The sequence below is a fragment of the Pseudomonas sp. CVAP#3 genome, from assembly GCF_018986375.1.
In the GTDB taxonomy this organism is placed as follows: domain Bacteria; phylum Pseudomonadota; class Gammaproteobacteria; order Pseudomonadales; family Pseudomonadaceae; genus Aquipseudomonas; species Aquipseudomonas helvetica.
On sequence record NZ_JAHMSC010000024.1, the window covers coordinates 1 to 82,737 of the forward strand.

General features: G+C 59.2%; 84 protein-coding genes. 37 read left to right on the forward strand and 47 right to left on the reverse strand.

What is annotated here, in order from left to right; translation table 11 throughout:
* Positions 1-166 precede the first annotated feature (166 nt).
* Both choX and betC read right to left on the reverse strand, forming a co-directional pair.
* On the reverse strand, positions 167-1,087 hold the full coding sequence (choX, locus tag KRR23_RS26475) for a choline ABC transporter substrate-binding protein (protein ID WP_216744843.1): 921 nt from the start codon (positions 1,085-1,087) through the stop codon (positions 167-169).
* 15 nt (positions 1,088-1,102) lie between these two features.
* Positions 1,103-2,617: a choline-sulfatase gene (gene betC / locus KRR23_RS26480; protein ID WP_216744844.1), complete on the reverse strand. Its 1,515-nt coding sequence runs from the start codon at positions 2,615-2,617 to the stop codon at positions 1,103-1,105.
* 114 nt (positions 2,618-2,731) lie between these two features.
* Between betC and KRR23_RS26485 the strand changes: the two genes are divergently transcribed.
* Positions 2,732-3,682 (forward strand): LysR family transcriptional regulator, encoded by a 951-nt coding sequence (locus tag KRR23_RS26485; RefSeq protein WP_216744845.1) that lies wholly within the window; start codon positions 2,732-2,734, stop codon positions 3,680-3,682.
* A gap of 38 nt (positions 3,683-3,720) precedes the next feature.
* Positions 3,721-4,047 (forward strand): DOPA 4,5-dioxygenase family protein, encoded by a 327-nt coding sequence (locus KRR23_RS26490; RefSeq protein ID WP_216744846.1) that lies wholly within the window; start codon positions 3,721-3,723, stop codon positions 4,045-4,047.
* 165 nt (positions 4,048-4,212) lie between these two features.
* Here the strand turns inward: KRR23_RS26490 and KRR23_RS26495 are convergent, their stop codons facing one another.
* The 3 genes from KRR23_RS26495 to trpB form a co-directional block, all read right to left on the reverse strand.
* Complete coding sequence (locus tag KRR23_RS26495; RefSeq protein ID WP_216744847.1) at positions 4,213-4,644, reverse strand: anti-virulence regulator CigR family protein; 432 nt, start codon at positions 4,642-4,644, stop codon at positions 4,213-4,215.
* A 127-nt stretch (positions 4,645-4,771) separates the two neighbouring features.
* A complete protein-coding gene (gene trpA, locus KRR23_RS26500) occupies positions 4,772-5,584 on the reverse strand; it encodes a tryptophan synthase subunit alpha (RefSeq protein WP_216744848.1) in 813 nt (270 codons plus the stop codon).
* Positions 5,584-6,804, reverse strand: coding sequence for a tryptophan synthase subunit beta (trpB, locus tag KRR23_RS26505; protein ID WP_216744849.1), 1,221 nt, complete (start codon positions 6,802-6,804; stop codon positions 5,584-5,586). Before trpB ends, trpA begins: the two co-directional genes overlap by 1 nt.
* Positions 6,805-6,916: 112 nt before the next feature.
* On the opposite strand from trpB, the gene KRR23_RS26510 reads away from it, so the two are divergent.
* A complete protein-coding gene (locus tag KRR23_RS26510; protein WP_216744850.1) occupies positions 6,917-7,807 on the forward strand; it encodes a LysR family transcriptional regulator in 891 nt (296 codons plus the stop codon).
* On the opposite strand, the gene KRR23_RS26515 is transcribed toward KRR23_RS26510, so the two are convergent.
* Positions 7,804-8,130 (reverse strand): YqjD family protein, encoded by a 327-nt coding sequence (locus tag KRR23_RS26515; protein ID WP_103314885.1) that lies wholly within the window; start codon positions 8,128-8,130, stop codon positions 7,804-7,806. The genes KRR23_RS26510 and KRR23_RS26515 overlap by 4 nt on opposite strands.
* Before the next feature lie 142 nt (positions 8,131-8,272).
* Between KRR23_RS26515 and KRR23_RS26520 the strand changes: the two genes are divergently transcribed.
* Positions 8,273-8,488 carry a dodecin gene (locus KRR23_RS26520; protein ID WP_054594910.1) on the forward strand — a complete coding sequence of 72 codons (216 nt, stop codon included), beginning with the start codon at positions 8,273-8,275 and terminating at the stop codon, positions 8,486-8,488.
* Between the two features lie 132 nt (positions 8,489-8,620).
* Positions 8,621-8,842: a DUF1161 domain-containing protein gene (locus KRR23_RS26525; protein WP_054594911.1), complete on the forward strand. Its 222-nt coding sequence runs from the start codon at positions 8,621-8,623 to the stop codon at positions 8,840-8,842.
* A 70-nt stretch (positions 8,843-8,912) separates the two neighbouring features.
* Here KRR23_RS26525 and KRR23_RS26530 read toward each other — a convergent pair whose 3' ends face one another.
* Positions 8,913-9,914 carry an LLM class flavin-dependent oxidoreductase gene (locus KRR23_RS26530; protein ID WP_216744851.1) on the reverse strand — a complete coding sequence of 334 codons (1,002 nt, stop codon included), beginning with the start codon at positions 9,912-9,914 and terminating at the stop codon, positions 8,913-8,915.
* A 242-nt stretch (positions 9,915-10,156) separates the two neighbouring features.
* On the opposite strand from KRR23_RS26530, the gene KRR23_RS26535 reads away from it, so the two are divergent.
* Positions 10,157-10,588, forward strand: a complete 432-nt coding sequence (locus KRR23_RS26535) for an OsmC family protein (protein WP_216744852.1) — start codon at positions 10,157-10,159, stop codon at positions 10,586-10,588.
* A 126-nt stretch (positions 10,589-10,714) separates the two neighbouring features.
* A complete protein-coding gene (locus tag KRR23_RS26540; protein ID WP_216744853.1) occupies positions 10,715-10,948 on the forward strand; it encodes a DUF1161 domain-containing protein in 234 nt (77 codons plus the stop codon).
* Positions 10,949-10,954: 6 nt separating this feature from the next.
* Here KRR23_RS26540 and KRR23_RS26545 read toward each other — a convergent pair whose 3' ends face one another.
* Positions 10,955-11,374, reverse strand: a complete 420-nt coding sequence (locus tag KRR23_RS26545) for a hypothetical protein (protein WP_216744854.1) — start codon at positions 11,372-11,374, stop codon at positions 10,955-10,957.
* Positions 11,375-11,414: 40 nt separating this feature from the next.
* Positions 11,415-11,831 (reverse strand): hypothetical protein, encoded by a 417-nt coding sequence (locus KRR23_RS26550; protein WP_216744855.1) that lies wholly within the window; start codon positions 11,829-11,831, stop codon positions 11,415-11,417.
* A gap of 59 nt (positions 11,832-11,890) precedes the next feature.
* On the opposite strand from KRR23_RS26550, the gene KRR23_RS26555 reads away from it, so the two are divergent.
* The gene (locus KRR23_RS26555; RefSeq protein WP_216744856.1) at positions 11,891-12,967 is read left to right on the forward strand and encodes an aminopeptidase; all 1,077 of its coding nucleotides are present in this window, start codon (positions 11,891-11,893) and stop codon (positions 12,965-12,967) included.
* Positions 12,968-13,129: 162 nt separating this feature from the next.
* On the opposite strand, the gene KRR23_RS26560 is transcribed toward KRR23_RS26555, so the two are convergent.
* Positions 13,130-13,780, reverse strand: coding sequence for an HAD family hydrolase (locus KRR23_RS26560; RefSeq protein ID WP_216744857.1), 651 nt, complete (start codon positions 13,778-13,780; stop codon positions 13,130-13,132).
* Between the two features lie 27 nt (positions 13,781-13,807).
* Entirely contained in the window at positions 13,808-14,353 is a 546-nt protein-coding gene (locus KRR23_RS26565; protein ID WP_216744858.1) for a gamma carbonic anhydrase family protein, read from the reverse strand.
* A 62-nt stretch (positions 14,354-14,415) separates the two neighbouring features.
* On the opposite strand from KRR23_RS26565, the gene prlC reads away from it, so the two are divergent.
* Positions 14,416-16,494 (forward strand): oligopeptidase A, encoded by a 2,079-nt coding sequence (gene prlC, locus KRR23_RS26570; protein ID WP_216744859.1) that lies wholly within the window; start codon positions 14,416-14,418, stop codon positions 16,492-16,494.
* Complete coding sequence (locus KRR23_RS26575; RefSeq protein WP_216744860.1) at positions 16,491-16,781, forward strand: YheV family putative zinc ribbon protein; 291 nt, start codon at positions 16,491-16,493, stop codon at positions 16,779-16,781. The genes prlC and KRR23_RS26575 overlap by 4 nt, the downstream gene beginning before the upstream one ends.
* 138 nt (positions 16,782-16,919) lie before the next feature.
* Here KRR23_RS26575 and KRR23_RS26580 read toward each other — a convergent pair whose 3' ends face one another.
* Entirely contained in the window at positions 16,920-17,576 is a 657-nt protein-coding gene (locus KRR23_RS26580) for a dual specificity protein phosphatase family protein (protein WP_216744861.1), read from the reverse strand.
* Between the two features lie 328 nt (positions 17,577-17,904).
* The gene (locus KRR23_RS26585) at positions 17,905-18,207 is read right to left on the reverse strand and encodes a hypothetical protein (protein WP_216744862.1); all 303 of its coding nucleotides are present in this window, start codon (positions 18,205-18,207) and stop codon (positions 17,905-17,907) included.
* A 244-nt stretch (positions 18,208-18,451) separates the two neighbouring features.
* On the opposite strand from KRR23_RS26585, the gene KRR23_RS26590 reads away from it, so the two are divergent.
* The 3 genes from KRR23_RS26590 (at position 18,452) to KRR23_RS26600 (ending at position 22,116) form a co-directional block, all read left to right on the forward strand.
* Complete coding sequence (locus tag KRR23_RS26590; RefSeq protein ID WP_216744863.1) at positions 18,452-19,510, forward strand: PA0069 family radical SAM protein; 1,059 nt, start codon at positions 18,452-18,454, stop codon at positions 19,508-19,510.
* A 243-nt stretch (positions 19,511-19,753) separates the two neighbouring features.
* Complete coding sequence (locus KRR23_RS26595) at positions 19,754-20,485, forward strand: carbonic anhydrase (protein WP_054594926.1); 732 nt, start codon at positions 19,754-19,756, stop codon at positions 20,483-20,485.
* A gap of 89 nt (positions 20,486-20,574) precedes the next feature.
* Positions 20,575-22,116 (forward strand): SulP family inorganic anion transporter, encoded by a 1,542-nt coding sequence (locus tag KRR23_RS26600; RefSeq protein WP_216744864.1) that lies wholly within the window; start codon positions 20,575-20,577, stop codon positions 22,114-22,116.
* A gap of 91 nt (positions 22,117-22,207) precedes the next feature.
* Here KRR23_RS26600 and KRR23_RS26605 read toward each other — a convergent pair whose 3' ends face one another.
* A complete protein-coding gene (locus KRR23_RS26605; RefSeq protein WP_216744865.1) occupies positions 22,208-22,858 on the reverse strand; it encodes a hypothetical protein in 651 nt (216 codons plus the stop codon).
* Between the two features lie 373 nt (positions 22,859-23,231).
* Between KRR23_RS26605 and coxB the strand changes: the two genes are divergently transcribed.
* The 4 genes from coxB (at position 23,232) to KRR23_RS26625 (ending at position 27,544) form a co-directional block, all read left to right on the forward strand.
* Positions 23,232-24,359, forward strand: coding sequence for a cytochrome c oxidase subunit II (gene coxB, locus KRR23_RS26610; protein ID WP_216744866.1), 1,128 nt, complete (start codon positions 23,232-23,234; stop codon positions 24,357-24,359).
* A gap of 82 nt (positions 24,360-24,441) precedes the next feature.
* Complete coding sequence (gene ctaD, locus KRR23_RS26615; RefSeq protein ID WP_103314896.1) at positions 24,442-26,037, forward strand: cytochrome c oxidase subunit I; 1,596 nt, start codon at positions 24,442-24,444, stop codon at positions 26,035-26,037.
* Between the two features lie 27 nt (positions 26,038-26,064).
* Positions 26,065-26,622 carry a cytochrome c oxidase assembly protein gene (locus KRR23_RS26620; RefSeq protein WP_216744867.1) on the forward strand — a complete coding sequence of 186 codons (558 nt, stop codon included), beginning with the start codon at positions 26,065-26,067 and terminating at the stop codon, positions 26,620-26,622.
* A 34-nt stretch (positions 26,623-26,656) separates the two neighbouring features.
* Entirely contained in the window at positions 26,657-27,544 is an 888-nt protein-coding gene (locus KRR23_RS26625; protein ID WP_054594932.1) for a cytochrome c oxidase subunit 3, read from the forward strand.
* An 8-nt stretch (positions 27,545-27,552) separates the two neighbouring features.
* On the opposite strand, the gene KRR23_RS26630 is transcribed toward KRR23_RS26625, so the two are convergent.
* Positions 27,553-27,756, reverse strand: coding sequence for a twin transmembrane helix small protein (locus tag KRR23_RS26630; protein WP_019694466.1), 204 nt, complete (start codon positions 27,754-27,756; stop codon positions 27,553-27,555).
* A gap of 69 nt (positions 27,757-27,825) precedes the next feature.
* Between KRR23_RS26630 and KRR23_RS26635 the strand changes: the two genes are divergently transcribed.
* From KRR23_RS26635 to KRR23_RS26655, 5 genes are read left to right on the forward strand one after another with little or no spacing between them, the layout of a single operon-like run.
* Complete coding sequence (locus KRR23_RS26635; protein ID WP_216744868.1) at positions 27,826-28,566, forward strand: SURF1 family protein; 741 nt, start codon at positions 27,826-27,828, stop codon at positions 28,564-28,566.
* Positions 28,532-29,122, forward strand: coding sequence for a hypothetical protein (locus KRR23_RS26640; RefSeq protein WP_216744869.1), 591 nt, complete (start codon positions 28,532-28,534; stop codon positions 29,120-29,122). The genes KRR23_RS26635 and KRR23_RS26640 overlap by 35 nt, the downstream gene beginning before the upstream one ends.
* A 10-nt stretch (positions 29,123-29,132) precedes the next feature.
* A complete protein-coding gene (locus KRR23_RS26645) occupies positions 29,133-30,212 on the forward strand; it encodes a heme A synthase (RefSeq protein WP_216744870.1) in 1,080 nt (359 codons plus the stop codon).
* A complete protein-coding gene (gene cyoE, locus KRR23_RS26650; protein WP_216744871.1) occupies positions 30,200-31,099 on the forward strand; it encodes a heme o synthase in 900 nt (299 codons plus the stop codon). Before KRR23_RS26645 ends, cyoE begins: the two co-directional genes overlap by 13 nt.
* Positions 31,096-31,731: an SCO family protein gene (locus KRR23_RS26655; protein ID WP_054594936.1), complete on the forward strand. Its 636-nt coding sequence runs from the start codon at positions 31,096-31,098 to the stop codon at positions 31,729-31,731. Before cyoE ends, KRR23_RS26655 begins: the two co-directional genes overlap by 4 nt.
* Positions 31,732-31,898: 167 nt before the next feature.
* On the opposite strand, the gene KRR23_RS26660 is transcribed toward KRR23_RS26655, so the two are convergent.
* From KRR23_RS26660 to KRR23_RS26690, 7 genes are all read right to left on the reverse strand, one after another.
* Positions 31,899-32,672 carry a MetQ/NlpA family ABC transporter substrate-binding protein gene (locus KRR23_RS26660; RefSeq protein ID WP_123427007.1) on the reverse strand — a complete coding sequence of 258 codons (774 nt, stop codon included), beginning with the start codon at positions 32,670-32,672 and terminating at the stop codon, positions 31,899-31,901.
* Positions 32,673-32,733: 61 nt separating this feature from the next.
* Positions 32,734-33,408 carry a methionine ABC transporter permease gene (locus KRR23_RS26665; RefSeq protein WP_103314902.1) on the reverse strand — a complete coding sequence of 225 codons (675 nt, stop codon included), beginning with the start codon at positions 33,406-33,408 and terminating at the stop codon, positions 32,734-32,736.
* Positions 33,408-34,415, reverse strand: a complete 1,008-nt coding sequence (locus KRR23_RS26670; RefSeq protein WP_019694473.1) for a methionine ABC transporter ATP-binding protein — start codon at positions 34,413-34,415, stop codon at positions 33,408-33,410. Before KRR23_RS26670 ends, KRR23_RS26665 begins: the two co-directional genes overlap by 1 nt.
* A 223-nt stretch (positions 34,416-34,638) precedes the next feature.
* A complete protein-coding gene (locus KRR23_RS26675; protein ID WP_054594940.1) occupies positions 34,639-35,352 on the reverse strand; it encodes a PA5502 family lipoprotein in 714 nt (237 codons plus the stop codon).
* A gap of 37 nt (positions 35,353-35,389) precedes the next feature.
* Entirely contained in the window at positions 35,390-36,178 is a 789-nt protein-coding gene (gene znuB / locus KRR23_RS26680) for a zinc ABC transporter permease subunit ZnuB (protein ID WP_054594941.1), read from the reverse strand.
* Positions 36,171-36,956 carry a zinc ABC transporter ATP-binding protein ZnuC gene (gene znuC, locus KRR23_RS26685; RefSeq protein WP_216744872.1) on the reverse strand — a complete coding sequence of 262 codons (786 nt, stop codon included), beginning with the start codon at positions 36,954-36,956 and terminating at the stop codon, positions 36,171-36,173. The genes znuB and znuC overlap by 8 nt, the downstream gene beginning before the upstream one ends.
* A complete protein-coding gene (locus tag KRR23_RS26690) occupies positions 36,956-37,438 on the reverse strand; it encodes a Fur family transcriptional regulator (RefSeq protein ID WP_054594943.1) in 483 nt (160 codons plus the stop codon). Before KRR23_RS26690 ends, znuC begins: the two co-directional genes overlap by 1 nt.
* A gap of 57 nt (positions 37,439-37,495) precedes the next feature.
* On the opposite strand from KRR23_RS26690, the gene KRR23_RS26695 reads away from it, so the two are divergent.
* Complete coding sequence (locus KRR23_RS26695) at positions 37,496-38,425, forward strand: metal ABC transporter solute-binding protein, Zn/Mn family (protein WP_216744873.1); 930 nt, start codon at positions 37,496-37,498, stop codon at positions 38,423-38,425.
* Between the two features lie 147 nt (positions 38,426-38,572).
* Here the strand turns inward: KRR23_RS26695 and KRR23_RS26700 are convergent, their stop codons facing one another.
* The gene (locus tag KRR23_RS26700; RefSeq protein WP_216744874.1) at positions 38,573-39,523 is read right to left on the reverse strand and encodes a homoserine kinase; all 951 of its coding nucleotides are present in this window, start codon (positions 39,521-39,523) and stop codon (positions 38,573-38,575) included.
* A gap of 60 nt (positions 39,524-39,583) precedes the next feature.
* Positions 39,584-39,874, reverse strand: coding sequence for a DUF2782 domain-containing protein (locus KRR23_RS26705; RefSeq protein ID WP_054594946.1), 291 nt, complete (start codon positions 39,872-39,874; stop codon positions 39,584-39,586).
* 74 nt (positions 39,875-39,948) lie between these two features.
* On the opposite strand from KRR23_RS26705, the gene polA reads away from it, so the two are divergent.
* Positions 39,949-42,720 (forward strand): DNA polymerase I, encoded by a 2,772-nt coding sequence (gene polA / locus KRR23_RS26710; RefSeq protein ID WP_216744875.1) that lies wholly within the window; start codon positions 39,949-39,951, stop codon positions 42,718-42,720.
* Positions 42,721-43,173: 453 nt separating this feature from the next.
* Here the strand turns inward: polA and yihA are convergent, their stop codons facing one another.
* Positions 43,174-43,818 carry a ribosome biogenesis GTP-binding protein YihA/YsxC gene (gene yihA / locus KRR23_RS26715; protein ID WP_145017773.1) on the reverse strand — a complete coding sequence of 215 codons (645 nt, stop codon included), beginning with the start codon at positions 43,816-43,818 and terminating at the stop codon, positions 43,174-43,176.
* Between the two features lie 191 nt (positions 43,819-44,009).
* On the opposite strand from yihA, the gene KRR23_RS26720 reads away from it, so the two are divergent.
* From KRR23_RS26720 to KRR23_RS26750, 7 genes are all read left to right on the forward strand, one after another.
* Positions 44,010-44,300: a cytochrome c5 family protein gene (locus tag KRR23_RS26720; protein WP_103314907.1), complete on the forward strand. Its 291-nt coding sequence runs from the start codon at positions 44,010-44,012 to the stop codon at positions 44,298-44,300.
* A gap of 46 nt (positions 44,301-44,346) precedes the next feature.
* Positions 44,347-44,952 (forward strand): cytochrome c4, encoded by a 606-nt coding sequence (locus KRR23_RS26725; protein WP_054594950.1) that lies wholly within the window; start codon positions 44,347-44,349, stop codon positions 44,950-44,952.
* A 200-nt stretch (positions 44,953-45,152) separates the two neighbouring features.
* Positions 45,153-45,782, forward strand: a complete 630-nt coding sequence (locus KRR23_RS26730) for a thiol:disulfide interchange protein DsbA/DsbL (RefSeq protein WP_216744876.1) — start codon at positions 45,153-45,155, stop codon at positions 45,780-45,782.
* Between the two features lie 12 nt (positions 45,783-45,794).
* Entirely contained in the window at positions 45,795-46,673 is an 879-nt protein-coding gene (locus KRR23_RS26735; RefSeq protein WP_054594952.1) for an endonuclease/exonuclease/phosphatase family protein, read from the forward strand.
* Positions 46,670-48,817, forward strand: a complete 2,148-nt coding sequence (locus KRR23_RS26740; RefSeq protein ID WP_216744877.1) for a GGDEF domain-containing protein — start codon at positions 46,670-46,672, stop codon at positions 48,815-48,817. The genes KRR23_RS26735 and KRR23_RS26740 overlap by 4 nt, the downstream gene beginning before the upstream one ends.
* Positions 48,818-48,916: 99 nt before the next feature.
* Positions 48,917-49,696, forward strand: coding sequence for an N-acetylmuramoyl-L-alanine amidase (locus tag KRR23_RS26745; RefSeq protein ID WP_216744878.1), 780 nt, complete (start codon positions 48,917-48,919; stop codon positions 49,694-49,696).
* 76 nt (positions 49,697-49,772) lie between these two features.
* Complete coding sequence (locus tag KRR23_RS26750; RefSeq protein WP_216744900.1) at positions 49,773-51,386, forward strand: EAL domain-containing protein; 1,614 nt, start codon at positions 49,773-49,775, stop codon at positions 51,384-51,386.
* A gap of 7 nt (positions 51,387-51,393) precedes the next feature.
* On the opposite strand, the gene KRR23_RS26755 is transcribed toward KRR23_RS26750, so the two are convergent.
* On the reverse strand, positions 51,394-53,184 hold the full coding sequence (locus KRR23_RS26755; protein WP_216744879.1) for an ATP-binding protein: 1,791 nt from the start codon (positions 53,182-53,184) through the stop codon (positions 51,394-51,396).
* Positions 53,185-53,194: 10 nt separating this feature from the next.
* Positions 53,195-54,541 carry a sigma-54-dependent response regulator transcription factor AlgB gene (gene algB, locus KRR23_RS26760; RefSeq protein ID WP_216744880.1) on the reverse strand — a complete coding sequence of 449 codons (1,347 nt, stop codon included), beginning with the start codon at positions 54,539-54,541 and terminating at the stop codon, positions 53,195-53,197.
* Between the two features lie 440 nt (positions 54,542-54,981).
* Here algB and KRR23_RS26765 point away from each other — a divergent pair, with 440 nt between their 5' ends.
* From KRR23_RS26765 to KRR23_RS26780, 4 genes are all read left to right on the forward strand, one after another.
* Complete coding sequence (locus tag KRR23_RS26765) at positions 54,982-55,269, forward strand: hypothetical protein (protein ID WP_216744881.1); 288 nt, start codon at positions 54,982-54,984, stop codon at positions 55,267-55,269.
* A gap of 73 nt (positions 55,270-55,342) precedes the next feature.
* On the forward strand, positions 55,343-55,507 hold the full coding sequence (locus KRR23_RS26770) for a DUF1328 domain-containing protein (protein ID WP_071552569.1): 165 nt from the start codon (positions 55,343-55,345) through the stop codon (positions 55,505-55,507).
* Positions 55,508-56,270: 763 nt separating this feature from the next.
* A complete protein-coding gene (gltP, locus tag KRR23_RS26775) occupies positions 56,271-57,602 on the forward strand; it encodes a glutamate/aspartate:proton symporter GltP (protein ID WP_216744882.1) in 1,332 nt (443 codons plus the stop codon).
* A 128-nt stretch (positions 57,603-57,730) separates the two neighbouring features.
* Positions 57,731-58,960, forward strand: a complete 1,230-nt coding sequence (locus KRR23_RS26780; protein ID WP_054594959.1) for a nucleoside recognition domain-containing protein — start codon at positions 57,731-57,733, stop codon at positions 58,958-58,960.
* Positions 58,961-59,129: 169 nt separating this feature from the next.
* On the opposite strand, the gene KRR23_RS26785 is transcribed toward KRR23_RS26780, so the two are convergent.
* The 20 genes from KRR23_RS26785 to KRR23_RS26880 form a co-directional block, all read right to left on the reverse strand.
* Positions 59,130-59,768 carry an ABC-type transport auxiliary lipoprotein family protein gene (locus KRR23_RS26785; RefSeq protein WP_216744883.1) on the reverse strand — a complete coding sequence of 213 codons (639 nt, stop codon included), beginning with the start codon at positions 59,766-59,768 and terminating at the stop codon, positions 59,130-59,132.
* Entirely contained in the window at positions 59,765-60,703 is a 939-nt protein-coding gene (locus KRR23_RS26790) for an MlaD family protein (RefSeq protein WP_216744884.1), read from the reverse strand. The genes KRR23_RS26785 and KRR23_RS26790 overlap by 4 nt, the downstream gene beginning before the upstream one ends.
* Position 60,704: 1 nt before the next feature.
* Positions 60,705-61,508: an ATP-binding cassette domain-containing protein gene (locus KRR23_RS26795; RefSeq protein WP_216744885.1), complete on the reverse strand. Its 804-nt coding sequence runs from the start codon at positions 61,506-61,508 to the stop codon at positions 60,705-60,707.
* The gene (locus tag KRR23_RS26800; RefSeq protein ID WP_216744886.1) at positions 61,505-62,650 is read right to left on the reverse strand and encodes an ABC transporter permease; all 1,146 of its coding nucleotides are present in this window, start codon (positions 62,648-62,650) and stop codon (positions 61,505-61,507) included. The genes KRR23_RS26795 and KRR23_RS26800 overlap by 4 nt, the downstream gene beginning before the upstream one ends.
* Before the next feature lie 54 nt (positions 62,651-62,704).
* Positions 62,705-63,748 carry a DUF5924 family protein gene (locus KRR23_RS26805; protein WP_216744887.1) on the reverse strand — a complete coding sequence of 348 codons (1,044 nt, stop codon included), beginning with the start codon at positions 63,746-63,748 and terminating at the stop codon, positions 62,705-62,707.
* A gap of 232 nt (positions 63,749-63,980) precedes the next feature.
* Complete coding sequence (locus KRR23_RS26810) at positions 63,981-65,357, reverse strand: pitrilysin family protein (RefSeq protein WP_216744888.1); 1,377 nt, start codon at positions 65,355-65,357, stop codon at positions 63,981-63,983.
* Between the two features lie 59 nt (positions 65,358-65,416).
* Positions 65,417-67,075, reverse strand: a complete 1,659-nt coding sequence (locus KRR23_RS26815; protein WP_216744889.1) for a Na/Pi cotransporter family protein — start codon at positions 67,073-67,075, stop codon at positions 65,417-65,419.
* A gap of 212 nt (positions 67,076-67,287) precedes the next feature.
* Positions 67,288-68,055: a TerC family protein gene (locus tag KRR23_RS26820; protein ID WP_216744890.1), complete on the reverse strand. Its 768-nt coding sequence runs from the start codon at positions 68,053-68,055 to the stop codon at positions 67,288-67,290.
* A gap of 70 nt (positions 68,056-68,125) precedes the next feature.
* A complete protein-coding gene (locus KRR23_RS26825; RefSeq protein ID WP_216744891.1) occupies positions 68,126-69,433 on the reverse strand; it encodes a CitMHS family transporter in 1,308 nt (435 codons plus the stop codon).
* 407 nt (positions 69,434-69,840) lie between these two features.
* On the reverse strand, positions 69,841-71,802 hold the full coding sequence (locus KRR23_RS26830) for a DUF4105 domain-containing protein (protein ID WP_216744892.1): 1,962 nt from the start codon (positions 71,800-71,802) through the stop codon (positions 69,841-69,843).
* Complete coding sequence (locus tag KRR23_RS26835; protein ID WP_054594970.1) at positions 71,799-72,119, reverse strand: DUF2388 domain-containing protein; 321 nt, start codon at positions 72,117-72,119, stop codon at positions 71,799-71,801. The genes KRR23_RS26830 and KRR23_RS26835 overlap by 4 nt, the downstream gene beginning before the upstream one ends.
* A 26-nt stretch (positions 72,120-72,145) precedes the next feature.
* On the reverse strand, positions 72,146-72,454 hold the full coding sequence (locus tag KRR23_RS26840) for a DUF2388 domain-containing protein (protein ID WP_216744893.1): 309 nt from the start codon (positions 72,452-72,454) through the stop codon (positions 72,146-72,148).
* A 106-nt stretch (positions 72,455-72,560) separates the two neighbouring features.
* Complete coding sequence (locus KRR23_RS26845) at positions 72,561-72,878, reverse strand: DUF2388 domain-containing protein (RefSeq protein ID WP_216744894.1); 318 nt, start codon at positions 72,876-72,878, stop codon at positions 72,561-72,563.
* Between the two features lie 180 nt (positions 72,879-73,058).
* Positions 73,059-73,268, reverse strand: a complete 210-nt coding sequence (locus KRR23_RS26850; RefSeq protein ID WP_054594972.1) for a DUF1127 domain-containing protein — start codon at positions 73,266-73,268, stop codon at positions 73,059-73,061.
* A gap of 270 nt (positions 73,269-73,538) precedes the next feature.
* Positions 73,539-73,754 (reverse strand): DUF1127 domain-containing protein, encoded by a 216-nt coding sequence (locus tag KRR23_RS26855; protein ID WP_054594973.1) that lies wholly within the window; start codon positions 73,752-73,754, stop codon positions 73,539-73,541.
* Between the two features lie 319 nt (positions 73,755-74,073).
* Positions 74,074-75,567 carry an acetyl-CoA hydrolase/transferase family protein gene (locus KRR23_RS26860; protein WP_216744895.1) on the reverse strand — a complete coding sequence of 498 codons (1,494 nt, stop codon included), beginning with the start codon at positions 75,565-75,567 and terminating at the stop codon, positions 74,074-74,076.
* Between the two features lie 181 nt (positions 75,568-75,748).
* On the reverse strand, positions 75,749-77,185 hold the full coding sequence (locus KRR23_RS26865; RefSeq protein ID WP_054594975.1) for an NAD(P)(+) transhydrogenase (Re/Si-specific) subunit beta: 1,437 nt from the start codon (positions 77,183-77,185) through the stop codon (positions 75,749-75,751).
* Positions 77,185-77,508, reverse strand: a complete 324-nt coding sequence (locus tag KRR23_RS26870; protein WP_003187010.1) for an NAD(P) transhydrogenase subunit alpha — start codon at positions 77,506-77,508, stop codon at positions 77,185-77,187. Before KRR23_RS26870 ends, KRR23_RS26865 begins: the two co-directional genes overlap by 1 nt.
* 15 nt (positions 77,509-77,523) lie before the next feature.
* Positions 77,524-78,645, reverse strand: a complete 1,122-nt coding sequence (locus KRR23_RS26875; protein WP_216744896.1) for a Re/Si-specific NAD(P)(+) transhydrogenase subunit alpha — start codon at positions 78,643-78,645, stop codon at positions 77,524-77,526.
* Between the two features lie 430 nt (positions 78,646-79,075).
* Entirely contained in the window at positions 79,076-79,996 is a 921-nt protein-coding gene (locus KRR23_RS26880; protein ID WP_216744897.1) for a LysR family transcriptional regulator, read from the reverse strand.
* A gap of 157 nt (positions 79,997-80,153) precedes the next feature.
* Between KRR23_RS26880 and KRR23_RS26885 the strand changes: the two genes are divergently transcribed.
* Positions 80,154-81,335, forward strand: coding sequence for an acyl-CoA dehydrogenase (locus KRR23_RS26885; protein ID WP_216744898.1), 1,182 nt, complete (start codon positions 80,154-80,156; stop codon positions 81,333-81,335).
* Between the two features lie 13 nt (positions 81,336-81,348).
* Positions 81,349-82,569 carry a CaiB/BaiF CoA-transferase family protein gene (locus KRR23_RS26890; RefSeq protein ID WP_216744899.1) on the forward strand — a complete coding sequence of 407 codons (1,221 nt, stop codon included), beginning with the start codon at positions 81,349-81,351 and terminating at the stop codon, positions 82,567-82,569.
* Positions 82,570-82,737: the final 168 nt, after the last annotated feature.

Here is an 82,737-nt window from a genome sequence, read left to right on the forward strand (position 1 = left end):
GCCCCAGCGGGAGCAAGCTCCCTCGCCACAACTGCGGTTGTGCCTGAAACATCGGCTTAAGTGAACAGCATTGTGGATATCGGCTCCCTTTCCCCTCTCCCCTGTGGGGAGAGGGCTGGGGTGAGGGGTGGATCTTGACGTATACACCGCACGCCAGATCACCCCATCAAAGCTTCGCCCTAACTGCTGGCAACGCATCCTTCCCATCCACGGTCTTCACGCCATCAAGCCATTTATCGAGGACCGCCGGATTGGCCTTGATCCACGCCTTCGCCGCGTCGGCGTTGCTGAGCTTCTTGTTGACCACTTCGGCCATGATGCTGTTCTCCATCTCCTGGGTGAAGCTCAGGTTGGTCAGCAGTTTGCCGACGTTCGGGCAGGCCTGTGCATAACCTTTGCGGGTCAGGGTGTGGACGCTGCCGGTGTCGCCGAAGTATTTCTCGCCGCCCTTCAGGTAATGCATTTTCAGCTGCACGTTCATCGGGTGCGGGGTCCAGCCGAGGAAGGTCACGAACTTCTGCTTTTTCACCGCGCGGGACACTTCTGCGAGCATTGCCTGTTCGCTGGATTCGATCAGCTTCCATTGGCCGAGATCGAAATCGTTCTTCTTGATGATCTCTTGCAGCGAGATGTTCGCCGGGGCTCCGGAGCCGATGCCGTAGATCTTCTTGTCGAACTTGTCGGCGTATTTATTCAGGTCGGCAAAGTTATGCACACCGGCGTCCCACACGTAGTCGGGAACGGCCAGGGTGAACTCGGTGCCGTCGAGGTTCTTCGACAGCTGGGTGACATCGCCATTGGCCACGAATTTGTCGTAGAAGCCCTGCTGCGCCGGCATCCAGTTACCCAGGAACACATCGACCTGGCCGTCCTTGAGCCCGCCAAAAGTGATCGGCACCGCCAAGGTGTCGACCTTGGCCTTGTAGCCCATGCCTTCAAGCAGGAAACCGGTGATGGCGTTGGTCGCGGCAATGTCGCTCCAGCCCGGGTCCGCCATTTTTACCGTGTCGCAACTTTGCTCGGCGTAGGCCGAAACGCTGCTCAAGGCCAGCAGCCCCGCCGTCAGTACTGTGGATAACTTTTGCATGTTCTTCCCCTTACGTTATTGGTTTTGGCAGGGTTGTGGATAACGTGCTTTGCGCTCCAGATCATCGAGGTCGATGTGGTTGCGCATGTACTGCTGACTGGCATCGACCAACGGCTGGTGGTCCCAGCTCTTCAGCTTGCCGAGCGTCAGCGCCTGGGCGACGAAACGTCGTCGACGCTGGCTGGCGAGCACTTGTTGGTGAATCGCCGGAATGTTCCATTTAGCCCGTGCTTCGGCGAGAAAATCGTCGAACAACTGGCGATGTTGCATGGATTGGCTGAGTTCTTCCTGTTCATGCGGATCGTTGTGCACGTCGAAAAGCAGGCACGGATCGTCTTCGCTGTAGATGAATTTGTACGCGCCACGGCGGATCATCATCAGCGGACTGATGGTGCCTTCGGCCATGTATTCACCAAACACTTCGTCGTGTCCGCCCTGCCCTTGCAGGTGCGGCACCAGCGAGCGACCGTCCAGTGGCAAGCCGGGCTCCAACGTGCCGCCGGCCAGTTCCACCAGGGTCGGCAGCAGATCGGCGGTGGACACCGCGGCACTGACTCGCCCGGCCGCGAACTGCCCCGGTGCGCTGACCAGCAGCGGCACGCGGGCGGCCATTTCGAACCAGTGCATTTTGTACCAGAGCCCACGCTCACCGAGCATGTCGCCGTGGTCACCGGAGAAGACAATGATGGTGTCGTCGATCAGCCCCGTATCCTCGAGGGTTTGCAGAAGTTTGCCGACGTTGCTGTCGATATAGCTGCACGCACCGAAATAGGCGCGGCGCGCATCGCGAATCTTATCCACAGGCAGCGGCTTGCCCCACAGATCGTAAACCTTGAGCAGACGCTGGGAATGCGGATCGAGATCGGTTTGCGCCGGGGTTTCCGGCAGCGGGATGTCTTTGTCGTCGTACAGGTCCCAAAAGGCTTTGGGAATGGTGTACGGATCGTGTGGGTGAGTCATCGACACGGTCAGGCAGAACGGCTGATCGCCGTCTTCGCGGATGTGATCGAACAGGTACTGCTGGGCCTTGAACACCACCTCTTCGTCGAAATCCAGTTGATTGGTGCGCACGCAGGGCCCGGCCTGCAGCACCGAGGACATGTTGTGATACCAGCTCGGGCGTACGTCCGGTTCATCCCAGTTCACTGCCCAGCCGTAGTCAGCCGGGTAGATGTCGCTGGTCAGGCGTTCTTCGTAGCCATGCAACTGATCCGGGCCACAGAAGTGCATCTTGCCGGACAGTGCGGTGCGGTAGCCGAGGCGCCGCAGGTAGTGGGCATAGGTCGGCACGTCTGCTGGGAAATCCGCTGCGTTGTCGTAGGCGCCGATCTTGCTCGGCAACTGGCCGCTGACCAGGGTGAACCGCGAAGGTGCGCACAACGGGCTATTGCAATACGCGGCGTCGAACACCACGCCTTGCGCAGCCAGGCGGCTCAGGTTGGGCAGCTTGATCGGCGATGGGCGGTAGAACGGCAACAGGGGCGCAGCCATTTGATCAGCCATGATGAAAAGAATGTTCTTGCGCTTCATGTGATCGCGGCATTCCATAGTGAGGAGTTATGCGAAAGTGCTGTGATCGAGGATGTAGCCCACGCACTTCGTGGTAAAGCCCACGCCCGGCAATGACTAGGATAAGCAGAGCTTATGTATGACGCCCTTGGTGATTTGTCCCTAGACCTGTTTCGCGCCTTTGAAGCCGCAGCACGTCATCGCAGCTTTACCGCTGCGGCGGTGGAGCTCGGCACCACGCAGCCCGCTGTCAGCCAGCAGATCAAACGGTTGGAGGAGCAACTCGGTACGCGGCTGTTCGACCGCATTTACCGAGGCATCGAGTTGACCGAGGCCGGGGCGATTCTGTTCGAGCAGGTGCAGGCCGGTTTGCAGAGCATCGACGCTGGGCTGAATGCGATCAGCGCCCAGCATCAGCACGAGGTGTTGCAGGTGGCCACCGACTTCGCCTTCGCCGCCTATTGGCTGATGCCGCGTTTGCACCGCTTCCACCAAGCCAATCCACAGGTGGACGTCAGCCTGGTGACCAGCGAACGCAGCCACAACATGCTGCGCACTGACATCGATGTGGCCGTGCTGTTTGGCGATGGGCGTTTCAAACAGGGCGAAAGCCATTGGCTGTTCAGTGAAGAAGTGTTCCCGGTGTGCAGCCCGCTGCTGCTCAAAGACCGCACCGCGCCCCTGCCCGCCCATGCCTTGCAGGAATTGCCGCTACTGCATTTGCGCGGCGAAAACAGCAGCCACTGGTTCGACTGGAGCGGCGTGTTCCGCACGTTGGGCATCGCCACCCCACCTGCACCGGGGCAGCTGCGTTTCGACAACTACACGCTGTTGATTCAAGCGGCGATTGGCGGCCAAGGCGTGGCGATTGGTTGGCGACACCTTGTGGATAACTTGCTGGCGCAAGGTTTGTTGTGCCGACCGATTGCCGAGACGGCGATATCGAGCTTCGGCTATTACGTGGTCCTGCCCCAGCGCAAACGCCGCAGCGCGCTGATCCAGCAGTTCGTCGACTGGCTGATGACCGAACAGGCGAGCAGCGCGGAGTCGCTGACAGGTTTGGCCCTGCCGTCGATTGCGGTGTAGCGTTGCGGTTGGAATGAATCCCGAGACACGAGAACGCTATGCAACGGATCAAGGGCTACCACGCCCATGTGTACTTTGACGCGAGCACCATCGATCAGGCACGAGCCCTGTGTGAGCAGGCTGCGCAGTTGTTTCCGCTGAAGATGGGCCGGGTGCACGAACGGCTGGTCGGCCCGCACCCGGACTGGAGCTGCCAATTGGCCTTCGCACCGGAACTGCTCGGCGAAGTGCTGCCGTGGCTGGCGCTTAATCGCAAAGGCCTAGTGGTGTTTGTGCACCCGGATACCGGCGACGACCTGGCCGACCACACCGACCATGCGATCTGGATGGGAGCGATCCGGCCATTGGATTTGTCGATTTTTTGAACATTTGTTCAGCGCAGTGCAAACCCGTGGTGAGGGAGCTTGCTCCCGCTGGGTCGCGAAGCGGCCCCAACTTCAACGACCCGGTTACATCAGGTAAGACGAGGTCGCTGAGTTACGACTGCTACGCAGTCGAGCGGGAGCAAGCTCCCTCGCCACGGACGGTATTTAGTACAAAACGCCTTCCAGCACTTCATAAACCACCCCGGTGCCTATGGCGATCAGCACGATGTCACCGCCCATGCGTCGCCATTCGTAACCTGGGTAGTACGGCAAGTGTTCGAGGGCTCGGCTGTCCAAGCGCTCGCCGTAGTAGCCGCGCGGCAAGGGTTGGCCTCTGACCCAGCGAACGCCTGGCGGTGGTGGTGCACCGCGGACGAAATACCCGTGGTTGACGCGGATCACTTCGCGCACCGGACCGAAGTCCTGCGGTGGCCGTCTGTATTCAGGGCGGTGATCGCGGTGATCATCGCCGCGATGCTCGTACCGCGGGCCGCCGCGATCATGATCGTCGCGTTCATCGGCGCTTACGTGGAGCAAGGGCGTGGCGCTGAGCATCAATACACCCAGGCTGGCAATCAGGCGTTTGGGCATTTTCATTTGGGTCTTCCTCAGAGCATCCACAGCAAAAAAAAAAGGGGCTCAGAACTCGGTTCCAAACCCCTGGGTCTTGCTATTTAGTCTGCGGTGCCGGGCACTTAATTCCTCTGTATCAGGAACTTTACTCTTAGCTGACGCGGGCTTTACGCACACCTTCGGACAACGCCGAGCACAGGCCGAGTACGCCGTCGACGGCCTGCTCAGGTGTGGTTGCGTTAGCGATGTGGTCGATCAGCGCTGAACCCACCACCACGCCGTCTGCCAGGCGGGCGATGGACGCCGCTTGCTCTGGTGTGCGGATGCCGAACCCGATGCTGATCGGCAGGTCGGTGTGGCGCCGCAAACGGGCCACGGCTTCTTCGACGTGTTCCAGGGTCGCTGCGCCAGCACCGGTCACACCGGCCACCGATACGTAGTACACAAAACCGGAACTGCCATTGAGCACCGTCGGCAGACGCACGTCATCGGTGGTCGGAGTGGTCAGGCGGATGAAGTCGATGCCTGCCGCTTGCGCCGGGTCGCACAGCTCGGCGTTATGTTCAGGCGGCATGTCGACCACGATCAGGCCATCGACACCGGCTTCCTTGGCATCGTTGATGAAACGCGGTACGCCGTAGTAATGAATCGGGTTGAAGTAACCCATCAGCACCAGCGGCGTGTGGTTGTTGTCTTTGCGGAACTCGCGAACCATTTGCAGGGTTTTCGCCAGGTTCTGCTTAGCGCCCAAGGCGCGGATGTTGGCGAGCTGGATCGCCGGGCCGTCGGCCATCGGATCGGTGAAGGGCATGCCCAGTTCGATCACGTCGGCACCCGCCGCTGGCAAGCCTTTGAGGATCGCCAGCGAGGTGTCATAGCTCGGGTCGCCGGCAGTGACGAAGGTCACCAGGGCGGCGCGGTTCTGTTCTTTGAGTTCGGCGAAGCGCGTTTGCAGGCGGCTCATCAGTGTTTCTCCTGCTGAGAGTTTTCCATGTGGTGCATGACGGTCTGCATGTCTTTGTCGCCACGGCCGGACAGGTTGACCACCATCAGGTGATCTTTCGGCAGGGTCGGTGCGCGTTTGAACACTTCGGCCAGGGCGTGGGCGCTTTCCAGTGCAGGAATGATCCCTTCCAGGCGGCAGCATTTGTGGAAGGCATCGAGGGCTTCGTGGTCAGTCACCGAGGTGTACTGGACGCGACCGATGTCATGCAACCAGGCGTGTTCCGGGCCGATACCCGGATAGTCGAGGCCGGCGGAGATCGAGTGAGCGTCGATGATCTGGCCATCGTCGTCCTGCAGCAGGAAGGTCCGGTTGCCGTGCAGCACGCCCGGTACGCCGCCGTTCAGGCTGGCCGCATGTTTGCCGGTTTCGATGCCATGACCCGCCGCTTCAACGCCGATGATTTCGACGCTTTTGTCATCGAGGAACGGGTGGAACAGGCCCATGGCGTTGGAACCACCACCGATGCACGCCACCAGGCTGTCCGGCAGGCGTCCTTCCTTGGCTTGCAGTTGTTCGCGGGTTTCCTTGCCGATCACCGCCTGGAAGTCGCGGACCATTGCCGGATAAGGGTGCGGGCCGGCCACGGTGCCGATCAGGTAGAAGGTGCTGTCGACGTTGGTCACCCAGTCACGCAGGGCTTCGTTCATCGCGTCTTTCAGGGTGCCGGTGCCGGCAACCACGGGAATCACTTCGGCGCCCAGCAGCTTCATGCGGAACACGTTGGCCTGTTGGCGCTCGATGTCGGTGGTGCCCATGTAGATCACGCAATCGAGGCCAAAGCGCGCGGCCACGGTGGCAGTCGCCACGCCGTGCATGCCGGCGCCGGTCTCGGCGATGATGCGTTTTTTGCCCATGCGCCGCGCCAGCAGGATCTGGCCGATGCAGTTGTTGATCTTGTGCGCGCCGGTGTGGTTCAGCTCCTCGCGCTTGAGGTAGATCTTCGCGCCGCCGCAGAACTCGGTCAGGCGCTCGGCGAAGTACAGTGGGCTTGGACGGCCGACGTAGTCGCGCTGGAAGTAGGCCAATTGTTCTTTGAACGCTGGATCATCCTTGGCCGCTTCATATTCGCGGGCCAGGTCGAGGATCAACGGCATCAGGGTCTCGGCAACGTAGCGGCCGCCGAACGCGCCAAACAGGCCGTTGGCATCAGGGCCGTTGCGCAGATTAGTCTGGGTCATGGGGCGCTCCAGTTGAATACGTGAAGTGGCAATGGCGTTCACTCTACCCCTGACGTTCCAAGCTGAAAACCGATAAGATCGCCGTAACCTGTCAGGAAAACTCACAGATCCCATGAGCCACGACCTCCCCCCGCTGAACGCCCTGCGCGCCTTCGAAGCCACTGCCCGCCTGAACAGCGTCAGCCAGGCTGCGGAGCAACTGCACGTGACCCACGGCGCGGTCAGCCGGCAGTTGAAAGTGCTGGAGGAGCATCTGGGGGTGAACCTGTTCGTCAAGGATGGGCGCGGCCTGAAACTCACAGATGCCGGCGTGCGCTTACGCGATGTCAGCAGCGAGGCCTTCGAGCGTTTGCGCACCGTTTGTGGTGAACTGACGCAAGGTCACGCCGACGCGCCGTTCGTGCTCGGCTGCTCTGGCAGTTTGCTGGCGCGCTGGTTCATCCCACGTCTGGGCCGGTTGAATGCCGACCTGCCGGATTTGCGCTTGCACCTATCGGCGGGTGAAGGCGATCTTGACCCACGACGGCCGGGGCTCGATGCCTTGCTGGTGTTTGCCGAGCCGCCGTGGCCTGCGGACATGCAGGTTTATGAATTGGCCAGCGAGCGCATAGGCCCGGTATTGAGCCCTCGCTTTGCCAGTTACGACAGCCTGCGCCAGGCGCCGGCGGCTGCGCTGCTCAACCAATCCTTGTTGCACACCACTTCACGTCCGCAAGCCTGGCCCAGTTGGGCGCAGCGCAACGACCTCGACGCCAAGGCGCTGAAGTTCGGGCAAGGTTTCGAGCATTTGTATTATTTGCTGGAGGCGGCGGTGGCCGGGCTGGGTGTGGCGATTGCCCCTGAGCCGCTGGTGGCCGAGGACTTGACGGCCGGTCGCCTGGTTGCGCCGTGGGGTTTCAGTGAAACCCCGGCGCAACTGGCGTTGTGGCTACCCAAGCGCGCCGCAGACGGGCGCGCTCGGCAGTTGGCGCAGTGGCTGAAAAACGAGCTGCGCCAGCCTTAATGGCCGCGTTTGTACAGCAGATACGCCGCCACCAAACCCAAGGCACCGACCGCGACGCTAGCGGTAGTCCATGGGTGTTCCTGGGCGTAATCGCGGGTGGCGATCCCGGTTTCGCGGGTTTTGACTTTGACTTCTTCGTACGCATCGCTGAGCAGGTGGCGCGAGTGTTTCAGTGCGTTCTCGGCGTTGTTTTTGAGGGCCTTGAGAGTTTTCAGCGACTCGTCCGAGGTATCACTCTTCAAGCTTTCCAGCGACTTGAGCAGACTTTCGATCTCGGCTTCCATGCTTTGCAATGACGCTTTACGCAACGAGGTGATGGCCATGGTGACTCTCCTTCTTTGATTGAGTGCGTATGTTGGTTGGGACTCCAACGGTTCGGGAAAGTGCATTCATTTTGAACCTTCAACGACAGAAGAAATACCGACAATCGCTGCTAGGCTCTAATCACAATTCCAGGAGAACGCCATGACTGACCATCACACTTACAAGAAAGTCGAGCTGGTTGGCTCGTCCCCTACCAGCATTGAAGATGCCATCAACAATGCATTGGCCGAGGCCAGCAAAAGCATCAAGCTCATGGAGTGGTTCGAGGTTACCGAAACCCGGGGGCACATCAAGGACGGCAAGGCGGCACACTTTCAGGTCACGCTCAAAGTCGGGTTCCGGATTGCCAATAGCTGAGGTTGAGCTAGGCTTCTGAACTTGTGCGCTGGCCGATTGCCATAGGGAATGGCAAAGCGCTACTTCGTCTTGGGCGGAAGGCGCCCGAGTGTTAACGCTTACCCCTTTTGATCCGACCAGGGAATGTTACCGATGAAGAAATTTATTTTGGCGGTGGGTTTGTTGAGCATTGCGGGAACCACCTTTGCGGCGGGCAAACCGTGCGAAGAGCTGAAAAGCGAAATTGCGGCAAAAATCGACGCCAAGGGCTCCAAAAACTATTCGCTGGAAATCGTTGATAAAGGCGCGGCCGCGGGCGGCAAAGTGGTCGGCAAGTGCGAGGCAGGCAAGAAGGTCATCGTCTACAAGAAGTAGGTTGAGTCAGCTGTTTATGTAATAAAGCCGACGCCATGGCGTCGGCTTTTTTGTAGGCATTGTCCGAGACTTAGCCCTTCATCACTTGCGCCAGCAGTTCGTAGGAATGCAGGCGATCAGCGTGTTCGTACAGGTCACAGGTGAAGATCAACTCGTCGGCTTGAGTCTGCTCGATCAGCACTTCAAGTTTGCCGCGAATTTTCGCCGGGCTGCCGACCATGGCCAGACCGAGAAAATCACCGACGGCTTCTCTCTCATGGGGCAACCACAGGCCGTCCATGGTTTTTACCGGTGGCCGTTGAACCAGGCTTTGGCCGCGCATCAGCGCCAGGATTCGTTGGTAGACCGAGGTTGCCAGGTAATCGGCTTGTTCGTCGGTGTCGGCGGCTACCAGCGGCACGCCCAGCATCACGTAGGGTTTATCCAGTACGGCTGAAGGCTTGAAGTGATTGCGGTAAACCCGAATCGCTTCATGCATATAACGCGGTGCGAAATGCGAGGCGAAGGCGTAAGGCAAACCGCGCTCGCCGGCCAGTTGCGCGCTGAACAGGCTGGAGCCCAGCAGCCAGACCGGCACATGGGTGCCGGTGCCGGGCATCGCGATAATGCGCTGGTCCGGTGTGCGTGGGCCCAGGTAGCGCACCAGTTCGGCGACGTCTTCGGGGAAATCGTCGGCGCTGCCGGAGCGTTCACGGCGCAAGGCGCGGGCGGTCATCTGATCGGAGCCCGGTGCGCGACCCAGGCCGAGGTCGATTCGCCCCGGATAGAGGCTTTCGAGGGTGCCGAATTGTTCGGCGATCACCAGCGGCGCATGGTTGGGTAGCATCACGCCACCGGAACCGACACGAATGCTCGACGTCCCGCCGGCCAGATAGCCAAGCAGTACGGAAGTCGCGGAACTGGCGATGCCATCCATATTGTGGTGTTCGGCGACCCAGAAACGGTTGTAGCCCCACTTCTCCACGTGTTGCGCCAGGTCCAGCGAGTTGCGTAGCGATTGCGCGGGGCTGCCGTTCTCGCGAACGGGCACCAGGTCCAGCGTCGAGAACTTGATATCGGACAGTTGTTTCATAAGCCGGCTTCTCCAATGAGGGTACGCAGGCTTTTCTCACCAACGAAAACCTGCCGAATGCATGAGCGTGTTCTATGCAATGTGGGCATATACCCGAGTTTCAATAGCAGACATGAATTTGCCGACCAGATAAGTGGTTCGATCCGACAAGGTGAACTTTGCCCAGTCTTCTATCCTCAGAACCCTGGCAACCGAAAACCATGAAGGCGCGACCCTTCGCGCCGGATTTTGAGGAGGCAGAGATGAGTATCAAAAAGAAAGCATCAGCGCATTGGGTTGGTGATCTGAAAACCGGCCTGGGTTCTATCTCGACCGAAACCGGGGTCCTGAAAAATGCACCTTATGGCTTCAAGGCGCGTTTTGAAGGCGGCCCCGGCACCAACCCGGAAGAGCTGATCGGCGCCGCTCATGCGGGTTGTTTCTCCATGGCATTTTCAATGATTCTCGGTGAGGCTGGCCTCAAGGCCGACACGATCGACACCCAGGCCGAGGTGACGCTGGATCAGGTCGACGGTGGTTTTGCGATCACCGCCGTGCACCTGACGCTCAAAGCGAAAATCCCCGGCGCCAGCCAGCAGCAGTTCGAAGAACTGAGCAAAAAAGCCAAAGAGGGCTGCCCGGTGTCCAAAGTGCTGAACGCCAAAATCACGCTTGATGCGACGCTTGTAAGTTGACCGCTCCCCGAAGCAGCTGGCACGCCAGCTGCTTCAAATCAGAACTCGCCGGGTGAAACTGTGGTCGAATAAGTGACAGCAGCTTCAGCGCATAACTGTGCGCGCTGCCTAAAGGGAGCTTCAACCATGAAACGTTTTGCCTTGGCGGTTATCTGCAGCGTGCTGGCCACATCGGTCCTGGCGGCCCCCAAATCGTGCGAAGAACTCAAGGCCGAGATCGAATCCAAGATCCAGGCCAATAACGTATCGTCCTACACCCTGGAGATCGTCACCAATGACGAAGTGCACGACCAGAACATGGTGGTCGGCACGTGTGAAGGCGGAACGAAGAAAATCATCTATCAGAAGAACGACAGATAATCCGTCTTACGGGATGCAAAAAGTCTGACTCTCTTCTGCGACGAGCTCGCGCTTGGCGTTATACAGCCGGGCGCTGGGCGTGGTGGTCAGCGAGCGAGCTTCGAGCAGGTAACGTTGTCCGGCTTCGAAATGATCGTAGCGCACGGTCAAATAGCACAGTCGGTTTGGCGAGTCGAAGTCCATGCCAAAACCTCCGTAAAACTGCTCGAAGTCGAAGCGAACCTTCAATTCATGGCTGCCGGGTGTGACCTGGAAGAATCGCCCGTCTTTCAGGCGCTTATTGTCCAGGCTCTCGGCCATGAGGACTTTGCCCCCGGGCGTCGGCATGGCGAAGTCGACCCAGGCCATGTTCGGGTTGGCAGCAGGCAACGGGGTCATACAGCCGGCCAGCGAGCTGATGGCGAGAAAAAGCAGAATTCTGCGCATGATCAATTTCCGGGCGGTCAGGTATTAATCATAGCGCCGATCAGGTTCGTTGGCAGCCTGCCAGATGCGCTTGGCCAACGACTTTGCGCTGCTGATCATAGAGTTTGGCCCACGGCCGGAAGCCGATATTCCCCGCTTGCAGTTGATATCGCTGGCCGGCACTGAAGTCGTTGAACTTCACACTTAACCGGCAATCGCGCCACAGCGGTTCGGCGTCGGGGCCGATATTCGTTGGTTCTACCGCGAACTGATAACGCACCTTCAACTCATGGCTGCCCGGTGGAACCTGGAAGTAGCGTTTATCGGCGGTGGCCTTGGCGTCCACTTCCATCGCTTGCAACACAGTGTCATGTTGATGGGGCCCAAGGTCTATCCAGGCTTGAGCCGGGTCGGGTTGGGGCAGTCCAACACAGCCAGCCAGCATCAGCAGGTTTGCAGTCAGCAATAACGCGCGCATAGCGAAGCTCCAGTCAGGCGAGATAGTCTTGCGGGCAGACTCCCCAAGGATGATTTGATGTGATCAGGCTGCTTTCAAGCCATCGGTTACTTGATCGCGTTTTGCGCGTTTTGTTTCCGGCCGCGTTGCTTTTGTTGCTGAACGGTTGCTCGAGCGTCAATTACTACGGCCAGTTGGCCCGCGGTCAGTGGCAATTGCTGCGCGCGCGTGAGCCGGTGAGCGAGGTGGTTGCCGACCCTGCGCGTGACGCGAAACTGCGCGCGCACCTGGCCCAGTCGCAAAAGGCCCGCGAGTTCGCGAGTCAGCAGTTGCACCTGCCAGATAACAAAAGTTATCGCCTCTATGCCGATATCGGCCGACCGTATGTGGTGTGGAATGTGTTCGCCACGCCGGAGTTTTCCCTCAAGCCGCAGAATCATTGCTTTCCGATTGCCGGGTGCGTGGCCTATCGCGGGTACTACAGCCAGAGCGCCGCGCGAGGCAACGCTGCGCTGCTGCGCCTGCAGGGCATGGATGTGTCGATCAGCGGTGTTGAAGCCTATTCGACCTTGGGCTGGTTCAACGACCCGATCATCAGTTCAATGATGAACTGGGGTGACGAGCGTCTGGCGACGCTGATTTTTCACGAACTGGCGCATCAGCGGTTTTATGTGAAGGACGACACGGAGTTCAACGAGTCTTTCGCCACCTTCGTCGAACAGGAAGGCACCCGCCAATGGCTTGCAGCTCGCGGTTTACCGCCGGCCGGCAAGGCTCAAGAGCAGCAACGTGATCAATTCACCCGGCTGATTCTGGGCACCCGTACGCGACTCGAAAAACTCTATGCATTGCCCCTTGCGACTGAACAGATGCGCCAGCGTAAAGCCGCCGAGTTCGAACGTTTGCGCAGCGATTATCGGGCCCTGCGCAACAGTCAATGGGCCGGCGACAAGCGCTTTGATGCCTGGATCAATGCGCCGATGAACAACGCCCGGCTGCTGCCATTCGGACTCTATGACCAGTGGGTGCCGGCGTTTTCCGAAGTGTTCAAACAGTCGGGTGGAGATTGGCTGAAGTTTTATGCGGCGGTGGAGAAATTGGGGGCGCTGCCGGTTGAGCAGCGCAAGGCAGCGCTGAAAGCGTTGGCTGGCAAGTAGCCCTGTGGCGAGGGAGCTTGCTCCCGCTGGGTCGCGCAGCGACCCCAATATCATGCGGCACGGTGTTTCAAGTTGAACACCTTCCACAGGTTACGACTGCTGCGCCCGAGCGCGGACCGGCGGGCGGGAGCAAGCTCCCTCGCCACAAAAGCGGTCCAGCGGTTAGCCCCGCAAAAACGCCTGATGCAACTCGGCCAGTGTCTCGAAGTGATACGCCGGCTGTTCGGCGCTCAATTCTTCGTGGCTGCCGAAGCCATAACCCACCGCCGCTGCGTCCAGACCGTTGCGCCTGGCGCCGATCAGGTCGTGTTTGCGGTCGCCGATCATCAGTGTGGTGGCCGGGGCCAGGCCTTCTTCGGCCATCAAATGGGCAATCAGCTCGACCTTATCGGTGCGGGTGCCATCCAGTTCGCTGCCGTAGATCACTTTGAAGTGCCGATCGAAACCGAAGTGCCGGGCGATTTCCCGGGCGAAAACCCACGGCTTCGACGTCGCGATATACAGCTGCCGCCCTTGCCCATCAAGGGTTTCCAGCAATGGCATGACACCGTCGAATACGCGGTTTTCGTACAGGCCGGTAACCTTGAAGCGCTCGCGATAGAAATTCACCGCCTCCCAGGCCTTGGGCTCGTCGAAGTCGTAGAACTGCATGAAGGCTTGCAGCAACGGCGGGCCGATGAAGTGTTCGAGCTTGGTCAGGTCAGGCTCGTCGATCTCCAGTTTGCTCAAGGCGAACTGGATCGAGCGAGTGATGCCCTCACGCGGGTCGGTCAGGGTGCCATCGAGGTCGAATAAAACGGTTTGGTAATGCATGAAGATTCCTGAGTGAGTCTGCCTAAGTCAGAGCTGGTCGTAGCCTTCGGCCAGATGCAGGTCTTTGAGCTTCACGTAATTCGCTGCGCTGTAGGTGAAAAACGCCCGTTCCTTGTCAGTCAGTGGACGGATCTGTTTCACCGGGCTGCCGACATAGAGGAAACCGCTTTCCAGGCGTTTTCCCGGTGGCACCAGGCTGCCAGCGCCGATGATCACCTCGTCTTCGACCACCGCGCCGTCCATGACGATGCTGCCCATGCCGATCAGGACCCGGTTGCCGACGGAGCAGCCGTGCAGCATGACTTTGTGGGCGATGGTCACGTCGTCGCCGATCAACAGCGGGAAACCGTCGGGGTTGAAGGGCCCGGCGTGGGTAATGTGCAGCACGCAGCCATCCTGCACGCTGGTGCGCTGGCCAATGCGGATGCGGTGCATGTCGCCGCGAATCACGGTCAGCGGCCAGACCGAGCTGTCTTCGCCTATTTCGATGTCGCCGATCACCACCGCCGAGCTGTCGACAAAGGCGCCTTTACCGAGCATGGGGGTGTGGTTCTGGTACTTGCGAAGGGACACGATAGGCTCTCTCTCTGTTGTTGATAGCTGCGGTTGGCGTCGATTGTAATTAAGATGGCCGCATGTTTCTTCCAGCCAAGGTGCCAACCGTGAGCGTGAACAATCCTCTTTTGCAGCCCTACGACCTGCCGCCGTTCTCGGCGATCCGCGCCGAGCACGTACAACCGGCCATCGAACAGATCCTCGCGGACAACCGCGCCGCCATCGCCGAGATCCTCAAGAGCCAGGGCAAACAGCCTACCTGGGCGGGTCTGGTACTGGCGATGGACGAACTGAACGATCGCCTGGGCGCAGCCTGGAGCCCGGTCAGTCACCTGAATGCGGTGTGCAACAGTGCCGAACTGCGTGAGGCTTACGAGTCCTGCCTGCCGGCGCTGAGCGCCTACGCCACTGAAATGGGCCAGAACCGCGAACTGTTCCAGGCCTATGAAGCGCTGGTCAATAGCCCGGAAGCGGCCGGTTTCGATGTCGCGCAAAAAACCATACTGGAACACGCGCTGCGTGACTTCCGTTTGTCGGGTATCGATTTGCCGGCAGCTGAGCAAAAACGTTACGCCGAGGTGCAGAGCAAGCTGTCCGAGCTGGGCAGCCATTTCTCCAACCAATTGCTCGATGCCACCCAGGCCTGGACCAAACACATCACCGATGAGGCCACCCTCGCCGGCCTGACCGATTCGGCCAAGGCGCAAATGGCTGCTGCGGCCCAAGCCAAAGATCTGCAAGGCTGGCTGATCAACCTGGAATTCCCGAGCTACTACGCGGTGATGACCTACGCCCAAGACCGCGCGCTACGCGAAGAAGTCTACGCCGCTTACTGCACCCGTGCGTCGGACCAAGGCCCGAACGCCGGTCAGAACGATAACAGCCCAGTGATGGAAGAGATCCTCGACCTGCGTCAGGAGCTGGCCAAGCTGCTGGGGTTCGCCAGTTTCTCGGAGCTGAGCCTGGCGACCAAAATGGCTGAGTCCAGCGATCAGGTGCTGAGCTTCCTGCGCGACCTGGCCAAGCGCAGCAAACCGTTCGCCGCGCAGGATCTGGAACAACTCAAAGCCTACGCTGCCGAACAGGGCTGCCCTGATCTGCAAAGCTGGGACAGCGGTTTCTACGGCGAAAAACTCCGTGAACAGCGTTACAGCGTTGCTCAGGAAGCGCTTCGTGCGTACTTCCCGATCGATAAAGTCCTGAGCGGCCTGTTCGGCATCGTCCAGCGTCTGTACGGTATCGAAATCGCCGAGCTGAAAGGCTTCGATACTTGGCACCCGGACGTTCGCCTGTTCGAAATCAAGGAAAACGGCGAACACGTCGGGCGCTTCTTCTTCGACCTGTATGCCCGTGCCAACAAGCGCGGCGGTGCCTGGATGGACGGCGCCCGCGACCGTCGCCGCACCGCTGAAGGTGTATTGCAAAGCCCGGTGGCCAATCTGGTGTGCAACTTCACCCCGGCCGACAGTGGCAAGCCTGCCCTGTTGACCCACGATGAAGTCACCACGCTGTTCCACGAATTCGGTCACGGCCTGCATCACCTGCTGACCCGCGTTGAATATTCCGGTGTGTCCGGGATCAACGGCGTGGCGTGGGACGCGGTCGAGCTGCCAAGTCAGTTCATGGAAAACTGGTGCTGGGAGCCCGAAGGCCTGGCGTTGATCTCCGGTCATTACGAAACCGGCGAGCCACTGCCGCAGGACCTGCTGCAAAAAATGCTCGCCGCGAAGAACTTCCAGTCCGGACTGATGATGGTTCGCCAGCTGGAATTCTCGCTGTTCGACTTCGAGCTGCACGCTACCCATGGCGACGGTCGCAGCGTACTGCAAGTGCTTGAAGGCGTGCGCGACGAGGTTTCGGTAATGCGTCCGCCGGCCTACAACCGTTTCCCTAACAGCTTCGCGCATATCTTCGCTGGCGGTTACGCGGCGGGTTACTACAGCTACAAGTGGGCTGAAGTGCTGTCGGCCGATGCCTTCTCGAAGTTCGAGGAAGACGGCGTGCTCAATGCCGCCACCGGTCGTGCGTTCCGCGAGGCGATCCTGGCCCGCGGCGGTTCTCAGGAGCCGATGGTGCTGTTCGTCGATTTCCGCGGACGTGCGCCGTCGATTGACGCACTCTTGCGCCACAGCGGCCTCGACGAGGACGCGGCAGCATGAGTGACGCGCCAGTGAGCAAAACCAAGAAACGCTTCATCGCCGGGGCAGTCTGCCCGGCGTGCAGCGAGCCGGACAAGTTGATGATGTGGAGCGAAGACGAGGTGCCGCACCGCGAATGCGTGGCCTGTGGTTATTCCGACACGCTGAACGAGCAAGGTCTGTCAGTGCCCAAGGAATTGGGTACGCGGGTCAATACCACCGCGTTGAAAGTCCCGGACGCCAAGGTCCAGGCTGTGCAGTTCTTTCCCAATCCGAAGCTGAAGAAAAAGTCCGACGATCACTCCTGATCACCCGGCGCTTGGTAATCCGCCTTTGAGCCTGAGCGCTCAAGGGCGGTATTTATCGACTGACGCCACACTCCTCGATTGTATGTTCACGACCCCCTCCTTGCCTGCTTGGGGCCGGGTCTGGTTGTGGCGCGCCCCTCAGATCTTCGGTTTTTCGCTATTGACCGTTTTCAACCAGCTTTTCATCGAGCAGGTCGCAAACACACTGGTACTGCAATCGCCGTTGGCCAGTGCGGTACGCAGTTTGTCGATATCTGCCTTCATCATGTAGCGAATGCCGTTCTTGAAGTGGGTGTTGTCGTCGAAACCGCCCTGGGTCATTTCGTTGAGGGCGTCTTCCTTGCTCCAGCCTTGTACCACCACGCGGTACATCGCAGCCATCAGGCCAGTGCGATCCGATCCGCGTTTGCAATGGATCAACACCGGGCCTTTGCTTTGACCGGTTTGAATGGCCCGCAATGCACTGAGCACCTCGCTGTCATCGACATCGCTGGTCTTGTACGGCAATTGCACCAGGTTGATGCCGGGTGTCGATAGCCAGCTTGCGTCGGACTCGGGCAGAAAGTTGATCACCGTCGCAATCTGGAGTTTTTCCAGCAATGGCAGCGCTCCGTGATCGGGAAGTGTGCTGCGATAGAGGGTTGGTGACATCTGGTAAAGGCCGTACTGCGCTTCGACCGGCTGGGCCCATTCTGTAGGACGGATGGATTGGGTTTGCTCGGCCAGAACCTGATCGAACGCAAATAACGCCATGAGCGACAGGCACAGTGCGAGCAAGAGGTGGTTTTTCGACATGAGTCAGGGAGCCGTGGATGAAGGAATGGGTGACTAAATCCCAGCCTGAACCCTGAGCAGTCAAAGCTCTGTGAGGTGCTTGTCAAAGAATCGTTAAGCCTGAGGGTGCCTTCGACTGTTACGAGGATGGCAGTTGTCGCGTGTTTGTCGGATCAGAAGGGGGGATGGGGTGAGTTTTAAAGGTGAAAAAAATTATTAAGCGATTTGGGTAATTAGTTAAATGTTTTTGGTGGTTTTAAATTGAAATAACTAACGCCTGCGAATCTGTTTTCGCCGGCGTTAGTTTCTGAGTTTCAATCGGTATTATAAAGTACCGAATCAGGTCCCATCAGGGATTTACAATATTGGCATAGGCTTTGGCCAGCGCCAGCAGCTTGGCTTTGTCCTCGGCATCAATATCACCATCACCGTCCACATCCTTGCGCACGGCCCCGAGGGTGAAGGAGCGCCCGCCGTCGCTGGAAACCGCCGTCATGAAAATCGATTTCACCAGCGTCTCGGTTTGCATTTCATTGTCCGCATCCCAACCAAGTTCTTTACGGGCAAGTTGCAGTGAAACCAGGGTGTTGGGTTCAGAAGGACCCGGCTGCATTAGTTGCAGAAAGATACCGCGTTGATTAAAGAAAGACATTGTTAAATCCTTTTAATGGTTATTCAGTATGGTGGTGCGTGTGCCAAGGATAGTACGGGTTATCTTTATCGGATGACCAATGCTTATATGTTTCTCATTCTTGCGTATATAGCGTGGTTAGCAAGTAGTTATATAGAGTGGGTAGGCGGCTAGCCTGATCTTTTCGCTGAAGGTGCCGAACGGCACTGGCCTGACATTGGATCTTCCGATACTGTATGTGCATACAGTCATGAGGGTTTTTCCAATGTTCACGCCCTTGCCACCTCGGGGACGCGGGACCGCCAGCAACCCGCACAATCGCTTTGCACCGAACCGTTCGGTGGTCGAAGACGATGGTTGGTACCAGGAAGCACCACTGACCCAAGGCACCGAGGTGTGCATCGAGACGGCGAAAACCATCATCACCCGCAACAACTCGCCCGACCTGCCCTTCGATCGTTCGATCAACCCCTATCGAGGTTGCGAGCACGGCTGCATCTACTGCTATGCACGACCCAGTCATGCCTATTGGGACCTGTCGCCCGGGCTGGATTTCGAGACGAAGCTGATCGCTAAAAGCAACGCTGCCGACGTGTTGGAGCAGCAGCTTTCCAAGCGTGGTTATCAGTGTGCGCCGATCAACCTGGGCTCAAATACCGATCCCTATCAGCCGATCGAGCGTGAACACAAAATCACCCGGCGGATTCTCCAGGTGCTGCTGCGTTACCGGCATCCGGTGACGATCATCACTAAAGGCTCGTTGATTCTTCGTGATCTGGATCTGCTCGGTGAGCTTGCCGAACAGCGGCTGGTGGCGGTGATGATCAGCCTGACCAGCCTCGACGATGAGCTCAAGCGCATCCTTGAGCCGCGAACGGCCGCCCCGAAGGCGCGGTTGCGGGCGATTCGGGTCATGCGTGAGGCCGGGATTCCGGTAGGTGTTTTGTGTTCGCCGATGATCCCGATGATCAACGACAGTGAACTGGAAAGCCTGCTGACCGAAGCTCACGCGGCCGGTGCGCAGAGTGCGGCCTACATGATGCTGCGTCTGCCGCTGGAAGTGGCGCCGCTGTTCGAGGAGTGGCTGGCGGCCCACTATCCGCAGCGTGCAGCCCATGTATTGAGCTTGATCCGCCAAAGCCGTGGCGGTGAACTGTATGACAGCCGCTTTGGCGCTCGGATGCGTGGCGAAGGACCGTTCGCCGATCTGTTGGCGCAACGCTTCGCCAAAACAATAAAACGTCTTGGGCTCAATCAACGTGAAGGCTTCAACCTGGACTGCACAGCCTTTTGTCCGCCCGGTGCTCAAATGTCGTTGCTTTAGCAACAATTGGCCTATGGTTGAGTAGTGGAAAACGCTAGGCGTTGGTACTCTGGTCACGTTTTTTCAACCTGGAACGTACGTTCTAGAGCGGTTGATTCAGTTTGAGTTAAGTTTCGGTGGTTACCTTGTTCATCGAGTGACTGGATGGTCACTGACCGGCGATCTGGATGTTTCCTTACCAGTCGCTGGCTTTATCCCAGGTAAAACGGGAAAATTTCCCTACTCCGTCAAAGAGGATGAATCATGAGTGACAAGGATAAACAGCCGTTGGCTGCGTCGGCTTCCGCCCTGCCCGAGGCCGAAAGCGCCGATGCAGCGCTGCAGCACATCGTTGACGGTTTTTTACACTTCCACCACGAGGTCTTCCCGCAACAGGAAGAACTCTTCAAGAAACTCGCCACGGCTCAGCGGCCCCGGGCGATGTTCATTGCGTGCGCGGACTCTCGCATCGTTCCCGAATTGATTACCCAAAGCGCTCCTGGCGATCTGTTTGTCACCCGCAACGTTGGCAACGTAGTGCCGCCCTATGGCCAGATGAACGGCGGGGTTTCCACGGCCATCGAATATGCAGTGCTGGCTCTTGGCGTGCAGCACATCATCATTTGTGGGCATTCCGATTGCGGTGCCATGCGTGCTGTACTCAATCCGCAAAGCCTGGAAAAAATGCCCACGGTCAAAGCCTGGCTACGTCACGCCGAAGTCGCTAAAACCATGGTCCAGGAAAACTGCCATTGCGCTGACGAAAACGAAAGCATGCAGGTGCTGACCGAAGAAAACGTCATCGCCCAGTTGCAGCATTTGCGCACTCACCCCTCAGTGGCCTCGCGCATGGCCAACGGTCAGCTGTTTATCCATGGTTGGGTCTACAGTATCGAAACCAGCGAAATAAAAGCCTACGACGCGGATAAGGGCTGCTTCCTGCCTCTGGACGGCAGTCATCCGATTCCCGTGGCGACGCCCAAAGCGCGCTTCTAAATCCTCCTAAACACCTTGTCTGGTTTGGCCAAGACTGCTGAAAAAGCGGTCGGGCTTCGCCACGCCTGAAGAATCTCAGGAGAACGCAAATGCGTGCTGCGCAATTGAAAGCTGTTTTGCCACGGGAGCTGTTGGCTTCGGTGGTGGTGTTTCTGGTCGCCCTGCCCTTATGCATGGGGATTGCAATCGCTTCCGGCATGCCGCCGGCCAAGGGCCTGATCACCGGGATTATCGGTGGCCTGGTGGTCGGTTGGCTGGCGGGTTCGCCGCTGCAAGTCAGTGGTCCGGCCGCAGGGCTGGCGGTATTGGTCTTTGAACTGGTGCGCCAGCATGGTGTGGCGATGCTCGGGCCGATTTTGCTACTGGCCGGGTTTCTGCAACTGGTGGCCGGGCGTTTGCGGCTGGGCTGCTGGTTCCGCGTGACGGCGCCAGCGGTGGTTTACGGCATGCTGGCAGGCATCGGGGTGCTGATCGTGCTGTCGCAGATACATGTGATGCTCGACGGAGTCCCTAAACCCTCAGGCCTGGACAACCTCAGCGGGTTTCCGGCGGCCGTTGCCCAAGCCTTGCCGACGCTGGGTGGCGGGCTGGGTTGGCAGGCCGGTCTGCTTGGGCTGTCGACGATTCTGGTCATGGGACTGTGGGAGAAATTTCGCCCGCAAGCGCTGCGCTTTATTCCCGGCGCCTTGCTCGGCGTTGGTTTGGCGACCCTTGCCAGTCTGGCGCTGGCATTGAACGTCAAGCGGGTCGAAGTCCCGGCTAACCTGGCCGAGGCGATTGACTGGCTGAAACCGTCCGACCTGTTGAATCTGGCCGACCCCAACCTGCTGATCGCCGCATTCGCCGTGGCTTTCATTGCCAGCGCCGAAACCCTGCTTTCGGCCGCTGCGGTAGATCGCATGCACAGCGGCGAGCGTTCGGATTTCGACCGCGAACTGTCCGCCCAAGGCATCGGCAACATGCTCTGCGGTCTGGTCGGCGCTCTGCCAATGACGGGCGTGATCGTGCGCAGCTCAGCCAACGTACAGGCCGGCGCCAAAACGCGGTTATCGGCGATTTTTCACGGTGTCTGGCTGCTGGCATTTGTGTTGCTGCTGTCCAGTGTGCTGCAAAGCATCCCGGTTGCCAGTCTGGCAGGCGTGCTGGTGTACACCGGGGTGAAACTGGTGGATTTGAAGGCGTTTCGCGGACTGGGACGGTATGGCCGGATGCCGATGATTACCTACGCGGTGACCGCGCTGGCGATTATCTTCAGCGACTTGCTGACGGGGGTGCTGGTCGGTTTTGGCTTGACCCTGGCGAAGTTGGCCTGGAAGGCTTCGCGGCTGAAAATCAGCCTGGTCGACCTTCCGGCAGAGGGCGAAATGGAGTTGCGATTGATGGGGGCTGCGACCTTTCTCAAGGTGCCGGCGTTGACCCGGGTGCTGGGGGCTATTCCGGCGGGCGCGACGGTGCATGTGCCGCTGAATAACCTGAGTTATATCGACCACTCATGCCTTGAATTGCTTGAGGAGTGGGGGCGGGCCAATGCCAGCAAAGGCTCGAAATTGTTGATCGAGGCGCGCGGTTTGAAGCGCAGGCTGGAGGGGCGACTGCGGACAACCGTGGGGATGGGATCCGTCAGGGTTTAAAGCAAAAGATCGCAGCCTCCGGCAGCTCCTACAGAGAATTACATTCATCCGTAGGAGCTGCCGAAGGCTGCGATCTTTTAGACGCTGCGGATCAAGCGGCTGGTTGATCCAGTTCCAGACCTACGCCCAGCTGGCGCGACAAACACGGCCAGCGCTTCCAGGCGGCGCCAGTGTCCGGGCTGTTGAGCTTTTCCCGGTAGGCTTCGACGGATTCCAGCGCGAAGCTTTCTTCATTCAGCATCTCGTCGACGGCGTGATGTACAGCCTCATCCAGTTGATTGGCGAAGTCCTCGCCGATCAGTTGGTGGGCAATCAGGTTGGCGACAGTCATGTCCAATGGGATCAGTGGCTGGCCGAAATGTTTGATGTAGAGGTCGTTAACCTCTTCTACCAGGCGATGCGCCAGATAGGCTTCGTCCAACAGACCATCCAGACCAACGTGACCGGCCATGATTGCCGGTGGCTGGAGGAAGAACTGCTCGGCGATTTTCAGCACCGGTTTGATCTGCGACTCGATCCCCGCTTCGCGCGCTACGTCGTTGGCAGCGTCGAGCAAGTCCGGCACTTGTTCTATATAAGCAGTGACAAAACGGGTCATCACGCCCTTGGCGTCGATGTCTGGCAATTGAATGGATGAATGCAGGTGCGGCAATTGGACTTCCAGCTGACGGGTCAGCTGACCGGTTTCGGCTTCATGTTGTTGTGCACGTTGAATCTGCTCGCGCAATGCGGCGGTGTTCATGAAAACTCCAGGAAACGAATGCAAGGAAATAGGGGAAGACATAAGTTAGCCTGCTTATACAAGTGGCTAAGACGTATTTGTCATAATTATTTCACCTTTCATGCCACTGCGTTATATCGATTTGCCATCACCAATCCCACATCCTTCTCCATCCGTGGCCTGTGGCGCAAGTGTCAGGTGTTTCAGCTCATTTACGCCATCGCATTGCGGGGGCGCACTCGCTGTCTATACTCGGATCTGAATGGAGTTAGCTGATGACGCCCGACTGCGTAGGCAGCAAGGCCCGGCGATTCAAGTTCGTAGTCTGAAAAAGCCGCTCCCTTGCCGTCGGTGTTAGCCGGCGGGATAACAAGAACGATAAGGGGAACCCGCAATGATGCGACATCCACATGTCTGGATGGGCCTCCTGTTGTGGTCGATTTTCGGTCAGGCGCAAGCGGCCTGGACTGTGAATATGGCGCCTGGAGCGACTGAAGTCAGTCACGCAGTATTCGACCTGCACATGACCATTTTCTGGATCTGTGTGGTGATCGGCATCATCGTTTTCGGCGCCATGTTCTGGTCGATGATGCTGCATCGACGCTCCACCGGGCAGGTGGCCGCCAAGTTCCATGAAAGTACGACGGTCGAGATCCTCTGGACCGTGGTGCCTTTCATCATTCTGGTCGCCATGGCCGTTCCGGCGACCGCGACCCTGATCAAGATGTATGACACCAGTGAGCCGGATATAGATATCCAGATCACCGGTTATCAGTGGAAGTGGCACTACAAATACCTGGGTCAGGACGTCGAGTTCTTCAGCAACCTGGCCACACCGCAAGAGCAAATCCACAACAAAAGTGCCAAAGGCGAAAATTACCTGTTGGAAGTCGATCAGCCGCTGGTGCTACCGATCGGTGCCAAGGTGCGCTTTCTGGTGACCTCTGCCGACGTCATCCACTCGTGGTGGGTGCCGGCGTTTGCGGTCAAGCGCGATGCGATTCCAGGGTTCGTCAACGAAGCCTGGACCCGCGTCGACAAGCCCGGCATCTACCGTGGCCAGTGCGCCGAACTGTGCGGCAAGGACCATGGCTTCATGCCGATTGTGGTAGACGTCAAAACCCAGGCCGACTACGACACCTGGCTGACTGAGCGCAAAGCCGACGCCGCCAAGCTCAAGGAGCTGACCAGTAAAGAGTGGACCCTCGACGAGCTGAAGGAACGCGGCGACAAGATTTATCACACCACCTGTGCTGCCTGTCACCAGCCTGAAGGCCAGGGTATGCCACCGCTGTTCCCGGCACTCAAAGGTTCGCCCATCGCGACCGGGCCAATAGAAGACCATCTGCATCGTGTGTTCTTCGGCAAACCCGGCACCGCCATGGCGGCGTTCGGCAAGCAGCTGTCGGAAGTCGATATCGCGGCCGTCGTGACCTACGAACGAAATGCCTGGGGCAACAACAAAGGCGACATGGTCACCCCTAAAGACGTACTGGCCCTCAAACAGGCGGCAAGCAAATGACCCGGTCTATTGCGTGTTCCCTTGAACGCTTGGGGCTAATCACCCCGAGCCGCCCAGCCCACCCGTTTGCAGGAGACAGGCCATGAATGCTGTGAACGATGACCACGGTCATGCAATCGTCGACAACCACGTCCATGGTCCGGCCAAGGGCCTGATGCGCTGGGTGCTGACCACCAACCACAAAGACATTGGCACGCTGTACCTGTGGTTCAGCTTCATGATGTTCCTGCTGGGTGGCTCGTTCGCCATGGTGATTCGCGCCGAGTTGTTCCAGCCCGGCCTGCAGATCGTCGAACCGGCATTCTTCAATCAGATGACCACCATGCACGGTCTGGTGATGGTCTTCGGTGCGGTGATGCCGGCGTTTGTCGGCCTCGCCAACTGGATGATCCCGCTGATGATCGGCGCGCCGGACATGGCCCTGCCGCGGATGAACAACTTCAGCTTCTGGCTGTTGCCGGCAGCGTTCCTGCTGCTGGTGTCGACGCTGTTCATGCCGGGTGGCGGACCGAACTTCGGCTGGACCTTCTACGCCCCGCTATCAACGACCTACGCGCCGGAAAGCGTAACCTTCTTCATCTTTGCCATCCACTTGATGGGTATCAGTTCGATCATGGGCGCGATCAACGTGATCGCCACCATCCTCAACCTGCGTGCCCCGGGCATGACCCTGATGAAAATGCCGCTGTTCGTCTGGACCTGGCTGATCACCGCGTTCCTGTTGATCGCGGTGATGCCGGTGCTGGCGGGTTGCGTGACCATGATGCTGATGGATATCCACTTCGGCACCAGCTTCTTCAGCGCTGCCGGTGGCGGTGATCCGGTGCTGTTCCAGCACGTGTTCTGGTTCTTCGGCCACCCCGAGGTGTACATCATGATCCTGCCGGCGTTCGGTGCCGTCAGCTCGATCATTCCGACCTTCTCTCGCAAGCCACTCTTCGGCTACACCTCGATGGTTTACGCCACGGCGAGTATTGCCTTCCTGTCGTTCATCGTCTGGGCGCACCACATGTTCGTGGTCGGCATCCCGCTGGTGGGCGAGCTGTTCTTCATGTACGCGACGCTGCTGATCGCGGTGCCCACCGGGGTCAAGGTGTTCAACTGGGTCAGCACGATGTGGCAGGGCTCGCTGACCTTCGAGACACCGATGCTGTTTGCCGTGGCGTTCGTGATCCTGTTCTCGATTGGCGGGTTCTCCGGGTTGATGCTGGCCATCGCCCCGGCGGACTTCCAGTACCAGGACACCTACTTCGTGGTCGCACACTTCCACTACGTGCTGGTGCCGGGGGCGATCTTCGGGATCTTCGCTTCGGCCTACTACTGGATGCCGAAATGGACCGGCCACATGTACGACGAAACCCTCGGCAAGCTGCACTTCTGGCTGTCGTTCATCGGCATGAACATGGCCTTCTTCCCGATGCACTTTGTGGGCCTGGCGGGTATGCCACGGCGGATTCCGGACTACAACCTGCAGTTCGCCGACTTCAACATGGTGTCGTCGATTGGTGCGTTCACCTTCGGGGCGACGCAGATCTTCTTCCTGTTCATCGTGATCAAGACCATCCGTGGCGGTCCGGCAGCCCCGGCGAAACCCTGGGAAGGGGCAGAAGGCCTGGAGTGGAGCGTGCCGTCGCCGGCGCCGTATCACACCTTTGTCACGCCACCGGAAGTGAAATGAACGTTATAGCCGCTGAGGCCCGCCGTCATGGCTGACTCTATTTCCATGAAGAAGCTGGTCACCCGGCTGCTGTTAGTGGTGGCCAGCATGTTTGTCTTCGGGTTTGCCCTGGTACCGATCTACGACGTGATGTGCAAGGCATTCGGCATCAACGGCAAAACCGCCGGGCAGTACGAAGGCGAGCAGGTGGTCGATAAATCGCGGCAAATCCGCGTGCAGTTTCTGTCGACCAACGCCGTGGACATGGTCTGGGAGTTTTATCCCAAGGCCGACGACATGGTGATCAATCCGGGGGCGGTGAACGAGATGATCTTTGTCGCCCGCAACCCGACCGATCACCCGATGAGTGCGCAGGCGATACCGAGCATTTCTCCAGGCGACTCAGCGGTGTATTTCCACAAGACCGAGTGCTTCTGCTTCACCCAGCAGGTGCTGCAACCCGGTGAACGAATCGAAATGCCCGTCCGTTTCATCGTTGACCGTGAGATTTCCAAGGATGTGAAGCACCTGACGCTGGCTTACACGCTGTTCGATATTACCGCACGTCATCCACCGGTCGTGGCCAACACCAATGCCGGTCCTTGAGGCGTTCAAGCGTGCCCGATAAGGAGAACAATAAATGGCAAGTCATGAGCATTATTACGTTCCCGCCCAGAGCAAATGGCCGATCATTGCCACGATCGGCATGTTCGTCACCGTATTTGGCCTGGCCACCTGGTTCAACGACCTCAAGGCAGCGCGCCCTGAATCCCATGGCCCGCTGATCTTCTTCGTTGGCGGTCTGTTGCTGGCCTACATGCTGTTCGGCTGGTTCGGCACGGTGATCAAGGAAAGCCGCGCAGGGTTGTATAGCTCGCAGCTCGATCGCTCGTTCCGCTGGGGCATGAGCTGGTTCATTTTCTCCGAGGTGATGTTCTTCATCGCCTTCTTCGGTGCGCTGTTCTACGTGCGCAACCTGTCCGGGCCGTGGCTCGGCGGTGAGGGCGGCAAGGGCATCGCGCACATGCTCTGGCCGAATTTCCAGTTCGCCTGGCCGCTGCTGCACACCCCTGACCCGACACTCTTCCCGCCGCCCAAGGAAGTCATCAGCCCCTGGGGCTTGCCGTTGCTGAACACGGTGTTGCTGGTGAGTTCCAGCGTCACGGTGACCATCGCCCACCATGCCTTGAAAAAGGGCCATCGCGGTGCACTGAAGCTCTGGCTGGCGCTGACGGTACTGCTGGGCTGTGCGTTCCTCAGCTTCCAGGCCAAGGAATACATCCACGCCTATCACGAACTGGGGCTGACCCTGGGCTCAGGCGTGTATGGCGCGACCTTCTTCATGCTGACCGGTTTCCACGGCGCTCACGTGACCATCGGCACGATCATCCTATTCGTGATGCTGATGCGGATCATGCGTGGGCATTTCGATGGCGATCACCAGTTCGGCTTCGAGGCGGCCAGTTGGTATTGGCACTTCGTCGATGTGGTATGGATTGGCCTGTTTGTCTTCGTTTACGTGCTTTGAGGCGGCACTTACCAAGGGGCGCTGGACACCAACTGGCCGCTGAAGAATCCCCAGGCAATCAAGCCGACGGTGATGGCAGCCAGGCCGACACGAACACTCAGGGCGGTAACCAGGCGTTTTGAGCTGCTGTCGTCCTTGACCAGAAAAAACAGGCCGCTGAACAGGCTGACAACCGTGGCAATCAGCATCAGGACGATGGCTGCTTTGAGCATGGTGAGACTCCGGGGGAATGCAATGTACTTGAGTATAGCTACCCTGTTTATCAACTTTTCGGCAGCGCCATGAAGCGCTTTGCGCCGGGCATCGCGCCGACCCTGGTGGTCCTCGCGCTGCTGCCGTTGCTGGTCTTTCTGGGGTTTTGGCAATTGAGCCGGGGCGAGCAGAAACGCGTGTTGCTGGAGAGTTACGCCGAACGCCGCGTGGCTGAACCGATGGCCAGTGAACAACTGTCGAGCACACAAGACCCGGCATTCCGACGCGTTCGCCTGCATGGCCAGTTCGATGCGGCCCACAGTTACCTGCTCGACAACCGCACTCGTAATGGCCGGCCAGGGGTCGAGCTGCTGCAACCCTTTCACGACCAGGCGAGCGGTCTCTGGTTATTGCTCAATCGCGGCTGGCTGCCGTGGCCGAACCGGCGCACACCGCCAGTGTTCACCACCCCCGAGCAATCGTTGAGTCTCGACGCCTGGGTGTATGTCCCCCCGGGCGCGACCTTTCAACTGCACGCCGATCCGGCAAACGCCAACTGGCCACGGCTGGTGACGGCGATCGATCCGGCCAAGCTCTGGAGCGAGCTGGGCCGAACCGGGTTTGCTTACGAATTACGTGAAGAAGCCGGTCCGGCGTCCTACGAGGCCGATTGGCCGGTCGTGGCCATGGGGCCGGAAAAACACCTCGGTTATGCCGTGCAGTGGTTCGCCATGGCGCTCGCGCTGTTCGGTCTTTATCTCTATTTCGGATGGCACAACGCAAAGGAGAAACAGCATGGGAGCGGCCATGAATCCACCCAACATGTCTGAAGCGCAGACGCCACAGCGTCGTCGTGGGCGCTGGCAGTTGGTGCTGATCCTGCTGATGGTGATTGGTCCGATGATCCTCGCCACCGGCATGTACAAGTTGCAGTTCTGGGTGCCGGAAGGTCGCAGCTATCACGGTGAACTGATCGGCAACGGTCAGAGCCGTGCCGAGTTGGGGGTGCAGGCGGACGAAGACCGCTGGCAGATGCTGGTGACCGCACCGCAGGACTGCTCGGTCGATTGTCAGCAGTTGGTGTACCTGGCCCGGCAGATTCAGGTCGCTCTGGGTCGTGATGCCTCGCGTGCCAGCCATGCATTGGCCGTGGCCCAACCCTTGAGCGCGGACTATGAGGACAAGCTCAAGCGCGAATACCCGCAGTTGCAGCGTTATCCACTGGACCTTTCGATCTACACTAAAAATGTTCAGGGCAAAGGCTCGGCGCAGCTCTGGATCATCGATCCGCACGGCAATCTGGTGCTGCGCTTCGACCCTACCGTCAAAGGCAAGGACCTGCTCAACGACCTGCGCCACCTGCTGAAACTGTCGAACATCGGATAAGGGCATCGTCATGGCCAAACCTGGATTTCGCCTCGCGCTGTTTGCCACCTTGCTGGCACTGATTGTCGTCTTGCTGGGCGCCTATACCCGGCTGACCCATGCCGGCCTTGGTTGCCCGGACTGGCCGGGTTGCTACGGGTTTATCAGCGTGCCGAAGAGCGAAGCCCAACTGGCCCATGCCGAGTTGCATTTTCCAGACACGCCGGTGGTTGCCCACAAGGGCTGGAACGAGATGATTCACCGCTATTTCGCCGGCACCCTTGGCTTGCTGATTGTGTTGCTGGCGGCGCGTTCCTGGACTCATCGCCATCATCTGGACCAACCCCTGAAGCTGCCGTTGTTCTTGCTGGCGGTGGTGTTTGCCCAAGCGGCCTTTGGCATGTGGACGGTCACCCTCAAGCTCTGGCCGCAGGTGGTGACGGGACATTTGCTGGGTGGCTTTGCGACCTTGAGCCTGCTGTTTCTGCTGACCTTGCGCTTGTCCGGCGTATTGCCGGCGCTGATCGTGCCGCGACGTCTGCAGTACTGGGCGACGGCCGGGTTGTTGCTGGTGATCGGGCAAATCGCCCTTGGCGGTTGGGTCAGTGCCAACTACGCGGCGGTGGCCTGTATCGACTTCCCCACTTGTCACGGCCAATGGTTGCCACCGGCTGATTTCGCCAACGGCTTTCACCTGACCCAACACATCGGCCCCAATTACCTCGGCGGGCAGCTCGACAGCGATGCGCGCACGGCGATTCACCTGACTCACCGCATTGGCGCGCTGCTGGTCACGCTGGTGCTGCTGGGGCTGGCCTGGCAGCTCAAAGTCGTCGGCATGACCCGACTCGCCGGGTTGGTACTGGGGGCGTTGGCGGTGCAGATCACTCTGGGCATCAGCAATGTGCTGTTTCACCTGCCGTTACCGGTGGCTGTCGCCCATAACGCGGGTGGCGCGGCGCTGTTGCTGACGATGGTGCTGGTCAACTATCACGCACGAACCAGCCTGGTTCGAGTCAGGCAGCAGACGCCCGGGCGCTGGCGCTTCAGCCTGCGTAAACACACGGCCGGGCCGATAACAATAAAAGGAGAAATGCCATGGCGACTCTGATCGGCGAACGACGGCGCCAAGCGATCTGGCGTGACTATCTGGAGCTGACCAAGCCGAAAGTCGTGGTGTTGATGCTGATCACGTCGCTGGTCGGTATGTTTCTCGCCACGCGTGCCGGGGTGCCGTGGACGGTGCTGGTGTTTGGCAACCTGGGGATCGGACTGTGCGCGGGCGGCGCGGCGGCGGTCAACCATGTGGTGGACCGGCGGATTGATGCGGTGATGGCGCGCACGCACAAGCGGCCACTGGCCGAAGGCCGGGTTTCACCAACCGCCGCACTGACCTTCGCGCTGTTATTGGCGGTGGCCGGGCAAGCCCTGCTGCTGGCGTTCACCAACCCGCTGACCGCCTGGCTGACCCTCGCCTCGCTGCTTGGCTACGCGGTGGTCTACACCGGTTTTCTCAAGCGGGCGACGCCGCAGAACATCGTGATCGGCGGACTGGCCGGCGCTGCACCGCCACTGTTGGGCTGGGTCGCCGCTACCGGGCATGTCAGCGCCGAACCGCTGCTGCTGGTGCTGATTATCTTTGCCTGGACCCCGCCACACTTCTGGGCGCTGGCGATTCATCGCAAGGAGGAGTACGCCAAGGCCGATATTCCCATGCTGCCGGTGACCCACGGCGAGCATTACACCAAGATCCACATCCTGCTTTACACCTTCGCCCTGCTGGCCGTGAGCTTGATGCCCTACGTCATTCACATGAGCGGCTTGCTGTACCTGATCTGCGCCCTCGGGCTGGGTGCGAGGTTTCTGCAATGGGCCGTGGTGCTGTACCGTGGCACTCAGCCGCACGCGGCGATCAACACCTTCAAGTACTCTATTTACTACTTGTTTCTGCTGTTTATCGCCCTGCTCGTAGACCACTACTTAATGTTGAACCTATGACCCGAACCCAGAAAACCGTCTTCATTCTTGTTGCCCTGATCGCGCTGGTCCTGGGGCTTACCGTCAACAAAGTACTGTCTGGCAAAGGCCAGGGCGATCCGACTGCACTGATCGACGCCGGGATCATCCTGTTGCCGCAAAGCCGTAACCTGCCGGACGTGCAGATGACCAATCAGGACGGCCAACCGGTCACGGTCAACGCCTTGAAAGGCAAATGGAGCCTGCTGTTCTTCGGCTACACCTTCTGCCCGGACATCTGCCCGACCACCCTGGCGCAACTGCGGCAGATCAAGAGCGAGCTGCCAGCGGACGCGGTCGACAAGTTGCAGATCATTCTGGTCAGCGTCGACCCGAACCGCGACACCCCCAAGCAGCTCAAGCAGTACCTGGGCTACTTCGATCCGCAGTTTGTCGGCCTGACGCCGGCTTCGGTCGAAGACCTGCAGAAAGTCGCCAATGCGGTGAGCATTCCGTTCATTCCGGCTGACACCAGCAAACCCAACTACACCGTCGACCACAGCGGCAACCTGGCGGTGATCGGGCCGGACGGCACCCAGCGCGGGTTCATTCGCGCACCGTTGAACAACACGAAACTGGTGGCCCAGTTGCCGGTGATGCTCAAGCGTATGTAATTTTTCAGGCATAAAAAAAGATCGCAGGCTGCGATCTTGATCGTTCCCACGCTCTGCGTGGGAATGCCTCACCGGACGCTCTGCGTCCGCTTCTAAAATGGGACGCAGAGCGTCCCTGGCTGCATTCCCACGCGGGAGCGTGGGAACGATCAGCGTCGCGAGGTAGATCAGAACGCCGGCAATACCGCGCCTTTGTATTTCTCCAGAATGAACGCCTTCACTTCCGGGCTGTGCAGGGCAGCAACCAGTTTCTTCATCGCGTCGCTGTCCTTGTCGTCCGGACGGGCGACCAGGATGTTCACGTAAGGCGAGTCCTTGCCTTCGATCACCAGCGCGTCCTTGGACGGATCGAGCTTGGCTTCCAGCGCGTAGTTGGTGTTGATCAGCGCCAGGTCGACCTGGGTCAGCACGCGCGGGATGGTCGCGGCTTCCAGTTCACGGAATTTCAGGTCCTTGGTGTTCTCGGTGATGTCCTTGACGGTCGACAGGATGTTTTTCGAATCCTTCAACTTGATCAGGCCAGCCTTCTCCAGCAGCAACAGCGCACGGCCGCCGTTGGTGGCGTCGTTCGGGATCACCACGTTGGCGCCGCCTGGCAGTTCAGCGAGGGTCTTGTACTTGCTGGAGTACGCGCCCAGCGGCTCCAGGTGCACGCCGGCAACGCTCACCAGGTTTGTGCCCTTGGCCTTGTTGAACTCATCGAGGTACGGCTGGTGCTGGAAGAAGTTGGCGTCCAGGCGTTTCTCGGCAACCTGTACGTTCGGCTGCACGTAGTCGGTGAACACCTTGACCTTGAGGTCTACGCCTTCTTTGGCCAGTGCCGGCTTCACGAACTCGAGGATTTCCGCGTGCGGAACCGGAGTAGCAGCAACGGTCAGGGTTTCAGCGGCCTGAGCGGAGAACGCTGCAACGGCAGCGAATGCGACGAGTAGTTTTTTCATCCAGCAAACTCCTTGTGAGGCGCCCTTTCAAGCGCCTGCCAGCCGTGGCCGGCGATTGCATTTATTTTCGGGAAAAGTGCACCACCAGCTTATCGCCGACGGTTTGCAGAACCTGGACCAGCACCAGCAGCAACACCACAGTCACTACCATCACGTCAGTCTGGAAGCGTTGGTAACCGAAGCGAATCGCCAGGTCACCCAAACCACCGGCACCGACCACACCAGCCATCGCCGTGTAGGACACCAGCGTAATCGCGGTCACCGTGATCGCTGCGAAAATGCCCGGACGGGCTTCCGGCAGCAGCGCGTTGACGATGATCTGGCGGGTCGTCGCGCCCATGGCCTGGGTCGCTTCGATAATGCCGCGATCGACCTCACGCAGAGCGGTTTCCACCAGACGGGCGAAGAACGGCGTAGCGCCCACCACCAGCGGCGGGATCGCACCGCCGACGCCCAGCGAGGTGCCGGTGATCAATACGGTGAACGGGATCATCACGATCAGCAGAATGATGAACGGCAGCGAGCGCAGGATATTCACAATCAGCGACAGCAGGGCGTAAACGCCTTTGGCTTCGAGCAACTGGCGCGGGCTGCAGAGGAACAGCAACACGCCCAGCGGCAGGCCGAGCAGTACGGTGAACAACAGCGAACCACCGAGCATCAGCAAGGTGTCGCCGGTAGCCTGCCAGATTTCGAACCAGTCGATATTGGCGAAGAAACTCATCAGGGCTTCCATTAACGCAGCACCTCCATGTGGACGTCAGCCGCGGTGAAGCGGGCAAACGCCGCGTCCATGTCGCCGCCGGTGACCGCCAGGGTCAATTGCCCGTAGGGGACGTCTTTGATGCGGTCGATACGACCGGCGAGGATGCTGTAGTCCACACCCGTTTCGCGGGCGACGGTGCCCAGCAACGGCGCGTAGGTCGCGTCGCCCTGGAAGGTCAGGCGAACGATACGGCCCGGCACGTGAGCGAAGTCGTCGCGCTGTTCGCTTTCGTCGATTTGCTCGTCTTCCTGAACGAAACGCTTGGTGGTCGGGTGCTTCGGGTGCAGGAACACGTCGGCCACCGGACCTTGCTCGACGATCACGCCCGCGTCCATCACGGCGACCTGGTCGCAGACCCGGCGAATCACGTCCATTTCATGGGTGATCAGCACGATGGTCAGGTTCAGCTCACGGTTGATCTCGGCCAACAGTTGCAGGACCGACGCGGTGGTTTGCGGGTCGAGGGCGCTGGTGGCTTCGTCACACAGCAGGATTTTTGGTTTGGTTGCCAGGGCGCGGGCGATGCCGACGCGCTGCTTCTGGCCACCGGACAGCTGCGCCGGGTACTTCTTTGCGTGGTCGGCCAGGCCGACACGCGCCAGCAACTCGGCCACTCGCAGGTCGATCTCGCTGCGCGACAGTTCACCGGCCAGGGTCAACGGCAGCGCGACGTTGTCGGCAACGGTCTTGGAGGCCAGCAGGTTGAAGTGCTGGAAGATCATCCCGACTTGCTGACGGAAGCGGCGCAGCGCATTGGCGTCCAGCGCGGTGACTTCTTCGCCATCGACGATGATCTTGCCGCCGCTGGAGTTTTCCAGGCGGTTGATCAGACGCAACAGGGTACTTTTTCCCGCACCGGAGTGACCGATCAGGCCAAACACCTGACCGTTCTCAATCGACAGATTGGTGGGGTGCAGTGCAGGAATATCCTTACCGGCAACGCGGTAAGTTTTATGGACGTTTTGAAACTCGATCACGTAGCGAACCTTGTGGGGCGCGTTAGAAAAGGATCAGCGGTTAGCCGGGCGGGCATTTTAGCGTGTCCGTATAGAGGTTCTTAGCATTTATTTCGCATTCATCCAGTCATTTGGAAATAACGCGATAAGCCAAGATGAACAAAAGATCGTCCGAACGCGGCCCGAACCTGCGGCAGCTCCTACGAACCGGTGTAGGAGCTGCGCAGGCTGTGATTTTCTTCTTTTAAGGCTTGCGCGGCGTCAGAACCATCTGTGCCGGGACATTGCGCAGAATCTGCCGCTCGATCTTCAGGTCGAAGTCGGCATCCAGCTTCTTCACCCGTTTGGTCAGCAGCGTGGCCAGCCACGGGTAATCTTCGGTGCGCGGCGCCTGAATGCTGACGTCGCACTCATAACTCACCACATCGCTGGCAATCGCATCGAGTTGCCGACGCAATTGCTTGCTATCGGCGATGTTCAGCGCAACGGTGGTGCTCTCTGCTGTTGGGTCGATGACCTTGGCGACACGCTTGGCTTCGGCGGCCTTGAGGGCGGCCTCTGCCTGGTCCAGTTCGGCCTTGCGGGCGTGGCTGATGGCGTTGTTGACGCCACCGGTCAGCGCCGGAGCTTTGGGCATCAACGCACGGGCCCGGCTCAGGGCCGTGGCGGCGGCATTCACGTCGCCTTTTTGCAGAACGATCTGGCTGCGTTGCAAATAGGCTTCGGCGAGTTGCCGTTGATATTGCTCCAGCGACTGATCGTTGGGTGATTCGGCCTGCAAGGCGGCCAATTGATCCTCGGCGGTGGCCAGTTCACTGCTGGCCAGGCTTTGCTCCAGCTGCGCGATCGCCGTAGCCCGTGCGTCCGGGACCTCGGGGGCCGGCGGCGTGCTTTGGCAGGCGCCAAGTAGCAGCGAAAATGCAACAAGGAGCAGATAACGGGAGGCGAACGGCTTCATTCCTGCGACTCTCTGATTGCGCAAAAAACGAGCAAGTCTACACCCCTCGACGGGGCAGGACAAAACTCAGCAGAAACAGCGCGGCGGCAGCCACCACAATCGATGGGCCGGCCGGCGTGTCCTTGAACCACGACAGCGCCAGGCCACCGCAGACCGCGAGTATACCGAGCAAACTCGCGCCCAAGGCCATCTGCTCTGGAGAACGTGCGTGACGTTGTGCCGCAGCCGCCGGGATGATCAACAACGAGGTAATCAGCAGCACGCCGACGATTTTCATCGCCACCGCGATCACCACCGCAATCAGCAGCATCAAGGTCATGCGCAATGCTGCTACCGGCAGGCCTTCAACCGTGGCCAATTCTTCGTGCACGGTAATCGCCAGCAACGGCCGCCATAGCGCTACCAACAGCAGCATCACCGCAGCGCTGCCGCCGAGGATCCACGCCAGATCGGTTGGGCTGATCGCCAACAAGTCGCCGAACAGATAGGCCATCAGGTCGATCCGCACTTCATGCATGAAGCTTAGTACCACCAGGCCCAGAGAGAGCGTGCTCGGCGCAAGAATCCCCAACAAGGTGTCGGAGGCCAGCGGCTGGCGCTGTTGCAAGGTCACCAGCAGCACGGCCAGCAACAGGCAGCCGACGGTTACCGCGATGGTCGGACTGACATCCAGCAGAAAACCCAACGCCACGCCGAGTAACGCCGCGTGGGACAGGGTGTCGCCGAAATAGGCCATGCGCCGCCAGACCACGAACGATCCCAGCGGACCTGCGACGGCGGCCAGGGCCAGGCCTGCGAGCAGGGCGTACAACAGAAAATCAGCCATGCTTGCAGCCATCTCCATGAACGTGGGTGTGAGCGGTCGGTGCCGCGCTGACGACCGAGCCATGCAAGTCGTGGGCGTGGTCGTGATGATGGTGATAGACCGCCAGGCTCTGCGCGTTCTTGCCGAACAGCTCGACGAACGCCGGGTCGCCGCTGACCTGCTCGGGATGCCCGGAGCAGCAGACGTGGCGATTGAGGCAGACCACCTGGTCGGTCGTGCTCATCACCAGGTGCAGATCGTGGGAAACCATCAACACCCCGCAACCGTGGCGGTCGCGCAGGCGGGTGATCAGGCTATAGAGCTCGGCTTGTCCGGCCACATCGACGCCTTGCACCGGCTCGTCGAGCACTAGCAGCTCGGGCTCGCGCAACAGGGCGCGGGCCAGTAATACGCGTTGCATTTCGCCGCCGGAAACGCTTTGCACCGGGCTGTCGATCACCTGTTCGGCACCGACTTCCTTGAGCGCTGCCAAGGCGCGCGCACGATCTACGCCCGGCACCAGGCGCAAGAAGCGCAGTACCGATAGCGGCAAGGTCGGGTCAACGTGCAGTTTCTGCGGCATGTAGCCGACCCGCAGTTTCGGCTTGCGCCAGACGCTGCCGCTGTCGGGCTTGAGCAGGCCAAGTACGGCGCGGACCAGCGTGGTCTTGCCGGCGCCGTTGGGGCCGATCAGGGTAACGATCTGTCTCGGCTCGACGCTCAGTTCGATGTTGTCCAGCACGCTTTGCCCGGCGAAGGTCACCGCGACCTGATTGAGGCGGATTAACGCAGTGCTCATCAAGCCCCCTGGCAACCCGAGCAGAGGCCGACTACTTCGACAGTCTGGCCTTCGACCACAAATCCGACTTCGCCGGCGCTGTGGATGATGGTGTCGCTGATGGATTTCTGTTCGAGCTCGATGGCCGCATGGCATTCGCGGCAAATCAGGAACTGGCCCTGGTGGGCGTGCCCCGGATGATTGCAGCCGACGAAGGCGTTGAGCGAAGAGATGCGATGAACCAGGCCGTTATCCAGCAGGAAATCCAGTGCGCGATACACCGTCGGCGGCGCGGCGCGGCGGCCATCCTGCTCGCTGAGTACCGCCAGAATGTCGTAGGCGCCTAGCGGCTTGTGGCTTTGCCAGACCAGTTCCAGCACCCGCCGACGCAGCGCGGTCAGGCGCAAGCCCTGACGTGCGCAAATGACATCGGCCTCGGACAATGCGCTGTGCACGCAATGAGAGTGGTCGTGGGGACGGCTGGCTAGCGGTGTTTTAGGCATGAGCGGCGACGAGTTTTGTGAGAGACGTTATTATGTTACCCGTTCTCGCCTACTTGAGTGGTCATCGTGCCCAGACTTTTTGCCATTTTTGTCACATTTACTGCCGGTTTTTTTGCGATCAGCGCCGCTCATGCCGAGGTGAACGTACTGACCAGCATCAAGCCGCTGCAGCTGATTGCTGCTGCGGTGCAGGATGGCGTCGGGGTTCCCGAAGTGTTGCTGCCGCCGGGTGCGTCGCCACATAACTATGCCTTGCGCCCTTCCGACGTACGGAAGGTGCAGTCGGTGGAGCTGCTCTACTGGATCGGCCCGGACATGGAAGGTTTCCTTCCGCGCGTGCTCAAGGGTCGTAGCCTGCCGTCGGTTGCGGTGCAGGATCTGCCGGGTTTGAAGCTGCGGCGCTTTGCCAAAGACAGCCACTCTCACGCAGAAGAGGCCGACGAGCACGATCACGACCATCGCCCTGGCAGTCTCGATGCTCATCTCTGGTTGTCGCCGGTCAATGCGCGAGTGATCGCGGCAAAAATCGCCACCGACTTGAGTGCTGCGGACCCTGCCAATGCGCCGCGCTATCAGAGCAACCTCAAGGCGTTCGATGAGCGCCTGGATGCGCTGGATCTGCGCTTGAAAGCGCGCTTGGCCGGTATCGCGGGCAAGCCTTACTTCGTGTTCCATGAAGCGTTCGATTACTTCGAAGACGCCTACGGCCTCAAGCACACCGGCGTGTTCAGTGTGGCCGCTGAAGTGCAGCCAGGTGCCCAGCACGTTGCAGCGATGCGCTCGCGCTTGCAGGAAGTCGGCAAGACCTGCGTGTTCAGCGAACCACCGTTGCGTCCACGCCTGGCCGAGACGCTGGTGGCCGGTTTGCCGGTGAAACTGGCGGAGCTGGATGCGTTGGGTGGTTACACGCCGGCGACGGCTCAGGGCTATGAGCAGGTGTTGGAGAAGTTGGGGAATGATTTGGCGGGTTGCCTGGAGTCGCTTTAACCCCCGAGCGCAGACCCTGTGGCGAGGGGGCTTGTCGGAACGCCGCAACGCCCCGTTGGGTTGCGAAGCAGCCCCAAATGGAGCTGCTCGGTTTGATTGCATGGGAACGCTTCGCGCTCCAACGGGGGCAAGCCCCCTCGCCACGGTTTAGAGGGCGAACGGCAACGGTGTGCTGACGTGCTGGCGCTGGGCCAGGCGCTGCTGGAACTCCATCGGATCGTGAATCAGCACGTCCTGCCCGGCAAAGGATTCGGCGGCGATCAAGCGCGACAACCAGAACCGCACGCACGCCACCCGTAGCATGGTCGGCCACAGCTCGGCCTCGGCGGCGGTGAACGGACGTAGCGTGGCATAAGCTCCGAGCAATGCCCTTGCTCGCGGCCCGTCAATCAAGCCATCTTCGTCCGAGCACCAGTCATTCAGGGCAATCGCCACGTCGTAGAGCATCGGGCCTGAACAGGCATTGTAGAAGTCGATCAGCCCGGTCAGGTGCGTGCCTTCGAACATCGCGTTGTCGCGGAACAGGTCGGCGTGGATGTTGGCCCGAGGCAGCGCCAGGATTTTGGTCTTCTGCTCAGTGATTTCATTCAAGGCGCGTTGCAGCAGATCGCTTTGCGCGGCATTCAGGTGCGACAGCAGCTGCGTGCCTTCTTCAAGCATCCAGTCGAGGCCGCGATCGGTTTTGCGCTTGATCATGTGGTCTTTGGTTGCCAGATGCAGGTGTCCCAGCAATTCGCCGACTTGCGCGCAATGCTGTGCGTTGGCTTCCTTGATGTGCTTGCCGGCCAGCCGTGGCTGCAACAGCGCGGGCTTGCCGGCCAATTCGCGCAGGGCGATGCCGTCGGTGGTACGCAGTGCGTAGGGCACCGGCAAGTCGGCGTCGTGCAGCACGTCGAGCAGTTCGATAAAGAACGGCATCTCCTGCACAGGGCCGCGCTCAACTAGGGTCAGGACAAACTCGCCCCGCTCCAGGCTGATGAAGAAATTGGTGTTTTCGCTACCCGCGGCAATCCCCTGGAAATCAAGCAGGCGGCCGAGCCCATAAGGGGCGAGAAAGGTTTCCAGCTCGGGCCGAGCCAGGGGGGTGAACACAGACATGGTTAAAAACTGCTCAGTTCGGGCGCCGCGGTTGAGCCAGCGCCGATTAAAGTTAAGAAACTACTTCCACGTAAAAATTTCCCACGCCGGAATCAGCATATTCGGCTGATCCGAGCGGATATAGTTTGCCTCCGTTCCGTCCGCACGTATCAGAAAGTACGGTTTTCCGCCCTTCGGTGTGACCTTGATCGCGTACACGAAGCCGTTCTGGCGGTACTCCTGAATGACTTTGTCGCCTTCGGTGTGGATGGTGACTTCCGGTTCCGGCGTCGGTGCATCATTGGCTGCCATGACGGCCAGGGGAGTGATTGCAAAGAAGCCAGCCAGTAACAAGCGATTGAGTGAGCGCATGATAACCTTGTCCCTTTGTCGTCAACGGTCCCGCTATTCTAGCGCCGGACCCGCCGAAAAGGTTGATCCTGCTCATGAGCCAAGCCCCCCTCGTCCTGGTGGACGGTTCTTCTTACCTCTACCGCGCCTTTCACGCGCTGCCACCGCTGACCACGTCCAAAGGCCTGCCGACCGGTGCGGTCAAGGGCGTGCTGAACATGCTCAAGAGTCTGCGCAAGCAGTACCCGGACAGCCCGTTCGCCGTCGTATTCGACGCCAAGGGTGGGACGTTTCGCGATGACATGTACGCCGAGTACAAAGCCAACCGCCCAAGCATGCCCGACGATATGCGCGTGCAGATCGAGCCATTGCACGCGAGCGTGATTGCCTTGGGCTTTCCGTTGCTGTGCGTCGATGGTGTTGAGGCCGACGACGTGATCGGCACGCTGGCCCGCAGCAGCGCGGCCGCCGATCGTCCGGTGGTGATCTCTACCGGCGACAAGGACATGGCGCAGTTGGTCGACGGGCACATTACCTTGGTCAATACCATGACCGGTAGCGCGATGGATGTGGCTGGCGTGAAGGAGAAATTCGGCGTCGCTCCCGAACAGATCATCGATTACCTGGCACTGATGGGCGATTCCTCCGACAACATTCCGGGCGTGCCGGGCATTGGCCCGAAGACGGCGTCTGGCCTGCTGGTGGGTGTGAACGGTGGCCTGACCGAACTCTATGCGCAGCTCGATATCGTCCCGACATTGCCGATTCGTGGCGCTAAAACGCTGCCAGCCAAGCTTGAAGAGCACAAGGAGATGGCGTTCCTCTCCTATCAACTGGCGACCATCAAGGTCGATGTACCGCTGGAGGTCGGTCTAGACGACTTGCACCTGCGTGAGCCGGACCGTGAAAAGCTCGCCGAGCTCTATACCCTGCTCGAATTCAAGAGCTGGTTCGAGGACGTTCAGCGTGAAGCCAAGCGAGCGGGCCAGGAAGTGGTCGCGGCGGTTGAAGAAGCCGTAGCCGATAGCGATGGTCCCCAGTACACCACGGTCCTCACCCAGGCAGATTTCGACGTGTGGTTGAAGAAACTGCAAAACGCCAAGCTGTTCGCCTTCGATACCGAAACCACGGGTATTGACGCGCAGCAAGCGCAGCTTGTCGGGCTGTCGTTCGCTGTGCAGGCCAACGAAGCGGCCTACATCCCGCTGACCCATTCCTACATGGGTGTGCCGGATCAGCTGGACCGCGACACGGTGTTGCGTGCGCTGAAACCGATTCTGGAAGACCCGAGCAAACTCAAGATCGGCCAGCACGCCAAATTCGACATGAACATCCTGGCCAACTGCGCCATCGATGGCGATCAGAGCTGCGGCATCATGGTGCAAGGCATCGCCTTCGACACCATGCTTGAGTCCTACGTGCTGGATTCGACTGCGACCCGTCACGACATGGACAGCTTGGCGCTCAAGTATTTGGGCTACACCACCACCAGCTTCCAGGACATCGCGGGCAAGGGCGTCAAGCAACTGACCTTCGATCAGATTTCGCTGGAGCTGGCCGGGCCATACGCCGCCGAAGACGCCGATGTAACGTTGCGCCTGCATCAGACCTTGCATGAAAAACTCGACGCCATTCCAAGCTTGAGCAAAGTCCTCAGCGAGATAGAAATGCCGCTGGTGCCCGTGTTGGCGCGTATCGAGCGTCAAGGCGCGTTGGTCGACGCCAACCTGCTGGGCATCCAGAGCGTTGAACTGGGTGACAAGCTGGTCGCGCTGGAGCGTGAGGCGTTTGCCATTGCCGGTGAGGAGTTCAACCTCGGTTCGCCGAAGCAATTGGGCGTGATCCTCTACGAAAAACTCGGGCTGCCGATTCTCAGCAAAACTGCCAAGGGCCAGGCTTCGACCGCCGAAGCGGTACTGGCGGAACTGGCGGAGCAGGATTACCCGCTGCCCAAGGTATTGATGCAGTACCGCTCCTTGAGCAAGCTGAAAAGCACCTACACCGACCGTCTGCCAGAGCAGATCAACCCGCGCACCGGGCGGATTCATACGTCCTACCATCAAGCGGTGGCAGCGACCGGTCGCTTGTCTTCCAGCGATCCAAACCTGCAGAACATTCCGATTCGTACCGCCGAAGGTCGACGGATTCGTCAGGCGTTCATTGCCCCCAAAGGCTACAAGCTGCTGGCGGCGGACTATTCGCAGATCGAACTGCGGATCATGGCCCACCTGGCCAAGGACGAAGGGCTGTTGCACGCCTTCCGCAACGACCTGGACGTGCACAAAGCCACCGCTGCCGAGGTGTTTGGGGTTGAGCTGGCGGACGTCACTACCGATCAGCGGCGCAGCGCCAAGGCGATCAACTTCGGCCTGATCTACGGCATGAGCGCATTTGGCCTGGCCAAGCAGATCGGCGTCGACCGTAAACAGTCCCAAGCCTATATCGACCGTTATTTTGCCCGCTATCCAGGCGTGCTCGAGTACATGGAGCGCACCCGCGCCCAGGCGGCCGAGCAGGGTTTCGTCGAAACCATATTCGGTCGTCGCCTGTACCTGCCGGACATCAACGCGAAAAACCCGGCCCTGCGCAAAGGTGCCGAGCGCACGGCAATCAACGCGCCGATGCAAGGCACTGCGGCGGACATCATCAAAAAGGCCATGGTGGCGGTGGATAACTGGCTGCTGACCTCAGGTCTGGACGCCAAAGTGATTCTGCAGGTGCACGATGAATTGGTACTTGAGGTTCGCGAAGACCTGATTGACCAGGTTCGTGAGGAAATTCGCGTTCACATGAGCAGTGCAGCGACCCTGGATGTACCACTTTTGGTGGAAGTCGGCGTTGGAAATAACTGGGATGAAGCGCACTAAGCCGGTGTGAGGCACTTTTTCGGGGATAGCGCCGCGACGTAGTGTCGCGGCAAGTCGCCAGCGAAGGGCTCTTAGTTCGGAAAATTCTTGGGGTTATTCCCAATAGGTTTTGAAATTAACCGGAACTAAATCCGTGAAGCGCCACTCAGAGTTACTGAATGGGTGGTGAAGCCCTTCGATGCTCCTATGTTGTGTTAAGTGTTGGCAGATATCTGGACCCCGCCCTAGCGGTCCGGAAACTTAGACCCCGAATTACTCTCTCCCCATACGTAATTCGGGGTTTTTTTTGCCCAAAAACTGGCTGTGAAACGGTCAGACTGCGTTAAAAGTGTGGCTCGAAATGCTCATTTAGGACCCTAAAGTCGAACGCGACCCCGGCCGTTTCGAGCCACACTTTTGCCTTGCCTGACCGTCCCACAGACAGTTTTCCGTATATCGGATTTCCCCAAAAGCTTATTGAGCTTCTGTCTCGGCGCCTTTGTCGGCCAGTTCCATCCAGTTCGCCAGTACGGTGTAGGCGTCTTCCAGGCCCAGGCGTTTTGGTGCCGAGAACAGCTGGATCGTCACGGTTTCGCCCCAGCCTTTACGGATTTCTGCCTGAACTTTGAGCAAGGTGTTCTTCGCCGCGCCGTAGGTCAGTTTGTCGGCCTTGGTCAGCAGAATGTGCATCGGCATGCCGCTGGCCACGGCCCAGTCGAGCATCAGCAGGTCGAAGTCGGTCATTGGATGACGGATGTCCATCATCAGAATCAACCCCTTCAGGCTCTCGCGGCTACCCAGATACGCTTCCAGGTGGCGCTGCCAGTGTTGCTTCAGCGGGATGGGTACTTTCGCATAACCGTAACCCGGCAGGTCGACCAGACGGCGTTCATCGTCTAGCTTGAAGAAGTTCAAGAGTTGTGTGCGGCCTGGTGTTTTCGAGGTGCGCGCCAGGCTGGCGTGAGTCAGGGTGTTCAGGGCGCTGGATTTGCCAGCGTTGGAACGCCCGGCGAAGGCCACTTCAAAGCCTTCGTCGTCAGGACATTGGTCGACTTTGGCGGCGCTGAGCATGAAGGTGGACTGTTGGCACAGGCCGAGGATGGGGTTCTTGAGTTGCATGGGATTTCCGATGTGGGCGGTGCCGAGATTGGTCGCAAAGAGCAGCGTCGTTTCCGTTTCAGTGACGCCAGTATATAATGCCGCAGATTTTGTGTGCGCTTTGTCCCGGCGTAGGATGAAGTTCACGAGAGCGATTAACCTTGATTGCGCACTAGAACGCAGCACGCTCTCAACCCTGAAAAGGTCGTTTTATGACGAAATGGCTGCTAGCTGCCGGTGTCTTGATGCCGCTTTACAGCGCTCAGGCTACACAGGATCCGGAAGCTGTGTACAACCGTGTTTGTGGAGCCTGTCATTCCGGCCAACTCCCAACGGCGCCTCAAAAGGGCGATAAGGAAGCTTGGGCGCCAAGACTGGCGCAAGGTATGGAGACGCTGGTGCAACACGTGACCCAGGGTTTCAAGGCGATGCCGCCGCGTGGTTTGTGCATGGACTGCAGTGCCGAGGATTACCGAGCAATCATCCAGTGGATGAACGAGTGATCCCGGTCCATAACTCTTTAACCCTTAGCCGTAGTTGGATTAGCTGATGAACAAATTGATCGTGAGTCTGCTGTTGACCCTGGGGATCTCCGGCATAGCCCATGCTGCAGGCGATGCGACTGCTGGTCAGGCGAAAGCCGCAGTATGTGGCGCCTGTCATGGCCCGGACGGTAATAGCATGGCGCCAAACTTTCCAAAACTGGCGGGTCAGGGTGAGCGTTACCTGAACAAGCAACTGCACGACATCAAGTCGGGCAAGCGCACCGTTCTGGAGATGACCGGCCTGCTGACCAACCTGAGCGATCAGGACCTGGCTGACCTTGCTGCCTACTTCTCCAGCCAGAAAGGCAGCGTCGGCGCAGCAGATCCTAAAGTCGTGGCTCACGGTGAAGAGTTGTTCCGTGGCGGTAAACTGGACCAGGGCATGCCTTCGTGCACCGGTTGCCACTCGCCTAACGGTGCGGGTAACGCTGCTGCAGCCTTCCCGCATCTGGGCGGCCAGCACGCTCAATACATCGCCAAGCAGCTGACTGATTTCCGTGAAGGTAACCGTACCAACGACGGCGACACGAAAATCATGCAGAGCATTGCTGCAAAATTGAGCAACAAGGACATCGAAGCGGTGTCCAGCTACATTCAGGGCCTGCACTAAGGCTTGTTGAGCGGGCGTTGCGCAGGGTGTTGATCTCGCGCAATGTTAACGCTCGATTAATCCTTCGATGCAAACATAAAAAGGGTGGCTTAGGCTGCCCTTTTTTGTGGCTGCTGCCGTTACACTAGAGCACTAATGCCCGCCATGATCTGCCAGAAAACAGGTCGCGCGAGGCGACCCAATTTGTTCAGGAGTAAAGCATGCGTAATCTGATTCTCAGCGCCGCACTCGTCACTGCCAGCCTGTTTGGTATGACCGCCCAAGCTGCCGAACCGCTTGAAGCCGGTAAACAATATGTCGAATTGGGCAGCGCCGTTCCGGTGGCTGTGCCTGGCAAGATCGAAGTCGTGGAGCTGTTCTGGTATGGCTGCCCGCACTGCTATGCATTCGAGCCGACCATCAATCCCTGGGTTGAAAAACTGCCTGCAGACGTGAACTTCGTGCGTATTCCGGCCATGTTCGGTGGTATCTGGAACGTTCACGGCCAGCTGTACATCACCCTGGAAGCGATGGGCGTGGAACACAAGGTTCACAAAGCCGTCTTCGAAGCAATCCACGGTGGCAAGAAGCTCGCTACCCCGGAAGAAATGGCTGAGTTCCTGGCCGGCGAAGGCGTCGACAAAGAGAAGTTCCTGAGCACCTACAACTCGTTCGCCGTCAAAGGCAAAGTTGAAGATGCCAAGAAAAAGGCTCAGGCCTATCAGATCTCTGGCGTACCAACCATGGTCGTGAACGGCAAATACCGCTTCGATCTGGGCACTGCCGGTGGTCCTGAAGGCACCTTGAGCGTGGCCGATCAGCTAATCGCCAAGGAGCGCGCCGCTAAGTAAGCGGCGCCCGCCATGCGCCGCTGGGGTACTGAACGTCTCGTTGGTCTGCATGATCCGCAGGTCAACGAGCATCATCTGGAGTCCTCGGGCTTGCCTGCAGACAGCCGTCTGCGTTTGCTCAGTTTCAACATCCAGGTCGGTATCAGTACCGAGCGTTATCGGCATTACCTGACCCGTAGCTGGCAGCATTTGCTGCCGCACACCGGGCGAGCGGATAACCTGCAGAAAATCGGCAATCTGCTGGGCGACTACGATCTGGTCGCTTTGCAGGAAGCCGATGGCGGCAGCCTGCGGTCAGGCTACGTCAATCAAGTCGAACACCTGGCCCAGCTCGGTGCCTTCCCCTACTGGTATCAACAACTCAATCGCAACCTGGGCCGCCTCGCCCAGCACAGCAATGGCGTGCTCAGTCGATTGCGCCCATGGGCGATTGAAGATCATCCGCTGCCGGGGCCCAAGGGCCGTGGTGCGATTCTTGTGCGGTTTGGCGAAGGACCGGATGCGCTGGTGGTCGTGATGATGCACCTCGCGCTGGGGGCGCGCGTGCGGACGATGCAGTTGGCCTACATTCGCGAGCTGATCGGCGACTACAAGCATCAGGTGTTGATGGGCGACATGAACACCCATGCCAGTGATCTGCTGCAAACCTCTCCTCTGCGAGACCTGGGCCTGCTCGCGCCGCAAGTCGAAGCGACCTTCCCCAGTTGGCGCCCGCAACGCTGTCTTGACCATATTCTGCTCAGCCCTACGCTGGTCCTTGAACGGGTCGAAGTGCTGGCGCAACCGATTTCTGATCACCTGCCCGTCGCGGTAGAGATTCGTCTGCCGGGTTCGCTCACGGTCGATGCATTGCCCGCGCTGAGTCCTGCCCTTCGCGGAACCCCTGAATGAGCGACGAAGCACAGCGCTGGAAAGAGAAATACCTCAAAAGTATCGAACAACAGGAAAAGCTCGAGCGTCGTTGGGATGCCCGCCTCGACTTGCTGCGTCGCGGACTGGTTCGCAGCACGCTGGCGGCCGAGGGCACCGACCGTGCGGTTGACCAGTGCATGAAGGAAATGCGCGAAGTCATCCGCACCAACGATATGGATGCTGGATTGGCGGCATTGCTGCCACGCCTGGAGAAAGCGGTGCTCGACTCCGAGCAGCGGCGCGAGACCCGGGTCAATCAAGTCAGCGCTGCGTTGACCGCCCTGGTCAGTCAGCTCCAGGCGTTGCCGTTGCCGCGCGAGATCAGCCGCCCACTCAAGACCTTTGCCAAGCAGCTCGACGGACGGGTTGGCCAGGCACGTGAAATTCCCCTGTTGCTCGGTGAGCTCAGTGGTTTGCAAGGTCAGGCGCTGAACCTGCTGGATAACCCTGCCGAGCCAAGCCGCCCAGGTTTGCTGCAGCGTTTGTTTGGCGGTAGAGAGGCGGATGCTCAGGCTTCAGAAGCCGGTGCGCTACAACACGAAGCGCCTGCTCCGAGCCCTGTTGAGCAAGTATCGGCACCTGTAACAGAGGCGACAGCCGAGCCGGTGCATGAATCACCAGTGCCGTTGCCGATCCAGGTTATTACCCCCGCTGTACACGAAATCCCGGCACCCACCGTGCAGGTGCCGCACGCTGTGATTGCAGAGTCGGAGCCGTTGGCACCTCAGTCGCTGGAAGAAGCAAAGCCATCACCTGACGTGGTGGCTTTTGTTCCTCCAGTGCTGGCCGTCGAAGCTGCGCGTGGCAAAGCGCAGGTAGCGGAACAGAATCTACCGGATGTGGATACGCCGGAAGAACCGCAGATATCCCCGACACCCGACCCGGTGACGGCTGCTGATTCAGTGGCGATCAATCCCGACGAGCTGACATCCGACGTCCCTCGGACGGGGGATGAAGCTTCGCCGTTAATTGATAGCCTTCCTCCCCTGCCGGCGATGGCAGAAGCCTTGGCTACTCTGGACCCGGAGCATCCTGAGCAGGATGTTCTTTACGCACTGCCCGACTCGCCGGAGCCGTCCTACAGCTCGGTGGCCAAACACATCGAGAGCACGCTGCTGGGGCTGCTGGACGATTTGTCGCTGCCCGAGCGTCATCGTCCGCAGGCCGAGGCGATGCGCGATCGGCTGCAAAATGGCTTGAATTGGTACGAACTACTGCCGATCCTCGATGATCTGGCGGTTTTGATGCTGGCGATCACTGACAGTGGTCAGCATGAGTTCGAGGTTTATCTCAAGCAACTCAATGAGCGATTGGAGTCCTTCCAAAGCAACCTGCAAGCGGCCAGTGAGGGTCATGCCGACAACCGCTCTGCTGCGCGGGAGATGGACACGCAGATCCGTGAGCAGGTCGATGGCTTGCAGAGCAGCATGCAGGACGCCGCCGATCTGGAGGGCCTCAAGCATGTGCTGGAGAACCATCTGGAAGGGTTGCTCGGCACCATGGATCAGCACCAGAAACAGCGCGACGAGCGTGAGCAGGAGGTTGCTGCACGCCTGCAAGGCTTGGCCGAGCGAGTTGCGAGCATGGAGCAGGAGGCTCAGGGTTACCGCGAGCACCTGGAAGAGCAACGTCAGAAAGCCCTGGTCGATCCGCTGACCGGTTTACCGAACCGGGCGGCCTGGAGCGAGCGTCTGGAGCATGAGATTGCCCAGTGGCAGCAACACGGAAACTCGCTGTTGCTGGCGATGCTCGATCTCGACCACTTCAAGCGCATCAACGATAACTACGGTCACCTGGCCGGCGACAAAGTGCTGAAGATCATTGCCAGCGTGCTGCGTAAGCGCCTGCGCGGTACGGACTTCATTGCCCGTTTCGGTGGTGAGGAGTTTGTCTTGCTGGTGCCCAATACCCCTTTGGCAGTCGGCGCCAAGTTGGCAGAAACCCTGCGCGCGGCTATTGAAGCCTGCCCGTTTCATTTCAAGGGTGAGCGCGTGACGATCACGGTTTCCATGGGAATGACGGCGTTCAAAGCGGGAGAACACAGCGATCTTGTGTTGAAAAGAGCCGATCAGGCGCTTTACCGGGCGAAAAATGCCGGCCGAAACCGAGTGGAGCTGGGCTGACGATAAGTGATCCATCGGGTTAAATGCCAGGCTTTGCCGGTCCAGAAGAAGGCGGTACGTTACACTGTTGCATTACTATCTCAGCGTATTGTCCAGATCATGAAATCGATTCCTCTGCTTTTGGTACTTCTGGTCCTGGCGGGTTGCGCCAGCGGTCCTCGAATCGACACCCGCCATCCTTCGGTAAATTTCGACAATCGAGTGCAGTTTATCGTGGTGCATTACACCACTGCCTCGCAGGAGCGTTCGTTGGCATTGTTGACCCATGGCGAGGTCAGCAGCCATTACCTGGTGGGCGATGACAAGAGCGCCACTATTTTCAAGCTGGTGGATGAAAGCCGTCGGGCCTGGCATGCCGGGGAAAGCGAGTGGCAGGGCCGGACCTGGCTGAATTCAAGCTCGATCGGCATCGAAATCGTCAATCCGGGGTTTCGCGATACGCCTGCCGGGCGCGTCTGGTATCCCTACAGCGAGGCGCAGGTTCAGTCTTTGATCTTCCTGATCAGGGACATCAGCAAGCGCAACAACATCAGCCCGCGAAACATCATTGGCCACAGCGACATCGCGCCGCTGCGCAAGCTTGATCCGGGTCCGTTGTTCCCGTGGAAACGTCTGGCCGACGAAGGGCTGGTGGTCTGGCCCGATGCCCAGGACGTAGCGCGTCAGCAGGCGTTATTCGAAGCACAACTGCCGAGCATCAGCTGGTTTCAGGAAGAGCTTGCGCGTCTGGGCTATACAACGCCGCAGACCGGTGAACTGGATGTGGCCACCCGGCATGTGCTGGCAGCTTTCCAGATGCACTATCGACCTTCACGGTTTGACGGTACGCCAGACGCGCAAAGCGCCGCGATTCTGCAGGTGCTCAACCAGACAAAATAATGACGCCCGCCGGACGGTCAGGGCTATTTTCTGATCAGTAGCTATAACTCATTGGTAATCCTTCGGATATTCAATGATGGCAGTCGCTGGCGAAACCCTGCGCAGTTGGTTCTATCGCCCTTGGTCTTTGGCGATACTAGCGGCTGCGCTGAGTGCGGTCTTGCTGTTGGCTGGCAGCCTCGGAGTGGCGCAGCGGCAGGTCCAGCAACGTGAAAGCGAACAGATGAACGCTCAGGGCGAACGCTTTCTGGAGCGTCTGGAGCAACTGTTCGGTCAACTGCGCGAAGGCCTGGATGACCTGGAAGCGCAGCCGTTGCGTAGCTGCGACACAGACATGATCGCGACCTTGCAGCAGGTCAGTTTCAATTACCGCTTCGTATATGAAGCGGCCTATATCGATAGCACGCAATTTTGTTCGAGCCGACCGCGGCAGGATGGGCTTTCGGCAATCCGACCACCGGACATCAAAGGGCCGACCTACAGTTATTGGCTCAACACCTCGACCGAGCCCGATGAAGACCGTGCAGCGCTGATGTTGGGACGCGGTAATTTTCGCGTCGCTACCTCCCGAGGGCATTTGACCGACATGGTTGATCTGACACCCGGCAGCAGCCTGTTGGTAGTGGTCGATCATGGCGCTCGGGCGATCCCGGTACTCGGCACACCACAAACCTGGCCGCTCAGCGACCCTTGGTTGCCCTTCAGCCGTGAACCGTTGCAGGTCACGAAAACACGGCTGATCTATCGCATGCCGACCAACAATCCCGAGTACCAGTTGGTGTTGATCAGCCCTAGAACCGCATCGCACCTGCCCACGCTGTGGTGGTGGCTGGTGCCGGCAAGCCTGGTGCTGGGCTTGAGCATTGGCGGTTTGGTGTTTCTGCTGGCCCGTCAACGGCAATCGTTGGGCGGTGAGTTGCAGGGAGCCCTCAAGCGTGGCGAGTTACAGGTCCTGTATCAGCCGATCTTCGATCTCAAGAGCCGTCACTGTGTCGGTGCCGAAGCCTTATTGCGCTGGCGCCGGCCGGACGGCACGCTCACCAGCCCGGACCTGTTTATTCCCATGGCGGAAGACTCCGGGCAGATCCGTCAGATCACTGACTTCGTGTTGCAGCGATTGCTTGAACAGCTCGGTAAGTTACTTCGCGCCAACCCGCAGTTGTATATTTCGGTCAACCTGGCGGCCTGCGACGTCATGGTGCCGCGGGTTGGCCAGGTCATGGCAGGCTTGCTGGCCACGCACCGGGTCGCTGCGCGGCAGATCGCATTTGAGGTGACCGAGCGCGGGTTGATCGATGTGGTGGTCGCACGGGAGAACCTGCAAGCGTTGCGCGATGCCGGGCATCAAGTGTTGATCGACGACTTTGGCACCGGTTATTGCAGCCTGGCTTACCTGCAAACCCTGCCAGTGGACTACCTTAAAATCGACAAGGCTTTCATTGATGCGCTGGGCCACGACGCCGCCAGCAGCGGCGTGGCGCCGCACATCATTCGCATGGCGCATGCCTTGCAGCTCAAGGTGATTGCCGAAGGTATCGAACATGAAGCCCAGGCCACGTTGCTGAGCAGTGAGGGAGTGAATTACGGCCAAGGCTGGTTGTTCGCCCATGCCTTGACCGCGACGCAGTTCATTGAACTGATCACCCGAGGCCGTCGGTTGGCGTCACGGCGGCTGGATGACGAGGCGTGATCGCTCGTTAGAGTGGCAGTGCCATATAGAACTGAGTGCCCTGCCCCGGCCGGGAATACACGCCCATGCGACCACCGTGCAGCTGCACGATTTCCTTGCACAGTGCCAGGCCGAGCCCGGCGCCACCCTTCTTGCGCCCGACTTGAACGAAGGGTTCGAAAATCCGCCCCTGCTGGCCGTAAGCGATGCCTTCGCCATTGTCCTCGACGCTGACGATCACCCTTTCGCCGTGCCGGCGAGCCTGCAAGCGTATCTGCCCATGGTGGCTGGTATGGCGTAGCGCGTTGTCAATCAGGTTGTCCAGCACCCGGTCGAGTTGCGCCTGATCGGCCTGCAGGCGCGGGAGTGGTGTGTGCACTTCCACCAGCAACTCGATGCTTTGCTCATTAGCCCGCTCGGCGAAACGCCCCTGTGCCTGCTCCAGCAGGTCATCGATGTTGCACGGCGCCAGGGTGAGTTTTTGTAGACCATTCTGATAACGCGAGAAGTTCAGCAGGTCGTTGATCAACTGCATCAAACGCTGCATTTCCTCATTTACCGTGTTCAACAGGTCGGCTTCGCGAGAGTCCTCGGTAAAGTGCGCGCGCTCGCGGAACAGGCCGAAGGCCATGTGCATGCCGGTGACCGGCGTACGCAGCTCATGGGAGGCACGCAGTACGAACTCGCTGCGCACCCGTTCAAAGGCCCGTTGCTCGGTGACATCGTGCAGCACCATGACGGCGCCGAGGATATGCCCCTGGGGATGAATGACCGGCGTCAGGCTGTAGGTCAACAGCCGCGACTCGCCATCGACTTCGATGCTCAGGTCTTCAGGCGCACGCTCCGGCGTTCCGCCGCGCAGTACCGTTTGTAGTTGTTCATCGAGCTCCGGCCGTTGGAGTGCGGTGCCCAGGCCTTGGCCGAGGCGGCCTTCGTCCCAGCCCAACTGACGCTGTGCGACGGGATTAAGGTGCTCCAGTTGGCCCTGACGATCAATCATCAGCAAACCGTCATCGATGCTGTCGAGCACGGCTTGCAAGCGTTGCTGACCGGCGAGCAGTTCATCGACATTGGTTGCCTGATGCTCGCGCAAGGCTTCGGCCATGATCCCGAAGCGCCGGGTAAGCTGGGTCAGCTCCACCGCCGGGGAAATCGGCAGGGTGACATCGAAGTTACCCTGGCCGATGTTATCCGCGGCCTTGGCCAGTGCCTCGATCGGCTCACCGAAGCGCCGGGCGATGCCGTGAGCCGTGATGAAACCGATGGCCAGTACCCCCAACCCGACCAACCCAAGCAAACCGGCAATCAGCAGCGCATGTTCGCGGGCGTTGCGTTGGGTATCGTTGATGTTGTCCAGTGCCTGTTTGTGTTCGGCGATCAGGCCGTTGCGCAGCACGTTGAACTTTTCGGTGAGGTCCCGATTACCGGCGAGCTTGCCGGAAGGTTCCTGCGTGAGGCTGAAGGCCTTGAGAAAGGACAGGTAGTCCGTGCGGGCCTGCTCGAAGCCGTGATGCTCGCCATTGAAACTGTTTTCATGCTCGATGCCTTGATCCAGCAGCTCGAAGTAGCGCCGTTCAGAGGATTCCAGTGCCTCAAGGTCGGGCTTTATGCTGAGCATGTTGATCAACTGATCGTCCAGGGTCTGGCGCAGCTTGAGTTCCAGGTCCAGGGTGATGAAGTTGTCGCGGATCAGCACTTCCTGGTTACTGGCTATCTGCATCACGCTGACCAGCCCGAGTATCAGGCCGAGCAACGCCACGGTGATCAGTGCCGAGATACTCAGAAACAGCCGTGTGCGCAACTTCATCGCCAGCTTCATAAGGTGTTGCTCACAGGTTGTACTGCTTGCGTTTGCGGTACAGCGTCGAGGCGTCGATACCCAGGGTCTTGGCTGCTTGATCGAGAGTGCCGGCGCTGGCCAGTACCGCGCCGATGTGGGCTTTTTCCAATTCATCCAGACTTAGCGCCGCACCGATTCTGGGAGCGTTGCTGGTGGTTTGCTCGGCCATGCCCAAATGGCTGATCTCGACTCGCTCCTGTGGGCAAATGATGCTTGCTCGTTCGACCACGTTACGCAGTTCGCGGATGTTGCCTGGCCAGCGATAGCCGAGCAGCGCCTCGCGTGCTTCGTCGCTGAAGACACGAGCCGGCCGCGCGTATTCCTTGACGAAGCGTGCCAGGAAGCGCTCGGCCAGGGCCAGAATGTCCTCGGTTCGTTCGCGCAGTGGTGGCAGGTGCAAGGTGATGACGTTCAGCCGGTAGAGCAGGTCTTCGCGGAAACGACCGTCGCGAGTCATGTCTTCAAGATTGAGGTTGGTGGCGGCGAGGATTCGCACATCAGCGCGACGGGTCACCGGGTCGCCGACCCTTTCGTATTCCTTGTCCTGAATGAAGCGCAGCAGTTTGGGCTGCAAGGCCAGCGGAAAATCGCCGATCTCATCAAGAAACAATGTACCTGCGTCGGCCTGATTGACCCGGCCGAGGGTACTTTCGCTAGCACCGGTAAATGCCCCGCGGCTGTGGCCGAAGAGCTCGCTTTCCATCAGCTCGGTTGTCAGTGATGGGCAGTTGATGGTGACGAAGGATTTCTTCGCGCGTTTGCTCCAGCCGTGAATGGCCCGGGCCAGTTCGCCTTTACCGGTGCCGGATTCGCCGAGTATCAGAATATTGGCATCGGTGCTGGCGACCTGGCGGGCGGTTTCCAGTACGACTTTCATCGCCGGGCTGTGGGAATCCAGGCCCTCGTTGGGTTTGCGGACTTCACCTTCGAGGGCTTCAAGGCGTGCCGAGAGCTGGCGCATTTCCAGTTGTTTTGCGGTGGCCAGGCGCAATTGGTCGGGGCTGCAAGGTTTGACCAGATAGTCGGCGGCGCCGGCCTGGATAGCATCGACGGCGGTGTCCACGGCCGAGTGTGCGGTGACGATCACTACGCGCATCCAAGGCGCCTGCACACGCATTTGCGCCAGGACGTCGAGACCGTTGTCTTCGCCCAGACGCAGGTCAAGGAAGCACAGGTCGAAGACCTGCCGTTGCAACAAGGCGTCGGCCTGGGCCGCGCTGTTGGCGGTGGCAACGCTATAGCCTTCGTCTTCCAGGCAGTAGCGGAAGGTGCGCAGGATGGCGGATTCATCATCTACCAGCAAAATGCGGCCTTGATGCTCGGTGGCGGATTCCATTTTTCCTACGCTCCTAAAATGAATGCTCTTAATTTAGTCTCGGAAAAATCGGGCAAGTTGCATGGTTGATTCTGGGCGCTTCTTATCAGAATGGGGTAGTTGTCTGTTCTAAGCTCTATTAACTATATGATTTTAATAGTCTTTATTTTTACAGCGACGATCCTGGCGATTTCCCGTCTCTTTTTCTGACATCCGTATCCCTTCATACATTCCAAAAATTTTCGATTTCCTGCAAATCGATCGTGCATTACGCACGATCCTCTGCGGGCCATCGTGCAGGATGCGTCCGAATGCATTTTGTTAATCAAAATATCTATTTGATTTTATTGAGCTTATTTCGGAGTGGGAGCTGGCATGCAGGCTGCAACGGTCTGGTTAAGCCGGGCATTCAAGAAAGAGCGCCCTCTGACCAGTAACCACCAGTGTGGGAGGAGTTTCGGATGAATCGCCAACGTGCCGCCCAATTGCGTATCTCGCCACTGTCTATTCAGCAAGGGATGTTTGCCGTGTTTGCCTTGTTGATCACTTTGATCGGCGGCCAGCAGTTCTTGCGCTGGGAGCAAAGCCAGCAGCCAGAGGCAGCGATTGCGCCAACTCATCACTTGACCCAAACCCATTTCAGCGCAGTGGGCAGTCGGCCTGCTGATGCAGCCTCAATGAGAATGATGAGTGTGGACCCGGCCGAACCGGGTGCCGTGGCGCTGCGTCAGGACCGTTGGGTGTTCTAGGTAACTGGCTTGGCGCGATGTTCATGTGCCGGGAATAGCAGCACCTCTAAATAGAAGCGTAAGGAGAATCACCATGTTGAGCTGGGCAATTACATTTTTGATTATTGCCATTGTCGCTGCCGTACTGGGCTTCGGTGGTATCGCGGGCACCGCCACGGGTATCGCCAAGATTCTCTTTGTCGTGTTCCTGGTGATGTTTATTGCTTCGTTCATCTTTGGCCGTCGCGGTCGAGGCTGATCATGGACGTTTGCTTGAAGACAGACCCGAACGGGTACCGGGTTTGAAAAACAGAAGGAGGTCAGCAATGCCTCTTTCCTTTGCGCCCACCCGAGGAGGGTGCGCGCATGGCCAAGGGGCCGGGACGTTCTGATTGCTTCAGGATTGGAGTGACCTACGGGTACAGGGAGTGCCCGCGCAAGGGCCGGGTCAGGACAAGCAGCGCCGCGTATTTGACCGTCATTCATGACGCGACAAATCTGCGGCGCGCTTATATGTGCAAAGCGTTGACCTAGAGCTGCCAAACCATTTTTATCGCTACCCCGGCCGGCAAAAAAACCATCGGTGTTCTTCACAAAACATTTCGCAGTGTTTCCGGGTGACCGTATATCGACAAATTTGGCGCTGATTGCTGCTCATTATTCACTACGGCGCGTAGGATTTTTCCTTGGTTTTTGTTCATATTGCGTTGCTCAAAAAACGATCAATCTCCTCTGCGATGGCCGGTTCACGGCACTTATGCCTGCCGAAATGTCGTATTCGAACCGGTTGGGACGGCGGTTTGCTTTGAAAAAACTCATGCCGATTCGGCATAGGGTAGGCGTTTACGGCATTAGACGTCGCTCTCGTGCATCGGAATAGTTGCGCCTTTTTTATCTGCCAGAGAGCCGTAATTACGCGCTCCGGGCGACCTTATCCGGGGGCAGATGCACAGACTTTTCCGCCATTGGGCGTTCCAGTTTGTGCATCTTCCCGAGTCCATTTATAAGAAAAGGGTAATGATATGAAGAAGGCAAAGCTGAGCCTCGCCTGGCAGATCCTCATCGGTCTGGTACTGGGCATTGCAATCGGTGCGTTGCTCAACCACTTCAGTGCGGAAAAAGCCTGGTGGATCAGTAACGTCCTGCAACCGGCGGGCGATATCTTTATCCGTCTGATCAAGATGATCGTGATCCCGATCGTGATCTCCTCGCTGGTCGTCGGCATTGCCGGTGTGGGGGATGCGAAGAAGCTCGGGCGCATTGGTCTGAAGACCATCGTTTACTTCGAAATCGTTACCACCATCGCCATTCTGGTAGGTCTGGTGCTGGCCAACGTGTTCCACCCGGGCTCCGGCATCGACATGAGCACCCTGGGTACTGTGGATATCTCCAAGTACCAGGCGACCGCGGCCGAGGTTCAGCATGAACACGCGTTCATCGAAACCATCCTCAACCTGATTCCATCGAACATCTTTGCCGCCATGGCGCGTGGCGAGATGCTGCCGATCATCTTCTTCTCGGTGTTGTTCGGTCTTGGTCTGTCGAGCCTGCAATCGGACCTGCGCGAGCCGCTGGTGAAGATGTTCCAGGGCGTCTCGGAAAGCATGTTCAAGGTCACTCACATGATCATGAACTACGCCCCGATCGGCGTGTTCGCACTGATCGCAGTGACTGTTGCCAACTTCGGTTTCGCGTCCCTGCTGCCGCTGGCCAAACTGGTGATCCTGGTTTACGTCGCCATCGCCTTCTTCGCCTTCGTAGTGCTGGGGCTGATTGCTCGCCTGTTCGGTTTCTCGGTGATCAAGCTGATGCGCATCTTCAAGGATGAGCTGGTGCTGGCCTACTCCACCGCGAGCTCCGAAACCGTGCTGCCGCGCGTGATCGAGAAGATGGAAGCCTACGGTGCACCGAAAGCCATTTGCAGCTTCGTGGTGCCAACCGGTTACTCGTTCAACCTCGATGGTTCGACCCTGTACCAGAGCATCGCGGCGATCTTCATTGCCCAGCTGTACGGTATCGACCTGTCGATCAGCCAGCAGTTGCTGCTGGTACTGACGCTGATGGTCACCTCCAAAGGTATCGCCGGCGTGCCGGGCGTGTCGTTCGTGGTTCTGCTGGCAACGCTGGGCAGTGTCGGTATTCCATTGGAAGGCCTGGCGTTCATCGCCGGTGTCGACCGCATCATGGACATGGCCCGTACCGCACTGAACGTGATCGGCAACGCCTTGGCCGTGCTGGTCGTCTCCCGTTGGGAAGGCATGTACGACGACGCCAAGGGCCAGCGCTACTGGAACTCCCTGCCGCACTGGCGCAGCAAAGAGAAGCTGCCGGCTGGCGAGGCTTCCAGCAACTGACAGTGCCCTCTGTAGGCGCCCCCCCCCCGCTCCTACAAGTAGAGCCAAACAAACCCCGGAGAAATCCGGGGTTTGTCGTTTCTGCCCACCCCGCTATCATTCGCGGCATCTTCTGGGGGATTTGACTGATGCTCAATGGCCTGTGGCTTGGCTTTTTCATCGTGGCGGCCGTTTCGGCACTCGCGCAGTGGCTGATCGGCGGCAATGCCGGGATCTTCGCGACGATGGTGGAAAGCATCTTCGCCATGGCCAAGCTGTCGGTCGACGTCATGGTGTTGCTGTTCGGCACCCTGACCCTCTGGCTGGGCTTTCTGCGGATCGCTGAAAAAGCCGGGATCGTCGACTGGCTGGCCAAGGCGCTGGGCCCGCTGTTCCTGCGCCTGATGCCCGAAGTGCCGGCGGGTCATCCGGCCATCGGCCTGATCACCCTCAACTTTGCTGCCAACACCCTGGGGCTCGACAATGCCGCTACGCCGATTGGTCTCAAGGCGATGCGTGCGTTGCAGGAGCTCAATCCCAGCACCACGGTCGCAAGCAATGCACAAATCCTGTTCCTGGTGCTTAACGCCTCGTCCCTGACCCTGCTGCCCGTGACTATCTTCATGTACCGTGCCCAGCAAGGTGCGGCCGACCCGACGCTGGTGTTCCTGCCGATTTTGCTGGCGACCAGTTGTTCAACCATCGTCGGTCTGCTGTCGGTATCGTTCATGCAGCGTCTGCGACTGTGGGACCCGGTGGTGCTGGCCTATCTGATTCCGGGTGCGCTGCTGCTGGGCGGGTTCATGGCGCTGTTGACGGCGCTCTCAGCCACTGCTCTGGCGAGCCTGTCATCGATCCTCGGCAACCTGACGATGTTCGGGATGATCATGCTGTTTCTGGTGATTGGTGCACTGCGCAAGGTCAAGGTCTACGAAGCGTTCGTCGAAGGTGCCAAAGAAGGCTTCGATGTCGCCAAGAACCTGCTGCCTTATCTGGTAGCGATGCTGTGTGCAGTGGGCGTATTGCGCGCGTCCGGGGCGCTGGACTTCGGTCTGGACGGGATTCGCCATCTGGTGCAGTGGGCCGGATGGGACACGCGTTTCGTCGATGCCCTGCCGACCGCGATGGTCAAACCGTTCTCCGGCAGCGCTGCACGGGCGATGCTGATCGAAACCATGAAGACTCAAGGCGTCGACAGCTTCCCGGCGCTGGTGGCAGCGACTATTCAAGGCAGTACCGAAACCACGTTCTATGTGCTGGCGGTGTACTTCGGAGCGGTGAGCATTCAGCGTGCGCGACATGCCGTGGGTTGCGCACTGCTGGCGGAACTCGCCGGGGTGCTGGGGGCGATCGGGGTTTGCTACTGGTTCTTTGGGTAGTCCGCTATCTCTGTGGCGAGGGAGCTTGCTCCCGCTGGGTCGCGTAGCGGCCCTAAAACCTGTGATTACGTTCTGTCTGGCACACCGTGCCCAATGGTTTGCGACTGCTTCGCCCGAGCGCGGACCGGCCGGCGGGAGCAAGCTCCCTCGCCACGGGTACGGTGCTGGCTCAGGGCTTCATGGTCGCAGTCTTCTGCCCCTGCTCTACCGTCCACGCAATCACCTGCGCCGTGAGCGTATCACTGGCCTGACCAAACCCGGTCACCACTGCAGGCACCTTCACATCGCTCAATGGCTGGCGCACTTCGAAGCGGCGACTGGCGAGGATCCGCTGGTCATTGCCTCGCACCAGTAGCGCATCCAGGCTAATGACCACTTGCGCGGTGTTGCCTTGATATTCCGTCTGGAACGCTTGCAGGTTCCCGCCCAGCTCCAGATCCGTCTGCAAGTTGCTGTCGTCGGTGCTGAGCCGCTGTACGCGGCCATCCTGGGCAAACCCGGCGAGGAGCCGATTGCGCAACAGGATCGGTGTAGGATCGCTCCAGCGCGAAGCCTTGTAGCTGCTGATCAGATCGCCTTGAGGGATCACGGCGATTTTTGCACTGTTGAGCACGTCGCTGGCCTGGGGTTTAGACAGACGTAGCGACCACGGCACCGAGTTGGCGTGCATCGATGACGCGGCGCTTGGCGCGACAGGCAAGCGGTAGACATCCTGGGGGTCAGCCTTGGGTAAAATCGAGCAGGCACTGGTCAGCGCGAAACTCGCCAACAGCGCGCAGTGCGCAAAGGCGCGGAAGACGGGTTTCATGGCGTGAACTCCTTATCCTTGTCGCCGCCCAGCAAGTAACCACTGGGGTTGGAGTCCAGGCGACGAGAGATGGCGCGTAACGAACTCAGGGTGTCGCGCAACTCACGTATCGCCGGGGCCAGACTGTTGAGCCCCTGCATGCCGTTATTCAGCGCATCCTGATTGTCGGTCAGCAAACCGTTGATGGTCGCGCTGCTCTGCTCCAGCGACTTCATGGCTTGCTCGGCACTGCCGACCATCTGTTTGCCTTGATCGTTGAGCATACCGTTGGCGTTACGCATCAACGCAGAAGTCTGCTCAAGGGTGGCGCTGGCCTGTTTGCCTACCGACGCCAGTTGCTGCATGGCCTGGCTAAGATCCCCGCGCTGCTCGGCAATGCTTCCGGTGGTTTGCTCCAGGTTCTCAAGGGTTTTGCCCAGGCGGTCGACGTTTTCCGGCGACATCATCTGGTTGGCGCTATGCAGCAACAGGTTAACGCTGCTTATCAGGTCATCACTGTTGTTCAGCAATCGTGAGATGGGCGAAGGCGAGGCAACGATCTCCGGCAGATTGCCGTCCTTGCCACGCAGCTCGGGGCTTTGCGGCGTACCCCCGCTGAGCTGGATGATCGAGGTGCCGGTAATCCCGGTCAGCGCCAGTTTCGCCTGGGTGTCTTCCTTGATCGGGGTTTCGCCACCCAGGCGAATCCGCGCCAATACCCGGCGCGGGTCTTTGGGGTCGAGGCGCAAACTCACTACATCGCCGACCTTGATCCCGCTGTACTGCACTGCACTGCCTTTGGACAGACCGCTGACCGCCTCGTTGAAGACGACCTCATAATCCTTGAACTCGCTGTCGACGCTGGACTTGGCCAGCCACAGGCCGAACAGCAATGCACCGGCCACCACCAATACGGTGAACAGGCCGATCAATACATGGTGGGCTCGGGTTTCCATGTCATACCTCGTTAAGCTGTGAAGCGGCTGAAAGCGCCGCGCGGCCGCGTGGGCCGTGGAAGTATTCGTGAATCCACGCGTCGTCGGTTTCCGACACGGTGTCGATGGCGTCGGCCACCAGTACTTTTTTCTGCGCCAGCACCGCGACCCGGTCGGTGATGGTGTACAGCGTATCGAGGTCGTGGGTGACCAGGAAAACGCTCAGCCCCAACGCATCACGCAACGTCAGGATCAACTGATCGAACGCCGCGGCGCCGATCGGATCGAGGCCGGCGGTCGGCTCATCGAGGAACAGAATGTCCGGGTCCAGTGCCAAGGCACGGGCCAGCGCCGCGCGTTTGATCATTCCACCGGACAGCGACGCCGGGTACTTGTCGGCAGCCGACAGCGGCAGGCCAGCCAAGGCCAGTTTAACCGCCGCCAGATGCTCGGCGTCGTTGCGACTCAGGCCGGCGTGTTCGATCAAGGGCAAGGCGACGTTTTCGGTCACGGTCAGCGAAGAGAACAACGCACCCTTCTGAAACAACACGCCGAAGCGCCGCTCGACCAGTGAGCGTTCATGCTCCGTCAGGCTCGGCAGGTTCTTGCCAAACACCTTCACCATGCCTTCGCTGGGCTGGCGCAGGCCAACGATGCTGCGCAGCAACACCGATTTGCCGCTGCCTGAGCCGCCGACCACGGCGAGAATCTCGCCCTTGTACAAATCCAGGTCGAGGTTTTCATGCACGCTCTGGTAGCCGAAGCGATTGCACAGCCCACGGACTTCGATCACCGCCTCAGAGGGCACACGGGGTAAACGACTCACCAGCCCATCTCCATAAAGAACAACGCGGCGACCGCATCGAGCACGATCACCACGAAAATCGACTGCACTACGCTGGACGTGGTGTGGGCGCCAACGGATTCAGCGCTGCCACTGACCTTGAAGCCTTCCAGACAACCAATGGAGGCGATCAAAAAAGCGAAGATCGGTGCTTTGACCATGCCGACCAGAAAATGTTGGACGCCGATGTCCGATTGCAGCAAAGACAGGAACATCGCCGGCGAGATGCCCAGCGATATCGCACAGACCACCCCGCCACCGACAATCCCCGAGAGCATTGCCAGAAAGGTCAGCATCGGCAGCGCCACCAGCAACGCCAACACCCGTGGCACCACCAGCAGCTCCATCGGGTCGAGGCCCAAGGTACGGATCGCGTCGATTTCTTCGTTGGCCTTCATCGAGCCGATTTGCGCGGTAAAGGCGCTGGCAGTGCGCCCGGCCATCAGGATCGCGGTCAGCAACACACCAAATTCACGCAGGAACGAGAATGCCACCAGGTCCACGGTAAAAATACTCGCACCAAAACTGGCGAGTACCGTGGCGCCGAGGAAGGCCACCACTGCACCCACCATGAAGGTCAGCAAGGCGACGATGGGTGCGGCGTCGAGGCCGGTTTGTTCGATGTGCGCGATCATCGGGGTGATCCGCCAGCGCTTGGGGTGAAACAGGCTGCGAGCGATGGTTTCCAGAATCAGCCCGACAAACCCCAACAGTTGCAGCGTGTCCTGCCAGACGGCATCGACCGCGCGCCCGATGCGGGTCAGCAGTTGAATGCCGACACTGATTTCGGGCTCTTTGATGGGGATGCAGAAGTCAGTCAGCGAGCAATAGACGGTTTGCAGCAGCGCACGGTCGGCTGTGGACAGGCTGCAATCGGGGTGTTCGGCGGACTTGCCGAGGCGTTCGGCACCGAGCAGTTCGACCAGCAGCGAGGCGCCGGCGGTGTCGAGCGCGCCGAGGCCGTTGAGGTCGATGGGGGTTCGGTCGTCGTACTGGCCTTTGAGAGTGTTGCTCAGGCGTTTGAGGTCGGCGTAATGGACAAGCGTCCAGTCACCCGTGACCCGCAACCGCGCAGGGGTGTTCGAAGTATCGAGTTGGGCACTGCCGGCAATTGTGCTGCTCATAATCTCCGTGCTTGTTCGACTGATACGCAGTGCTACGTAATAGCATGATCCCGGTTATTTTGCCTCGCTCGGCGTCGTGCCGTTTTGACTGGCGTCGGTCACCTCAAAGCGCAGTACGCCGATCACCTGACCGTCTTCAGTCAGTACCCGTACTTGCCAGTCGCCTGCCGGGTTGCCGGGGAAGTTCTGTTTATGGCTCCAGGCCCGGTAGCCTTCCTTGCGCCCGCCGTGGATATCCAGTGCGATGCGGTCGACCTCTTGGCCGTTGAACTGCCAGACGTGGTAAATCCGCTCGTCGAGCCCGCGCGGTGCGTTGATCGCGGTGTAGGCGTACAGGCCATCGGGGCGCAGCTGGGCGACGCTGACTTCATTGTGGCTTTCGCCGGGTGTACGGTCTTGTAGTTGTGTGCTGATTGCCACTTGCGTCATCCACAAAGTGGCCGGCGGCACCCAGGAGCGCAGCAACCAGCCGGCGCAGCCGATGGCCAGGGTGATGCTCAGCACGCTCAGGCCGCCGCGGATCGTGCGAATCGGAAAGATCGACGCCAGGCTTGGAAAAGACAGCAGCATTGCGGTGCCAAGAGCCAGTTTGAAACTCTGAGCGGTGGTCAGGTTCAGGATGATCGGCAATGCGGTCAGCAGCGCGGCAAACAGCGTCAGGGTGTGCATCGCCAGGAACAGCCAGCGGCGCGGCGCCAGCCATTTGTAATACAGCGGGTCGGTGATCGAAACCAGCGCCGCCGCTCCGAGCAGTCCGGTGAACACCAGTTGCCCACTGTTCCAGGTGGTGGTGATGAAAAAAAACGGTAAGACGAAGAACAGACTTTCCTGATGAATCATCTGCGTCGCATAGCGCAACAACGGCTGCGGGATCTCACGCTTGAAGACTTTGGTGAACAGCTCCGTCAGGCTGTTTTCCAGCATCAGCCAGAGCCAGCTGACCAGCATGATGGTCGCAATCCAGGTTGCCAGGCTTTGTTGGCGGTCGACCAGAATGAAACTGCAGACCCCGGAGATGAAGCCACCGAGCGCAATGACCCCAGGATAGCGCTTCATCAGTTCGAGGATGCGCAGTACGTAATGGGTCAGGATAGGCATTCGGTAGTTCGCAATTGTCGTGGGAAAAAACCCCGACAGGATAACGCTGGCACAGTGATGTTGCGAGGAGCCAACGGTGTGACCGGGTACAGCAACTGTGGCGAGGGAGCTTGCTCCCGCTCGGGTGCGCAGCAGCCGCAAACGGTCGCTGGAGTTCAACGTTCACAATCGCGCTGGCAGTTTTTAGGGCCGCTTCTCGACCCAGCGGGAGCAAGCTCCCTCGCCACAGTCATCATTTTTTGCGATGCAAGCGCCAACTTAGAACACCCAGCGCCATCAACCCCAACACTCCGCCCAGCAACCACAGCACCTCGTCATAACTGAGCAGTGGCTTCTCGATGCGAATGTAACCCTGCTGTTCGAGCAATTTGCGCAGGGTCTGGTTGGCCTGGTCCAGAGTGACTGTTTGCAGGCGTTTGGCCGGGTCGTCGAAATGTCCGTCCTCATAGTCGCCAATGGCACTCCAGTAGTAGTCGGCCAGCCCGCTGTTGCCTTGCACGGCCCAGGCCTGTCGGGCGATGGCGACCTGCTTCAGGCGTTCAAAGCCTGCGGGGTCGAGACCATTCTTGAGCAGATCGGTCTTCAGATCATCGAGTACCTGCTGCGCTTGTGGCAGATCATCGCGCTCCAGATCGGCGTTCAGGCTGAGGAAACCGACACCGCCGAACACTTCACGTTCGGCCCAGGGACCGTAGGACAATCCATGTGCCAGGCGCAACTGACGATAAAGCGCCCAGTCGAGGTAATCCTTGAGCAAGTCGTACGTTTCATCGTACTGATCATCCATAGCCGGTTCCGGGAACAGCCAGTGCAGTTTGGCGCCACCCCCCGCCCAGCCCTGGATCAGATTGCGCTCGGCTAGCGCCGGGTGCTGGATGTCCGGCAGTGGTAAATGCTCGGTGGGATCAATGGCTTCGAGCTGGCCATAGGTACGCTCCAGGTAGGCCGGCAGCAGGCGATCGAGCTCACCGACAATAATCAGCGTCATGTTGTTCGGGGCGTACCACTCCTTGCGGACCTTCTCCAATTGTTCGCGAGTCAGGTGCTCTACCTGGGCTCGCTCCGAGCACTTCAGGCCCAGCTCCACCGCCAGTTGGTTGCTCGCCGTATGGCCCAGGTCCTGACGGTCGAGCCAGCGCTGCAAGTGGGAGTAATGGCCGCCATCTTCGCGTTCGACCACCTGTTTGGCCGCGCTGATTGCGGTGTCGTCGAGTCGGGTCTGGGTCAGTAGTGCCAGCAACAGGTCGAGGACTTTGCGTTGATTTTTTGCCGGTGCTTCGATGACGAACGTGGTGTCGGCGTTACTGGTGTAGGCGTTCCATTCACCACCTAATGCCTGCATGCGCTCCTCGAGCCCGCCTTCGCCGCTCGCGTCGACGCCACTGAACAGCAAATGCTCAAGCAGGTGCGGCAGCTCTTTGTCGGCGCAGGCGAAGTCGTCGAGGCCAACGCCTACCACCAGGCGAATCGCCACATGCCCGCGTTCGCTGCCGGGCTTGAGCACTAATTGCAAGCCGTTGGGCAGCGAATAACCTTCGACCTGAAAGCGATCCAGGGCAAATGAGCAGGTGGAACTCAATAGCAGGCACGCGAACAACAGACAACGCATAACAACTTTCCTGGCGGGTAAGAGCGATCTTCTAAGTGACTGCTGTCAACGCTAGACGTTCAAGGTGAATGGGTGATGTCAGCCGTATCGTCGGCAGCCAATGTACCGGTTTCGGCGGTTTCCAGGACCACATAGGCGCTGCCACAGAACAGCGAGTTCAAGCGTCTCATGTCGGAGATCAGCTCCAGGTGCAGCGAACTGGTTTCGAGGCTTTGCACGACCTTACGGTGCAAGCGGCTGACATGGGCGTGAGCCAAGCGTCTTTCCTGCGCGCGGAAGCGACGTTTCTCACGCAGCAGTTGCCGGGCGCTTTCCTTGTCGGCACTCAGAAACACCGACAGCCCCAGGCGCAGGTTGGCGATCAACTGATGGTGCAACCCCGCCAGTTCTTCCAGGCCGACGTCGGAAAAGGAGCGGCGCTGCGAAGTCTTCTGCTGCTGGACCTTGCGCAACATGCGTTCGATCAGGTCAGAGGCGAGTTTCAGATTGATCGCCAGCTCGATGATTTCTGCCCAGCGCCGACTGTCCTGGTCGCTGAGGTCTTCGCGGGGCATCTGCGCCAGATAGAGTTTGATCGCGCTGCAGAGGACTTCGACGTCATCGCTCAGGCGGCGCACTTCCTGGGTGACGGCGGTTTGCTTGCCACGCAGTACATCAAGCATGGCTTCAAGCATGTTGTCGATCAGGTCGCCGATGCGCAGGGTTTCCCGGGCGGCGTTGGCCAAGGCCAGGCTTGGCGTGGTGAGGGCTGTCGGGTCCAGGTGGCGAGGCTTGGCCTGTCCGTTGATTTCCGGGCGCTCTGGCAACAGCCAGGCACAGAGCCTGGCCATCGGACCGACGCTGGGTAGCAGCACCATGCAACGTACCGTGTTGTAGAGCAGATGAAAGCCGATCACCAGGCCTTGCGGGCGGAAATTGAGGCTGTCCATCCAGTGCACCAGCGGGCCGAGCACCGGAATGATCAGCAGCAGGCCGATCATCTTGTAGAGCAGGCTGCCCAACGCCACCTGACGTCCGGCAGTGTTCTGCATGCTGGTGCTGAGAAACGCCAGCACTCCGCTGCCGATGTTGGCGCCGATCACCAGGCCGATGGCCACCGGCAGGCTGATCACTCCGGCACCGGCAAGGGTTGCGGTGAGCAGGACGGCGGCCAGGCTGGAGTAGGAAATCATCGCGAACAGCGCCCCGACGAGGGCATCGAGCAGGATATCGCCCGTCAGCGAGGCAAACAGTACTTTGACGCCGTGAGCGTGGGTGATTGGATCGGCCGCTTCGACGATCAATTGCAGCGCGAGAATAATCAGCCCCAGACCGATGCCGACCCGGCCGAGCTGGCCCGCACGCGTCTGCTTGCGTGAGAGAAAGAAAATCACCCCGAGGAAAATCAGCAGCGGCGACAGCCATGACAAATCCAGCGTCAGGACCCGCGCCATCAGTGCGGTACCGACGTCGGCACCGAGCATGGTCGCCAGGGCGGGCGTCAGCGCCATCAGGCCCTGGCCGACAAACGAGGTCACCAGCATCGCTGTGGCGTTGCTGCTCTGGACCATCGCGGTGACGAGAATCCCGGCGATAAAGGCCAGCCAGCGCTTGGACATGTTCTGGCCAATGACATGGCGCAGGTTCGAGCCGTAGACCCGCAGGATGCCGGTTCGGACGATGTGCGTGCCCCAAATAAGCAAGGCGACGGCGGACAGTAGATTGAGCAGGGTCAGCATACTGGGCCCCCTGAATGGACAGCGCCCCAATGGAGCAAGTTGACGATGCCGCGCGACGTTCTACGTTCTGTATTTAAGCTGTAGTTGGCTAACGGTCCGGGCGCCAGCATCGCATAGCTAAAGAGTTGATTGAAACAAAACTGTCATGAAAGCAGCTTCAAGCGGGCGCGAAAAAGGGGCTCGAAAGCCCCTTGTTCTACTGTGCACTCAGGTTATTGACCCGGGATGTCCTTGCGTAGTTTCACCGGCTCCTGCTGTTTCTTCTTTTTCGCGATCGCGGTTCGCATCTTGATGTTGATCGCCTCCACGGCCAGCGAGAACGCCATGGCGAAGTAGACGTAGCCTTTGGGTACATGCACACCGAAGGCTTCGGCGATCAGCACGGTACCCACCACCAGCAGGAACGACAGCGCAAGCATTTTCAGCGACGGATGCTTGTCGATGAACGCGCTGATCATACCCGAGGCCATCATCATCACCAGTACCGCAACGATGATCGCGGCCACCATGACCGGAACATGGGACACCATGCCGACCGCGGTGATCACCGAGTCCAGAGAGAAGACGATGTCGATGATCGCGATCTGGATGATGGTGTAGAGGAAGTTGCCGCCCTTGCCACCTGGCTCGTCGGAGGTTTCGTCTTCACCTTCCAGTGCGTGAAACATCTCCTGGGAGCTTTTCCACAGCAGGAACAGGCCACCGAAGAACAGGATCAGGTCTCGCCCGGAAATACCCTGACCGAAGACCACGAACAAGTCGGCGGTCAGGCGCATGACCCAGGTGATCGACAGCAACAGCAGGATCCGCGTGACCATGGCCAGCGCCAGGCCGAAGATCCGGGTGCGCGCCTGCATGTGCTTGGGCATGCGGCTGACGAGGATCGAGATCATGATGATGTTGTCGATGCCCAGTACGATTTCCAGGGCGGTCAGCGTGAAGAAGGCAACCCAGATTTCAGGGTTGGTCAGCCATTCCATGTGTATTCCTTTGAGCGAGTGTTAAACCACGACGCCAGCATTTAGCTGGCGGCACGGTGAGTTGATGCCGTTACAAGGTGCTGAACAGCGGGAAAATCCCCATCAGCAATGCAGCGACGAGTATGCACATGCAGACCAGTACTGCCCACTTCAGGGTAAAGCGTTGATGATCACCGAATTCGATCCCGGCCAATGCCACCAGCAAGTAGGTGGAAGGTACCAGCGGGCTCAGCAGGTGGACGGGTTGACCGACAATCGAGGCACGGGCCATTTCCACCGCGGTGATGCCGTAGTGGCTGGCGGCTTCGGCCAGAACCGGCAATACACCGTAGTAAAACGCATCGTTGGACATGAAAAAGGTGAACGGCATGCTCGCCAGTGCGGTGATCACGGCCAGGTACGGACCGAGGAAATCCGGAATCACGGCCAGCAAGCTTTTCGACATGGCATCGACCATGCCGGTGCCGGTCAGGATGCCGGTGAAGATACCGGCGGCAAAAATCAGCCCAACCACCGACAACACGCTACCGGCGTGGGCGGCAACGCGATCTTTTTGCTGTTGCAGGCAAGGGTAGTTGACGATCATCGCGATACTGAACGCGACCATGAACAACACCGGCAGTGGCAGCAGGCCGGCGATCAGGGCACACATCAGGGCCAGGGTCAGGGCGCCGTTGAACCAGATCAGCTTCGGACGACGAGCATCCGGGAACTGCGAAACGCTGATTTCGCTGTGGTCGATTTCGTCGCCGATCAGGTGCAATTCACCCAGGCGCGCACGTTCACGTTTACCGTACAGGTAGGCAATCGCCAGGATCGCCACCACGCCAGCGAGCATGGCGGGGATCATCGGCACGAAGATGTCCGACGGGTCGACATGCAGCGCACTGGCGGCACGCGCAGTCGGGCCGCCCCACGGGGTCATGTTCATTACGCCACCGGCGAGGATGATCAGGCCAGCCATGATCCGCGGGCTCATGCCGATGCGGCTGTACAGCGGCAGCATGGCGGCCACGCAGATCATGTAAGTCGTGGCGCCGTCACCGTCCATGGACACCACCAGGGCGAGCACAGCGGTGCCTACGGAAACCTTCAGCGGGTCGCCCTTGACCAGTTTGAGGATCTTGCGCACGGCCGGATCAAACAGGCCGGAGTCGATCATCAGGGCGAAATAGAGGATGGCGAACATCAGCATCACCCCGGTCGGGGCCAGCTTGGTGATGCCTTCGAGCATCATCGGGCCGATCTTCGGGGCAAAACCACCGAACAGGGCGAACAGGATCGGAACGATGATCAGGGCGATCAGCGCCGACAGGCGCTTGGTCATGATCAGGTACATGAACGTGATGACCATGGCGAAGCCAAGGAAAGTCAGCATGGGAATACTCCAGGCGTAGCGCGGCTAGGGAATGGCGAACCGGGTGGGGTCAGCGCAGAACGGAAAGCACGAGGCGTACGGGGGGAGTCGGGGCAAACAGGCGGGTACGAGCGGACATCAGAATCACCATTGTTGTTGTTAATTGGGCCGCGCGAACGTTGCGACATTCGTTTGGCCAACCGGTCTGTTGCCGGCAGTGCGGGCGATCCTAATGGGCAAACCTTTCAGCCAGCTTTCGCTGGGCAAACACCGGACGAGATGTTCGAAGTGGGCTGGCGCGGCCTGAAGTAGTGGCCAGTACCGCGGTTTGACGGCGTTAAATATGAAGACGGAGGCATCGCAATGAGCGGGCTGCACTCAGGCGGATGCCATTGTGGACAACTGCGGTATCAATTCACCGGGTCGACTTAAGGCAACTCCAGCCCGCCGGCCGCCTTATGCAACGCTCGCAAATGCTCACCCAATTGCTTGATGTTGGCCTCATTCGCGGCGATCTCGGCGGCTCGGCCTGGCTCAAGCAGCGCCCTGACCTCTTTGTCCAGATCACCGGTCAACACCTGTAATTTCTTCTGTCGCGTACTGCTTTCCGACTCCAGGCGTTTCCATTCATTGGGTTGCGGAAGGCCGTAGCCGCCTCTGTCGAGCAGTTCAGCCGGACGGCTGAGGAAACCACTGTTGACGAGAATCTGCTTCAAGGTCTGATTGGCCTGGTCCATACCGCCGTTTTTCAATTCGCGGGCATCCAGGTAGCGTTGTTTCACCTCATTCTGGGCAAGCAACAATTGCTGGCGGAAACTCGCCTGCTCCAGCAACAGCAGCGCAGCGCTGGTGCGCAGATCGGCCTGCTGAAACCACGGGCGACGTTCTGCGGCCGTCAGCGCCATCCAGTCTTCAACCTTGTCCTGTTTGATCGGCAGGTGCTTTTTCAGCACCTCGAACATCGCTTGATAACGATCGCGGAACGAGTCGAAGCGATAGCCCAGGCGCAAGGCCTCGCGCGGATTGTCGAGCACGCTGGTATCCGCCAGTCCGCGGGCCTTGAGTATTTCCAGCAAGCCGTTGGGCATGATGCTGTCCATGCCGACCAGTTGTGGATTGTTACTGCCACTGCGCAACAGCTTCAGGCTCTCGACCGCGCAGTTGTTGGACAGGAAGTAATAGTTGCCGTCGTAGCTCCAATGCATTTCGGCGGCGTGTTCGACCAACTCTCCAATTTCACTGCGCGACAGATTGAGTGGCACCGAGGCCAGGCTGCGCAGTTCGGTCTTGGTGTATTCGTCGATGACTTGCGACAGCGGCAACACGAAGAGTCGCGACGGATACTTGCCGACCAGACCATCCCAGCTCGACAGTTGTACGTCACCGACAAAGGCGCGGTAGGACAGCACCAGTGAATATTCCAGGTCCAGTCGGCAATCCGGTCCGCGCGGGCGACCGGGCGCACAAATCACCAGCCGCAACATGCTGTGGCCCCAGCGGCTGACCAGATTCTGATTGGCTTCGGCCAGCAGGTAGTCGACGGAGTAGACCCTTTCCGGATCGACCTGGCCCAGCGGTTGTTTGGCGAAGTCGTTGCCCGCGTTCAGGAAGGCGAAGGATTGGGCGCATTTGTCCTTGGCCGGCGGAGCCCAGCCGAAGTGTTCCTGGTAATAACGGTACAGCGCCGGGCGGCGGCAGGCGTAGCTCGGGTCGAGGAGGAAGTACTCCATGTTGACCGCGACGAACTCCTTGGGGCTGCTCGTCTCGTAGAGGTCCGGGCTGCGGACAATTTGTCGGTTGTGCTGTTCGCGTTCACCGCGTCGGCCGACGTATTGCGGCCAGCCGGCGAGGTCCAGCAGGCGTGGATCGTCGCTCAAGGTGAAACGACGGTCAGTCTGGCCACGGCATTGATCGGGAAGGCCGACCAGGCCTGAACTGTTGCTCTGTCGCGTACAGCGTTGGATCTGCAAACGCTCGGCACTGGTCCACAAGCGCGCACGGTCATAAATGTGCGTGAGTTCATGCAGCACCGTGGCGAGCATTTCGCGGCGAACGGTGCCGTGGGGGCGATTGGTTTTTTTCGTCGCGGCGCTGCCGTCGGTGAGGCTGGCCAGCAGATTGCGATTGAGGTCCACCTCTGACACCAGGGACGCCTCTCCGTAGGCGTTACCGGGCATTGCGTCGGTCCAGCCAACATCAATCCGGCGGTCCAGTTGCTCGATGAAACGCGGCGGCAGTGCCTGCATCGCTTCATCCAGCAGGGCCTGGCTGGCCTGCTGTTCTGCCGGGCTCAGGCCGTCGGTCTTGAGGTGTAGTTGCAGGCTGGCCTGAGCCGCGCTGCAAAGCAGCAATACGGCCCCGGCCATCAGCCAGGCGGCTAGTGTCCTCACAGTGCGAGGATGGCTTCGGCGAGGACTTGATCACTGGCGTCGCGGGCTTCCGGCACACGCGTGCGCAAGGTGTCGAAGGCAGCTTCCAAGTGTGCACCACGGATATCGCCATTGCTGGCGACGAAACTGGCCGCGTCGTCGTGGGCTTCACGGACGACTTTCAGGTCACGAATCGAGGTGGTGGTGTCGGAGGTGAAATCGAGAGTGCGCTGGGAGGCACGGATGATCATGTTACTGGTGGCTTCGAGGGTGTGTGCCTGGGCCACATCGGCCAACAGTAACAGGCCAAGGGTGGCGGCAATCAGCGGGCTACGCATGGAACGACTCCGGAAAAACAGGATAACTATTGGACGAGAATTGCCTGTGCCAGTTCAAGGTCGCTGGCATGAAGTTTTGGCTGGGTCTGGCGCAGGTAAACCAGGGCGGACTCCAGTTGCGCTCCTCGCAGTTGACCGTCACTGGCAATGAACGCCGCCGCATCATCGTGGGCAGCGAGTAGCAGTTTATGGTCGAAGGGCGCGGAGGTCACCTTGCTTGTCACATAAGTGGTGACGACGAGATTCTGCGTAGTCAGGTCCAGGGCATGGGCAGGACTGCTCCAGCAGGCGCTGATAAACAGGGATGTGATAAATGGTTTTGAAAGAAAATGCATGAGGCTCGACGGTTGGAAACGAGTCCCAAGGCTAGCGCAATGCCCGGACCAGAGCCAGCGCCGAGGAAACGGGACCCAATCTGAGAGCCCCGTTTTCCGACGTCGATCAGATCGCCAGAATGGCTTGAGCCAGCTGTGCGTCAGTGGCTTTCAACTGTGGAGCCTGTGTGTGGATGTAGTCGAGAGCACTTTCCAGGCGCACGCCACGGATGGCGCCTTCGCTGGCTACGAAGCTGGCAGCGTCATCACGGGCAGCGCGAACGATCTTCTTGTCCCGCAGCGAAGAGGAGAGGTTGGTTGTGGCGTCGGAGCTGTCCTTGAGTGCACCGACGACAGTGTCAGTGGTGATAATGAAGCTGGAGGCGTGCGAATTGGCAGCCACAGCCAGCAGTGCTGCAATGCTGAGCAGACGAAGACGGGACATGGGGTAACTCCTGTGAATAAACCATAAATAGTGACGCCAAGAATAACGTCGGGCAGCCACGGCGTGATGCGTAACGTCTGAGAGATCAGACATACCCTGCGCAGGGCTCGCCACGTTGTCTTCGGATATTAGGCCGTTGTTCAACCGTTCGAATAGCCCTGTCACCCCATCTAGACACGGTTAGCGCCAAAAAGGTTTGTCCAGTTCGACCAGTCGATCTGAATGGCTGATACCTATGTCAGACAGCTGCTGTTCATTAAGTTGCGCGAGCAGGCGGCGGGTGCGCGCTTTTTCCATGCTTTGACCGATAGCGGCAATCAACCGGGCCATACGCTTGAGTAAGGAAGGCTTGCGAGTAGGCGGGAGCGGAACTTCAAGTAACCGATTCATGGTGTGTTCCTCGCGAACAGGCTGATTGAGCAGCCTTGGGAGACCATGTTCGGCGTTTCGCCGTCGCTGGAGCAGATACACCAGTGTTAAATTGTACTGGTTCAGTTTGTATGTTGTTTAAACTGTACCTGTCGTGCGACCGCCCTTCTGTACCCGCCGTTTTTCAGCCCTGAAACGACAAAACCCGCCGTGGTTTCCCACGACGGGTTTTGTGTGTGCAATTCGGGGTGCTGGCGGTGGACCCGGTGGGTCAGGGCCAGCGACGCTAACTTAGCGCCAGAACGGCTTGCTCAGCTCTTCGTAGCGTTGTGCTTCGCTAATCCCTGCGTCAGCCAGCAGACGCGAATCCAGGCGAGCCAGTTGGTGGCGGCTGGAGATGCGGCGCTGCCACAGCATCAGGTTGGCGATAACGCGAAGAGGCATGGAAGCCTGGGTTTTTACAGCGTTGTCTTCGAAGAACATTTCGGAACTGAGTGTACGTTCCATGGTTGACATCCTTCCGCTTATGGCGGGATTAGGTAGTGGTTTAACTGATGCCAATGATCCTCTCGTTTGGCCAGTCTCTCTAGATACAGTTCACCTGTATTGTGAGGGACCAGTTAACTGTTAATAGGTGCTGTACTGCTCGAAAACGAGGCAACTGTACCTATCTGCACTTTAGTAGTGCATTTTTAGGTGTTTGGCTCGGAAGTGTGGGCAATTACGGTAGGAAATGACCGGTACAGCAGTACAGTTTTTGAAGGATGTTGGATTGGCGATGGCGAGCTGACGAAATTGTGTTTGCGTCAGCTGCCATCTGTATCAATCACACGGCGAGCATTCTGCCGGTTTCTTCCAGGTTGATGTGCCAGCTGAGGGCATCGCGCAGGATGTGCGGGGTGTGTCCGCCGATGGCGCAGGCTGCCTCGAAGTAAGCATTCAACGCTTCGCGGTAGTCCGGGTGCACGCAGTTGTCGATCACCACCCGCGCCCGCTCCCGTGGCGCCAGGCCACGTAAATCGGCAAGGCCGATCTCGGTCACGAGGATGTCGACGTCGTGCTCGGTGTGGTCAACGTGACTGACCATCGGCACCACACTGGAAATCGCCCCACCCTTGGCAATCGACTTGGTGACAAAGATCGCCAGGTGCGCGTTACGGGCAAAGTCGCCGGAACCACCAATGCCGTTCATCATCCGTGTGCCGCAGACGTGGGTGGAGTTGACGTTGCCGTACAGATCAAACTCCAGCGCCGTATTGATGCCGATGATGCCCAGGCGACGAACCACTTCAGGGTGGTTGGAGATCTCCTGTGGACGCAGCACCAGTTTGTCCTTGTAGCGTGCAAGATTGCCAAACACATCCGCATTGCGCCGGCTCGACAGGGTGATCGAGCTGCCCGAGGCGAAGCTCAGTTTTCCGGCGTCGATCAGGTCGAAGGTCGAGTCCTGCAGGACTTCGGAGTACATGGTCAGGTCTTTGAAGGGCGAGTCGATCAGGCCGCACATCACCGAGTTGGCAATGCTGCCGATACCGGCCTGCAGCGGGCCGAGCTTGTTGGTCATGCGCCCGGCAGCCACTTCCTGCTTGAAGAAGTCGATCAGGTGGTCGGCAATGGCCTGGGTGTCATTGTCCGGCGGCAGCACCGTGGACGGCGAGTCGGACTGGTTGGTGATGACGATCGCGACGATCTTTTCCGGCGGTATCGGGATCGCGGTGCTGCCGATACGGTCGTCGACCTTGACCAGCGGAATAGGCGTGCGGGTCGGACGGTAGGTCGGGATATAGATGTCGTGCAGACCTTCCAGATTCGGGTTGTGCGCCAGATTGATCTCGACGATCACGTGCTTGGCGAAAATCGCGAAGCTGGCCGAGTTACCGACCGAGGTGGTTGGCACGATGTGGCCCTGTTCAGTGATCGCCACGGCTTCAATCACCGCGATGTCCGGCAGCTTGAGTTGCTGGTTGCGCAGTTGTTCCACGGTTTCCGACAGATGCTGGTCAATGAACATTACCTCGCCGGCGTTGATCGCCTTGCGCAGGGTGCTGTCGACCTGAAACGGCATACGACGGGCCAGCACACCGGCCTCGGTCAGTTGTTTGTCGAGGTCGTTGCCCAGGCTGGCGCCGGTCATCAGGCTGATTTTCAGCGGCGTGACCTTGGCGCGTTCGGCCAGTGCATGGGGCACGGCTTTGGCTTCGCCGGCGCGGGTAAACCCGCTCATGCCGACGGTCATGCCGTCCTGAATCAGAGCGGCAGCGTCAGCGGCGCTCATTACCTTATCCAACAACGAAGGCAAGCGGATACGATCACGGTACATGGATGGTTATCTCGGGCAACGGAAGCAAGATGCGCAGTCTAGTGATTTCGAAAAAATTCGCCCCGCGACCATGGTCGAATGCTGGCCCCTGATTTAGAGCCTTTGGTCGGTTTTCTGCAGGCAATAAAAAACCCCAGCCTACTAAAGGCCGGGGTTTTCGGTATTGCTGCTTGCGCAGTCTTTACTCGACGGCTTTAACCATGTCTTCGATGACTTTCTTCGCGTCGCCGAAGACCATCATGGTCTTGTCCAGGTAGAACAGTTCGTTGTCCAGGCCGGCATAGCCGCTGGCCATCGAACGCTTGTTGACGATGATGGTCTTGGCCTTGAAGGCTTCAAGAATCGGCATGCCGGCGATTGGCGATTTCGGGTCGTTCTTCGCCGCCGGGTTGACCACGTCGTTGGCACCCAGCACCAGCACCACATCGGCCTGGCCGAACTCGGAGTTGATGTCTTCCATCTCGAATACCTGGTCGTAAGGCACTTCGGCCTCGGCCAGCAATACGTTCATGTGGCCGGGCATCCGACCGGCTACCGGGTGGATCGCATACTTCACGGTCACGCCACGGTGGGTCAGCTTCTCGGTCAGCTCTTTAAGCGCGTGCTGCGCCCGTGCTACCGCCAGGCCGTAGCCTGGAACGATGATCACGGTGTCGGCGTTGGTCAGCAGGAACGTGGCGTCGTCCGCTGAGCCGGATTTCACCGGGCGGGCTTCTTTCGAACCGGCTGGGCCGGCCGCGTCTGCACTGTTGCCGAAACCACCGAGCAGTACGTTGAAGAACGAACGGTTCATCGCCTTGCACATGATGTACGAGAGGATCGCACCGGACGAACCGACCAGGGAGCCGGCAATGATCAGCATCGAGTTGTTCAGCGAGAAGCCGATTCCCGCCGCAGCCCAGCCGGAGTAGCTGTTGAGCATCGACACCACCACCGGCATGTCTGCGCCGCCGATCGGGATAATGATCATTACGCCGAGCACGAAGGCCAGGGCCAGCATCAGGGCGAAGGCGCCGAGGTTGCCGGTCATCATGAAGGTGACACCCAGGCCCAGCGTTGCCAGGCCCAACAGCAGGTTGATTTTATGCTGCCCGCCGAACTGTACTGGTGCGCCCTGAAACAGGCGGAACTTGTACTTGCCCGACAGCTTACCGAACGCGATCACCGAACCGGAGAAGGTGATTGCACCGATGGCGGCGCCGAGGAACAGCTCCAGACGGTTGCCAGCGGGGATCGAATCGCCCAGCTGCTTGACGATACCCAGCGACTGCGGCTCGACCACGGCGGCGATGGCGATGAACACCGCTGCCATACCGATCATGCTGTGCATGAACGCGACCAGCTCTGGCATCTTGGTCATTTCAACGCGTTTGGCCATGATCGAACCGGCAGTACCGCCGATCAGCAGGCCGACGATCACATAACCGATACCGGCGGTGGCCAGCTCGGAGCCGAGTTTGAACACCAGCCCGACAGTGGTGACGATGGCCAGCGCCATGCCGAGCATCCCGTACACATTGCCGCGTCGCGACGAGGTCGGGTGCGACAAGCCCTTCAGGGCCTGGATGAAGCAGATCGACGCGATCAAGTAGAGCGTCGTTACAAGGTTCATGCTCATTACTTGGGCGCCTCTTCTTTTACGGCTTTCGGGGCTTTTTTCTTAAACATCTCGAGCATTCTGCGGGTCACCAGGAAACCACCGAACACGTTGACTGCAGCCAGCGCCACAGCGAGGGTGCCCATGGTTTTGCCCAGCGGAGTCACGGTCAGCGCCGCCGCCAGCATGGCGCCGACGATCACGATCGCCGAAATGGCGTTGGTCACTGCCATCAACGGCGTGTGCAGCGCGGGTGTAACGTTCCAGACCACGTGATAACCGACATAAATCGCCAGCACGAAGATGATCAGGTTGTAGATACCGGGGGAGATAAGCTCTTCCATCGTCTGAATCCCTGCTTAGGCGTTTTTGCGGATGACTTGGCCGTCGCGGCACATCAGGCACGCGGCGACGATGTCGTCTTCTAGGTTGATCTGGAATTGGCCTTCGGGTGTAAAGACCAGCTTCAGGAAGTCCAGCAGGTTGCGGGCGTACAGCGCCGAGGCGTCTGCTCCAACCTGTGCTGCCAGGTTGGTCGGGCCGGCAATAGTCACGCCATGAGCGACGATCACCTGGTCGGCCACGGTCAGCGGGCAGTTGCCGCCCTGCGCAGCGGCCAGGTCGATGACCACCGAACCTGGTTTCATTTGCGCAACGGTTTCAGCGCTGAGCAAAACCGGTGCCTTGCGGCCGGGAATCAGTGCGGTGGTAATGACGATGTCGGCTTGCTTGGCGCGCTCGTGCACGGCCAGGGCCTGACGTTGCATCCAGCTGGCCGGCATGGGCCGTGCGTAACCGCCGACACCGACGGCACATTCGCGCTCTTCATCGGTCTCGTATGGGACGTCGACAAACTTGGCGCCGAGAGATTCGATTTGTTCCTTCACCGCCGGGCGCACATCGGACGCTTCGATCACCGCACCCAGACGCTTGGCGGTGGCGATCGCCTGCAGGCCTGCCACGCCGGCGCCAAGGATCAGCACGCGAGCGGCCTTCACGGTGCCGGCGGCCGTCATCAACATCGGCATGAAGCGCGGATAGTAATGGGCGGCCAGCAACACGGCTTTATAGCCGGCGATGTTCGCCTGAGAGGACAGCACATCAAGGCTTTGCGCGCGGGAGGTGCGCGGCGCCGCTTCCAGGGAGAACGCGGTAATGCCGCACTCGGCCAGTTTGGCAATGGTTTCATTGCTGAACGGGTTGAGCATGCCAACCAGCACGGTGCCGCGTTTGATCAGGGTCAGTTCGCTGTCGCTGGGTGCGACGACCTTGAGAATCAGCTCTGCGCCAAAAGCATCATTGGCGCTGCCAATCATTGCGCCTGCCGCTTCATAAGCACTGTCGACAACGCTGGCATTAATGCCGGCACCGCTTTGCACAGTGACTTTATGACCCTGGCCGATCAGCTTCTTGATGGTTTCCGGGGTTGCAGCAACCCGCGTTTCACCGGTCTGGGTTTCGAGAGGAACACCAATGTGCACGTCAAATCTCCTGCTTGATCTTATTGCTTTCGATCATTCTTGGAAGGCCAGCGCACTACGGAGGGTGCGACTGGGGCGGCCGATCAGCACGTCCCCGCCGTATTTCGGGCGGGGCGCGGCATTTTGCAGGCGAACTTTGTGCCCTTCAAGGGATTATGACGGGTGACGGAAAATTAACTACAAGTCACCCTGTGACCGAATGTCGCAAGTGTCCGCCTAGGTCCCTTGTAGGCCGTGCCTTGTAAGGGTTCCTGTCAAAATCCAGGAATTTACACATCGGCGCCGTGAATGACGCAGCATTGCTTTGAATCAAGGCCGCAAAGCCACGCCGTTAGGCGCTTGTGGGACGATTGTGCCTCCCGAGGGTACAGTCTGTTTAAATGCGACAAATACTTATATCTGTAGTGCTTTAAATTTGCTGACTACGAGGTCAGCTTGTGGCGAATAAGCCCTGCCCTTCTAGGTTGTAGCTGTGTGCCTGGTTGACCAGCCAATCGCGAAATGCGCGTAAAGAGGCTGATTCGACCTTTCGGTCAGGAATCATCAGGTAATAGGCCTTGATGCTCGACAGGGTCTGAGGGTTGGCAATCACCAGTCGTTTCTCCGCCAACTCACGCTGAATCAGGAACGGTGGGATCAGTGCGATGCCCATGTCATGCATCGCCGCCTGAGCCAGCATGGAGAATAGCTCGTAACGCGGACCTGTCATGTCGCGGGGGACATTCAGGTGCTGTGAGTCGAACCACTGGCGCCAGGCGTAAGGGCGCGTGGTCTGCTGCAGCAGCGGCAGGTCGGCAATCATTTCGGCGCTCAGGTGCGTGTGATCACCGAGTAATCTCGGGCTGCACACCGGCATCGGATTTTCGCCCATCAGCCTGTGGGACTCGGTACCGGACCAATCGGCGTCACCAAAATAAATCGCTGCGTCAAAATCGGTGTCGGCAAACAGAAAGGGTCGTGTGCGGTTGGTCAGGTTGACCGTGACTTCCGGATGTTGCTGCTGAAAGTCCTTGAGTCGCGGCAGCAGCCATTGAGTACCAAAGGTCGGCACGACCGCCAGTTCGATGACGTTGGCGCCCTGCTGGCCCATCACTGACAGCGTGTCCCGTTCAACAGCATCCAGTTGCGTTGCTACGCGCCGGCTGTAGGAAAGCCCTGCTTCGGTCAGCTTGACGCCGCGTCGTGAGCGTCGGAACAGTTCGACGCTGAGGAACTCCTCCAGGCTGGCGATCTGTCGGCATATCGCTCCTTGAGTCAGCGATAACTCTTGAGCGGCCTTGGTAAAGCTCTCATGACGGGCTGCCGCTTCGAAGCTGATCAGTGCGGCAGTGCTGGGTATCTTCCTGCGCATGTACGGCAACCTCACTAATAGTTGGCATAGGTGGCGTCTAAGGCTATTACGGAGTGAGAAATTAGCACAACAGTATGCAAAATCCTCGTTTGCCCAATGCGCCAGTGGCGCCTAGGATCAGTCCACGATATTTGACCTACTTCGCGAGGACTCTCTCATGGCCGGTAAAGCTAGCTTCAACTGGATCGATCCCCTGCTGCTGGATCAACAGCTCACCGAAGAAGAGCGCATGGTGCGCGACAGCGCTGCTCAGTTTGCTCAGGACAAGCTGGCTCCACGTATTCTTGAAGCGTTCCGTCATGAGAAAACCGATCCGGCGATCTTCCGCGAAATGGGCGAGATCGGTCTGCTGGGGGCGACCATTCCTGAGCAGTACGGCGGCAGCGGCCTGAACTATGTCAGCTATGGGCTGATCGCTCGTGAAGTCGAGCGCATCGACTCTGGCTATCGCTCGATGATGAGCGTGCAATCTTCGTTGGTCATGGTGCCGATCAACGAGTTCGGTACTGAAGCGCAGAAACAGAAATACCTGCCGAAACTGGCTACCGGTGAGTGGGTTGGTTGCTTCGGTCTGACCGAGCCGAACCATGGTTCCGATCCGGGCTCGATGATCACTCGTGCACGCAAAGTGGAAGGCGGCTATAGCCTGACCGGCAGCAAGATGTGGATCACCAACAGTCCGATCGCTGACGTATTTGTGGTGTGGGGCAAGGATGACGCCGGTGATATCCGTGGCTTTGTCCTTGAGAAAGGCTGGAAAGGCCTTAGTGCTCCGGCGATCCACGGCAAGGTCGGTCTGCGTGCCTCCATCACCGGTGAGATCGTGATGGACAACGTATTCGTTCCAGAAGAGAACATCTTCCCGGATGTCCGCGGTTTGAAAGGCCCTTTTACTTGCCTGAACTCCGCCCGTTATGGCATCGCCTGGGGCGCTCTGGGTGCAGCCGAATTCTGCTGGCACACCGCTCGCCAGTACACCCTGGATCGTCAGCAGTTTGGCCGGCCTTTGGCTGCCACTCAGTTGATCCAGAAGAAACTGGCGGACATGCAGACTGAAATTACCATGGCCCTGCAAGGTTGCCTGCGTCTGGGGCGTATGAAGGATGAAGGCACGGCTGCCGTCGAAATCACTTCGATGATGAAGCGCAACTCTTGCGGCAAGTCGTTGGACATCGCCCGCATGGCTCGCGATATGTTGGGCGGTAATGGTATCTCCGACGAATTTGGTGTTGCGCGTCATTTGGTCAACCTTGAGGTAGTGAACACCTATGAAGGGACTCATGACGTTCACGCGCTGATCCTGGGTCGTGCGCAGACCGGTCTCCAGGCGTTCTATTAATAGGAGAGCGGCCATGGGTGCGTTATCGCATTTGCGGGTACTGGATTTATCGCGAGTACTGGCCGGGCCTTGGGCCGGGCAGATCCTCGCGGATCTCGGCGCCGAAGTTATAAAGGTCGAGCGCCCAGGCAATGGCGATGACACTCGCGCCTGGGGGCCGCCCTTCCTTAAGGACGCTTACGGCGAGAACACCAGCGAGGCCGCCTATTACTTGTCGGCCAATCGCAACAAGCAGTCGGTGACCATCGACTTTACTCAGGCCGAAGGTCAGCGTCTGGTTCGTGAGTTAGCCGCGAAGTCCGACATCCTGATCGAGAACTTCAAAGTCGGTGGTCTGGCGGCCTATGGGCTGGACTACGAAACGCTCAAGGCGATCAATCCTGATCTGATCTATTGCTCGATCACTGGCTTCGGCCAGACCGGTCCTTATGCCAGGCGTGCTGGCTATGACTTCATGATCCAGGGGCTCGGTGGTTTGATGAGCCTGACCGGTCGCCCTGAAGGTGATGACGGTGCCGGGCCGGTGAAAGTCGGTGTGGCGCTGACGGATATTCTGACAGGGCTCTACTCGACGGTTGCGATCCTGGCGGCGCTGGCTCATCGGGAGCATGAGGGCGGTGGTCAGCACATTGATATGGCGCTGTTGGATGTTCAGGTCGCGTGCCTTGCTAACCAGGCGATGAATTACCTGACTACCGGCATTGCTCCCAAGCGCTTGGGTAATGCTCACCCGAACATCGTTCCCTATCAGGACTTCCCGACCGCGGATGGTGACTTCATCCTGACGGTGGGGAATGACGGGCAGTTCCGCAAGTTCGCCGAAGTGGCTGGTCAGCCGCAGTGGGCGGATGATCCACGGTTTGCGACGAACAAGCTTCGTGTTGCGAATCGTGCGGTGTTGATTCCGCTGATTCGTCAGGCTACGGTCTTCAAGACCACTGCCGAGTGGGTGGCGCAGCTGGAGCTGGCGGGTGTGCCGTGCGGGCCGATCAACGATTTGTCGCAGGTATTTGCCGATCCGCAGGTTAAGGCGCGCGGTTTGGCGATCGAGCTTCCTCATGCGCTGGCTGGGTTGGTGCCGCAGGTTGCCAGTCCCATTCGCTTGTCCGAGACGCCGGTGGAGTACCGTAGCGCCCCTCCGCTATTGGGTGAGCACACGCTTGAGGTTTTGCAGCGAGTGCTGGGTCTTGAGGCTGCCGCCGTTGCTGCTTTCAAAGAAGCTGGAGTGCTCTGAAGGTTCCTTCTATATAGAAGCGGTGTTTCCCCCCTCTATATAGAGGGGGGAAACACTGTTTTTTCGGCTTTCTGCAACTCATTGATAGAAAAGCAAAATTAAGTGTTGACGGCAGATTCTGGAAGTCTATAATTCGCCCCACTTCCGGCGCAGTCGAAACGGAAAACT

Excerpts from the sequence above, each read along its gene's own strand:
- choX (WP_216744843.1), bottom strand. The coding sequence starts at position 1,087 with ATGCAAAAGTTATCCACAGTACTGACGGCGGGGCTGCTGGCCTTGAGC.
- betC (WP_216744844.1), bottom strand. The coding sequence starts at position 2,617 with ATGAAGCGCAAGAACATTCTTTTCATCATGGCTGATCAAATGGCTGCG.
- KRR23_RS26485 (WP_216744845.1), top strand. The coding sequence starts at position 2,732 with ATGTATGACGCCCTTGGTGATTTGTCCCTAGACCTGTTTCGCGCCTTT.
- KRR23_RS26490 (WP_216744846.1), top strand. The coding sequence starts at position 3,721 with ATGCAACGGATCAAGGGCTACCACGCCCATGTGTACTTTGACGCGAGC.
- KRR23_RS26495 (WP_216744847.1), bottom strand. The coding sequence starts at position 4,644 with ATGAAAATGCCCAAACGCCTGATTGCCAGCCTGGGTGTATTGATGCTC.
- trpA (WP_216744848.1), bottom strand. The coding sequence starts at position 5,584 with ATGAGCCGCCTGCAAACGCGCTTCGCCGAACTCAAAGAACAGAACCGC.
- trpB (WP_216744849.1), bottom strand. The coding sequence starts at position 6,804 with ATGACCCAGACTAATCTGCGCAACGGCCCTGATGCCAACGGCCTGTTT.
- KRR23_RS26510 (WP_216744850.1), top strand. The coding sequence starts at position 6,917 with ATGAGCCACGACCTCCCCCCGCTGAACGCCCTGCGCGCCTTCGAAGCC.
- KRR23_RS26515 (WP_103314885.1), bottom strand. The coding sequence starts at position 8,130 with ATGGCCATCACCTCGTTGCGTAAAGCGTCATTGCAAAGCATGGAAGCC.
- KRR23_RS26520 (WP_054594910.1), top strand. The coding sequence starts at position 8,273 with ATGACTGACCATCACACTTACAAGAAAGTCGAGCTGGTTGGCTCGTCC.
- KRR23_RS26525 (WP_054594911.1), top strand. The coding sequence starts at position 8,621 with ATGAAGAAATTTATTTTGGCGGTGGGTTTGTTGAGCATTGCGGGAACC.
- KRR23_RS26530 (WP_216744851.1), bottom strand. The coding sequence starts at position 9,914 with ATGAAACAACTGTCCGATATCAAGTTCTCGACGCTGGACCTGGTGCCC.
- KRR23_RS26535 (WP_216744852.1), top strand. The coding sequence starts at position 10,157 with ATGAGTATCAAAAAGAAAGCATCAGCGCATTGGGTTGGTGATCTGAAA.
- KRR23_RS26540 (WP_216744853.1), top strand. The coding sequence starts at position 10,715 with ATGAAACGTTTTGCCTTGGCGGTTATCTGCAGCGTGCTGGCCACATCG.
- KRR23_RS26545 (WP_216744854.1), bottom strand. The coding sequence starts at position 11,374 with ATGCGCAGAATTCTGCTTTTTCTCGCCATCAGCTCGCTGGCCGGCTGT.
- KRR23_RS26550 (WP_216744855.1), bottom strand. The coding sequence starts at position 11,831 with ATGCGCGCGTTATTGCTGACTGCAAACCTGCTGATGCTGGCTGGCTGT.
- KRR23_RS26560 (WP_216744857.1), bottom strand. The coding sequence starts at position 13,780 with ATGCATTACCAAACCGTTTTATTCGACCTCGATGGCACCCTGACCGAC.
- prlC (WP_216744859.1), top strand. The coding sequence starts at position 14,416 with ATGTTTCTTCCAGCCAAGGTGCCAACCGTGAGCGTGAACAATCCTCTT.
- KRR23_RS26575 (WP_216744860.1), top strand. The coding sequence starts at position 16,491 with ATGAGTGACGCGCCAGTGAGCAAAACCAAGAAACGCTTCATCGCCGGG.
- KRR23_RS26580 (WP_216744861.1), bottom strand. The coding sequence starts at position 17,576 with ATGTCGAAAAACCACCTCTTGCTCGCACTGTGCCTGTCGCTCATGGCG.
- KRR23_RS26585 (WP_216744862.1), bottom strand. The coding sequence starts at position 18,207 with ATGTCTTTCTTTAATCAACGCGGTATCTTTCTGCAACTAATGCAGCCG.
- KRR23_RS26590 (WP_216744863.1), top strand. The coding sequence starts at position 18,452 with ATGTTCACGCCCTTGCCACCTCGGGGACGCGGGACCGCCAGCAACCCG.
- KRR23_RS26595 (WP_054594926.1), top strand. The coding sequence starts at position 19,754 with ATGAGTGACAAGGATAAACAGCCGTTGGCTGCGTCGGCTTCCGCCCTG.
- KRR23_RS26600 (WP_216744864.1), top strand. The coding sequence starts at position 20,575 with ATGCGTGCTGCGCAATTGAAAGCTGTTTTGCCACGGGAGCTGTTGGCT.
- KRR23_RS26605 (WP_216744865.1), bottom strand. The coding sequence starts at position 22,858 with ATGAACACCGCCGCATTGCGCGAGCAGATTCAACGTGCACAACAACAT.
- coxB (WP_216744866.1), top strand. The coding sequence starts at position 23,232 with ATGATGCGACATCCACATGTCTGGATGGGCCTCCTGTTGTGGTCGATT.
- ctaD (WP_103314896.1), top strand. The coding sequence starts at position 24,442 with ATGAATGCTGTGAACGATGACCACGGTCATGCAATCGTCGACAACCAC.
- KRR23_RS26620 (WP_216744867.1), top strand. The coding sequence starts at position 26,065 with ATGGCTGACTCTATTTCCATGAAGAAGCTGGTCACCCGGCTGCTGTTA.
- KRR23_RS26625 (WP_054594932.1), top strand. The coding sequence starts at position 26,657 with ATGGCAAGTCATGAGCATTATTACGTTCCCGCCCAGAGCAAATGGCCG.
- KRR23_RS26630 (WP_019694466.1), bottom strand. The coding sequence starts at position 27,756 with ATGCTCAAAGCAGCCATCGTCCTGATGCTGATTGCCACGGTTGTCAGC.
- KRR23_RS26635 (WP_216744868.1), top strand. The coding sequence starts at position 27,826 with ATGAAGCGCTTTGCGCCGGGCATCGCGCCGACCCTGGTGGTCCTCGCG.
- KRR23_RS26640 (WP_216744869.1), top strand. The coding sequence starts at position 28,532 with ATGGGAGCGGCCATGAATCCACCCAACATGTCTGAAGCGCAGACGCCA.
- KRR23_RS26645 (WP_216744870.1), top strand. The coding sequence starts at position 29,133 with ATGGCCAAACCTGGATTTCGCCTCGCGCTGTTTGCCACCTTGCTGGCA.
- cyoE (WP_216744871.1), top strand. The coding sequence starts at position 30,200 with ATGGCGACTCTGATCGGCGAACGACGGCGCCAAGCGATCTGGCGTGAC.
- KRR23_RS26655 (WP_054594936.1), top strand. The coding sequence starts at position 31,096 with ATGACCCGAACCCAGAAAACCGTCTTCATTCTTGTTGCCCTGATCGCG.
- KRR23_RS26660 (WP_123427007.1), bottom strand. The coding sequence starts at position 32,672 with ATGAAAAAACTACTCGTCGCATTCGCTGCCGTTGCAGCGTTCTCCGCT.
- KRR23_RS26665 (WP_103314902.1), bottom strand. The coding sequence starts at position 33,408 with ATGGAAGCCCTGATGAGTTTCTTCGCCAATATCGACTGGTTCGAAATC.
- KRR23_RS26675 (WP_054594940.1), bottom strand. The coding sequence starts at position 35,352 with ATGAAGCCGTTCGCCTCCCGTTATCTGCTCCTTGTTGCATTTTCGCTG.
- znuB (WP_054594941.1), bottom strand. The coding sequence starts at position 36,178 with ATGGCTGATTTTCTGTTGTACGCCCTGCTCGCAGGCCTGGCCCTGGCC.
- znuC (WP_216744872.1), bottom strand. The coding sequence starts at position 36,956 with ATGAGCACTGCGTTAATCCGCCTCAATCAGGTCGCGGTGACCTTCGCC.
- KRR23_RS26690 (WP_054594943.1), bottom strand. The coding sequence starts at position 37,438 with ATGCCTAAAACACCGCTAGCCAGCCGTCCCCACGACCACTCTCATTGC.
- KRR23_RS26700 (WP_216744874.1), bottom strand. The coding sequence starts at position 39,523 with ATGTCTGTGTTCACCCCCCTGGCTCGGCCCGAGCTGGAAACCTTTCTC.
- KRR23_RS26705 (WP_054594946.1), bottom strand. The coding sequence starts at position 39,874 with ATGCGCTCACTCAATCGCTTGTTACTGGCTGGCTTCTTTGCAATCACT.
- polA (WP_216744875.1), top strand. The coding sequence starts at position 39,949 with ATGAGCCAAGCCCCCCTCGTCCTGGTGGACGGTTCTTCTTACCTCTAC.
- yihA (WP_145017773.1), bottom strand. The coding sequence starts at position 43,818 with ATGCAACTCAAGAACCCCATCCTCGGCCTGTGCCAACAGTCCACCTTC.
- KRR23_RS26720 (WP_103314907.1), top strand. The coding sequence starts at position 44,010 with ATGACGAAATGGCTGCTAGCTGCCGGTGTCTTGATGCCGCTTTACAGC.
- KRR23_RS26725 (WP_054594950.1), top strand. The coding sequence starts at position 44,347 with ATGAACAAATTGATCGTGAGTCTGCTGTTGACCCTGGGGATCTCCGGC.
- KRR23_RS26730 (WP_216744876.1), top strand. The coding sequence starts at position 45,153 with ATGCGTAATCTGATTCTCAGCGCCGCACTCGTCACTGCCAGCCTGTTT.
- KRR23_RS26735 (WP_054594952.1), top strand. The coding sequence starts at position 45,795 with ATGCGCCGCTGGGGTACTGAACGTCTCGTTGGTCTGCATGATCCGCAG.
- KRR23_RS26740 (WP_216744877.1), top strand. The coding sequence starts at position 46,670 with ATGAGCGACGAAGCACAGCGCTGGAAAGAGAAATACCTCAAAAGTATC.
- KRR23_RS26745 (WP_216744878.1), top strand. The coding sequence starts at position 48,917 with ATGAAATCGATTCCTCTGCTTTTGGTACTTCTGGTCCTGGCGGGTTGC.
- KRR23_RS26750 (WP_216744900.1), top strand. The coding sequence starts at position 49,773 with ATGGCAGTCGCTGGCGAAACCCTGCGCAGTTGGTTCTATCGCCCTTGG.
- KRR23_RS26755 (WP_216744879.1), bottom strand. The coding sequence starts at position 53,184 with ATGAAGCTGGCGATGAAGTTGCGCACACGGCTGTTTCTGAGTATCTCG.
- algB (WP_216744880.1), bottom strand. The coding sequence starts at position 54,541 with ATGGAATCCGCCACCGAGCATCAAGGCCGCATTTTGCTGGTAGATGAT.
- KRR23_RS26765 (WP_216744881.1), top strand. The coding sequence starts at position 54,982 with ATGAATCGCCAACGTGCCGCCCAATTGCGTATCTCGCCACTGTCTATT.
- KRR23_RS26770 (WP_071552569.1), top strand. The coding sequence starts at position 55,343 with ATGTTGAGCTGGGCAATTACATTTTTGATTATTGCCATTGTCGCTGCC.
- gltP (WP_216744882.1), top strand. The coding sequence starts at position 56,271 with ATGAAGAAGGCAAAGCTGAGCCTCGCCTGGCAGATCCTCATCGGTCTG.
- KRR23_RS26780 (WP_054594959.1), top strand. The coding sequence starts at position 57,731 with ATGCTCAATGGCCTGTGGCTTGGCTTTTTCATCGTGGCGGCCGTTTCG.
- KRR23_RS26785 (WP_216744883.1), bottom strand. The coding sequence starts at position 59,768 with ATGAAACCCGTCTTCCGCGCCTTTGCGCACTGCGCGCTGTTGGCGAGT.
- KRR23_RS26790 (WP_216744884.1), bottom strand. The coding sequence starts at position 60,703 with ATGGAAACCCGAGCCCACCATGTATTGATCGGCCTGTTCACCGTATTG.
- KRR23_RS26800 (WP_216744886.1), bottom strand. The coding sequence starts at position 62,650 with ATGAGCAGCACAATTGCCGGCAGTGCCCAACTCGATACTTCGAACACC.
- KRR23_RS26805 (WP_216744887.1), bottom strand. The coding sequence starts at position 63,748 with ATGCCTATCCTGACCCATTACGTACTGCGCATCCTCGAACTGATGAAG.
- KRR23_RS26810 (WP_216744888.1), bottom strand. The coding sequence starts at position 65,357 with ATGCGTTGTCTGTTGTTCGCGTGCCTGCTATTGAGTTCCACCTGCTCA.
- KRR23_RS26815 (WP_216744889.1), bottom strand. The coding sequence starts at position 67,075 with ATGCTGACCCTGCTCAATCTACTGTCCGCCGTCGCCTTGCTTATTTGG.
- KRR23_RS26820 (WP_216744890.1), bottom strand. The coding sequence starts at position 68,055 with ATGGAATGGCTGACCAACCCTGAAATCTGGGTTGCCTTCTTCACGCTG.
- KRR23_RS26825 (WP_216744891.1), bottom strand. The coding sequence starts at position 69,433 with ATGCTGACTTTCCTTGGCTTCGCCATGGTCATCACGTTCATGTACCTG.
- KRR23_RS26835 (WP_054594970.1), bottom strand. The coding sequence starts at position 72,119 with ATGCGTAGCCCGCTGATTGCCGCCACCCTTGGCCTGTTACTGTTGGCC.
- KRR23_RS26840 (WP_216744893.1), bottom strand. The coding sequence starts at position 72,454 with ATGCATTTTCTTTCAAAACCATTTATCACATCCCTGTTTATCAGCGCC.
- KRR23_RS26845 (WP_216744894.1), bottom strand. The coding sequence starts at position 72,878 with ATGTCCCGTCTTCGTCTGCTCAGCATTGCAGCACTGCTGGCTGTGGCT.
- KRR23_RS26850 (WP_054594972.1), bottom strand. The coding sequence starts at position 73,268 with ATGAATCGGTTACTTGAAGTTCCGCTCCCGCCTACTCGCAAGCCTTCC.
- KRR23_RS26855 (WP_054594973.1), bottom strand. The coding sequence starts at position 73,754 with ATGGAACGTACACTCAGTTCCGAAATGTTCTTCGAAGACAACGCTGTA.
- KRR23_RS26860 (WP_216744895.1), bottom strand. The coding sequence starts at position 75,567 with ATGTACCGTGATCGTATCCGCTTGCCTTCGTTGTTGGATAAGGTAATG.
- KRR23_RS26865 (WP_054594975.1), bottom strand. The coding sequence starts at position 77,185 with ATGAGCATGAACCTTGTAACGACGCTCTACTTGATCGCGTCGATCTGC.
- KRR23_RS26870 (WP_003187010.1), bottom strand. The coding sequence starts at position 77,508 with ATGGAAGAGCTTATCTCCCCCGGTATCTACAACCTGATCATCTTCGTG.
- KRR23_RS26880 (WP_216744897.1), bottom strand. The coding sequence starts at position 79,996 with ATGCGCAGGAAGATACCCAGCACTGCCGCACTGATCAGCTTCGAAGCG.
- KRR23_RS26885 (WP_216744898.1), top strand. The coding sequence starts at position 80,154 with ATGGCCGGTAAAGCTAGCTTCAACTGGATCGATCCCCTGCTGCTGGAT.
- KRR23_RS26890 (WP_216744899.1), top strand. The coding sequence starts at position 81,349 with ATGGGTGCGTTATCGCATTTGCGGGTACTGGATTTATCGCGAGTACTG.